Annotated in this window: 89 protein-coding genes (1 of these 89 cut by a window edge); 35 read left to right on the top strand and 54 right to left on the bottom strand. The window is 72.8% G+C overall.

Translation table 11 applies throughout. The annotated features are described in order from the left end of the window. The 16 genes from MNY62_RS03095 to MNY62_RS03020 form a co-directional block, all read right to left on the bottom strand. Positions 1-964 (bottom strand): tetratricopeptide repeat protein (locus MNY62_RS03095; RefSeq protein ID WP_242342631.1); only part of this gene is annotated, 964 nt, incomplete at its 3' end. A gap of 208 nt (positions 965-1,172) precedes the next feature. After that, positions 1,173-2,555, bottom strand: coding sequence for an acetyl-CoA carboxylase biotin carboxylase subunit (gene accC, locus MNY62_RS03090; protein ID WP_242342630.1), 1,383 nt, complete (start codon positions 2,553-2,555; stop codon positions 1,173-1,175). Between the two features lie 21 nt (positions 2,556-2,576). Next, positions 2,577-3,134, bottom strand: coding sequence for an acetyl-CoA carboxylase biotin carboxyl carrier protein (gene accB, locus MNY62_RS03085; RefSeq protein WP_242342629.1), 558 nt, complete (start codon positions 3,132-3,134; stop codon positions 2,577-2,579). 37 nt (positions 3,135-3,171) lie between these two features. Further along, positions 3,172-3,744: an elongation factor P gene (gene efp / locus MNY62_RS03080; RefSeq protein ID WP_242342628.1), complete on the bottom strand. Its 573-nt coding sequence runs from the start codon at positions 3,742-3,744 to the stop codon at positions 3,172-3,174. A gap of 99 nt (positions 3,745-3,843) precedes the next feature. Continuing rightward, complete coding sequence (locus tag MNY62_RS03075) at positions 3,844-4,206, bottom strand: roadblock/LC7 domain-containing protein (RefSeq protein ID WP_242342627.1); 363 nt, start codon at positions 4,204-4,206, stop codon at positions 3,844-3,846. 117 nt (positions 4,207-4,323) lie between these two features. After that, complete coding sequence (locus tag MNY62_RS03070) at positions 4,324-4,929, bottom strand: hypothetical protein (protein WP_242342626.1); 606 nt, start codon at positions 4,927-4,929, stop codon at positions 4,324-4,326. Positions 4,930-4,938: 9 nt separating this feature from the next. Further along, positions 4,939-7,686 (bottom strand): type IV pilus secretin PilQ, encoded by a 2,748-nt coding sequence (gene pilQ / locus MNY62_RS03065; protein WP_242342625.1) that lies wholly within the window; start codon positions 7,684-7,686, stop codon positions 4,939-4,941. A 5-nt stretch (positions 7,687-7,691) separates the two neighbouring features. Further along, the gene (locus tag MNY62_RS03060) at positions 7,692-8,237 is read right to left on the bottom strand and encodes a pilus assembly protein PilP (protein ID WP_242342624.1); all 546 of its coding nucleotides are present in this window, start codon (positions 8,235-8,237) and stop codon (positions 7,692-7,694) included. Then, the gene (locus tag MNY62_RS03055) at positions 8,234-8,860 is read right to left on the bottom strand and encodes a type IV pilus inner membrane component PilO (RefSeq protein WP_242342623.1); all 627 of its coding nucleotides are present in this window, start codon (positions 8,858-8,860) and stop codon (positions 8,234-8,236) included. The genes MNY62_RS03060 and MNY62_RS03055 overlap by 4 nt, the downstream gene beginning before the upstream one ends. A 4-nt stretch (positions 8,861-8,864) precedes the next feature. Continuing rightward, positions 8,865-9,464, bottom strand: coding sequence for a PilN domain-containing protein (locus MNY62_RS03050; RefSeq protein WP_242342622.1), 600 nt, complete (start codon positions 9,462-9,464; stop codon positions 8,865-8,867). Positions 9,465-9,466: 2 nt separating this feature from the next. After that, complete coding sequence (pilM, locus tag MNY62_RS03045) at positions 9,467-10,522, bottom strand: type IV pilus assembly protein PilM (protein ID WP_242342621.1); 1,056 nt, start codon at positions 10,520-10,522, stop codon at positions 9,467-9,469. A 55-nt stretch (positions 10,523-10,577) separates the two neighbouring features. After that, complete coding sequence (locus MNY62_RS03040) at positions 10,578-10,787, bottom strand: helix-turn-helix transcriptional regulator (RefSeq protein WP_242342620.1); 210 nt, start codon at positions 10,785-10,787, stop codon at positions 10,578-10,580. Positions 10,788-11,053: 266 nt separating this feature from the next. Next, positions 11,054-12,427, bottom strand: a complete 1,374-nt coding sequence (locus MNY62_RS03035) for a sigma-54-dependent transcriptional regulator (protein WP_242342619.1) — start codon at positions 12,425-12,427, stop codon at positions 11,054-11,056. A 46-nt stretch (positions 12,428-12,473) separates the two neighbouring features. After that, a complete protein-coding gene (locus MNY62_RS03030) occupies positions 12,474-13,619 on the bottom strand; it encodes a sensor histidine kinase (RefSeq protein WP_242342618.1) in 1,146 nt (381 codons plus the stop codon). A gap of 3 nt (positions 13,620-13,622) precedes the next feature. Next, on the bottom strand, positions 13,623-14,654 hold the full coding sequence (locus tag MNY62_RS03025) for a prepilin peptidase (protein ID WP_242342617.1): 1,032 nt from the start codon (positions 14,652-14,654) through the stop codon (positions 13,623-13,625). A 4-nt stretch (positions 14,655-14,658) separates the two neighbouring features. Beyond that, a complete protein-coding gene (locus MNY62_RS03020) occupies positions 14,659-15,612 on the bottom strand; it encodes an ABC transporter ATP-binding protein (RefSeq protein ID WP_242342616.1) in 954 nt (317 codons plus the stop codon). Positions 15,613-15,877: 265 nt separating this feature from the next. Between MNY62_RS03020 and MNY62_RS03015 the strand changes: the two genes are divergently transcribed. The 10 genes from MNY62_RS03015 to MNY62_RS02970 all read left to right on the top strand — a co-directional run bounded on the left by MNY62_RS03015 (position 15,878) and on the right by MNY62_RS02970 (position 29,964). After that, on the top strand, positions 15,878-16,486 hold the full coding sequence (locus MNY62_RS03015; protein ID WP_242342615.1) for a type IV pilin protein: 609 nt from the start codon (positions 15,878-15,880) through the stop codon (positions 16,484-16,486). 71 nt (positions 16,487-16,557) lie between these two features. Further along, positions 16,558-17,469 carry a tetratricopeptide repeat protein gene (locus MNY62_RS03010; RefSeq protein ID WP_242342614.1) on the top strand — a complete coding sequence of 304 codons (912 nt, stop codon included), beginning with the start codon at positions 16,558-16,560 and terminating at the stop codon, positions 17,467-17,469. Then, complete coding sequence (locus MNY62_RS03005; RefSeq protein ID WP_242342613.1) at positions 17,466-18,227, top strand: ABC transporter permease; 762 nt, start codon at positions 17,466-17,468, stop codon at positions 18,225-18,227. Before MNY62_RS03010 ends, MNY62_RS03005 begins: the two co-directional genes overlap by 4 nt. A 29-nt stretch (positions 18,228-18,256) precedes the next feature. Next, entirely contained in the window at positions 18,257-19,987 is a 1,731-nt protein-coding gene (locus MNY62_RS03000) for a tetratricopeptide repeat protein (protein ID WP_242342612.1), read from the top strand. Between the two features lie 40 nt (positions 19,988-20,027). Then, positions 20,028-21,761, top strand: a complete 1,734-nt coding sequence (locus MNY62_RS02995) for a tetratricopeptide repeat protein (RefSeq protein WP_242342611.1) — start codon at positions 20,028-20,030, stop codon at positions 21,759-21,761. Positions 21,762-21,928: 167 nt separating this feature from the next. Further along, positions 21,929-22,564: a pilus assembly FimT family protein gene (locus MNY62_RS25625; RefSeq protein WP_332842098.1), complete on the top strand. Its 636-nt coding sequence runs from the start codon at positions 21,929-21,931 to the stop codon at positions 22,562-22,564. 8 nt (positions 22,565-22,572) lie between these two features. Beyond that, positions 22,573-23,154, top strand: a complete 582-nt coding sequence (locus tag MNY62_RS02985) for a type IV pilus modification PilV family protein (RefSeq protein WP_242342610.1) — start codon at positions 22,573-22,575, stop codon at positions 23,152-23,154. Between the two features lie 5 nt (positions 23,155-23,159). Then, positions 23,160-24,413: a PilW family protein gene (locus MNY62_RS02980; protein ID WP_242342609.1), complete on the top strand. Its 1,254-nt coding sequence runs from the start codon at positions 23,160-23,162 to the stop codon at positions 24,411-24,413. 10 nt (positions 24,414-24,423) lie between these two features. Beyond that, on the top strand, positions 24,424-24,927 hold the full coding sequence (locus MNY62_RS02975; RefSeq protein ID WP_242342608.1) for a type II secretion system protein: 504 nt from the start codon (positions 24,424-24,426) through the stop codon (positions 24,925-24,927). 15 nt (positions 24,928-24,942) lie between these two features. Further along, positions 24,943-29,964 (top strand): pilus assembly protein, encoded by a 5,022-nt coding sequence (locus MNY62_RS02970; RefSeq protein ID WP_242342607.1) that lies wholly within the window; start codon positions 24,943-24,945, stop codon positions 29,962-29,964. 60 nt (positions 29,965-30,024) lie between these two features. Here the strand turns inward: MNY62_RS02970 and MNY62_RS02965 are convergent, their stop codons facing one another. The 18 genes from MNY62_RS02965 to MNY62_RS02880 all read right to left on the bottom strand — a co-directional run bounded on the left by MNY62_RS02965 (position 30,025) and on the right by MNY62_RS02880 (position 49,705). Next, on the bottom strand, positions 30,025-31,398 hold the full coding sequence (locus tag MNY62_RS02965; protein WP_242342606.1) for a sigma-54-dependent transcriptional regulator: 1,374 nt from the start codon (positions 31,396-31,398) through the stop codon (positions 30,025-30,027). An 8-nt stretch (positions 31,399-31,406) separates the two neighbouring features. Then, complete coding sequence (locus MNY62_RS02960) at positions 31,407-33,059, bottom strand: two-component system sensor histidine kinase NtrB (protein ID WP_242342605.1); 1,653 nt, start codon at positions 33,057-33,059, stop codon at positions 31,407-31,409. A 9-nt stretch (positions 33,060-33,068) separates the two neighbouring features. Further along, positions 33,069-34,328 (bottom strand): type II secretion system F family protein, encoded by a 1,260-nt coding sequence (locus MNY62_RS02955; RefSeq protein ID WP_242342604.1) that lies wholly within the window; start codon positions 34,326-34,328, stop codon positions 33,069-33,071. Between the two features lie 61 nt (positions 34,329-34,389). Next, positions 34,390-35,487: a type IV pilus twitching motility protein PilT gene (locus MNY62_RS02950; protein ID WP_242342603.1), complete on the bottom strand. Its 1,098-nt coding sequence runs from the start codon at positions 35,485-35,487 to the stop codon at positions 34,390-34,392. A 27-nt stretch (positions 35,488-35,514) separates the two neighbouring features. Next, positions 35,515-37,221 carry a type IV-A pilus assembly ATPase PilB gene (pilB, locus tag MNY62_RS02945; protein ID WP_242342602.1) on the bottom strand — a complete coding sequence of 569 codons (1,707 nt, stop codon included), beginning with the start codon at positions 37,219-37,221 and terminating at the stop codon, positions 35,515-35,517. Between the two features lie 133 nt (positions 37,222-37,354). After that, positions 37,355-38,323, bottom strand: a complete 969-nt coding sequence (gene ribF, locus MNY62_RS02940) for a riboflavin biosynthesis protein RibF (protein ID WP_242342601.1) — start codon at positions 38,321-38,323, stop codon at positions 37,355-37,357. 79 nt (positions 38,324-38,402) lie between these two features. Further along, positions 38,403-38,816, bottom strand: a complete 414-nt coding sequence (locus MNY62_RS02935; RefSeq protein WP_242342600.1) for a cytidine deaminase — start codon at positions 38,814-38,816, stop codon at positions 38,403-38,405. Continuing rightward, a complete protein-coding gene (locus MNY62_RS02930) occupies positions 38,813-39,181 on the bottom strand; it encodes a PilZ domain-containing protein (RefSeq protein WP_242342599.1) in 369 nt (122 codons plus the stop codon). The genes MNY62_RS02935 and MNY62_RS02930 overlap by 4 nt, the downstream gene beginning before the upstream one ends. Before the next feature lie 46 nt (positions 39,182-39,227). Then, the gene (locus tag MNY62_RS02925) at positions 39,228-40,076 is read right to left on the bottom strand and encodes a purine-nucleoside phosphorylase (protein WP_242342598.1); all 849 of its coding nucleotides are present in this window, start codon (positions 40,074-40,076) and stop codon (positions 39,228-39,230) included. 9 nt (positions 40,077-40,085) lie between these two features. Next, a complete protein-coding gene (locus MNY62_RS02920) occupies positions 40,086-41,390 on the bottom strand; it encodes a thymidine phosphorylase (protein ID WP_242342597.1) in 1,305 nt (434 codons plus the stop codon). A gap of 94 nt (positions 41,391-41,484) precedes the next feature. Beyond that, on the bottom strand, positions 41,485-42,231 hold the full coding sequence (locus MNY62_RS02915) for a YebC/PmpR family DNA-binding transcriptional regulator (RefSeq protein WP_242342596.1): 747 nt from the start codon (positions 42,229-42,231) through the stop codon (positions 41,485-41,487). A gap of 124 nt (positions 42,232-42,355) precedes the next feature. Next, positions 42,356-42,739: a response regulator gene (locus tag MNY62_RS02910; protein WP_242342595.1), complete on the bottom strand. Its 384-nt coding sequence runs from the start codon at positions 42,737-42,739 to the stop codon at positions 42,356-42,358. An 8-nt stretch (positions 42,740-42,747) separates the two neighbouring features. Continuing rightward, the gene (locus MNY62_RS02905; protein ID WP_242342594.1) at positions 42,748-44,247 is read right to left on the bottom strand and encodes a CheR family methyltransferase; all 1,500 of its coding nucleotides are present in this window, start codon (positions 44,245-44,247) and stop codon (positions 42,748-42,750) included. Beyond that, on the bottom strand, positions 44,244-45,266 hold the full coding sequence (cheB, locus tag MNY62_RS02900) for a chemotaxis-specific protein-glutamate methyltransferase CheB (protein WP_242342593.1): 1,023 nt from the start codon (positions 45,264-45,266) through the stop codon (positions 44,244-44,246). Before cheB ends, MNY62_RS02905 begins: the two co-directional genes overlap by 4 nt. Next, the gene (locus tag MNY62_RS02895) at positions 45,263-47,488 is read right to left on the bottom strand and encodes a hybrid sensor histidine kinase/response regulator (protein ID WP_242342592.1); all 2,226 of its coding nucleotides are present in this window, start codon (positions 47,486-47,488) and stop codon (positions 45,263-45,265) included. Before MNY62_RS02895 ends, cheB begins: the two co-directional genes overlap by 4 nt. A gap of 36 nt (positions 47,489-47,524) precedes the next feature. Beyond that, positions 47,525-48,793 (bottom strand): methyl-accepting chemotaxis protein, encoded by a 1,269-nt coding sequence (locus MNY62_RS02890; RefSeq protein WP_242342591.1) that lies wholly within the window; start codon positions 48,791-48,793, stop codon positions 47,525-47,527. Between the two features lie 19 nt (positions 48,794-48,812). After that, positions 48,813-49,202, bottom strand: coding sequence for a chemotaxis protein CheW (locus MNY62_RS02885; protein WP_242342590.1), 390 nt, complete (start codon positions 49,200-49,202; stop codon positions 48,813-48,815). After that, positions 49,199-49,705, bottom strand: a complete 507-nt coding sequence (locus tag MNY62_RS02880; protein ID WP_242342589.1) for a chemotaxis protein CheW — start codon at positions 49,703-49,705, stop codon at positions 49,199-49,201. The genes MNY62_RS02885 and MNY62_RS02880 overlap by 4 nt, the downstream gene beginning before the upstream one ends. A gap of 76 nt (positions 49,706-49,781) precedes the next feature. Between MNY62_RS02880 and MNY62_RS02875 the strand changes: the two genes are divergently transcribed. Then, positions 49,782-50,474 carry a response regulator gene (locus MNY62_RS02875; RefSeq protein WP_242342588.1) on the top strand — a complete coding sequence of 231 codons (693 nt, stop codon included), beginning with the start codon at positions 49,782-49,784 and terminating at the stop codon, positions 50,472-50,474. A gap of 20 nt (positions 50,475-50,494) precedes the next feature. Here MNY62_RS02875 and MNY62_RS02870 read toward each other — a convergent pair whose 3' ends face one another. Together MNY62_RS02870 and MNY62_RS02865 are read right to left on the bottom strand one after the other, a co-directional pair. Further along, positions 50,495-51,430, bottom strand: coding sequence for a lamin tail domain-containing protein (locus MNY62_RS02870; protein WP_242342587.1), 936 nt, complete (start codon positions 51,428-51,430; stop codon positions 50,495-50,497). Beyond that, positions 51,427-52,065 (bottom strand): hypothetical protein, encoded by a 639-nt coding sequence (locus MNY62_RS02865; protein WP_242342586.1) that lies wholly within the window; start codon positions 52,063-52,065, stop codon positions 51,427-51,429. The genes MNY62_RS02870 and MNY62_RS02865 overlap by 4 nt, the downstream gene beginning before the upstream one ends. Before the next feature lie 417 nt (positions 52,066-52,482). On the opposite strand from MNY62_RS02865, the gene MNY62_RS02860 reads away from it, so the two are divergent. From MNY62_RS02860 to MNY62_RS02845, 4 genes are read left to right on the top strand one after another with little or no spacing between them, the layout of a single operon-like run. After that, complete coding sequence (locus tag MNY62_RS02860) at positions 52,483-52,854, top strand: response regulator (protein ID WP_242342585.1); 372 nt, start codon at positions 52,483-52,485, stop codon at positions 52,852-52,854. 12 nt (positions 52,855-52,866) lie between these two features. Further along, entirely contained in the window at positions 52,867-53,685 is an 819-nt protein-coding gene (locus MNY62_RS02855; RefSeq protein ID WP_242342584.1) for a GAF domain-containing protein, read from the top strand. After that, on the top strand, positions 53,682-54,188 hold the full coding sequence (locus MNY62_RS02850) for a chemotaxis protein CheD (RefSeq protein WP_332842097.1): 507 nt from the start codon (positions 53,682-53,684) through the stop codon (positions 54,186-54,188). Before MNY62_RS02855 ends, MNY62_RS02850 begins: the two co-directional genes overlap by 4 nt. A 17-nt stretch (positions 54,189-54,205) precedes the next feature. Continuing rightward, entirely contained in the window at positions 54,206-55,879 is a 1,674-nt protein-coding gene (locus MNY62_RS02845; RefSeq protein ID WP_242342583.1) for a chemotaxis protein CheA, read from the top strand. 174 nt (positions 55,880-56,053) lie between these two features. On the opposite strand, the gene MNY62_RS02840 is transcribed toward MNY62_RS02845, so the two are convergent. Continuing rightward, positions 56,054-59,728 (bottom strand): DUF3683 domain-containing protein, encoded by a 3,675-nt coding sequence (locus tag MNY62_RS02840; RefSeq protein WP_242342582.1) that lies wholly within the window; start codon positions 59,726-59,728, stop codon positions 56,054-56,056. Positions 59,729-59,860: 132 nt separating this feature from the next. Between MNY62_RS02840 and MNY62_RS02835 the strand changes: the two genes are divergently transcribed. From MNY62_RS02835 to MNY62_RS02810, 6 genes are all read left to right on the top strand, one after another. Further along, positions 59,861-60,259 carry a bacteriohemerythrin gene (locus MNY62_RS02835; protein WP_242342581.1) on the top strand — a complete coding sequence of 133 codons (399 nt, stop codon included), beginning with the start codon at positions 59,861-59,863 and terminating at the stop codon, positions 60,257-60,259. A 203-nt stretch (positions 60,260-60,462) separates the two neighbouring features. After that, positions 60,463-61,374: a hypothetical protein gene (locus tag MNY62_RS02830; RefSeq protein ID WP_242342580.1), complete on the top strand. Its 912-nt coding sequence runs from the start codon at positions 60,463-60,465 to the stop codon at positions 61,372-61,374. 378 nt (positions 61,375-61,752) lie between these two features. Next, positions 61,753-65,202, top strand: a complete 3,450-nt coding sequence (locus MNY62_RS02825; protein ID WP_242342579.1) for a pyruvate carboxylase — start codon at positions 61,753-61,755, stop codon at positions 65,200-65,202. Between the two features lie 119 nt (positions 65,203-65,321). Then, positions 65,322-65,717, top strand: a complete 396-nt coding sequence (locus tag MNY62_RS02820; RefSeq protein WP_242342578.1) for a bacteriohemerythrin — start codon at positions 65,322-65,324, stop codon at positions 65,715-65,717. A gap of 144 nt (positions 65,718-65,861) precedes the next feature. Then, a complete protein-coding gene (locus MNY62_RS02815) occupies positions 65,862-67,724 on the top strand; it encodes a 2-oxoacid:acceptor oxidoreductase subunit alpha (protein WP_242342577.1) in 1,863 nt (620 codons plus the stop codon). 1 nt (position 67,725) lies between these two features. Next, entirely contained in the window at positions 67,726-68,769 is a 1,044-nt protein-coding gene (locus MNY62_RS02810) for a 2-oxoacid:ferredoxin oxidoreductase subunit beta (RefSeq protein WP_242342576.1), read from the top strand. A gap of 164 nt (positions 68,770-68,933) precedes the next feature. Here the strand turns inward: MNY62_RS02810 and MNY62_RS02805 are convergent, their stop codons facing one another. Together MNY62_RS02805 and MNY62_RS02800 are read right to left on the bottom strand one after the other, a co-directional pair. Continuing rightward, entirely contained in the window at positions 68,934-69,215 is a 282-nt protein-coding gene (locus tag MNY62_RS02805; protein WP_242342575.1) for a rhodanese-like domain-containing protein, read from the bottom strand. A 97-nt stretch (positions 69,216-69,312) separates the two neighbouring features. After that, positions 69,313-70,590 (bottom strand): hypothetical protein, encoded by a 1,278-nt coding sequence (locus MNY62_RS02800; protein ID WP_242342574.1) that lies wholly within the window; start codon positions 70,588-70,590, stop codon positions 69,313-69,315. A 119-nt stretch (positions 70,591-70,709) separates the two neighbouring features. On the opposite strand from MNY62_RS02800, the gene MNY62_RS02795 reads away from it, so the two are divergent. The 4 genes from MNY62_RS02795 (at position 70,710) to MNY62_RS02780 (ending at position 75,805) form a co-directional block, all read left to right on the top strand. After that, on the top strand, positions 70,710-71,681 hold the full coding sequence (locus MNY62_RS02795; protein ID WP_242342573.1) for a quinone oxidoreductase family protein: 972 nt from the start codon (positions 70,710-70,712) through the stop codon (positions 71,679-71,681). 79 nt (positions 71,682-71,760) lie between these two features. After that, positions 71,761-73,401: an AMP-binding protein gene (locus tag MNY62_RS02790; protein ID WP_242342572.1), complete on the top strand. Its 1,641-nt coding sequence runs from the start codon at positions 71,761-71,763 to the stop codon at positions 73,399-73,401. Positions 73,402-73,824: 423 nt separating this feature from the next. After that, positions 73,825-74,394 (top strand): DUF5666 domain-containing protein, encoded by a 570-nt coding sequence (locus tag MNY62_RS02785; RefSeq protein WP_242342571.1) that lies wholly within the window; start codon positions 73,825-73,827, stop codon positions 74,392-74,394. A gap of 187 nt (positions 74,395-74,581) precedes the next feature. Then, positions 74,582-75,805: a BamA/TamA family outer membrane protein gene (locus MNY62_RS02780; RefSeq protein ID WP_242342570.1), complete on the top strand. Its 1,224-nt coding sequence runs from the start codon at positions 74,582-74,584 to the stop codon at positions 75,803-75,805. Between the two features lie 79 nt (positions 75,806-75,884). Here the strand turns inward: MNY62_RS02780 and MNY62_RS02775 are convergent, their stop codons facing one another. The 3 genes from MNY62_RS02775 to MNY62_RS02765 all read right to left on the bottom strand — a co-directional run bounded on the left by MNY62_RS02775 (position 75,885) and on the right by MNY62_RS02765 (position 80,795). Beyond that, complete coding sequence (locus MNY62_RS02775; RefSeq protein WP_242342569.1) at positions 75,885-78,974, bottom strand: efflux RND transporter permease subunit; 3,090 nt, start codon at positions 78,972-78,974, stop codon at positions 75,885-75,887. 24 nt (positions 78,975-78,998) lie between these two features. Beyond that, entirely contained in the window at positions 78,999-80,090 is a 1,092-nt protein-coding gene (locus MNY62_RS02770) for an efflux RND transporter periplasmic adaptor subunit (protein ID WP_242342568.1), read from the bottom strand. Positions 80,091-80,180: 90 nt separating this feature from the next. Further along, positions 80,181-80,795, bottom strand: coding sequence for a TetR/AcrR family transcriptional regulator (locus tag MNY62_RS02765; RefSeq protein WP_242342567.1), 615 nt, complete (start codon positions 80,793-80,795; stop codon positions 80,181-80,183). An 85-nt stretch (positions 80,796-80,880) separates the two neighbouring features. Here MNY62_RS02765 and MNY62_RS02760 point away from each other — a divergent pair, with 85 nt between their 5' ends. From MNY62_RS02760 to MNY62_RS02750, 3 genes are all read left to right on the top strand, one after another. Further along, on the top strand, positions 80,881-81,870 hold the full coding sequence (locus tag MNY62_RS02760; RefSeq protein ID WP_242342566.1) for an aldo/keto reductase: 990 nt from the start codon (positions 80,881-80,883) through the stop codon (positions 81,868-81,870). Positions 81,871-81,911: 41 nt separating this feature from the next. Beyond that, positions 81,912-82,658, top strand: a complete 747-nt coding sequence (locus MNY62_RS02755) for an MBL fold metallo-hydrolase (RefSeq protein ID WP_242342565.1) — start codon at positions 81,912-81,914, stop codon at positions 82,656-82,658. 128 nt (positions 82,659-82,786) lie between these two features. Then, complete coding sequence (locus MNY62_RS02750) at positions 82,787-83,953, top strand: MFS transporter (RefSeq protein ID WP_242342564.1); 1,167 nt, start codon at positions 82,787-82,789, stop codon at positions 83,951-83,953. A gap of 142 nt (positions 83,954-84,095) precedes the next feature. Here the strand turns inward: MNY62_RS02750 and MNY62_RS02745 are convergent, their stop codons facing one another. Further along, the gene (locus tag MNY62_RS02745; RefSeq protein ID WP_242342563.1) at positions 84,096-84,488 is read right to left on the bottom strand and encodes a VOC family protein; all 393 of its coding nucleotides are present in this window, start codon (positions 84,486-84,488) and stop codon (positions 84,096-84,098) included. A gap of 102 nt (positions 84,489-84,590) precedes the next feature. Here MNY62_RS02745 and MNY62_RS02740 point away from each other — a divergent pair, with 102 nt between their 5' ends. The 3 genes from MNY62_RS02740 to MNY62_RS02730 all read left to right on the top strand — a co-directional run bounded on the left by MNY62_RS02740 (position 84,591) and on the right by MNY62_RS02730 (position 86,781). Continuing rightward, the gene (locus MNY62_RS02740) at positions 84,591-85,229 is read left to right on the top strand and encodes a helix-turn-helix transcriptional regulator (protein ID WP_242342562.1); all 639 of its coding nucleotides are present in this window, start codon (positions 84,591-84,593) and stop codon (positions 85,227-85,229) included. Positions 85,230-85,455: 226 nt separating this feature from the next. Then, positions 85,456-85,830, top strand: coding sequence for a hypothetical protein (locus MNY62_RS02735; protein ID WP_242342561.1), 375 nt, complete (start codon positions 85,456-85,458; stop codon positions 85,828-85,830). 90 nt (positions 85,831-85,920) lie between these two features. Then, positions 85,921-86,781, top strand: coding sequence for a hypothetical protein (locus MNY62_RS02730; protein ID WP_242342560.1), 861 nt, complete (start codon positions 85,921-85,923; stop codon positions 86,779-86,781). A 49-nt stretch (positions 86,782-86,830) separates the two neighbouring features. Here the strand turns inward: MNY62_RS02730 and aceA are convergent, their stop codons facing one another. Next, the gene (gene aceA, locus MNY62_RS02725) at positions 86,831-89,083 is read right to left on the bottom strand and encodes an isocitrate lyase ICL2 (protein WP_242342559.1); all 2,253 of its coding nucleotides are present in this window, start codon (positions 89,081-89,083) and stop codon (positions 86,831-86,833) included. A 320-nt stretch (positions 89,084-89,403) separates the two neighbouring features. Here aceA and MNY62_RS02720 point away from each other — a divergent pair, with 320 nt between their 5' ends. Then, entirely contained in the window at positions 89,404-89,862 is a 459-nt protein-coding gene (locus MNY62_RS02720) for an ester cyclase (RefSeq protein WP_242342558.1), read from the top strand. Between the two features lie 89 nt (positions 89,863-89,951). Here the strand turns inward: MNY62_RS02720 and MNY62_RS02715 are convergent, their stop codons facing one another. From MNY62_RS02715 to MNY62_RS02700, 4 genes are all read right to left on the bottom strand, one after another. Continuing rightward, positions 89,952-91,007, bottom strand: coding sequence for an NAD(P)-dependent alcohol dehydrogenase (locus tag MNY62_RS02715; protein ID WP_242342557.1), 1,056 nt, complete (start codon positions 91,005-91,007; stop codon positions 89,952-89,954). A gap of 186 nt (positions 91,008-91,193) precedes the next feature. Next, on the bottom strand, positions 91,194-92,582 hold the full coding sequence (locus tag MNY62_RS02710; RefSeq protein ID WP_242342556.1) for an NAD(P)(+) transhydrogenase (Re/Si-specific) subunit beta: 1,389 nt from the start codon (positions 92,580-92,582) through the stop codon (positions 91,194-91,196). Beyond that, on the bottom strand, positions 92,579-92,881 hold the full coding sequence (locus tag MNY62_RS02705) for an NAD(P) transhydrogenase subunit alpha (protein WP_242342555.1): 303 nt from the start codon (positions 92,879-92,881) through the stop codon (positions 92,579-92,581). Before MNY62_RS02705 ends, MNY62_RS02710 begins: the two co-directional genes overlap by 4 nt. 11 nt (positions 92,882-92,892) lie before the next feature. After that, on the bottom strand, positions 92,893-93,990 hold the full coding sequence (locus tag MNY62_RS02700) for a Re/Si-specific NAD(P)(+) transhydrogenase subunit alpha (RefSeq protein ID WP_242342554.1): 1,098 nt from the start codon (positions 93,988-93,990) through the stop codon (positions 92,893-92,895). A 205-nt stretch (positions 93,991-94,195) separates the two neighbouring features. Here MNY62_RS02700 and MNY62_RS02695 point away from each other — a divergent pair, with 205 nt between their 5' ends. Next, complete coding sequence (locus MNY62_RS02695; RefSeq protein ID WP_242342553.1) at positions 94,196-94,342, top strand: hypothetical protein; 147 nt, start codon at positions 94,196-94,198, stop codon at positions 94,340-94,342. 44 nt (positions 94,343-94,386) lie between these two features. On the opposite strand, the gene MNY62_RS02690 is transcribed toward MNY62_RS02695, so the two are convergent. Together MNY62_RS02690 and MNY62_RS02685 are read right to left on the bottom strand one after the other, a co-directional pair. Continuing rightward, positions 94,387-94,803 (bottom strand): CBS domain-containing protein, encoded by a 417-nt coding sequence (locus MNY62_RS02690; protein WP_242342552.1) that lies wholly within the window; start codon positions 94,801-94,803, stop codon positions 94,387-94,389. A gap of 115 nt (positions 94,804-94,918) precedes the next feature. After that, positions 94,919-95,461: a hypothetical protein gene (locus MNY62_RS02685; protein WP_242342551.1), complete on the bottom strand. Its 543-nt coding sequence runs from the start codon at positions 95,459-95,461 to the stop codon at positions 94,919-94,921. 235 nt (positions 95,462-95,696) lie between these two features. Between MNY62_RS02685 and treS the strand changes: the two genes are divergently transcribed. Then, positions 95,697-97,358: a maltose alpha-D-glucosyltransferase gene (treS, locus tag MNY62_RS02680; protein ID WP_242342550.1), complete on the top strand. Its 1,662-nt coding sequence runs from the start codon at positions 95,697-95,699 to the stop codon at positions 97,356-97,358. A gap of 11 nt (positions 97,359-97,369) precedes the next feature. Further along, positions 97,370-97,705 (top strand): hypothetical protein, encoded by a 336-nt coding sequence (locus MNY62_RS02675; RefSeq protein ID WP_242342549.1) that lies wholly within the window; start codon positions 97,370-97,372, stop codon positions 97,703-97,705. 15 nt (positions 97,706-97,720) lie between these two features. On the opposite strand, the gene malQ is transcribed toward MNY62_RS02675, so the two are convergent. The 4 genes from malQ to aceB form a co-directional block, all read right to left on the bottom strand. Then, entirely contained in the window at positions 97,721-99,244 is a 1,524-nt protein-coding gene (gene malQ / locus MNY62_RS02670; RefSeq protein ID WP_242342548.1) for a 4-alpha-glucanotransferase, read from the bottom strand. A 13-nt stretch (positions 99,245-99,257) separates the two neighbouring features. Continuing rightward, the gene (locus MNY62_RS02665) at positions 99,258-99,980 is read right to left on the bottom strand and encodes a hypothetical protein (RefSeq protein WP_242342547.1); all 723 of its coding nucleotides are present in this window, start codon (positions 99,978-99,980) and stop codon (positions 99,258-99,260) included. Between the two features lie 19 nt (positions 99,981-99,999). Next, positions 100,000-101,223 (bottom strand): hypothetical protein, encoded by a 1,224-nt coding sequence (locus MNY62_RS02660; protein WP_242342633.1) that lies wholly within the window; start codon positions 101,221-101,223, stop codon positions 100,000-100,002. Positions 101,224-101,311: 88 nt separating this feature from the next. After that, positions 101,312-101,484: the 3' portion of a malate synthase A gene (gene aceB, locus MNY62_RS25620; protein ID WP_408628814.1), read on the bottom strand. It continues 3,160 nt past the right edge of the window; 173 of the gene's 3,333 nt are visible here — the last part of the coding sequence; the start codon falls outside the window, past its right edge; it ends in the stop codon at positions 101,312-101,314.

The raw sequence follows: 101,484 nt of genomic DNA, 5'->3' as shown, positions 1-101,484 counted from the left end.
TGAACGTGGGGCCGAAGGCGAGCGGCGTCGCCGCCGGGTGAGCCGGGGCCACGCGCCGCGCCGCGCCGGCGCCGGCGCCGAGCGCCGCCGCTGCGTCCGGGTCGTCCGGCGCGAGCTCCTGGACCTTGCGCCAGGCGGCGCGGGCGTCGCCCGCGCGGCCGCGCTCCTCGTGGACGCGGGCGAGCTCCTTGTAGACGGAGAGCGTCTTGGAGGTCTGGCCGAGGTCGCGGAACGCCTGCGCGAGGAGCTGCAGCGTCTCGACGTCCTTCGCGTCCACCTTGAAGGAGAGCTGGAGCTTCGCGAGGGCGCGCTTCGTGTCGCCCTTGCCGAGGTAGATGTGCGCGAGCTCGCGGGTGAGCGCGTGGTCGTCGGGCGTGAGCACCGCGATGCGCTCCGCGACCTTGAGGTACTCGTCGGCGCGGCTGTTCCGCTTCAGGTAGGCGGCGGCCCGGCGGAAGCACTCGAGGGCCGCCGCCGCCTGACCGGCGCGCGCCTGCATCTCGCCGAGCTTGATCGACGACGCGATGTTGTCCGGGTCGAGCTCCACCATGCGGCGGAGGACCTCGGTGAGCCGGCCGAGATCGCCCGCCTTCTCGTGCGCGGCCGCGACGGTCTGGAGCTGGGCCATCGCGTCGCTCATGAGCCCGAGCTGCTGGTAGAGCGCGGCGAGCCGCTCGTTGGCCCGGACGTCGTCCGGGTCGAGCTTCACGATCTGCTTGTAGACGGCGACCGACTTGAGGAAGAAGCCCTGCTCGGCGTAGGTCTCGGCGACCTTCTGGAACGCGGCGGCGGCGGCCTTGTCGTCGCCCTTCTTCTGGTGGAGCTCACCGACCTTGAGGAGGATCCGGACGTCCTTGGCGTCCTCCGCGAGGATCTTCTCGTAGCTCTTGATCGCCTTGTCGTACGCCCCCTTCTGAACGTGCTTCGTCGCCTCGGCGATGATCTTGTTCTTGTCGACAGCCATCGGGCCGAGGGGTCTCGCTGCGCTGGGGGGTCCCCGAGCATGTGCGCACCGGCGCACCGGCGCCGACGGAAGGGGCCCAGGGGCGGCGTCGAGCGTAATGGAAGGTCCGGGGGCGGTCAAGGAGCCACCCCCGCGAACCTACATAGGAATTCGGGTGTTTCAGGCGGCCGCGGAGGCGCGCGCGGCGGCGCGCTCCGGGCCCGCGCGGCTACCCCGCCGCCGGGGTCTTCGGCGGCGCCTCGACCGGCGCGGGCGGGTTCAGGATCTGGTCGACGATGCGCGTGTCGTACTGACCGCCCGCGAAGCCGGCGTGAGCGAGGACCCGCTTGTGGAAGGGGATGTTCGTCTTGATCCCCTCGATGACGTACTCGTGCAGCGCCCGCGCCGCCCGCTGCATGGCGATCTCGCGCGTCGCGCCGGTGATGACGAGCTTGGCGACGAGCGAGTCGTAGTAGGGCTGCACCTTGTACTGCTCGTACGCCATGGTGTCGACGCGCACGCCGTAGCCGCCGGGCTGGTGGTAGCCCGTGATCTTGCCGGGCGACGGCGCGAACGTGACCGGATCCTCCGCGTTCACGCGGAACTCGATCGCGTGGGCGTGCGGCACGACCGAGTCCTGGGTCCGCTCGAGCGGCTCGCCCGCGGCGAGGCGGATCTGCTCGCGCAGGAGGTCGAGCCCGTAGACCTGCTCGGTCACCGGGTGCTCCACCTGGATGCGCGTGTTCATCTCCATGAAGTAGTAGCGGCCCTTCTCGTCCATGAGGAACTCGATCGTCCCCACGTTGTTGTAGCCGATGCTCCTCATGGCCGAGAGCGCCACCTCGCCCATCTCGCGGCGGAGCGCAGGCGTGACGGCGGGCGAGGGCGCCTCCTCGATCATCTTCTGGTGTCGCCGCTGGACCGAGCACTCGCGCTCACCGAGGTGGATCACCCGGCCGTGCTCGTCGGCCACGATCTGCAGCTCGATGTGGCGCGGCTCCTCGACGTAGCGCTCGAGGTACATCGAGCCGTCGCCGAACGCGGCCAGCGCCTCGTTGCTCGCGGTGTCGAAGAGGTGGCGGATCTGGCTGCGGTCGCGGCAGATCTTCATGCCGCGCCCGCCGCCGCCGGCGGCCGCCTTGAGGATGACGGGGTAGCCGACCTCCTCCGCGACCCGCTCGGCCTCCTCGGAGTCCTTGAGCTTCCCGCGCGCACCGGGGAGGAGCGGGAGCCCGGCCTTCTCGGCCGCCTCGCGCGCCGCCACCTTGTTCCCCATGAGCCGGATCATGTCCGGCCGGGGTCCGATGAACTTGAGGTTCATCCCGGTGACCAGCTCCGCGAACTCCGCGTTCTCGGAGAGGAAGCCGTACCCGGGGTGAATGGCGTCGGCGCCGGTGACGTCGGCGGCGGACAGGAGCGCCCGGACGTTGAGGTAGCTGTCCCGGGACTGCGGCGGCCCGATGCAGATGGCCTCGTCGGCGAAGCGGACGTGGAGCGACTCGGCGTCGGCGGTCGAGTGGACCGCGACGGTGGCGACGCCGAGCTCGCGGCAGGCGCGGATCACCCGGAGGGCGATCTCGCCCCGGTTCGCGACGAGGACCTTCTTGAACATGCGGTAGGCTCCCGCGGGCGACTAGCCCGGGACGATGCGGAAGAGCTGCTCGCCGAACTCCACCGGCGTGGCGTTCTGGACGAGGATCTCGGCGATGGTCCCGTCGATCTCGGCCTCGATCTCGTTCATGAGCTTCATCGCCTCGACGATGCAGAGCGTCTGGCCCTTCTTGACCTTCTGCCCGACGTCGACGAAGGGCGGCGAGTCCGGCGACGGCGCTCGGTAGAACGTGCCGACGAACGGCGAGCTCACGATCGTGCCGGGCTTGTCGGTCTTCGGCTCCGCCTTCGCGGCGGCGGGCGCGGGCGCCGCGGCAGGCGCCGGCACCGGGGCCGCCACCGGGGCGGCGTGGACGGCCGGCGCGGCGTGGAAGGCGACGGAGCCGGACGCGGCGAGCGCGCCGCGGCGGATGACGACCTTCTCCGGCCCGCGCTGCCACGCGATGTGCGTGACGTCGCTCTTCTCGACGAGCTGCACGAGCTTCTTCACGTCCTCCATCGAGAAGCCCTGCCCCACGCCGTTCTCCGGGGTGCGCGCGGGCTCCTGCGAGGGCTGCTGCTTCAGCGGGCGGGTCGCCATCGAGTGGGTCTCCTTCGGTCCTGGGACGGTGCGGCGGCTAGCCGGCGACGCGGGTCAGGTACTCGCCGGTGCGGGTGTCGATGCGGAGGATCTCGCCCTCGTTGATGAAGAGCGGCACGTTCACGACGTAGCCGGTCTCGAGGGTCGCGGGCTTCGTGGCGCCGGACACCGTGTCGCCGCGGATGCCCGGATCGCACTTCACCACCTTGAGATCCATCGCGTTCGGCAGGGTGACGCCGATCGCCTTCCCGTTGAAGAACAGGATGTGCGTGGTGGTGTTGTCCTTGATGAAGTTCTTTGCCTCGCCCATCTGCTCCTCGGTGAGGAACGTCTGGTCGTAGGTCTTGTTGTCCATGAAGTTGAAGTGCTCGCCCTCCCGGTAGAGGTACTGCATCTCCTTCTCCTCGATGTCGGGCTTGCCCACCACGTCGCCGGACTTGAACGTCTTGTCGATCGTCCGACCGGTCACGAGGTTCTTGATGCGCGTCCGCACGAACGCCGAGCCCTTCCCCGGCTTCACGTGCTGGAACTCGATGATCTCCCAGGGCTCGCGATCGATCTCGATCTTGAGGCCGCGGCGGAACGCCGAGGTGTCGAGCGTGTCGGCCATTGCTGTGTCGCTCCTTCGAAGGTCCGATGTGAAAGATGATCCGCCCCGCCGCGCTCCGGCAGCGGGGGCTGCCTGTCCCGACGGTCGGCCGCCCGTCCGCTAGAGCTCTTCCTCGAGCTTCGGCGCGGTGACGCGGAGCAGGTAGCGCGCCTTCCCGAGGTTCCCGCCAGGCGTGAGCGCGACCACCATGAAGTACTCCGGCGAGACCTGCCGGGCCACGGCGAGGAGCCGATCCGTCGAGATCGACACCTCCGCCACGCCGCCCGCCTCGTGCGCCCCGGCCGCCTCTCGCGCGCTGCGGAGCACGCCCGAGTACTCGACGAGCAGCGAGCGCACGTCGGCGACGTCGCCCAGGCCGGTGAGATGCGTGTCGACCTCGATCCCGTCCATGCCCATCAGCGAGCACGCGACGGCACCGTCGACGCTCCGGCAGACCTGCTCGAGATGGGCGCGGAAGCTCATGGGCGAAGGCTCCGCCGGCAAAAAACCTCCGTCATTACGAGCACGGACGCGCGGAGCGGGGTCGTACTTAGCCCGCCCGCGCGCTGAACGTCAAGCGTTCGGCCGGAACGCGGCGCGTCAAGGAGTGGGGGTGGTGGGCGGCGCCTCGCACGCGACGCCGAGCGGGATCTGGCCGAGGTTGCCCGGGCAGGTGCCCTTCAGGACCTCGCCCGTGGGGCACGCCGGTGCGCCGACCGGGCCGATGAGGATCGGCGCCTCGTAGGCCGCCGTCTCGAACGTGGACTGGTCGGCGAACTTGCCCTTCAGCTTCATCTTCGCGACGAGCTGCCCTGGGACCGGCGGCGGCTGAAGCACCAGCCCGATGATCGTGCTGGCTCCGGCTGGCACGACTCCCTGCGTCCGCCCCGCCGAGGTACCGCTCGCGACGCCCGAGTACTCGACCTCGTACTCGGTCACGTAGGCGTCGTTGGTGTTCACGCGGCCCGCGGAGAGGTCGGCGTTGTCCGCGAGCTGGTTGTTCACCTGCATGAACACGATGAGCTGGGTCGTCTGTGCGGGATCCATCGCGAGCGGGCCCATGTGCTGCATGTCGCACGTGCCCTTGAACGAGCACACCACGTCGTCCGGCGGAGCGCAGATGGCGAAGGGCTGGATCGATCCGCCGTTGTCGGCGCAGGCGAGCGCGAGCGAGGCGAGGGCGAGGGCCGCGAGTCTCGTCTTCATGGGCAGCTCCTAGTTCCCCGCGGCGACCGCGGTCGCCCGGTTGAGGATGCGGGGGGTGATGAAGATGAGGAGCTCGGTGTGGTCATCCTGCTCGCTCGTGTTCCGGAAGAAGTAGCCGAGCAGCGGGAGCTTGCCGAGGAACGGGACCTCGCTCGTGCGGTTCGAGGTCTGGCGGGTGTAGATGCCGCCGATGACCGTGGTCTCGCCGTCCTTCACCAGCACCTCCGTCTCCGCCTCGCGCTTCGAGATCGAGGGCTGGCCGTTGGCGCCCGTGAGCTGGGGGTTCGGCTGGTTGTTGGTCGCCTTGATCTTGAGGAGGATCGAGCCGTCCGCGGAGACGTGCGGCGTCACCTTGAGCTCGAGCTTCGCCTCGATGAAGGTGGTGTTCACCCCGGACGCCGACACCTGCGAGAACGGGATCGAGATGCCCTGGCCGATGGTCGCCTCCTTGTTGTCGATGGTGGCGATCTTCGGCGCGGAGATGGTCTTCACGACGCCGTTGTTCTCGAGGGCGGAGAGGCGCAGGTTCAGGTTGAACGCGCCGCCCGCGGAGCCGAAGACGAGGCCGAGGGCGCCGCCCTGCCCGTCACCCACCGGCGCGGGCAGCGACACGGCGTAGTTCGGGTTCGCCGCGGTGCCGAAGCTGTTGCCGGGGCCGGCGCCGCCCGCGGCGGCGACGTTGTTCGGGAAGGCGAGGCCGGTCGGGTTGCCGGTCACCTGCGTGAAGGAGGTGTTGCCGCCCCACTGCACGCCGAGCGCCTTGTTGAAGTTCGAGGAGGCCTCGACGATGCGGCTCTCGATGAGCACCTGGGGGATCTCGGTGTCGAGGTTCCGCACGAGCCCCTCGGCGCGCACCAGCGCCTCCTGGACGTCCTTCACGATGAGCACGTTGGTGCGCTCGTCGGTGGAGACCGAGCCGCGCTCGGTGAGCACGTCCTTCACGCGGCCGGAGACGTCGCCGGCGCGCGCGAAGTTCACCGGGATGATCCGGACCTTGAGCGGCATGAGCGGGATGCGGGCCTTCTCCGCCTCGGCGCGCGCCAGCTGCTCCTTCGCGATCTCGTCGAACCTCGCGATGCGGATGACGTTCCCCATCTCCTCCTTGCCGAGCCCCTTCGCCTTGAGGACGAGGTCGAGCGCCTGGTCCCAGGGCACGTTGCGGAGCGAGACCGTCACCTTCCCGTTCACGTCGTCGGCGACGACGATGTTCTTCTTGGAGACGTCGGCGATGAGGCGCAGCAGGTTGCGGATGTCGATGTCGTGGAAGTCGAGGGTGATGCGACGCCCGGTGTAGCCGCGCGCCTGCGGAGCGCCGGAGAGCGCGTACGCCGGGGCCTCGGCCGCGAAGCCTGCCGCCTGCGCCTCGCTGGCGCGCACCTCCGGGACCGGGGCGGGGGAGGCCGCGGGGGCGTCCTTCTCCGCCGAGGAGAACGTCCAGGCGAGGCCGCCCTTCGTCTCGACGAGCTCGTCCTTCGCCGCGCCGCGCAGCGTGGCGACGATCTTCACCTGACCGGTGGACGGCTGGTTGAAGGAGGAGACCATGAGCACCGGCCCCTGGAACGCGCTCGTGTCGAGCGAGCGCTCGAGCTTCTTCGGGATCTCGGCGTCCTCGAGCGAGAGCACGATCGTGCGCGGGTCGGGGCGGGAGAGCGTGTAGCGCGCCTTGCCGCCGATCTCGATGCGCGCGGCCTTGCCCTGCTGGCCGAAGCGGACGTCGGAGATTTGGGCGCGCGTGGCCGGGGCCTTCTTCGCGGTGACGGCCGCGGTCGGGCTAGCGGCCGCGGTCGGGGTCGGGGTCCCTCGACTACGCTCGGGATGACCGGCCTCAGGAGAGCCGATCGGCGTCGCCTTCGCGACCTGCCCGTCGGTCCCCGCGACGATCGCGAGGCCACCCGCGACGCGCTTCACCTCGTACTTCGGCAGCTCGCCCGCGGCGTCGAGCACCGCGCGGATCTTGCCGTCGTCCTTCCCGAAGCGGACCTGCGTGAACGCACCCGCGAGCTTCACGGCACCCTTCGGCGCGCGGGTCACACCGTGCAGGTCGAGCACGAGCCGAGCGGGGTCACGCAGCTCGAGGATCTCGATCCGCCCGAGCTCGCCGTCGGTGGCGAGCGTCAGGCCGTCCTTGCCCGGACGGACGGCGCGAAGCGTCCGCGCCGAGCCTGCGCCGCCCTCGTCCACGCGCCGGGAGACGACGTGGTCGTCCGCCCCCTGGGTCGCGGTCGCGGTCGCGGTCGCGGCCGTTGCCGCGGTCACGGTCGGGGTCGCGGTCGGGGTCCCTCGACTCCGCGCCTCCGCGGGCGCGGAGGCGCTTCGCTCGGGATGACCGGCCTCGGTCGATCCGCCAGGGCTCGAGGGCTTCGCGCCCTCCGCGAGCACCCGCACGACGACGGCGTCGCCGCGCGGCGTGACCTCGTACGGGCGGGCCGCGTCGAGCGCGACGATGACGCGCCCGACCGCGTTCCGGTCGTCCTGGTACTGCGCGGTCGTGATCTCCGCCACGCCGCCCTTCTTCACGGCGACGGGCGAGGCGAGCTTCGAGACGTCCGCTCCCGCGAGGTCCACGACGAGCCGCGGCGGATCCTGGAGCTTGAAGACCGTGTAGGAAGGCGGCCGGTTCCCCTGGATGGCGACCTCGATCGCGCCGTCGCGCTCGGCGACGTCGAGCGCGCGGATCGCGTTCGGCTCGGCGGCGAGCGCTGGAACCGCGAGGGCGCCCGAGAGGACCACGGCGAGGCGCAGGAGGTGGATTTTCATGGGTGCTACTCCTCGAGGTTCAGCGCCGCCTCGCGCGGGAGGCGGATGACGGTCTTTGTGCGGTCGCGGGTGCCGTCGGCGCGGATGGCCCACTCGGCGACGACGACCTCGCCCGAGCGGACCGCGGCCACGGTGCCCCCGTTCTTTCCGATGCAGGCGCCGCGGCGCAGCGTGTACCCGACGCCGTTCGGCGCCTGCACCATGGCCACGGGATCCTCGAGTCCGGTCACGATCGCGACGAGCTTGAGCTGCTCGAGCTCGAACTTCCCGAGCGGCGTGGCGCACCGAGTCGCCAGCTCGCCACCCTGCTTGGAGAGCTCGCTGAGATAGCTACGGAAGGGATCGCGCTTGCCGACGGAGGTGTAGGCCCACTCCGGCGCGGGCTTCTCCGCGGCCTTCGGGGCCGCTGAGGCCGAGCCCGGCGCGGCGCCCGCGGCGGACGTGGCCGCCGCGGCCGGCTTCGTGGGGGGCCGGGCGGCCGGCGGGGGCGAACCTCCGCAGGCGGCGAGGAGCGCCGCGGCGGCCGCGAGGGCGATGCGACGCGGGCTCATCTCTTCGCTCCTCCGGGCTTCGCGGCCGCGGCGCTCGGATCGATGAACATGAACGCGGTCGCGAGGAACTTCGCGTTCAGGACCATCTTGCCGTTCACATCCTTCGGCGAGTCGAGGACGATGTCGGTGACGTTCACGATGCGGCGCATGCGGCCCAGCGAGTCGAAGAAGGTCGCGATCTCGTGGAAGTTGCCCGTGACCGCCATCGGGATCGGCAGCCGGGCGTAGAACTTCTCGTTCACCGGCGACTTCGGCTCGATCGTGGAGATCTCGAGGCCGGCCTTCTGCGCCCGATCCTGGAACAGCAAGAGCAGCTCGTCCACCTTCTTCTCGTCCGGGAGCTCGGCGAGGGCCTCGCGGAGCTGCTGCTCGAGCAGCTCCTTCTCCCGGCGGAACTGGTTCAGGTTGTTCGCGATCGCCGTCTTCTCGGTGAACTCCTTGTCGAGCTTGGCCTGCTCCAGGTCGGCCCGGACGGCCCGCTCGTTCACCTCGGAGATGGACGGGCCGAGCCGCAGGGAGATCACGAAGTAGTTGAGCACGGTGAGGAGGATCACCGCGCCCGCGACCGCGGCGAGCTTCGCGCCGACCGGCGCCTTGGCGATCCGCTCGATGAGCTGGTCCATGGCGCTAACCCTTCCTCCCGGCTGCGCTCGCCTTCGCGCCGGGCGGCGGCTCGGGCGGCGCGGCGTAGGCGACCGACGCCGTCAGCGAGAAGTCGACCACGCGGAAGCCGTTCTCGAGCCTGGCCGAGGTCTTCTTCAGCTCCACGTTCCGGAACTGGGTCGAGCCCTTGAGCGCGGCCATGAGCTCCGAGACGTCGTCGATGGTGGCGGCGGTGCCGTCGAGCGTGACCGCCCCCGCCTTCTCGTCGAGCTTCCTCAGCCAGAGCCGCTTCGGCGTGAGCGTCGCGAGCTCGTCGAGCATCTTCACCGGGCCCGTGCGCGCCGTCTTGAGCTGCTCGAGGATCTGCAGCTTCTCGCGGAGCTGCGCCTGCTGCTCCTTGATGTTCTTGACCTCGCCGATGATCCGGTCGAGCTGCGCGATCTCGTCCTTGGTCCGCTTGATGTTCGCCAGCTTCATGGCGAGCGCATCGGCGCGCGAGGCGGCCCACAGGTAGTTGAGGACGATGCCCAGCACGAGCACGAGCGCGAACAGGAGGAGCTGCTGCTTGCCGGCCTCCTTCTTCTTGGAGACGCGGGCCGCCGGGAGGAGGTTGATCCGGACCATGGCTACTTGTCCCCCGCGCTGCGGAGCGCGAGCCCGACGCCGACCGCCACCGACGGCCCGGCGGCGATGATGGCGCTCGTGTCGAACCTGCGGCTGTCGACGTCCACGTTCCTGAACGGGTTCAGGAGCTCGACGTGCACGCCTGCGCGCGCCTCGAGCACCTTCTGCAGCGCCGGGATGCGCGCCGTCCCGCCCGACACGAAGACGCGCGCGATGCGCGCGTCGCCCGAGGTCGAGGCGAAGAAGTCGAGCGAGCGCTGGATCTCGCCGCCCATCTGCTCGGCCACCGCCTGGATCACCCGCTCGACCTCCTGCGGGACGACCGCGTCGGTCTCGCCCTGGCCGCCGATCTTGAGGGCCTCGGCCTCGTCGTAGGAGATGTTGAGCTGCTTCTGGATCTCCTCGGTGAAGGCGTTCCCGCCCATGGTGATGTCGCGGGTGAAGGTCGTCGCGCCACCGGAGAGGATGTTGATGTTCGACACCGCCGCGCCGACGTTGATGAGGACCACCGTCTGACCGTCGAGGTCGTAGTTCGCCTCGTACGCGTTCTGCACCGCGAACGCGTCCACGTCGACGACGGTGGCCGTGAGCCCGGCCTCCGCGCAGACCGACATGTAGTCGTTGATCATGTCCTTCTTCGCGGCGACGAGCAGGACGTCCATCTGGCCGGCGGCGTTGGCCTCGGGCGAGAGGATCTGCGTGTCGATGTTCACGTCCTTCACGTCGAAGGGGATGTACTGCTCCGCCTCCCACTGGATGGACTCGTCGAGCTCCTCCTGCGTCATCCGCGGCATGGAGATCTTCTTGATGATGACGGAGTGGCCGCCGATGCCGATGGCGACCTCCTTCGTCTTCACCTTCTGCTGCGCGACGAGCTCCTGGATGGCGCTGACGATCGCGCCCGAGTTCATGAGGGCGCCGTCCACGATCGCCTCGGGCGGCAGCGGCGCGGTCCCGAACGCCTGCAGCGCGTACCCGCCCTTCTTCTCCTTGAGCTGGACGAGCTTGACGCCGGACGAGCCGATGTCGAGGCCGACGGCGAGCTTCCTCTTCGCCATGGCGGTTCCCTTCAGGCGACGGCCGGGCGGCGCCCGGCGTCCGGTTGACGGTAGGTCACGCGCGCCCTCCGCGGCCGCGTGCGAAGACCTTGAAGCGATCGGAGGGCGTGAGGCCCAGGGCGAGGATGATCTTGCGCTGCGTGTCCATGCGGCAGTCGAGGCCGCTCTCGATGCGCGCGACCGTCAGCGGAGACACCCCGGCCATGCGCGCGAGCTCGGCCTTCGTGAGGAGCTGCTCCTCGCGCAGCCGCCGGACATTGTTCACGGCGCGCCGGTGCGCGTCGGCTCGCTGTCTGGACGGTCGGGCAGGCATGCGAGCGCACGCTAAGCCAAGGCCGATGAAGGGATCAAGAAAGCGACCTGTGCGCGTATCGGCAGGTGTGGGGAAAGGATGCGCCTCCGAGATCGAGTGATATCTAATTGATAGCTTTCACTCGTCGTGCGTGCCGGGATCTTGACGGGCGGGGGAATGGAGGGCCGCGTCCAGCGCGCGGCGACCTCGACCTCGACCTCGACCGAGCGCGAGCGAGGCTACCCGAGCCCGTAGTCTCTGATCTTGTAGAGGAGCGCCCGGTACGAGAGCTCGAGCAGCTCGGCCGCCCGCGTCCGGTTCCCGCCGGTCCGCTCCAGCGCGGCGCGGATGAGCTGCTCCTCCACCGCCCGGATGGCGCGCTTCACGGACAGGGAGTCGTCCGGCAGCGCGACCGGCGGCGCCGCGCGGGCCGCGCCGCCGCGGACCGCGTCCGGCAGGTCTTCCTCGCCGATGACGGCCCCCTCCGCGAGCACGACCGCGCGCTCGACCACGTGCTCGAGCTCGCGGACGTTGCCGGGCCAGCGGTGCGCCCGGAGCGCCTCCTCCGCCTCGGGGGAGAACGACATCCCCGCGAGCTCGGGGCGGAGCCGCCCGTAGCGGGCGAGGAAGTGCGCGGCGAGCGCGGGGACGTCCTCGGGGCGCTCGCGCAGCGGCGGCAGCCGGACGCCGACCACGTTGAGCCGCCAGTAGAGGTCCTCGCGGAAGCGGCCGTCGGCGACGGCGCGGGCGAGCTCGCGCGCGGTCGCCGCGACGACGCGCACGTCCACCTTGCGCGCCCGCGTGTCGCCGACCGGGCGGACCTCCTCCTCCTGCAGGAAGCGGAGGAGCTTGACCTGGAGGTGCAAGGGCAGCTCGCCGATCTCGTCGAGGAAGAGCGTGCCGCCGTCGGCCTCGGCGGCGAGCCCCTTCTTGTTGCGCGACGCGTCGGTGAACGCGCCCTTCACGTGGCCGAAGAGCTCGGACTCCAGCAGCTCGCCCGGGATGGCCCCGCAGTTCACGGCGACGAACGGGAGGGCCGCGCGCGGCGAGCGCTCGTGGAGCGCGCGCGCGACGAGCTCCTTGCCGGTCCCGGACTCGCCCTCGAGCAGCACCGTCGTCTTCTGAGGCGCGACCTTCGCGACCTGCCGCAGGACGCCCTGCATCGCCTCGGACGCCCCGACGATCGCCTCGGGTCGGTACTCGGCCGCGAGCTCGGTGCGCAGCCGCCGGTTCTCGCGGGCGAGCCGCTCGCGCTCCTCCGCCTTGCGCAGGACGAGCAGCACCTCGTCGGGCTTGAAGGGCTTCGACAGGAAGTCGTAGGCGCCCGCCTTCATCGCCTCGAGCGCCGCGTCGTGGGCGCCGTAGGCGGACATCACGATGACGGTCAGCTCCGGCTCGCGCCGCTGGATCTCCCGGAGCAGCGCGAGCCCGTCCATGCCTGGCATCCGAACGTCGGTGAGGACGAGGTCGTACTCGCGCAGCTCGAGCTCGCGGAGCGCGTCGCCGGCGCTCGCGACGGCGCGCGCCTCCCGGCCGTGATCCGTCAGGATCACGGAGAGCAGGTGGCGCATGGAGGGCTCGTCGTCGACGACGAGGACGCTGCGGAACGTCACGCGCGCACCTTATCACGCGTCCACCACGCCCCCCGGCCACGGTCCTTCACCCCTCGGCGCCGCCCGCCGCCGCCCTGAGCCGGAGGACCACGCGCGCGCCCCCGCCGGGCGGGTTCTCGGCGCGGATCTCGCCGCCGAGCGCCTCGACGATGCCGCGGCAGATCGCGAGGCCGAGCCCGGTGCCCTGCCCCGCCGGCTTGGTCGTGAAGAAGGGCTCGAAGACGCGCGGCAGGTCCGCGACGGCGAAGCCCGGGCCGCGGTCCTCGACGGCGAGCTCGATCACCGCGCCGTCCTCGCGCGCGCTCACCCGCACCGCGCCCGCGCCGCTCATCGCGTCCCCCGCGTTGAGGAGCAGGTTGAGGAGCACCTGCGCGAGCCGCTGCTCGTCGGCGAGGACGGGCGGCAGCTCCGCCGGGACGTACTCCGTCACCTCCACCGCGCGGAAGCGCGGCTGCGCGCGCGCGAGGCGGAGCGCCGCGTCGAGCGGTCCGCGGACGTCGACGGGCCGCACCTCCGGCGCGCTCGGCCGCGCGAGATCGAGCAGGTCGCGGACGATCCGGTCGATCCGCGCCGTCTCGGCGGCGATGCGCTCGGCGAACTCCGAGGCCTGGGCCAGCGCCGCGGGGCCGCCATCGCGCAACCGCGCCCGCGCGAGCTCGGCGTAGCCGGAGATCGCGCCCAGGGGGTTCCCGACCTCGTGGGCGATCCCCGAGGCGAGCTGGCCGGCGGTGGCGAGCCGCTCGGCGCGTACGAGCGATTCCCGCGCGTCCAGGAGCGCCGCGTTCGCGCGCTCGAGCTCCCCCACCTTGTCCGCGAGGCGGACCCGCTCCTCCGAGAGCGCACCCGCGAGCCGCTCGAACGCGACCGCCGCGCCGGCGACGCCACGGCCCTCCGGGGCGGCGCGCTCGCCGGGAGGCGCGAGGAGCGGCAGCGCGTCCGCGCGCGCGTCTGCGCCGAGCCGCTCGGCCGCCCCGAGGAGCCGATCCACGGGGCGCGCGACCGCGCGGAAGAGGAGCACCGCCCCGAACGTGAGCCCGGCGCCGGCGCCCGCGAGGACGACGAGCGCGAGCGCGAGCGGCGTGAGCGCGCCGCGCGCGGCGAGCGGGAGCCCGGCGGCGAGGACGACCGCGGCCGTCGCCGCGCCCGCCGCGGCGAGATCGAGGAGGAGGACGGGGCGGACACCCGGGCGCATGGCTCAGCGGAACGCGCCGAGCGCGGGGAACGCGCGCGCGAGAAGCGCGGCGCCGTAGAGCCACTCGAGCGCGCCGAGCGCGAGGAACGGGCCGAAGGGGACCGCGTTCCTCGGCGGGATCCAGTCCTCGTCGGCGGAGGGGTGCTCCGCCGCCGGGGTGGACTGGCCGTCGCCGGGCCCGGGGGGTGCCGCAGCCGTCGCGTCCGGCTCGGCCTCGGCCTCGGCCTCGGCCGGCGGAAGCTCGGCCAGCGGCGCCTCGAGCCGCGGCTCCGCCTCGCCACCGGGGGCCTCGCCCTCGGCTGGAGCGACCTCAGCGCCCGGAGACAGTGGCCGCTCACCGGTCTCGCCCTTCCCGAGCAGCACGAGCGCGATCCCGACGACGCTCCCCTGGACCGAGGCGAGCAGCACGACGGGGAGGAGGGCCCCGAGCCCGAGCCACGCGCCCAGCCCGCCGAGGAGCCAGACGTCGCCGAACCCGAGCGCCTCCTTCCGGAGGACCTTCTCGCCGCCCCACGAGAGGAGCGCGAACGTGCCCCAGCCGGCGGCGGCCCCCCGCAGCGACGACGCGAGCGACGGCGCAGGACTCCAGCCGAGGGCCGAGGCGAGCACGCCCGCGCCGAGGAGCGGCCAGGTGATGGCGTGCGGCAGGAGCCAGGTGTCGAGATCGATGAAGGCGAGGGCGAGGAGCGCGAGGACGAGCGCCAGCTCCGTGCCGGCGTCGGCCGAGACGCCGTGGCGGCGCCAGGCGAGGTAGCCCGCCGCGGCCCCGAGGAGCTCGACGAGCGGGTATCGGATCGAGATGGGCAGCGCGCAGCCGCGGCAGCGCCCCCGCAGGACGAGCCACGAGAGGACGGGGACGTTGTCGTACCAGGCGATGGGCCTGCCGCAGCGCGGGCAGCGCGACCCGGGCCGGACGATCGAGAGGCCGGCCGGGACGCGCGCGATGACGACGTTGAGGAAGCTCCCGAGGACGGCGCCGAGGACCGTGAACCAGGCGGCGGCGAGGACGGGCGGGACGCTCGCGTCGGGGGGCATCGGGCTAGGAGGCCTTGCGCGCGGCCACGGGCGCCGGCGCGGCCTGCGTCTCCGCCAGCCGGCGCACGAAGAAGTCCTCGAGCGTGTCGCGATGCGGGGTGAGGGAGAGCACGCGCCCGCCCGCGTGTACGATGGCCGTGACGGCCGCGTCTGCGTGCGCCTCGTCGTCGAAGGCGACCGTGAGCCGGTCGGCGTCGGCGCGGACGATGCGGCCCGGTGAGAGGACCGGCGCCGCGGCGGGCGGGACGAGCGCGGTGAGCTCGACGGAGCGGACGTTCGCGGAGAGGAGGTCCTCGAGCCGGCCCACGTCGCGGAGCTTGCCACCGAGAATGACGCCCACGCGATCGCAGAGCGTCTCGACGTCCGGGAGGATGTGCGTCGAGAAGAAGACCGTCTTGCCCTGGCGCTTGAGGGCCAGGATGAGGTCGCGCATCTCCTTGCGTCCGACCGGATCGAGGCCGCTCATCGGCTCGTCGAGCACCACGAACGCCGGATCGCCGACGAGCGCCTGGGCGATCCCGAGCCGCTGCTGCATGCCCTTCGAGTACTTGCGGATCTGCCGGCCGGCGGCGTCGGCGAGGCCGACCATGCCGAGGAGCTCGTCGCAGCGCCGGTCGCGCTCGGCCGCGGAGACGCCGGAGAGGCGGGCGAAGAAGCGGAGCGCCTCGCGCCCGGTGAGGAAGTCGTAGTAGGCGGGGTGCTCCGGGAGGTAGCCGATGCGCCTCTTCGCGCGCGCGCTGGGGATCGGGGCGTCGAAGATGAAGGCGCGCCCGCTCGTGGGATAGATGAGGCCCATCAACATCTTGATGGTCGTCGTCTTGCCGGCGCCGTTCGGGCCGACGAACCCGAAGATCTCGCCCTCGTCGACGGAGAGCGTGAGGTCATGGACCGCCTGCACGCGACGGCGGAGGAAGCCGGCGGCGAACTCCTTGGAGAGCCCCTCGGTGCGCAGGATCATCGCGCGCATGATCGACGCCCGCCGGGATGGTGTCAAAGGAGCGGGCTTCCGCTCCCAGCTGACGGAAAACGTCAGCGCGCCTGACCCGCTGCCGAGGAGCGGCAGCGGCGTGAGGCGAGCGCGCCTCGTCCTTCCGGGCGGTTGCACGCGACCCGGGGCGTGGCACCGCCCATGCTTGAGGGGGCAGGCAGCCGGGCACGCTCGGCCCATCGGTCGGCCGCGGGCGACCTGGCTCGCACTCCGACGTACCTCAGGGAGGCTTCACATGAAGAAGGTTGCGAAGGGCTTCACCCTCATCGAGCTCATGATCGTCGTGGCGATCATCGGCATCCTCGCCGCGATCGCGATCCCGAACTTCCTCCGCTACCAGCTCCGCGCCAAGTTCAGCGAGCTGAAGGAGAACGTGGGATCGGTCTTCAAGTCGGAGGAGGCGCTGCGCCAGGGCGAGCGCGAGCTCGGCGGCGTCGCCGGCCAGTACTACGCGCTCGGCACCCTCCCCGCCGACGGCTGCACGCCGGGCACGACGAAGCAGCCGTGGACCGCGGCCGCGCTCTCGACGGCGCAGCAGATCGACTGGGTGATCGAGGGCAACACCTACGGCTGCTACCACATCGGCACCTCGAGCTTCACGGCCAACACGAGCGGCATCAACCTGACGGTGTTCGCGGAGTCCGACATCGACGGCGACCTCGCCGGCGGCGGCTCGAACGCGTGCGTCGTCCTCTACAAGCCGACGCTCGGCTCCGATGGCGCGCCCACCACCACCCCCACGGCGGCGACCTGCGCGGTGACGGGTGCGACCACGCCGGACGGCTCGAGCCCGCCCTACGGTCAGGCGGTCACCGTGGGCGCCTCGGGCGACCAGATCTTCTAAGCAGCGCAGCTCGACCGTATACTGGGCGGCGTCTTCCAGCGGGAGACGCCGCCTTCTCTTTCCCCCCACGCATGCGCCGGAGCGTCTCCCTCCTCTTGTTTGCGGTCGCGCTCTCCGCCGGGACGGCGGCGGTGGCGCGCCGCATCGACGCGGGCGCGGCGCGCATCTACGACGTCGCCTTCGTCCCGTCGTCGAACGCGATGCGCTGGCTCTCCCTCGGCCATCCGACCCTCGTCGCGAACCTCAACTGGCTGCGCACCGTCCAGTACGTCGGTGAGCCGCGCGGGGACGAGCGCGGCTGGGATCGGCTCCGTCCGCTGGCCGAGCTCGTCACCGACCTCGACCCGAAGCACGGGTACGCCTACCAGGTGACCGGCAATCAGCTCGCGAGCGCGGGCCTCATCGCCGACTCGAACGCCATTCTCGAGAAGGGGTTCGAGAACGTCCCGGATCGCTACATCCTGCCGTTCCACCGGGCGGTGAACGCCTTCCTCTACGAGGGCGACTACGCGCTCGCCGGCCGGTACTTCGAGCGGGCGGCGCGCACGCCGGGCGCACCCGCCCACCTGCGCGACTACGTGCTCGCGATGTACGTCAAGGGCGACGCTCCGGGCGCGGCGATCTCGTTCCTCGAGCACCTGTACGCGCGCGCGGAGGACGACGAGACGCGGCGCGCGCTCGAGAAGCAGCTCGCCCAGGCCCACCTCGAGCGCGACGCCGCGAGGCTCGAGGCGGCCGCGGAGGCGTACACCCGGCAGATCGGCGTCCGCCCGATCACGCCCGTGCAGCTCGTCATGGAGGGGCTCGTGAGCTCCCTCCCCGCCGACCCGTTCGGCGGCGAGTACTTCCTCGACGAGGCCGGCCGCGTCCACTCGACCGTCCACGAGCGCCGGTTCGAGAGGCCCGCCGGGGGGGCCGCTCGCACGGCGGCGATGTACGAGGCGCAGGGCCGGCTCAAGGCCATGGAGCACGCGCAGCCATGATGAACGTCGTTGCCATCGGTGCCGTCACCGTCCGCGAGGCGCTCCGGCGGAAGATCCAGGTGAACCTGCTGCTCTTCGCGCTCCTCCTCGTCGTGGCGAGCTTGCTCGTGTCCTCGCTGACCATCGGCGACACCCACCGGATCGCGAGCGACCTCGGCCTCACCGCCATGGAGGTCATGGGATCGCTCACCGCGATCTTCCTCGGCGCGAGCCTCGTCGCGGGCGACGTCGACCGCCGCGTCCTGTATCCGGTCGTCGCGAAGCCGGTGTCGCGCTCCGAGTACCTGCTCGGCCGCTACGTCGGGCTCGCGGGCACGCTGTGGCTGAACCTCGCCGTCATGGCGCTCACCCTCTCCGCGCTCCTCGTCCTGGACGCGGGCTCCTTGCGGCCGATCGACGGCGCGCTCCTCGCCGCGTTCGCGATGCTGGGCGTCCAGTTCCTCGTGGTCGCCGCGGTGGCCCTCCTCTTCTCCTCCGTCACGACCCCGACGCTCGCGGCGATCTTCGCCCTCGCCATCACGATCGCCGGACACCTCTCGAACGACCTCCGGACGCTCTGGCACGGCCCCGGCGCACGCCTGGGCAAGGCCATCTGGTACCTCCTCCCGAACCTCTCCGCGCTCTCGCTCAACGAGCAGGTCATCTACCGCACGCCACCTGCCGTCGCGTCCTGGGTCGCGTGCCTGTACGCGGCGCTCTACGCCGGCGCGGCGCTCGCGATCGCCGCCACGGTGTTCGAGCGGCGCGACTTCCGCTAGCGCCCGCCGCGGGCGCGAGGAGCCTCCGAATGGACGCCTTCCCCGAGCCCACCGCCGCGGGAGCGCTCCCCGCGCGTCCGCCGCGATCGCTCGCGCACGCGGCCGCGCTCGTCGCGCTGGCGGCCCTCGCCGCGGCGGCGTACGCCAACGCGCTCGGGGGCGCGTTCGTCTTCGACGACGTCGAGCAGATCCGCGACGCCCCGCTCATCCGCGACCTCGCGAACTACCTCGGGAGCGGCGCCGGGTACCGCGCCATGCCGAACCGCTGGGTGGGCTACCTCACCCTCGCCCTGAACCACCGGCTCGGCGGTCTCGAGGTCACGGGCTACCACCTGTTCAACGTCGGCGTGCACGCCCTGAACGGCGCGCTCGTCTACGCGCTCGTCGTCCTCACGTTCCGTGCCGAACGCCTGCGCCGCTCGTCCCTCGCCGGCTCGGCGCCGGTCATCGCGCTCGTCTCGGCCGCGCTCTTCATCGTCCACCCGATCCAGACGCAGGCCGTCACGTACGTCGTCCAGCGCTTCACGTCGCTCGCCACCCTGTTCTACCTGGCGGCGGTCGTCCTGTACGGTGCGTGGAGGCTCCGGCGCGAGCGCGGCGAAGGCGGCCCTAGCGCCGCCGGCCTGTACGCGGGCGCGCTCGCCTGCGCGGTGCTGGCGATGCGGACGAAGGAGATCGCGTTCACGCTCCCGTTCGCCATCGTGCTGTACGAGCTCGCGTTCTTCGGACCGGCCCGGCGGCGCTGGACGCTGCTCCTCCCGTTCATCGCGACCGCCGCGATCATCCCGCTCACGAACGTCGACCTCGGCCTGCGCGTCGGGGAGACGATGGAGCGCGCCGCGAGCGCGACTCGCGTCCAGACGGCCGTCGGCCGCCTGGACTACCTGCGGACGGAGATCGCCGTCGTCGTCACCTACGTGTCGCTCCTGCTCCTCCCGATCGGGCAGAGCGTGGACCACGAGTACCCGATCTACACGTCGTTCGCCGCGCCCGAGGTGGCGCTCTCGCTCGCGGTGCTCGCCGTCCTCGCAGCCTGCGCAGGGTACCTGGCCTGGCGAACGCGCCGGGACTCGCCACGCCCGCTCGATGGCGCCGCGCGGCTCGTCGCGTTCTGCATCGGCTGGTGGTTCCTGACGCTCTCGGTCGAGTCGAGCGTCATCCCGATCGTCGACGTCATCAACGAGCATCGCGTCTATCTCCCATCGGTCGGGTTCTTCGTCGCGGCCGGCGTGGGCATCGCGCTCCTGGGCCGCCGGCTCTCGCCCGAGCGGCCCCTCCGCGCGGCGCTCGTGGCCGGGGCGCTCCTCGCGGCGGTCCTCGCGGTGGCGACGCACCAGCGAAATCTCGTCTGGACGGACGCCGTCTCACTCTGGGCAGACGCAGCCTCGAAGGCGCCGGGCAAGGCGCGCCCGCACCACCTGCTGGGAGCCGCGCTCGTGGAGCAGGGGCGCCGGGTCGAGGCGCTCGGGCCGCTCCGGCGAGCGATCGCGCTCGACCCCTCGCTGCCGTGGCCGCGGGAACAGCTCGGCGCGACGCTGCTCGCGCTCGGGCGGGCCGACGAGGCAGAGCCCGAGCTGAGGGAGGCGCTCCGGCTGCGGGGCGACTATCCCGAGGCCGCGTTCAACCTCGCGGTGCTGCTCTCCCGAACGGGCCGGACCGGCGAGGCGAAGGACTGGTTCCGGCGCTTCCTGGACGTCGCGCCCGCGGCGTACAACCCGCGCGCGCGTGCGCTCGCCGAGGCGCGGGTGGCGGGTCCGTGAGCGCCTCGCACGGCGCACCGAGCACCCGACGGAGGGCACGATGACGACCGCGCCTGCGCAGGTCCCGCCCAGGGCCGGAGGCGACTGGCCTCGCGCGCCCGGCGCCGTCGTCGCCCTGTGCGCGCTCTGCCTCGTCGCCTACGCGACCTCGTTCGACGGACCGTTCGTCTTCGACGATGTCCGCATCATCGCGGACAACCCGCTCCTCCGCGACCTCCGGAACTATCTCCCGGGCGGCGCGGGATACCGCGCCCTCCCGAACCGGTACCTCACGAACCTGACCTTCGCGCTGAACTACCGGGCGGGCGGGCTCGCCGTCGGCGGCTACCACGCGGTGAACGTCGCGATCCACCTGGCGAGCGCGCTGCTCGTGCGCGCGCTCGTGCTCGTGCTGTTCCGCACCCGGCGCCTCGCCGCGTCCTCGCTCGCGCCGCAGCGGGAGGCGATCGCCTTCGTCGCCGCCGCGCTCTTCGCGACGCACCCGATGCAGACGATGGCGGTGACGTACATCGTGCAGCGGGCGACCTCGCTCGCGACCCTGCTCTACCTCGCGAGCGTGGTCTCCTACGGCGCCTGGCGGATCCGTCGGGAGGAGGGACGCTCCGCGACGGCGGCGGACGCCGCCCTCTTCGCGGCGCACCTCCTCGCCGCGGGCCTCGCGATGCGCGCGAAGGAGATCGCCTTCACGCTGCCGTTCGCGGTCGTGGCCCTCGAGCTCTCGTTCTTCGAGCGACGCAGGCGCTGGCTCGTGCCGCTCGTGCCGGTGCTCGCCACCGCGCTCATCATCCCGGCGACGCTCCTCGCGCGCGCCCCCGGCACCGCGGGTGCGCTCGCGCAGCTCGGAGCGGCGACCCGCGTCGAGACGACCCTCGGGCGGGCGGACTACCTCACGACGGAGATCGCGGTCGTCGTGACGTACCTGTCGATGTTGCTCCTGCCGGTGGGGCAGAGCGTCGATCACGATTACCCGGTGCACCGCTCCCTCGCGGAGCCCGAGGTCGCGGTGTCGCTCCTCGCCCTCGCCCTGCTCGCCGGGCTGGCCGCGTTCCTGTTCTGGCGGACCTCGCCGCGGCGCGCGCGCCCGCTCGACCCGGGCGCGCGGCTCGCCGCGTTCGGCATCGGCTGGTTCTTCCTCGCGCTCTCGGTCGAGTCGACGCTGATCCCGATCCTCGACGTGTTCAACGAGTACCGGGTGTACCTCGCCTCGGCCGGCCTGTTCCCTGCGGTGGCGCTCGGGATCACGCTCGCCGCGCGCCGCGTCGCGCCCGAGCATCCGGGCCGCGCCGCCCTCGCCGCCGGGACGGCGGTCGCCGTCGTCCTCGCCGCGGCGACCGTGGTCCGCAACGGCGCCTGGGACAGCGCGACCGCGCTCTGGGCGGATGCTGCCGCCAAGGCGCCTCGGAAGGCGCGCCCCCACCTGAACCTCGGCACCGCGCTCCTAGAGGCCGGCCGACCGCGCGAGGCGATCGCGCCGCTGCGGCACGCCGTCGAGCTCGACCCGGCCTCGGCCTGGGGTCACGCGCAGCTCGCCGGGGCGCTGCTCGCGACGGGGCATGCTCGGGAGGCCGAGCCGGAGCTCCGCGAGGCGCTCCGGCTGAACCCGGGCGACGTCGAGGCGAGCTTCAACCTCGGCACGATGCTCTGGCAGTCCGGGCGCCGCGACGAGGCGCGCGGCTCGCTCGAGCAGTTCCTGCGCCTGGCCCCCGCCTCCTACGCCGGCGCGCGCCGGACGGCCGAGCGGCTCCTCTCGCAACCGCGCCCGTCGCAGCCCTGACGCTCGCCGCCGCGGAGGTGGTCGCGGGCCCCACATGCAAACAGTTTCCAGGCGTGCAACGAGTAGCGCCGCGCGCGCTCGGGCCGGCCCGGTCCCGCCGGAACCCCGCGCGACCACGAGGGGATCGCCCCCACGACGCAGGCCCGTCGCTTGCTTCGTGCTGACCCATGCGCCGGAGTCGCGGGTTCACGCTCATCGAGCTCATGTTGGTCGTCGCGATCATCGGCATCCTGGCCGTGGCCGCGATCAGCCTCTCCAGGGCGGCACAGCGCAACGCGAACCTCGGGAGCGCGACGTTCGAGCTCGCGCTGAAGCTGTCCGGCCTGAAGGCGCAGGCGCTCTCGGAGCAGGCCGACTACCTGCTCGTGCTCGTCGACGCGGCAAACCCGGCCGCGTGCGGCACCCTCTCCCAGACGAGCTGCACGCGGTACTTCATCCTGCGGAACCCCACGGCTGCCTGGACGCTGTCCGGCTTCACACCCGCGAGCCCCGCGGCGAACGCCGAGTACGTGGACGACGTCGCGATGCCCCGCGGCATCCGCCTGCACACCGCGGCGGCGGGATCGCCGCCTCCGCCGTTCAACGCGATCCCGATGTTCGACTCCTCCCTCACCGCGACGATCTCGGGGAAGAAGCGCTTCGCGTTCCGTTTCGGCCGGGACGGGCGGGTCTCCGCCGAGGGCGCTTCGAAGCCGGGCTACGCGTTCGCGCTGACCACGGACCTCGACTCGTCCGCGACCGACCACAAGGGCGTCGTCGTGGCCTTCCCCGCCGGGATCGTCCGCACGTTCCCGACGCACTAGGAGCCGCCATGCCCCTGTCCCGCCCGACGAGCTGCTCCTCGCGCAGGCCCGAGCACGGGATGACGCTGCTCGAGGTGATGGTGGCGCTCACGATCCTGGCGGTGGGCCTCCTCGGGCTGATGCAGCTCCAGATCTTCGGGATCACCTCGAACGCCGGCGCGCGGGCGCACACGACCGCGTCACAGCTCGCGACGGAGCTCGCCGGAGCGCTCGAGATGCTGCCCTTCGAGGATCCCCGTCTCTCCGGGACGGCCGGAGAGACGGCGCCCACGCCGTTCGGGCGGCTCCTCGGGGCCGACCTCTCCGGCGACGCCCTCCACACCTGGAGCGACACCTCCCCGGTCGCGGCGGCGCGCCTCGACGCGACGATCGAGCCCGATCCGCTCGACGCGTCGAAGCCCCTCTTCAGGCGGCGCTGGACCGTCTGGAACGCGGGAGCGAGCACCGCGAGCGGCGCGTCCGCGAGCAAGGTGATCGCGGTTTCGGTCATCTACCACGAGCGCGGGAACGCCACGCCGCGCGAGGTGGTCGTCCTGTCCCAGCGCTCGAACGCCGGGCTCGCGCTCTCCTACGCGGCGGCCTACCGGTGACCGACATGTGCTCCCGCTCCTCCGCGCGCGGCGTCACCCTCGTCGAGCTGCTCGTCGCGATGACGATCTCGTCCGTCGTGATGGTGGGGATCATCGCGACGGTCAGCTCCCAGCAGCAGGCCTATGCCGCCGGGCACCGGGTGCGTGCGGCGCAGGCGTCGGCCCGCAACGCGCTCCTGACCCTCGAGCAGCTCCTGCCCCGCGCCGGCTACGGCATGGCGCCGTCGCTCGCGTTCGACTTCGACCGCTACACGACGGGCCCCTGCCCCGCACAGCTCGAGTCCGGCGGCGCGTGCAAGCGCGACCGCACCGACGACTCCGACGAGCTCGTCTTCTACGCGCGGAACGCCTCGTACTGGCTCCCGCCGTCCGGGGTCGGCACGCCGACGGGCAGGACCTGGACCGTCACGACGGCGGGCGTCACGACGACGCAGGCGAACCTCTCCGTCCGCAACGGCGACAAGTTCCGCAAGGGCCAGATCCTCCAGATCATCTGCGAGGGTGCGAGCCAGTACGTCTACGTCACGGTCAAGACGAACACGGTGGCGACCGCGGCCGGCGCCTGGCCCGTCGAGCTCGAGACGTACGTCACCGCGGACCCGTTCCGCCGTCAGGACGCGGCGACCGACGACTGCTTCAAGGCGGGCACTGCGCGCGTCTACCAGATCGATCGCTACCGCCTCCACGTGCGCCCCGTCGCCGTGGGCGATCGGTTCGACCCGTTCCTGGTCCTCGATCACGGCGTCGACGTGGAGGGCAGCAGCGCCGGCGTAGACGCCGACGACGAGGAGTTCGTCGCCGAGGGGATCGAGTCCTTCCAGGTCGCGTACGTGCTCGCGAACGGCCAGGTCGTCGGCGCGACGCCGGGCACCGCGATCACGTTCGCCACCGCCGCGGCCCCGGGCTCGGCGACGACGACGAACACGATCACGAAGCTCACGTTCCCGGGCGCGGCCCCGGAGCCGGACGAGAGCATCTACTCGCCGACGAGCTGGTACCGCTACCTGGCGAACCCGCCCGACCCGGAGCGGCTCACGGACCATCAGGCGAACGTCCGCGCCGTGCGGATCTCCGTGGTGGCGCGCTCGCCGGATCCGGACCTCACGCGAGCCGGCACGCCGCCGATGCTGCGGCTGAACCAGTCCACGCCGGCCGCGTGGGCCGGCGCGGCGGACGCGAGGGACGGGTACGAGCGCGTCGCGTTCGAGGCCACGATCCCCCTCCCCAACATGCTCTCGCAGGGCATGGTGTTCTTCTAGGAACGTCTCCATGAGACCTCGCGCGACCCACCGCGGCAGCACGCTCCTCATCGCGCTCATCCTGCTCGCGGTGCTCTCCGTCGTCGGCGCCGCAGCGGTCCTCCTGTCGTCGCAGGAGCGCCAGAACGCCGCGGCCAAGTCCCGCGTCGACCAGCTCGCGGCCTGCGCCCAGGCGGCCCGCGCGAAGATCTGGGCCGAGATCGCGCGCTACGGCCCACGCTACCTCTCGAGCGAGAACCTCCTCTCGAGCCCGCTCCAGATCTCCGGCATCGGCACGCTCCAGGCGCCGGCGCACTACGGGACCACCGACAGCATGAAGGTTAACGAGGTCGTGCTGGCCGTGGACAACTCGGTGAGCGACGGCGCGCCGCCACCGCTCGTCGACCTCTCGAACCGCAGCGCCACGCCCGACGCGCTCACCTCCGGCCGCGCCTACCGCGTCGTGGCGCGCTGCACCGACGCGCGGAACCGCGAGCTCGAGGTCGAGTTCGCGATGCGCTTCGCCCTCTTCTAGCCACCGGAGCGTCGCATGACCCCCCGCACCTCCCACGCCCTCCGGCTCCTGCCCCTCGCGGTGGCGGTCGCCCTCCTCGTCCCGGCGGCGGACGCGCCCGCCGAGACGTGCCTCACCCCCGCGGCGGCTCGCGGGCTCGTCGCCACGAGCTACGTCGACACGCTGCTGAACGGCTCCGACCTCGAGGACGCGAGCTTCTTCACGGCCACGAGCGGCGTGCCGAACATCTTCATCCTGCTCGGGAACGCGACCTCGATGCGACGCCTGCCGCCGAACGGCCCCTCGACGTATCCCGGCACGCGCCCCCCGCTCGTCGACCCGACCGACAACACGGCGGGATTGAACGCGTACAACGCGGACTGCGACTTGATGGTGAACTGCCCGGTGATGGGCTGCGGGGACGACCCGGTGTCGTTGCCCTACGCGGGCAACGGTTCGCTCATCCAGTGGCTGCGCGATCGCACGTTCCAGCCGTCGTGCGGCGCGACGGTCACGGCGATGACGACCTTGAACTACGACTCGAGCAAGGACTACGCCGACGAGGGCAGGGCCTGCCCGTACTACTCGCAAGGCAGCAACGCGGTCGTGCCCGCGCTCGATGCGAGCCACCCCGGCGGCTACGACCCCGACTTCTACTGCGGCTCGACCGGCGACAACGTCGCCTGCGGGAGCAGGCCGAACCTCTTCGACAAGGAGCTCGTCTACCACGACACGAACGTGCAGGGGCCGACGGGGCTCCCCGCGAATGCCGCCGACGGCTGGGCCGCCCTGTCGGTGAACCCAGCCGCCCGCAAGAACGGCGCGATCCTGGCCATCGACAACTTCTGCAGCGGCCTGTACGGGAACGCCGACCAGGGTGCCCTGACCAAGACGAGCATCTGCGCGTCGTGCCTGCGGACCCGCGGCTTCTTCCTGGACGGACGCCAGTTCAGGGCCGCCGTCGACGGCGGCCCCGTCGTCAGCTACCCCTCGATCTACTTCACGGGCAACTGGCTCAACTTCTACCCGCCCAAGATCGTGATGGCCCGCAAGATCCTCAAGGACGTGGTCATGTCGAAGGTGAACGTGCGCATGGGCATCGCGCACTTCGGCGACACGGGCGCGGACCACACCTCCGGCCAGTGGCAGCCGCTCGCGCCGACCTGCGACATGCAGGACTCGAACTGGACCTCGTCGCGCAGCACCTACATCAACGCGATCAACGCGTTCCCGTTCAACAGGCCGGCCCCGCTCGCGCGCTCGCTCCTCGACGTCGGCCAGTACTACCACACGCCCGACCTGCCCTGGTTCGGGCTCGACACGACGTGGAACGCCAGCACCGGCTCGTCCGGCGGCGGGAGCGGCGGCTCCACGAACCAGCAGTCCATCTGCTACTCGTGCCAGGCGAGCTCGGTCATCGTGCTCGTCGATCGTGCGCCGGCCGCGACGGAGGGGAACACGCTCCCCGGCGGCAGCGTCACGGCGGACGACGTCGAGACGCAGTACGCCGGCGCCACGTCGACGGGCATCGTGGCGAACGCCTCGGGCGCGACGGGCATCCCGACGGAGCTCTGCGCCGACTGCGCCAAGTTCGACTCGTCCAAGGACTGGCTCAACAACCCGATCCGCGTCTCCTGGTACCTCCACAACTTCGACCTGCGGCGCAACAACGAGAACACCGAGGACTGCGCCCTCATGGGCGGCAAGCAGGGCCTCGACGTCTACACGCTCGGCCTGGGCGCGGAGGGTGACGCGGCGACCATGCTCCAGTCGATGTCGAAGATGGGCGGCGGGGCCTACGAGGCCGCCAACGACGCGCCGACGCTGAAGCAAGCGCTCGAGAACATGTTCATCAAGATCAGCGAGCGCTCCACCTCGTTCAGCGTGGCGACGGTCTCGACGCTGCAGACGACGTCGGGACAGTCGGTCATCGTCCCGCGCTTCGAGCCCGGCCCGCCGAACCAGCGGATGTGGCAGGGCCACCTGTTCCGCTATGAGCTGTACAGCGAGTTCATCAACGCGTGCCAGGAGACGGCGGACGGGACGGGCGCGGGCGACCTCGACTGCGACGGTAAGTGCATGAGCGTGTTCCTCATGGACAAGGACGGCGACTTCATCCAGGAGGACGGGATGGGCGCCTTCCGCAAGAACGACCCGCCCGACGCGGCGCCGTGCTACCAGGCCTCGGCGTGTTCGACGAAGGGCGGCGTCTGCGCGGTGGCCGGCACGGGGCTCGCCACCGAGTACTGGGACGCGCAGAAGGCGCTCCAGCTGTCGACCTGGCGCACCACGCGGAAGGTCTACGCCGTGGTGGACGACAAGGGCTCGGGCGGCTCGACCACGCCCGACGGCAAGATCGACGCGAACGACACCGTGTTCCGCCTCGAGCCCACCGACGCGGTCGCGACGAAGCTGCTCCCGTACCTCGCCCTCGAGAACGGCGTCTGCAGCCAGCTCGCGCTCAAGATCGGCGCGGCAGGCGACACGGCGACCGCCAACGCGGTCTCGGGGACGCGCCTGTTCTGCGCGAAGACACTCATCCGTTACGTCCTCGGCGCCGACGTGTTCAACGACAACGAGGCGAAGTCGGCGTCCGTCTGGCCCAAGGCCGCGACCGACGCCGGCCAGGACACGCTCCCGAACCGGCGCCTCATGCTGGGCGACATCTTCCACTCCGCGCCGGTCGTGATCGATCCGCCGCTGCCGCCGGACGGCGTGCTCTGCCCGAACGGCCTCCACAACCAGTGCCTCACCTCGCTCTGGGCGACGCCGGTCCCCGACGTCCTCACGACGGAGGATGCGTACGCGGGCTACGCCACGAGCTCCACGTACAAGAACCGCCGCAAGGTGGTGCTCGTCGGCGCGAACGACGGGCTCCTGCACGCGTTCGACGGCGGCGCATGGGCGAGCGGTGACGACACGTCGACCTCCGGCATCGACGAGCGGCTGCCGCCCTTCAACGGCTACTTCACCCGCGGCACGGGCGAGGAGCTCTGGGGCTTCCTCCCTCCCGACCTCCTGCCGAAGCTCGGCCTCCTCGCCCAGGGCCACCAGCTGTTCGTGGACGGCTCTCCCATGGTGCGCGACGTGTGGGCGGACGGCACCTCGAACGCGCTCGGGTCCGGCACGAAGGACGGCAAGAAGGCGAAGACGGAGTTCCACACCGTCGCGATCGTCGGCGAGCGCCGCGGCGGGACGCACTACTTCGCGCTCGACGTCACCGACGCCTCGAAGCTCCCGGCCGAGAACGCGGACGACTCCGCGGCGCCGAGGTTCCTCTGGATCTACCCGCAGCCGAGCGACCCCGAGTCGCTCGCGTTCGGCTCCACGTACTCGGACTTCCTGCCCATCGCGCCGCCGGTCGGGCCGGTGCGCATCAAGTCCGACTCGACCTCGAACGCTCTGTTCGGCGGACTTCCGCAGTCGACGCTCACCATGCCCGTCCCGGGAGCGACCGCCGGCACCACCTCCGACGTCCCCTACCACGAGCGGTGGGTGGCGCTCCTGTCGGGCGGCTTCGACCCTCAGTACGTCCGCGGGCGCGGCCTCCACATGGTGGACGTCTGGACCGGTTTCGAGCTGTTCGACTTCAGCCTGCCGACCTCCGGCTGCGGCGTCGCCAGCGAGGATCCGCGCTGCAATCTCAAGGCGCCGGTACCGGCGACGGCTGCGATGCTGACGTGGGGGAAGAACGCCCGCCGTCGCGAGGCGTCGCCCAACGAGGGCTACTTCGACACGGCCACCTTCGGCGACGCCAACGGCCAGCTGTGGGTCCTGCGCTTCAGCGATCCCGGCGAGCTCGACCCGACGACGAAGAAGGCCACGAACTGGTTCGGCGCGCGCGCCCTCCAGCTCCAGGCGTGCGCCGCCCAGCCGTTCTTCTACATCACCGCGAACGCCGCCATCCCGGGCGGCATCCTCCGCACCTTCGCCGGCACCGGGGATCGCTACAACCTCCTCGACCGCTTCGGCGGCACCTGCGGCCCGGACAACATCCGCGCCTGCGCGCAGCGGAGCTGCACCGTCACCGTGGCGGATGCCTCGAACTCGATCTGGTCCACCGGCCTCGGCAAGGAGTCCGGGAGCACCGCGCTCTCCACCTGCACGCCAGCGGCGACCCGGACCTATGTCGCCGCGCCCACCGCTTCGCAGTGCACCCTCTCCGCCCAGGCGAGGATCGCGATCGACTGCACGGGCTCGAACGACACCGAGAAGAACGTCAGCGTGACGTGCACCGACGGCGCGGATGGGCTGTCCTGCAGCCGCTCGGGCTCGAACGGCGCGACGGTCGACCTCGGCGACTCGACCGCGCCCATCCAGGACTACAACTGGTTCTTCTCGATCCGCATCTTCCAGGACGACACGCTGCGCCCGGTGTTCCGCACGCTGGCGGAGGCGAAGACGTACGACTCGAACCGGCTCACCCTCTCCGGCGTGGACGATGCGACCACGACGCTCGTGAAGATCGACGGCAACCCGCCGCTCCCCACCGCCACGCCGACGCCTCCGCCTCCGACGTACGCGACCGCGTCGGACCCGGGCTGGGCGCTGTACTACAACCACGACGGCTCGGTGACCGCGGACGACCACACCTATCCGGTGTCGCGCTACGACGAGCGCACCTCGTCCACGTCCGCGCTCTACCGGTGGCTCTCGTGGAACACCATCCAGACCGCGTCGGCGGCCGGCGTGGCGCGGAGGACCGGGTCGAGCTGCAAGGTCGCGAAGTGCACGGCCGAGAACCGGCGCGTCGCCTACCACTACGTCGTGGACCCGGTGCGCGGGAGCCCCGTCCTCGAGGAGGACGGCGCGAAGGTCTTCGCGCGGGCGCAGAACACGCTCGTGCCGACTATGGGCGATCAGGCCACCGTGTTCGTGAACCAGAAGGGCCAGGTGCAGGTCGGCCTCACCGCGGTCAACCCGGAGAAGGGCGCGACGAACGTGCCGACGGCGGTGAGCCGGGATCCGGTGCCGAGCTACGGCGTCATCCAGGTGTCGAGGGACCTGCACGCCTGCCGGCACTCCGAGACGGCGCCGGCGAGCGGCGTGTGCAAGTGACCCGCGGCGCGGCGCGGCGCGGCCGGGATCCCAGCCCGAGCGCCGCGCGCGAGCCCCTGCTCACTCGCTGCCGATGCCGAACTTGGAGAGCCGGTAGCGCAGCGATCGGAACGTGAGGGAGAGGAGGCGCGCGGCCTCGGTCTTCACGCCGTCGGCGCGCGCCAGCGCCTGCTCCAGCAGGTGGCGCTCGATCGCGTCGAGGTGCGCCTGCAGGTCCATGCCCGCGTCCGGGAGCTGCGCCTGCGCCTCGGGCAGCGCCGCCGCGCGGCCGCGGAGCGCGGGCGGCAGCACGGAGGGATCGATGGTGTCGGCGTCGCCGGAGAGCGTCACCGCTCGCTCCACGACGTTCGCGAGCTCGCGCACGTTGCCCGGCCAGTCGTGCGCGAGGAGCGCGCCCTCGGCCTCGGACGAGAGGCGCGGCACCGGGCGCCCCGCCTCGGCGGCGAAGCGCGCGAGGAAGTGCTCGAGGAAGAGGGGCACGTCCTCCTTGCGCTCGCGCAGGGCCGGGACGCGGATCTGGATGACGTTGAGCCGGTAGAAGAGGTCCTCGCGGAAGCGCCCGCGCCGCACGTCCTCGGCGAGATCGCGGTTCGTCGCGGCGACGATGCGCGCGCCCACCGCGAGGTCGCTCTGGCCGCCCACGCGCCGCACGCGCCGCTCCTGCAGCGCGCGGAGGAGCTTGACTTGAAGCTGCGGTGGCAGCTCGCCGATCTCGTCGAGGAAGAGCGTGCCCGTGCCGGCCACCTCGAACAGGCCCGCCTTCGCCTCGGTCGCGCCGGTGAAGCTCCCCTTCTCGTGGCCGAAGAGCTCGCTCTCGAGGAGCCCCTCGGGGATGGCGCCGCAGTTGATGGCGACGAACGGGCGGTCGGGCCCCGCGCCGCGGTGGATCGCCCGCGCGACCACCTCCTTGCCGGTCCCGCTCTCGCCCATCACGAGGATGGTCGAGCGCGAGCGCGCGACCCTTTCGACGAGCGAGCGGACCTCCTCGATCCCGGCGGAGCGGCCGAGCAGCTCGGGCTCGGCGAAGGTCGCGCCGGCGCGGTGGCGCAGCGCCCGGTTCTCCGCCACGAGCGCGCGCCGCTCGAGCGCCTTCGCCACCACGAGCTTCAGCTCGTCGAGCTTGAACGGCTTCAGGACGTAGTCGTACGCCCCGAGCTTCATCGCCTGGATGGCGTTCTCGGCGGTCGCGAACGCCGTGACGATGACCACCTCGGTGGCGGGCGAGTGCGTCTTCACCGCCGCGAGGACGTCCATCCCGGAGCCGGCGCCGAGCCGGAGGTCCGTCACGACGAGGTCGAGATCGCCCTGGGCGGCGCGCGCCACGGCGACGGGCGCGTCCGCCGCGAGGTGCACCTCGTGACCCTGCTTGCGGAGCAGGATCTCGAGCATGTCGCGCATGGACGACTCGTCATCGACGACCAGGATGGAGGCCACGGCGCATCCTAACCCGGGACCGCTGCGCCGCCCTCGTCCGCGCCCGCGCGCGGGAGCAGCACGACGAAGCGCGTCCCACGGCCGGGCGACGAGTCCACCGTCACGCTCCCGCGGTGCGCGTCCACGACGCGCTGCACGGTGGGGAGCCCGAGACCCGTACCGTTCCGCTTGGTCGTGAAGAACGGCAGGAAGATGCGGGGCAGGTCGGCGGCGGGGATCCCCGCGCCGTCGTCCTCGACGACGAGGCGCGCGCCCAGCGCGTCGGGGCCACAGGCGACGCGCACCCGCCCGGCCCCGCCCTCGCGCGCGGCCGCCGCCTGGGCGGCGTTCACGAGCAGGTTCCAGAACACCTGGCGCGTCTGGTCCGGATCGCACGCGACCGTCACGGGAAGGAGGTCCTGCTCCACGCGCACGCGCGCCGCCGCCGGGTCGTTCGCGAACACGCGCAGCGCCTCGTCGAGGAGGACGGAGAGGTCGGTCCGGACGCGCCGGAGCGGCGCCGGGCGGGTGTACTCGAGGAGGTCGTTCACGAGCCCGTCGAGCCGCGCCGCCTCCCGGAGGACGATGTCCATGAGGCGCCGGTCGTCGGGCGGCAGCGCCGCGTTCGTCTGCAGGAGCTCGAGCGAGCCCGACATCGCGGCGAGGGGATTGCGCAGCTCGTGGGCGAGGCCCGCCGCCACCCCGCCCAGATCCGCGAGGCGGCGGCTGCGCTGCACGGCGTCCTCCATCTCCCGGAGCGCGGTGAGGTCCTGGAAGATCACCGCGCTGCCGATCGCGGCCGCACCCGGCCCACGCAGCGGGAACGCGGAGTACCCGAGCCGGAGCGTCCGCCCGGAGGGCGCCGCCCAGGCGACCTCGCCGCGCGGCGTCGCCTCCCGGAAGGCGGCGAACCGCTCCGCCGCGGGCCGCCCGCGCACGTCCTCGAGGCGGAGCCCGGTGAGCTGCTCGCCGGCGGGGTTCAGGTAGGTCACCCGGCCGGCGAGGTCGAGGGTCATGAGGCCGCTCGTGAGCGAAGCCACGATCGACTCGTGGAGCGCGGTGATCTCGGCGAGCGCGCCTTCCTGCGCGGCGAGCCTCTCTCCCGCCGAGCGGAGCTGCTCGGCGAGGTAGGAAGAGAGGATCGCGACGGCCACGAACGAGGCAGCGTGGACGAGCAGGGTGGTGCCCGAGACGCCCGCGCCGTGCGGATCGACGCGGAGGGCCACGAGGAGATAGGCGGGCACCGCCAGCGCGGCGGCGACGAGCGCGCCGCGGCGGAAGAGCAGGACGGCGCCGTTCACGACGCCGATCGAGAAGAGCACGACGAAGACGGACGCCGAGTACCCGGTCACCGCGACGACCGCGGTCGCGACGAGGACGTCGAGGACCACCTGCGCGTAGGCGAGGGAGGCGAGGCCGCGGCCCGACCGGAGCGCGACCGCGGTGGCGAGCGCCACGAGGTAGGTCGCCCCGACGACCGCATAGAGGGGCAGGAGATCCCGCTCGACCTCCGGGCCGAGCTCGAGGTTCACGAGCACGGTGCCGGCGAGGAGCACCGTCACCGTCACCACGCGGAACAGCGTCAGCCAGCCGAGCTTCCGGTGCAGCCCGTCGCGCGCTCCGGCCGCCGCTGGCGGCTTCGCCGCGGGCTCGGCGGCGAGGGCGGCGGCGGTCGGCTCCACGGCGCCCCGCTACTTGATGTTGCCGGCGATGCTGAAGATGGGGAGGTACATGGCCACGAGGAACCCGCCGACCACGCTGCCCAGGAAGACCATCATGAGGGGCTCGATCATCGCCGTGAGGCCGGCGACCGCCACGTCGACCTCGTCGTCGTAGAAGTCGGCGATCTTGTTCAGCATGGTGTCCATCGCGCCCGTCGCCTCGCCGACGCCGATCATCTGCACGACCATGGGCGGGAAGACCTTCGTCTCGGCGAGCGGACCGGCGATGTTCTTGCCCTCCGAGATCTTCGCGCGGACGTACAGCACGCCCTTCTCGATGATCTTGTTGCCGGCGGAGCGCGCGACGATCTGGAGCGCGTCGAGGATGGGCACGCCGGACGAGAGCATCGTCCCGAGCGTGCGGGTGAAGCGGGCGACGGCGACCTTGCGCACGAGGGACCCGAACAGCGGCATCTTGAGCACGAAGGCGTGCCACTTCTCGAGGCCGCGCGGGTTGCCCGTGAACACCTTGAAGGCGATCACGATCGCGACGGGGACCGCGATGAACCAGTACCAGTTGTCGCGCAGCCCGTGTGAGAGGTCGATGAGGATCTGGGTGGGCGCCGGCATCACGCCGCCGAAGTCCTTGAACATCTTCTCGAAGGTGGGGGTCACGAAGGCGAGCAGCACGACGGTGACGCCCACGCCGACGGTGAGGACGATCGACGGGTAGACCATCGCGCCCTTCACGCGCCGCTTCAGCTTCTCGTTCTTCTCGATGTACGCGCCGAGCCGCTGGAGGATGGTGTCGAGGATGCCGCCGATCTCGCCGGCGCGCACGAGCTGGACGAAGAGGTCGTCGAAGACCTTCGGGTGATCGCCGAGGGCGTCGGCGAACGTCGAGCCCGCCTCCACCTTGGACTTCACCGCGGACAGGACCTTCTTGAACGCGGCGTTGTCCGACTGGGTGGCGAGGATGTCGAGGGCCTGCACGAGCGGGAGCCCGGCGTCGATCATCACCGAGAACTGCCGGGTGAAGACGAGGATGTCCTTCGTCCCCACGCTCGGGCCGAGGCCGGGGATGACGATGTCCTTCGGCTTCCTGCGGACCCGGGTCGGCTCGAGCCCCATCTGCCGGAGGCGCGCCTCCACCGCCGACGCCTCGCCGGCCTCCATCTCGCCGGACCTGACCTCGCCCTGCTTGTTCTTCGCCGACCACTTCCAGACGGGCGTCTGCTTCGGCGCAGGCGCGGCCTTCGTCTTCGCGTTCGCGGCTGCGGCCTGTGCCATGAGCTCCTCGCGGGGTGCGGGCCGATCCTAGCCGAGGGTCGCCCGCGGGTCGAAATCGTGGTCAGCGCGCCTGCGGCGCGGGCGGGCGCAACCCCGCGCCGCTCGCGAGGAGGTTCTTCAGCTCCTCGGGGTCAGAGGACCGGCCCATCGCCTCCTCGAGCGTGATGAGCCGCCTCCCGTACGCCATGGCGAGGCTCTGGTTGAAGGTCTGCATGCCGAACTTGGTCTGGCCGACCTGCATCTGCGAGTAGACCTGGTGGATCTTGTCCTCGCGGATGAGGTTCCGGATGGCGGGGTTCGGGACCATCACCTCGATGATGAGCGCGCGCCCGGGGCCGCCCGCCCGCGGCAGCAGGTTCTGCGTGAGCACTCCCTCGAGCACGAACGAGAGCTGCGCGCGGACCTGCGGCTGCTGGTAGGGCGGGAAGACGTCCAGGATGCGGTTGATCGTCTGGACCGCGCTGTTCGTGTGCAGCGTCGCGAACGCGAGGTGGCCGGTCTCGGAGATGACGAGCGCCGCCTCGATGGTCTCGAGGTCGCGCATCTCGCCGACGAGGACCACGTCGGGATCCTGGCGCAGGATGTACTTGAGCGCCTTCTTGAACGACTGGGTGTCCGCCCCGACCTCGCGCTGGTTCACCACGCAGTTCTTGTGCGGGTGGAGGTACTCGATCGGATCCTCGATCGTGATGATGTGCTCGTGCCGGTCGGTGTTGATCTTGTCGATGATCGAGGCGAGCGTCGTCGACTTTCCCGAGCCGGTCGGGCCGGTCACGAGCACGAGGCCGCGCGGCTTCTTCGCGAGCTCGGCGACGATGGGCGGCAGCCCGAGGTCCTGGAAGGTGAGGATCTTGAAGGGGATGGTGCGGAACGCGCCCGCGACCGCGCCCCGCTGCATGAAGATGTTCGCGCGGAAGCGCGACAGCCCCTTCACGCCGAACGACAGGTCGAGCTCGCTCTCCTCCTCGAACTTGTGCTTCTGGGCGTCGGTGAGGATCGAGTAGCAGAGCTGCTTCGTCTCGACGGGCGAGAGCGGCGGCGTCTTGAGCGGCACGAGCTTGCCGTCGATCCGGAGCTGCGGCGGCGACGCGGTCGTGACGTGGAGGTCGGAGGCCCCCTTCTCGACCATCGCCTTGAGGAGCTGGTGCAGGTTCGCCAAGTCGGGATCGCCTTCGTGCCTTCGGGGCTAGAACTTGTCCGGCGCGGTGTTGCCCACCGCCTCGGCGAGGGTCGTGACGCCGAGCTTCACCTTGTTGAGCGCGCTCATGCGCAGCGTCCGGAAGCCGAGCCGGATCGCCTCCTGCTTGAGCTCCGCGGTGGAGCAGCCCTGGATGACGAGCTCCTTGAGGCCGTCCCAGAGCGGCATCACCTCGTACACCGCGACGCGGCCCTTGTAGCCGCGGTCGTTGCAGGTCCTGCAGCCGACCGGCTCGAACGCCTGGAAGGTGCCGAGCTCCTCCGGGGCGAAGCCGGCGTCGAGCAGCGCCTGCTCCTCGAGCTGCGCCGGCTGCTTGCACTCCGCGCAGAGCCTCCGGCAGAGCCGCTGCGCCACGATGGCGTTCAGCGAGGCGGTCACGAGGAACGGCTCGATGCCCATGTTGAGGAGGCGCGAGACCGTGCCGGGCGCGTCGTTCGTGTGCAGGGTCGAGAGCACGAGGTGGCCGGTGAGCGCGGCCTTCACGCCGATCTCGGCGGTCTCGAAGTCGCGGATCTCGCCGACCATGATGATGTCCGGGTCCTGGCGCAGGAAGCTGCGCAGCGCGGCCGCGAAGTTGAGGCCGATGTCCTCGTGCATCTGGACCTGGTTGATGCCGAAGAAGTTGAACTCGACCGGGTCCTCGGCGGTCGAGATGTTCCAGGCGACCTCGTTCAGCTTGGAGAGGGCGGAGTAGAGCGTCGTCGTCTTGCCCGAGCCGGTCGGGCCGGTGACGAGGACCATCCCGTACGGACGGTCGATCGCCTCCAGGAAGTCCTTGAGCTGCTGCTCCTCGAAGCCCAGCTTCGTCATGTCGAGCTGGAGGTTCGACTTGTCGAGGAGGCGCATCACCACCTTCTCGCCGAACAGCGTCGGGCAGACGGAGACGCGGAAGTCCATCTCCTTGCCCTTGCCGAGCTTCAGCTTGATGCGGCCGTCCTGGGGGAGGCGCCGCTCGCTGATGTCCAGCTCGGACATGATCTTGAGGCGGGAGATGATGGCGCTCCTCAGCTTCATCGGCGGCTTCATCACCTCGTACAGCGAGCCGTCGATGCGGAAGCGGACGCGGAAGTCCTTCTCGTAGGGCTCGATGTGGATGTCGGAGGCGCCCTTCTTGATGGCGTCGAGCAGGATGAGGTTCACCAGCTTGACGACCGGCGCCTCCTCCGCGCTCTTCTCGAGGTCGACGGCGTTCACGTCGTCGCCCTCGGTCTCGATCACCGAGATGTCGTCGTCGTCGAACCCGGCCATCACCTCGTCGAGGTTCGGCCCCTTCTCCGCGTAGTGCCTGTCGATGGCCTCCTTGATGGCCTGCTCGGAGGCGACGACGACCTCGACGTTGTAGCCGGTGAGGAACTTGATGTCGTCGATGGCGAAGATGTTCGACGGGTCGCTCATGGCGACGATGAGCGAGGCGCCCGCGCGGTTCACCGGGACCACCTGGTGCTTCTCGGCCGTCGACTTGGGGATGAGCTTCAGGACCTCCTCGTCGATGTCGAAGTCCTTGAGCGAGATCGCCGGGACTCCGTACTGCTTCGAGAGGAAGCTCGTGAGATCGTGCTCCGCGATCGCGCCCTGCCGCACGAGCAGCGAGCCGATGCGGCCGCCCGTCTTGCGCTGCTCGTCCTGGGCCTTCTGCAGCTGCTGCAGGGAGATGAGGTTCTCCCGGACCAGGAGTTCGCCGAGCCGTCCAGACATGCCTGAGGGTCCCCCGTTGTCGAGCGCGAAGAAGGCCGCGAAGCCTCGCGACCTTAGCAGGCCGCTCAGCGAGGGGTCAAGGAAGCGGCCGCCGTAAGTACGCGATTCGAGAGGGTAAATCGCGGAGGGCGGCCTACATCGGCGCCTTCTCCAGGACCTCTCTCGCGCGCGCGGCGTCGTCGGCGATCTGGGCCCGGAGCGCTTCCACGGACGGGAAGCGCCGCTCGTCCCTCAGCCGCGCGACGAACGCCATGCGGATCCGCTCACCGTAGAGGTCACGACCCACGAAGTCGAACAGGTGCGCCTCCGCGGTCACCGCCGCGCTCGCCTCGACGGTGGGCTTCACGCCCACGTTGCACACGCCCTCGTGGAGCGCCGCGCCCTCGAGCCCGCGCGGCCCCACCTGCCCGCCCAGCCAGGCGCGGATCGCGTACACGCCGTTCGCGGGGAGGAGCCCGGCCGTCTCGACGTTCGCGGTCGCGAAGCCGAAGCCGCGCCCGCGCCCTGCCCCGCGCACCACGACGCCGTCCACGTCGTGCGGCCGGGTGAGGAGCAGCGCGGCCGCGTCGACGTTCCCCTCGAGCAGGAACTCGCGGACCTTGGTGGACGAGACGACGAGCCCGTCGACGGTGACCGGCTCGACGACGTGCAGCCGGAGGCCGTGGGCGGCGAGCAGCGGGCGCAGCGCGTCCACCCGCGCGCGCTCGTGCCCTGCGGTGAAGTCGTAGCCGACCACCACGTCCGCGGCGCCGAGCGCGCCCGCGAGGTCGCGGGCGACGAACGCCTCCGCGGGCGTCGCGGCGTAGGCGAGGTCGAACGGCTGGAGGACCGCCGCGTCCGCGCCGGCCGCGGCGAGCAGCTCGAGCTTCCGCGGCAGCGGCGCGAGGAGCGGCGGCGCGAGCTTCGGCCGGAGGACGCGCACCGGGTGCGGCTCGAAGGTGAGGACCGCCGCGGCCGCGCCGCGCGCGTGGGCGAGCTCGCGGGCGAGCGCGAGGAGCCGCTGGTGCCCGAGGTGGACGCCGTCGAAGTTGCCGACCGCGACGGCAGAGCCCCGGAGGCGGCCCGAGGCGCGGGCCTCGTCGAGCGAGCGGTACACGTCCATCGCGCCCGTTCATAGGACCCGGCGGCGCCGCCGTCAAACGCGCCGCGCAGGAACGGCCCCGGCGCCGGCGGGGCCACGCTCAGAGGAAGCGCTTCGTGAACGCGCGCGGGAGGAGCTCGCCGAGCGTCGTGTCGACCGTGCCGCCGCGCGCCCCGACGAGCCGGACGGGCAGCTCGGGCCCAGCGAACTCGGCGAGCGTCTGGAGGCACATCCCGCACGGCGGGGTCGGCTCGTCCGTCCCGCTCGCCACGGCGATCCCGTCGAGCCGGCGCGCGCCGGCGGCCACCGCGGTGGCGACCGCCACCCGCTCCGCGCACACGGTGAGGCCGTAGCTCGCGTTCTCGACGTTGCACCCCGAGTGCACGGCGCCACCCGCGCGCACCGCGGCCCCGACCCGGAAGCTCGAGTAGGGCGCGTAGGCCCGCCTGCGCGCGGCGCGCGCGGCGCGGGCGAGCGCGGCCGCGTCGCCGCTCTTTCCCGAGCGCGCGCTCACTCGTCCTGCAGGAAGCGCGCGATGGCGAGCTCGGAAGCGAGCGGCATGTCGACGAACTTCACGTGCGCGCCGAAGCGCGCCCCCTCGAGCGATACGCGCAGCACCTCGCCGGTCGCCTCGACCTCGTGCTTCGTCCCGGGGATGAGGAACCGGAGCTCGATGCGGCTCCCCGTGGGCGGGTGCGGCCCCCCGAAGAACACGCCGCCGAGGCCGAGGTTGCCCTCGTACGGCTCGAACGACCCGCCGAGCGCCGCGTCGCGCACCAGCAGGTGGATGGGGATGCGCTCGCTCTCGCGCCGGTCCGCCTCTCGGTCCCGCTCGGCCAGGTCGGCGACGACGTTCTTCGGCGGCAGACGATCGTCCATGCTCGGCCCTCCCCGGCGGGACGCTAGCAGCGCGGGGCCACTCTTTTCAACGAACCGCTCTGGGGAGGAACCCTTCCACGACGGCGGCCAGGCGGTCCTTGACCCGCCCAGCCGTCTCCGCGACCTCCTCGTGCGACAGCGGCCGGCGGGAGAGCCCTGCGGCGAGGTTCGTCACCACGGAGATCCCGGCGACCGGCACGCCCATGTGCCGCGCCGCGATGACCTCGGGCACGGTGGACATCCCGACGAGGTCCGCGCCGAGCAGCCGCAGCATCCGGATCTCCGCCGGCGTCTCGTAGGACGGGCCCGGCATGCAGGCGTAGACGCCGCGCCGGAGCGGCACGCCGCGCTCCGCCGCGGCCTCGTCGAGCAGCGCGCCGAGGCGCGCGTCGTACGCCTCCGACAGATCGGGGAAGCGCGGCCCGATCCGCTCGTCGTTCTCGCCCACGAGCGGGTTCATCCCGGAGAGGTTCAGGTGGTCGACCATCCGGACGAGATCTCCCGGCGCGTACGCCGGGTTCACCCCGCCCGCCGCGTTCGTCACGAGGAGCAGCTTCACGGGCAGCGCACAGAGCACGCGCGCCCCGAAGGCCACGTCCGCGCCGCTCCAACCCTCGTACCCGTGCACCCGCCCCTGCATCGCGACGACCGCGACCCGCCCGCCCGGCGTGGCGAGCTCGCCGACGACGAGGCGTCCCGCGTGCCCCGGCACGCGCGAGACCGGGAAGGACGGGATCTCCTCGTAGGGGATCGACACCGCCCGCTCGAGCCGGTCGACGAAGTCGCCGAGGCCCGAGCCGAGCACGAGCCCGGCCTCGGGCGCGAGGTCGGTCTTCCCCCGGATCCAGGCGAGGGCGTAGGAGAGGCGCGTGGAGAGGTCAGCGCGATGGGTCATGGGCTTCTCCTACAGCCGCTCGAGCACGAGCGGCCTGGCCGCGGGCGCGACGGGGCCGATCCGGTATGCGGCGGCGAGGCGCGCGGCGATCCGCTCGCGGGCCTCGCTGCGCTCGCCCGCGTGCACGGTGCAGAGCGGCTCGCCCCGCTCGACGCGGTCGCCGAGCTTCTTCGCGACGACGATCCCGACCGCCGGGTCGACGCGGTCCTCGACGCGCGCCCGCCCCGCGCCGAGCGCCACCGCGGCGAGGCCGATGGCCTCCGCGTCGATCTCCGTCACGAACCCGGCCGCGGGCGCGGCGACGTCGTAGCGCGCCGGGGCGCGCGGCAGCCGCCCGGGATCGCGGAGCACCGCCGCGTCGCCGCCCTGGGCCCGCACGATCTGCTCGAGCTTCGCGAGGCCGCTCCCGTCGGCGATGGCCACCTCGACCCGGGCCCGCGCGGCGGCGAGGTCCGGCGCGGCGGCGCCGAGGACCAGCATCTCGGCGGTGAGCTCGACCGTCACCTCGCGCAGGTCCGGCGGCCCCCCGCCGCCGAGGAGCGCCAGCGTCTCCTCGACCTCGAGCGCGTTCCCGACCGCCCGGCCGAGCGGCTCGTCCATGCGCGTGAGGACCGCGGAGACGCGCTTGCCCATGCCGCGCCCGATCCCGGCGAGGGTCCGCGCGAGGGCGCGCGCGTCCTCGATCCGCTTCATGAACGCTCCCGAGCCTACCTTCACGTCGAGCACGAGCGCGTCGATCCCCTCGGCGAGCTTCTTCGACATGATGGAAGCCGCGATGAGCGGGATCGACTCGACCGTCGCGGTCACGTCGCGGAGCGCGTAGAGCTTCCGGTCCGCCGGCGCGAGCCGGGCGGTCTGGCCGACGAGGCAGGCGCCGACGTCGCGGACGAGCGCGCGGAACGTCTCGACCGGCAGGTCCACCCGGAAGCCGGGGATGGCCTCGAGCTTGTCGAGCGTCCCTCCGGTGTGGCCGAGGCCGCGCCCGGAGATCATGGGCACCTTGACGCCGCAGGCGGCGGCGAGCGGAGCGAGGGCGAGGGAGACCTTGTCCCCCACCCCGCCGGTGGAGTGCTTGTCGACCTTGGCGCCCGGGACGTCGGAGAGGTCGAGCACGTCGCCGGAGCGCAGCATCGCCTCGGTGAGCGCGCGGACCTCGCCCTCGTCCATGCCGCGGAAGAACACCGCCATGCAGAAGGCGGCCATCTGGTAGTCGGGGATCTCGCCGCGCGTGAAGCCGTCGACGAGCGCGGCGATGGCATCGGGCGGGATCGACGCCCCGTCGCGCTTGCGGTGGATGATCTCGTACGCCCGCACGCAGCCTCCCGGATCCTCACGCCGCCTCGGCCGGTCCCCGCTCACCCCGCGAGCCCTCGGCCCGCGCGGCGCCTCGCCGCCGCCCCCGCCCGCCTCAGGCGAGCCGCTCCATCAGCTCGTCGTCGATCTCGAAGTTCGCGTGGACGTTCTGGACGTCCTCGAGGTCCTCGAGCATGTCCATGAGCTTCAGCATGGACCGCGCCTTGTCGGGATCGGAGAGCCGCAGCGTCTCCCTGGGGATGAAGGTCAGGCGGCGGGCGCCCAGCGGGAGCCTCTTCTCGAGCGCCGCCGCGACGCCGTGGAGGTCGTTCGGCAGCGTGCGCACCTCGAACCCGTCCGCGCCGAGGCTCACGACGTCCTCCGCCCCCGCCTCGATCGCCGCCTCGGTGACCTCGTCCTCGGTCGGGCCGGGCTTCACCTCGACGACGCCGCGCCGGTCGAAGTTCCACGCCACCGCGCCCTCGGCGGCGAGGTTCCCGCCGCCCTTCGCGAGCGAGGAGCGGACGTCGCCAGCGGTGCGGTTCCGGTTGTCGGTGAGGCACTCGACGATCATCGCCACCCCGCCGGGCCCGTACCCCTCGTAGACGACCTCCTCGTAGGAGACGCCCTCGAGCTCGCCCGTGCCCTTCTTCACCGCGCGGGTCACGTTCTCCTGCGGCATGTTCGCCTCCTTGGCCGCGTCAATCGCTGCGCGGAGGCGCGGGTTGCCCGCGAGGTCGCCGCCGCCCATGCGCGCGGCGACGGTGATCTCCTTGATGACCTTCGAGAAGAGCTTGCCCTTGGCCGCCCCTTGCGCCTGCTTGTGGCGCTTGATCTTGGACCATCGGTTGTGGCCGGACATGGCGGCGCTCCCCTCGGCGGGCCGCGACCCACGCGCGATCCCGCCTCCGAGGTAGCACGCGCCCCCCGGGATCTTCAAGCAATCGTGGGGACTTCTACCTGCGGGACGCCGCGGGCGGCAGCGCCTACCACAGGATCGAGTCCACCATCTCGTCGACCATGTCGCCGAGCCGGTCGATGCCGTGCGACTTGGAGAGGAAGCCGTCGGCGCCCGCCTGCTCGGAGATCTCCGCGAGCTCGTCGTCGCCCTTCGAGCTGAAGAGGATGATCGGGATCTTCTCGGTGTGGAAGTCCTGCTTCAGGACGCGGACGATGTCCTTGCCGGAGATGTCCGGCATCATGAGGTCGGTGAGGATGATCTCCGGTTGGAAGCCGTCGAGGTGCGCCTGGAACTCGAGCAGGTTCGAGGCGATCGCGACCTTGTAGCCGCGTTCCTCGAGCACGGCCTTCTCCATCTCGAGCGTGATCGTCGAGTCGTCGAGGAGCAGGATGCGCTTCTTCTCGGCCATCGTTCTCCTCACAGCGCGGCGAGGGCGTACTGCGCGGCGCGGACGAACGCGGCGCCGTCCTCGGGGACGTCCGGATAGTAGCCCAGGAACGCCTGCCGCTTCCCCTCCGGCCGGCGGGCGTGCGCGGCGAGGGCGTTCCGGTAGGCGAGCCGCGCGCGGTCCGGATCGCGCTGCGCCTCGCGGCAGCGCCCGAGCCAGTAGTGCGCGAGCGCGAGGTCGGGGTCGAGGAAGAGGGCCCGCGAGAGCTCGAGCGCGGCCCCCTCGGCCTCGCCCTCGGCGAGCAGGTGGATCCCGAAGAAGAGGTGCGCCTCGGCGCTGAGCGGCTCGAGCTGGAGCGCGGCCACGTAGCACTCGCGCGCCCGATCGGTCTGCCGGAGGACGCCGTACAGGTTCGCGAGCGTGAGCCGCACCGCCAGGTCCTCGCCGCCCTTCTCGAGGAGCCGCTCGAGCAGCTCGCGCGCGGCTCCGAAGCGCCCCTCGGCGAACAGCGCGACCGCGCCGTCGAGGTACTCCTGGGGCGCGAGCGGCGGCTGCGGCGCGGGCACCGGCGCGGGAGTGGGGAGGCGCGGCGGCGCCGCCGGGGGCAGCGTCACGTGGCGGACCAGCGGCGGCGCGGACGGCAAGGGCCTCGCCGGGCGGGTCGAGCGCGGCGCCGGGAGCGGCGTCGTGCGCGGCGTCTCCGGCCGCCGGTAGAGGAACGCCCCGGCCACCTCGGTGAGCTCGAACCCCTCGAAGATGCGGAAGAGGGACTCGGAGTAGCCGAGGAACAGGTAGCCGCCCGGCGTGAGCGCGTGGAGGAAGTGCGTGAGCACGTGCTGCGTCGTGGGCGTATCGAAGTAGATGATGACGTTGCGGCAGAAGATGACGTCCCAGCCGCCCTCGGGGCGCGGCATGACGCCCGAGACCAGGTTGTGCGGGCGGATCGCCGTGATGAACCGGCGGAGGCTCGCGCGCACGTGGTGGCGATCGCCGTCGCGATCGAAGTGACGCTCGCGGAGCGCCTCGGGGATCTCGCGCACGCGCCGGGCGTCGTACGCGCCGCGCGCGGCCTGCGCGACCGCCTCCGGGTTCACGTCGGTGGCGAGGAGCTCGAGGTGCTCGGGCTCCGCCCCGGCGACCTCCGCGGTCATCGCGATGGAGTACGGCTCCTCGCCGGTGGCGCAGCCGGCCGACCAGATCGAGACGCGCCGGCCGCCGCCGCGCGCGCGCGCGACGAGTCCGGGGAGCAGCGCCTCGAGCGCGCGGAACTGGCGCTCGTCGCGGAAGAAGCTCGTCTTGCCGACGGTGACGAGCGGGAGCAGCCGCCTGAGCTCCTCGTCGCCGCTGTCCTGAGAGCGCAGGATCGCCAGGTAGGCGCGGGCGTCCGGCGCGGAGGGCCCGAGCTCCTCGAGCCGCGCGCCGAGCGCGAGGCGGAGCGCAGAGTGGCCGTCCTGGCGCACGTGCAGCCCGACCCGCTCCTTGAGGAGCGCGGCGAGCTGCGTCAGGTCCTCGGGCGCGATCGGCCTCACCGGGTCAGCTCCAGGAGCGCGCCAGGGATCGCCTCGAGCGGCAGCACGCGATCGACCGCCCCGAGCTCGATGGCCGCGCGCGGCATCCCGAACACCGCGCTCGTCGCCTCGTCCTGCGCGATGGTCGGTCCGCCCGCGGCGCGGATGGCGCGCAGCCCCTCGGCGCCGTCACGGCCCATGCCGGTGAGGATGACGCCGCAGGCGCGCGCGCCGTGCTCGCGGGCGGCGGAGAGGAACAGCGGCGTCACCGACGGCTTGAACGTCTCGAAGGGCGGGGCGTCGGAGAGCCGAGCCGCGCCGTCGGCGACGACGAGGTGGCGCCCGGAGGGGGCGAGCACGATCCGGCCGGGCGCGAGCGGGTCCCCGTCCCGCGCCTCCCTCACGTCGAGCCGGGTCTCGGTGGCGAGCCAGGCCGCGAGCCCCTCGGTGAACCCGTCCGCGATGTGCTGCACGATCGCGACCGGCGCCGGGAAGGCCGGCGCGAGCCCGCGCAGGAGCGACACGAGCGCGCGCGGGCCGCCGAGCGAGGCGCCGATGACGACGAGGTCCGTGCCTGCGGTCCGCCGCGGCGGCGGCTCGCCCTCCGCGCGCAGCCCGCGCAGGTGGCGGATCACCTTCACGCCGGCGAGGAGCCTGAGGCGCGAGCGGAGCTGCCGTCCGTACGTCTCGAGGTCGGTCGTCGCGTGCGGCTTCTCGAGGATGTCGAGCGCGCCGAGCGAGAGCGCGCGGAACCCGACCGCCTCGGCGGGGTTCCCGGTGAGGACGAGGATCGGCGTGGGCGTCTCCGCCATGATCCGCGCGATGCCCGCGTAGCCGTCGGCCTCGGGCATGTTGAGGTCCATCGTGATGACGTCGGGCCGGTGCTGGCGCGCGAGCGCGGCGGCGGCGTGCCCGTCGGCCGCGACGGCGACGACCTCGAACCCCGGGCCGTCCGCGACCACGCCGGAGAGGAGCTCGCGGAACAAGGCGGAGTCGTCCGCGACGAGGACGCGGACCCGCCGGGCCTGTGGAGGGGTCACGCCCCGACCCCGCAGAGCCGCTCGAGCGTGGCGGCGAGGCTCTCGGCCTCGAGCTCACCCTTCACGATGTAGGCGTCGGCGCCGGCGTCCACCCCCCGGCGCCGCTCCTCGGGCGCGGAGAGCGAGGACATGATGACGATGGGCAGCTTCACGAAGCGCGGCGTCGCCTTCACCCGGCGGGTGAGGTCGATGCCGTCGAGCACCGGCATCTGCACGTCGGTGACGAGGAGCTGGTAGCTGCCGGTCTGCAGCCTCCGCCAGCCGTCCTCCCCGTCCACCGCCTCGTCCACCTCGTGCCCGAGCGAGCGCAGCAGGGCCGCCTCCGCCTCGCGGGCGATCGCGCTGTCGTCCACGAGGAGCACCCGGAGGCGCCGCCGGTCGCGACCGCGCGCCAGGGCGGGCGAGGCGAGCCGGCGGGCCGCGGCCACGATGTCGGGGGTCGAGAGGAGCAGCGCGACGCGCCCATCCTCGAGCGCGGCGGCGCCGGTCACGAAGCGCATGCCCTTGAGGAACGCGCCGGGCGCCTTCACCGCCACCTCGCGCTCGCCGTGGAGCCCGTCCACGACCACCGCCGCCCCCTCGTTCCCGTGGACCACGTAAGCCACGAGCGGCCGCTTCGAGCGCGGGCCGCCGTTGAGCGACAGGAGCGGCCCGAGCGCGACCACCGGCATGAGCCGCCCGCGGTAGCGCACGGCCCGGATCCCGGCGACCTCCGTCGCCTCCTTGGGGTCGAGCCGGCCGACGCTGTCCACGTCGACGGCGGGGATCCCGTAGACGTCCTCGTCGATGCGGACGAGGAGGACCTTCATGAGCGAGAGCGACTGCGGCATGCGCAGCGTGAACCGCGCGCCCTTGCCGGGCTCGGACTCGACCGTGACCGATCCGCCGAGCGCGGTGACGCGCTTGCGCACCACGTCGAGCCCGACACCGCGGCCGCTGGTCTCGCCCGCCTGCTCGCGCGTCGAGAAGCCCGGCGTGAAGATGAGGTCGAGCGCGTTCCGCGAAGACAGGCTCGCGGCCTGCTGCTCACCGATGATCCCCTTCTGCAGCGCGGAGGCGCGGACCTTCTGCGGGCTGATGCCGCGCCCGTCGTCCGCCACCGTGACGGCGAGCAGGTCGCCGTCGACGCGCGCGGAGATGACGATCTTGCCGGCGCGCGGCTTGCCCGCCTGCGCGCGCTCGGCGGGCGTCTCGAGCCCGTGATCGACGCAGTTGCGGACCAGGTGGACGAGCGGGTCGTTGAGCGAGAGCAGGATCGCCTTGTCGACGCCGGTCTCGCCGCCGCGCACGACGCACTCGACCTCCTTGCCCTGCTCGCGCGCCATGTCGCGGGCGGCGAGGGGGAACGCCGCGAGCACCCCGGAGAGCGGGATGAGGCGCGCCTCGCCGATCCGCTCCGCGAGCATCCCGAACTGCGCCTGGGAGGAGGAGGCTGCCTCGGTCTGGGTGCGCGCGAACCGGAACGTGTCCGAGCGGAGGAGGTGGACGTCGCCCTCGATCTGCTCGACGAGCCGGGCGGTGCGGGCGTCGCGGAGCCGCTCGGCGAGCGCGATCACCCGGTCGGACAGCCGGCCCCACCGCGCGAACAGGGCGTTGAGGTCGCGGGAGCGGCGGATGGCGCGCTCGCCCTCGACGAGCACGTCGCCGGCGAGCGCGGCGATCTCGTCGAGCCGGTCGACGTCCACGCGGATCGACGCCGCGGGCTTGTCGCCGCGGAGCTCGAGCCGGGCCTCCGGCGACTGGGCGGACGGCCGCGCGGGCGCGGCCGGGGGCGCGGGCGGGGACGCGGTCGCGGTCGAGGCCGCCGGCGCGGTCGTCTCCGCTGCGCGCTCCGGCGCGCCTTCCGGTCCGGCGATGAGCGCGCGCAGGGACTCCGCGAGCTTCCCCGCCGCGTCCCCTCCGTCCGCCGTCGCGTCGAGCATCGGCACGATCGCGCCGCACGCCTCGAGGAGCGCGTCGAGCCGCTCGCCGGGGCTGTCCTTGGGGAGCGCCTTGAGCAGGTCCTCCGCCGCGTGCACCACGCTGGAGATGCCGACGAAGCCCATCATGCGGGCCTCGCCCTTCAGGGTGTGCAGCTCGCGCGCGAGCTCCTCGAGCGCCTCCGGCGTGCCGGCGCCGCGCTCGAGCTCGAGCAGCGCGCCCGAGATCTTCTCCACGCGATCCGCGGTGGTCTCGCGGAAGCGGGGGAGGAGCTTCTTGCGGATCTCTTCGGAGACGCCCATGCGCGGCTCGCGGGTACCTTTCCCAGGGAGCCCGGGCTACTCGATCTTGAAGCGCTTCACGAGCTCCGCGAGCCGCTCGGCGAGCTTCGTGAGCTCGGAGGCCGCGCCCGTCGCCTGCTTCGAGCCGGCCTGCGCCTGCCGGGTGACCTCCTCGATCTCCGACATCGACTGCACGACCTGCTCGGTCGCGGTGCGCTGCTGCTGGGTCGCGAGGTGGATCACGCGGGCGGCGTCGCTCGTCTCCTGGATGCCGGAGAGGATGCCCGAGACGCTCGCCATGGCGTTGCCGCCGAGCTTCTCGCCCTCGGAGGCCTCGCGCTTGTTCCCGTCCGACGCCTCCTTGGCGGCGTGCGTCGCCTCGCGAATCTCCGTGATGAGGTTCTTGATCTCCTTCGTCGACTCGAGGACGTTCTCGGCGAGGCGGCGCATCTCGGCGGCGACGATAGAGAACCCGCGCCCCGCCTCGCCCGCCTTGGCCCCCTCGAGCGCGGCGTTCAGGGCGAGGAGGTCCGAGCGGTCCGCGATCTCGTCGATGACCTCGACCACCGTGCCGATGCGCTCGACCCGTTTCGAGAGCTTCGCGATCGCGTCGTCCACCTCGACGGCGTTGTGGCGGACCTTCTCCATCGAGCCCATGAACGCCTTGATCGCGCCCTCGCCCTGCTTCGCGCCGGAGAGGGTCTGCTCGGCGATCGCCGCCACCATCTGCGCGTTCTCCGCGATCTGGTGCGAGGCGCCCTTCAGCTCCTCCATCGTCGCGGTCGTCTCGTGGATGGCCGACGCCTGCGCGCTCGTCGAGGACTCGTTCTGCGTCGCCGCCGCGAGCACCTCGGCGGAGCTCGTCGAGAGCTGCAGCGCCGCCTCGCGCGTCTCGGTGACGAACTTCTTGAGCGTCTCCATCACCTGGCCGATGCCGGCGATGAGCGGCGTGAGCGCCGTGTCGGTCGAGCCCGCGCGCAGCGAGCCGGACAGGTCGCCCTGGATGACGAGGCGGATCATCGCCTCGATGGCCTCGTCGATGCCGGCCGTCACGATCTGCACGCGCTGGTGCGCCTGGCGCAGGTCCTCGACCACCGCGCTCGCCGCGCCGTTCACCGCCTCGGCGATGGCGCGCAGGCCGGGATCGTCGATCGCGTCGGGGTCGACCCGGCCGTCGTAGTTCCCCTCCGCGAAGCCGCGGAGGACGACGGCGATGCGGGCGGCGTCGGCGCCGACGGCGGTGTTCCGCTTCCTCGCCGCCGCGCGTGGCGCGGCCGCGCGGGCCTTCGGCTTCTGCGGGAGGTCGAACGGGTCGCGGGTGCTCATGGCTGCTCCGGGGGAGGCGTCACGCGGGCACGGCGGTCGCGCGCTCGCGGACGAGGGTGGGGAGATCGACGAGGAGGAGGGGATCGCCGTCGAGGAGCACGAAGCCCGTGACGGCGCCGGAGGTGAGGCAGGCGGCGGCGAACGCGGGGAGCGGCTGCACCTGCTCCTCCGGCACGCTCCGGGTGCCGAGCACCTGATCGACCACGAGCGTCAGCTCGACGGCCTCGTCGTGGCTCGCGACGACGATGCCGCGCGCGCAGGCGCTCGGCGTGCCGAGCGCCGTCTCGAGGACGAGCTCCTCCGGCGGGACGTCGCGGACGCTGCCGATGCGGATGGCGTCGTGCACGACCGCCGCGAAGGTCCGCGGGCCGACCTGGAACAGGATGAGCTCGCTCGCCGGGCCGGTCACGCCGAGCCGCTCCCCGCGGGCACGGCGCGCGCCCGGGCCGTCTCGACGAGGCGCGGCAGGTCGAGGATCGCGACCGCGCCCGCGCGGTCGCGGCCGACCGCGGAGAGGAACTCGGCGACGCCGCTCGACTCCGCCGGCGGCGGCTCGAGCTGGCGGCGGGGGATCGCGACGAGCCCCTCGACCGAGTCGCTCACCACCGCCACCTTCCACGGGCCGCAGTGGACGATCGCGGCGCGCGTGCTCGGGCGGAGCGTGACCGAGCCCTGGCCGACGAGCTGGGCGACGTCGAGCACGGGCAGGACCTCGCCGCGGTGGGTGAACACGCCGGGCAGGAAGGCCGGCGCGGCCGGCAGCCGCGTGAGCGGGCCGAGGCGGACCACCTCGGTGACGAGCGGCGCCTCGAAGGCGTAGCGGCCGCCGAGGAGCCTCAGGCAGAAGAACCACGCCTCCGGCGCCGGCTGGGCGCCGGCCTCGGGCTGCTGCGCTTCCTTCGGCTCGGCCATCGGGCGCGGATTATCCGCGAGCCCGGGACGGCCGGGCAAGATCGGTGCTATTTTGGTTCACCGCGAGAGGGGCGACGTGAAGGTCCTCATCTGCTGCGAGAGCGAGATCGTCCTACATCTGACCGGCATGGCCCTCGAGGCCGCCGGCCACCAGGTCGTGCTCGAGCGCGAGCCGCACGCGCTCGTCGCCGAGGCGAGCGGCGCCGCGGCGCTGCTCGTCGACGGGGCGCGCGCGAAGCAGGCGCCGCCGCTCCTCCGCGACCGCGGCTTCCGCGGGCGCGCCCTGCTCGTCGGCGACGGGACGCCGGAGGAGCTCGCGCAGAAGGCCGCGGAGCTGAAGCTCGACGGCGCCGTCCCCTCCTCCCCGCCCGAGGACCTGCCGCGCCGCTTCACCGCCGCGCTCGAGGCGCGCCGGCGCGTGCTCATCGTGGACGACTCCGAGATCGTCGCGCGGCTGCTGAAGGAGGAGCTCGAGGCGAAGGGATTCGAGATCCAGTACGCGCCCGACGCCGAGAAGGCGACCTCGATCATCCTGAAGCGTCAGACCCGCCCCGACCTCATCCTCCTCGACATCAACATGCCGAAGGTGGACGGCGCGCAGTTCTGCCGCTTCGTGAAGAAGAACGAGATGTTCCGCTCGATCAAGGTCGTCTTCTGCTCGGGCGTGGAGAAGGAGCGGGTCGAGAAGCTCGTCGCCGAGTGCGGCGCAGACGGCTACCTCCTGAAGGACGAGCTCCTCGGGAAGTGGATCGTCGACAACGCCTGCTGACGCCCTCGACGCGGGGCGGATCACTCGCCCGGCGTCCCCTCGCCCCCGGCGCAGGCCAGGTTCTCCGCGACGTCCGGGCCGTCCACGTCGATCCGCTCCGCCGCTGCGGGGCAGATCGGCGCCCCGCCGCCCGCGCCGAAGGTGGAGACGACCGCGCCGGCGGGATCGAGGAGGAGGAGGTCCGGCGGGCGATCGTTGGCGATGCCGCCGAGGAGCGCGGTCGCCCCGCAGGCGAGCACTCGCGCCGCGGCCGGCACCGCGTACCGCCCGTCATACGCGCCGCCCACGACGAGCGCCACGGCGCCCGCCGCGACCGCATCCTCGGGCCGCGCGCTCACGGTGCACGACGACAGCGCCCCGGTCGCCGAGCGCTTCGCGAGGCGCCAGCCGGAGAGGTCGAGCGGGCCCGCCCCGCGGTTCGCGATCTCCACGTACTCCCCGCCCGCCTCGGGCGTCGCGGCGTCCGCCCGCACCTCGGTGAGGACCGGCCGCGGCGGCGGCCCGGCCGCGCGCGCCGTCTCGAAGCCGACGACGGACGGCCGCCTGCGGCCCTCGGCGTCGAGCACCGTGCGTCCGTCGGCGGCGTGCACGCGCGACGAGAGCACGAGCGCGTAGGGCGCGAGGGCGCGCAGCGGCCCGACGGGCGTGAGCACCGCGCGCCGGCCGCCGTCGGCGAGAGAGACCGCCGCCGGCACGCGCGCGGCGAGCCCCGCGGCGCCCCCGTCGGATTCGACGGCGTCGAGCGCCTCGCGCAGGTCGGCCGCGGGGACGAGCACCAGCCGTCCACCGTCCAGGATCCCCTCGGGCGCGATCGGCCCCGTGAAGCGGAACTCCGCCGCGACCGCCTCCGGGGCGACGCCCGCGCCCTCCGGCGCGCCGCCCTCCACGCGGACGAACGGGGACGGATCGGGCAGGCCGCACGCGACGGCGAGCAGGAGGAGCGCGGCGCGCCTCACGGCTGCCCCCGCGGCCCGCGGCCGGAGACGAGCGCGTCGAGCTCGGCGCCGAGGCGGTCGATCTCGAGCTCCGCCTGCGCGCGCGCGAGCGCGGTGCCGGGCGGCTCGAGGAGCAGCGCGAGCCGGAGGCGGCGCCGCTCGTAGTAGACGGCGGTGGCGCGCTTCACCGCCTCCGCGCGAGCGCGGGCGCGCGCGGTCGCCTCCGCGGCGGCGGCGACCTCACCCGTCGCGGCGACGAGGCCGCCGAGGTCCCAGGTGGCGCGGAACGTGACGGCGTGGCCCGGTGCGAGCCGCAGGTAGTCCACCTCGCCCGAGCCCTGCAGGCCGACGACGCGATGGCTGCGCTCGTCGCGCTGGTACTCGGCGGTGAGGCGCGGGAGCAGCGCGGCGAGGCGGGCGCGCCGGGCGAAGCCCGCGGCGCCGGGGGCTTCCGAGTCCGCGGCGAGCGCGGCGGCGGCCTGCACCTCCGCGATGCTCGGCTCTCCCGCCGAGAGGAGCGCGAGGGCCCGAAGTGCCCTGGTTTCGGCGGCGGCGTCCGTGGAGGCGACTTCGCGCGCGGGCGCGGGATCGAGGGTGGAGGCGGCACGTGGGGCCGCGGCGAGCGCGGCGGCGACGGCGAGGGGGAGCGTGGTCATGACGCGCGCGTGAGCACGGTCCGCGCCGGTGCATCCCCGCGTGATCCCGGCCGGTTGCGCAGGCCGCGCGCGTCCGCGCTCCGGCCGTCCGGCTCCCGCGCGCCCGCCCCCGCCGCGCCGCGGCGCACGGCCCGGGCTCACCGAACCCGGGGCCCCGGACACCCGCGAGCACGGGTCCGCCCGGTGTCGCGCGCGGAGGCGACCGGGTGCCTCGTTCACGGTACGTCGCCATCGCGCGCTCGCCCGGGCGGGCGCGCACGCACGCGGGCGCCGATTCTCGGGAAAAGGTCGAACCCACACGGCGCGTCGCTCCAGGCGCCGCTGGGGCCCCGCGTGCGCACGGCACCCACCCCGCGCGGTGGTGCCGCGCTTGCACCTGCTCGGGACCTCGCAGCTCGCGCGCGGAGGCCTCCCGTGATGGACCGGAAGAAGATCCTGCTCGTCGACGACTCGTCCACGGTGCTCCTCATGGAGCGGATGATCCTGTCTAAGCATGCCTACGAGGTCGTGACCGCGAAGGACGGCGCCGAGGGCGTCGAGAAGGCGATCTCCGAGCGCCCGGATCTCATCCTGATGGACGTGGTGATGCCGCGCATGGACGGGTTCGAGGCCTGCCGGAAGCTGCGCCAGCAGGAGGACACCCGCGAGATCCCCGTCATCATGGTCACGACGCGCGGCGAGCTCGCGAGCGTCGAGTCGGGCTACGCGAGCGGCTGCAACGACTACGTCACGAAGCCCATCAACGGCCTCGAGCTGCTCGCCAAGGTGCGCAGCTGCCTCGGGCAGTAGCGAGCGCCTCCCATGGCCGATCATCCCCCCCGCGACCGGACCCCTCCCGCGCCGCCCGCCGGCGCCGGCCAGGATCTCCAGAAGATGAGCGAGCGCCTGCGCGAGGTGATCTCCTCGCTCCGCTCCGAGCAGCAGCGGCTCGCCTCCGAGGCCGCGACGCCGGTGCCGTCGCGGAGCGCGCCCCCCGAGACGGGCGAGCTCGAGCGCCGGCGGCTCGCGAGCGAGCTCGCGCTGGCGCGCGAGGCGATCACGCACGCGAGCGTGGAGCGCGACCGGCTTCGCGCGCGGGTGGACGAGCTCGAGGCCGAGCAGCGGAGGCTCTCCGACGACTACGTCGCCGCGCAGGAGCGGACGACGGAGCTCGCGCAGCTCTTCGTCGCGCTGGAGCGGCTGCACGGCGGGCGCTCGCGCGCGGACGTCGTCGCGGCGGTGCAGGAGATCGTCATCAACGTCGTGGGGTCGGAGGAGCTCGCGCTGTTCGAGCGGAACGGCGACTCGCTCGACCTCCTGAAGGCGTTCGGCGTGGACCCCGGGCCCATCCACACCGTCGCGGTCGGCGAGGGGATCATCGGCCGGACCGCGGCGACCGGCGCCGCCTGGATCGCGGGTCGCGATCCCGCCCCCGAGGCGTGCGACCCGGAGCTCTCCGCCTGCATCCCGCTCCGCGCCGGCGACGCGACCGTGGGCGCGATCGCCATCTGGCGGCTCCTCGGCCACAAGCCGGTCCTCGACGAGCAGGACCACGCGGTCTTCGATCTCCTCTCCGCGCACGCCGGCCTCGCGCTCACGCTGCGCGCGCCGCGGGACGCTCGAGGCCGCGAGCGCGCGTGACGGCTCCCACCGCCATCCTCCCCGAGCGGCCGAACCCCGCCGCGCCGGACCTCGCCGGCCGCGCGCAGGTCTACCTGCACGCCGGCCAGCTCGCGACCGCCGCGACCCGGACCGCGATCACCACCGTGCTCGGCTCGTGCGTGGCCGTGTGCCTGCACGATCCCTCGAGCGGCGTCGGCGGCATGAACCACTTCCTCCTGCCTCACCCGGTGGGCCGCGAGCGCTCGGCACGCTTCGGCAACGTCGCCGTGCCCGAGCTCCTGGACGCGGTCGTCCGCGCGGGCGCGGCGCGCGCCTCGCTCGTCGCCAAGGTGTTCGGCGGCGCGAGCGTCATCGGCGCGTTCCGCGGCTCCCGCAACCTCGGCGGGGAGAACGTGGAGCTCGCGCTGCGCCTCCTCGAGGAGGCCCGCGTCCCGGTGCTCGACCAGGACGTCGGCGGCTCGCGGGGGCGCAAGCTGATCTTCGTCGTGGACGAGGGCACCGCGTGGGTTCGCCACCTGTGAGCGGCGACGGAGGAGACATGGACGAGCTCGGCATCGACCGGGACCTCCTCGTGCAGACGTTCCTCGCCGAGGCCGAGGAGACGTTCGGGCGCATGGAGCAGGCGCTCGTCGCGCTCGAGGCGCGCCCCGGCGACGAGGCCATCCTGCACGCGCTCTTCCGCGACGCGCACACCGTGAAGGGCGGCGCCGCGCTCGTCGGCTTCGACGGCGTCCGGGAGCTCGCCCACGATCTCGAGGACGTGCTCGAGCGGCTCCGCGGGCGGAGCCTCGGCGTCACCGACGCGCTCGTCACGCTCCTCCTCCGCTCCGTCGACGTGCTCCGCGATTCGCTCGGGGCGGCCGCGGCCGGCGCCGCGGAGGTGCCCCCTGCGGCGCTCGCGTTCCGGCGCCGCCTGGCCGCCGCCGCGCAGGCCGCCGGGTCCGACCCCGGGGCGCCTCGCTCGCCGGACGGCACCGGCCGCGGCGCGGGTGACGCGTACGAGCCGGCCGGCACCTCCCACGCGAGCGCGCGCACGCTGCGCGTCGACGTGACGAAGCTCGACCGGATGCTCGACCTCTCGGGCGAGATCGCCGTCGCGCGCGGCCGGCTCGGGGAGCTCCTCGAGCAGCGCGCCGGCGCGGGGGCGGAGCAGCTCCTCGAGGCCCACCGCGAGGCGGACCGGCTCTACCAGGACCTGCAGGAGCTCATCATGAAGGCCCGGATGGTGCCGATCGGGCCGACGTTCCACCCTCACGCGCGCACCGTGCGCGACGCCGCGACCGCGCTCGCGAAGCGCGCCCGCCTGGTCGTCGAGGGCGAGGACGTCGAGGTGGACACCGCCGTCATCGAGCACATCCGCGACCCGCTCACGCACATGGTCCGGAACGCCCTCGACCACGGCATCGAGCCGCCCGACGTCCGGCGCGCGCGCGGCAAGGCGCCGATCGGGACCGTGGTGCTGCGCGCCTTCCACGAGGCGGGGAGCATGGTGATCCAGGTCTCGGACGACGGCGCCGGCCTCGACCGCGCGCGCATCGCGGCGCGCGCCGTCGCGCAGGGGCTCGCGCCGGACGCGGCGCGGGTCTCGGACGAGGAGGCCGCCCGGCTCGTGTTCGAGCCCGGCTTCTCCACCGCGGACGCCGTGACGGAGCTCTCGGGACGCGGGGTCGGCATGGACGTCGTCCGCCGCAACGTCGAGGCGCTCCGCGGGTCGGTCGCGATCCGGAGCGCTCCGGGCGCAGGCACGGAGATCACGATCCGGGTCCCGCTCACGCTCGCGATCATCCAGGGCTTCAAGGTGGGCGTCGCCGAGGAGACCTTCGTCCTCCCGCTCGACTCCGTCGTGGAGTGCCTCGAGCTGCCGGTGGAGGAGAGCGCCACGGGCGCGCCCTGCGGGATCCTGAACGTGCGCGGGGCCCCGCTCCCCTACCTCCGCCTGCGCGACCACTTCGCCCTGGGCGGCGCGCGCCCGGCGCGCGAGAACGTGGTGGTGGTCCGGCACGGCGCGCACACCGCCGGCGTGGCCGTCGACGCGCTCCACGGCGAGTGCTCCACGGTGGTGAAGCCGCTCGGGCGGATGTTCGCCGGCGTCGTCGGCGTCTCGGGGTCGTCCATCCTCGGCAACGGCCGGGTGGCGCTGACCCTCGACGTCGGCGGGCTCCTGCGCGAGACACTGCGCCGGGCGGCCAGGGCAGAGGCTCATGCGGCGTGACCGGCCAGCCCCGCAGGGAGGGGCCCCGTCGCGGAGCGACGGGGAGGGACGCAGTCCCTCCCGGCGGGGAACGGTCGCGAACCCGCGCAGCGGGCGCGACCGTTCACGGGCCCCGCCGAGCAGGGGTGGGGCCCCGACGAGCTTCGCTCGGCGGGGCGGGGGCGCAGCCCCCGTCTAGAAGTGCACGGCCGCGGCTCGCGCGGCCTGCGCGCGGAACTTCTCGCGCCACTCCGCTCCGGAGAGCCGCTCGGCGAGCGCGACGGCGAGGTGCTTCGGCTCGACGCCGAGCGCCGCGTTGCGCCCGAGGCCCTGCACGCAGGAGGGGCAGTTCGTCAGCACCACCGCGCCTCGCGGCCGGCCGTCGAGCGCCTCGGCGATCGCCTCGCGCTTGCGGTGGAGCATGGCGTCCGTGATGTCGGGCCTGGAGAGGGCGAGCGTCCCCGCCTCCGAGCAGCAGTGCGGCACCGCCTCGAGCTTGCCGAACCCGCCGATGCGCCCCAGGACCGCGCCCGCCTCGCCGTCGAGCGAGTCGTGGCAGGGCGCGTGGTAGAGGACCGGCGCCGCACCCGGCGCGGCCGCCGAGAGCGAGAGCCCGCGCTCGGCGGCGTAGCGCGCGACGTCGACGATGCGCCCGCCGAAGAGCTTCTCCGCCTCCATGGCCTCGAGCCCCTCGCGGCAGGTGCCGCAGGTGACCACGCAGCCGTCGAAGGCGAGGTAGCTGAACATCTCGCGGATCTGGCTGAAGAGGATGGTGTCGCGCAGCACGGTCCGGGAGTGCTGCTCCGCCTTCGCGTTCGCGTGGGCGGGGAAGCCGCAGCACAGGAACGGCGGCGGGACGACGACCCGCACGCCGAGCGAGACCAGCACGTGGAGCGCCGCCATGGAGACGTGCGAGTACAGCCGCTCCGAGCCGCAGCCCGGGAAGTAGAAGACGCTCCGCTTCGCGTCCCCGTCCTCCGGCTCGAGCACGAGCACCTGGTCCTGCTCGCAGGGCGGGAGCACGTCGCGGAGCGTCTCGGCGGGGATCGGGGGCACCGGCGAGCGGAGCACCTGGAGGGCGTACGGGGCGCGGCGCGCGTCGGCGGGCTGGAGCGGCGCGGCGATGGCGCAGGCGGCGCGCTGGACCGCGCCGCCGAGCCGCACGAAGCCGCCGTGGAACGCGGCGTTCGCGGCCGGCGAGCGGCTGTCGAGGTAGGCGAGCGTCGCGGCCGTCGCCGCGGTGGTGCGCTTGTAGCCCCAGCTCGCGAGGATCTCGCGCTCGAGGACCGACACCTCGCCCGAGTCGATGTCCACCGGGCAGGGCTTCGCGCACTTGTGGCAGATGGTGCAGTGGTCCGCCACCTCCTCGAGCCAGCGGAGGAGCTCGAACTGCGTCGAGCGCTCGCGCTGCGCGTCGTAGAGGAGCGCCTCGATGAGCGCGCCGATGGCGAGGTTCTTGTTGCGGGGGTGGAAGAACATCCCGCGCGCGGGGTGGTAGACGCAGCAGTCCGCCTTGCACTTGCCGCAGCGGACGCAGTGCGCGATGGCCTTCGCGAGCGCCTCGAGCTGCCCGTGCTGGAGGATGCGCGCCTCGAGCTCGAGGAGGTTGAAGGAGGGCGTGAACACCTGGTCGAGGACGTCGAGGTCCTCGAGCTTGCCGGGGTTCATGAGCCCGCCCGGATCGACCTCGCGGCGGTGGGCGGCGAGCTCCCGGATGCGCTCGGGCTCGAGGTACTTGAGCTTCGTGACGCCGATGCCGTGCTCGCCGGAGACGACGCCGCCGAGCGCGATCACCCGGGCCATCACGGCGTCGATGACCTCCTCGGCGCGGCGGAGCATCGGCCGGTCGTTCGAGAGCACCGGCACGTTCACGTGCACGTTGCCGTCGCCGGCGTGCATGTGGGTCGCGAGCACGACGAGCCGGTCGCGCACCTCGCGGTGCGCCTTGTCGAGCGTGGCGAGGAGCCCGGCGTAGCCGCGGACGAGCTGGGCGAGATCGCGCCGGAGCGCCTCGATCGGCTCGAGCGCGCGGAGCGCGCGCGCGTCAGCGCCGGCGAGCGCCGGCCGCGCCGCGGCGCAGCGCGCGAGCGCGGCCGGGATCTTTCGCGCGAGCCACTCGGGGTCGTCCTTGGGTGGCGGGGCGAGGCGCAGGATCTCCTCCGCGCGCTCCACGAACCGCCCCTGCGCGTGCCGCTCCTCCTCGACGTTCGTGGCCTCGATGAAGCGGGCGAACTCGGCGAGCGCCTCGAGCGGGAGGACGACGTCCTCGTTCATCTTGAAGGCGTTCGTCCGGCGGGCGATGGCGCCGAGCTTCTTGCGGTCGGCCCAGAAGCGCTTCGCCTCCGCCGCGTCGCGCGCCTCGAAGAGCTCGGTGTTCGGGTGCTCGTCGAGGATGCGCCGCATCCGGTCCACCCCGCGCGCGGCCTCCTCGGCCGAGTGGCCGACCACGTCCACGAGCAGCACCGCCTTCGGCGTCTCCGGGCGCGGCGCCTTCACCTTGTAGTCGATGGCGCGGACGTACTCGTCGTCGAAGTGCTCCAGCGCGGAGAGGGCCTCCTTGCCGCCGTCGGGGAAGGGGAACGCCCGGGCGAGCTGGAGGATGACGCGCGAGGCCTCGTCGAAGTCGGGCCCGAAGAACTCGAGGCACAGCGTCCGCTTGGCCTCGTACTCGCGGTAGAGGACGAACTCGGCGGAGGTGATGACGCCGTCGGTGCCCTCCTTCTGCAGGCCGGGGACGCCGCCGAGCGCCTTGTTGGTGATGTCCTTCCAGAGCCCCTTCTTGCGGATCTCGGCGCCGGTGAGGGCGATCCGCTTCACCAGGCGGCCGTCGTCCTCGAGGACGTCGAACGTTACCGGGTCCTCGGGCAGGATCTTGCGCAGCCGGTGATCGACGCGCCGCACCGTCCACTGGCGGCCGGAGGGCATCGCGATCCGCCACGACACCAGGTTGTCGATGCAGGTGCCCCACAGGACGCAGTCCTTGCCGCCGGCGTTCTCCGCGATGTTGCCGCCGATGGTGCAGGCCCACGCGCTCGTCGGGTCCGTCGCGAACACGAGGCCGCGCTCGGCGGCGTGCTCCATCGCGCGCTCGGTGACGACCCCCGCCTCGAGCTCGACCACCTTCGCGACCGCCTCGCGGCCGTCGCCGAGCCGGAAGGACCGCTCCGACACGCCGCGGATGCGGTTCAGCTTCTCGGTGTTCACGACGACGCAGCCGGGCCGGAGCGGGACCGCGCCGCCGGTGAGGCCGGTGCCGGCGCCGCGCGGGATCGCCTTGAGGCCGAGCCCGGCGATGGCGGCGAGGAGCGGCGCGACCTGCCGCTCGTCGTCGGGCATCACGACGGCGACCGGGAGGTGGAGGCGCCAGTCGGTCGCGTCGGTCGCGTGCGAGACGAGCGTGAACGGATCGAAGAGGACGTTGTCCTTGCCGACCACCGCGCCGAGCATCCGCACCATGCGGCCGCGCAGGTCGCCCGCGCCCTCGACGTCCGCGCGGAACTCGGCGAGCAGCTTCCGGCAGGCGCCGAGCACCTCCGCCACCCGCGGCTCCCCGTTGGCGTTCCGCCCGACGATGCCGAGGTCCTTCTCGATGTTGCGGAAGAACCGGCGCCGGCGCGTCCCCGAGTCCACGAGCTCCTGGAAGAGGAACGCGTTCCGCCGGTGGATGAGCAGCTCGCCGAAGAACCGCATCAGCAGGCGCGCGCTGCGCCCGGTGACGCGGAGGCTGCGGAGCTCCTCGAGCCTCGCCCACAGCTCCGGGCCGAGGAGCTGGGAGATCGCCGCCCGGTCGTCGGCGGACGTGTAGTTGAAGGGGATCTCCCGGACTGCGGGAGAGGGGGCGAGCGCGGCTTCGAGGATGGGGTGCTGCATGTGAAGCACCCCAAGGTAGCAGGTTTTCCGACGCCCGTCGCCCCGTCCCCTGTCCGCGGGCTGGCGAGGCTCCCGCCTTCAGGGGAATCTCGCGCCCGGCGGGGAAAGAGACAGGAACGAGGAACACCACGAATGGCCATCCAGTGGACTCACGCCCTCGCCGTCGGCGTCTCCGAGATCGACGCGCAGCACCAGGAGCTGTTCCTCCGCGCCGCCCGCGTCGTCGACGCGCTCGACGCGGGCGAGCGCGCCGACGTCGTCGAGCTCGTCCAGTACCTCCACGGCCACGCCGTCACGCACTTCGGGCTCGAGGAGACCTGGATGCGCGAGACCCGCTACCCCGGGTTCGTGCGGCACAAGGCCGAGCACGATCGCTTCGTGGCGGACCTCGCCCAGATCGCGGGCGAGCTCGCGCGCGGCCAGGGCGCCGTGCCGTTCCGCGTCGGCCGGTGGCTGGCGGAGTGGCTGGAGACGCACGTGGGCCAGTCCGACCTCGAGCTCGGCCGCTACCTCGCCAGGCGGAGCGCCTAGCGGCCGGCGGCATGGCCGCTCCTCGGGGCGGCGATGGCGCGGCGCTGCCTCCGCAGCAGCGCCGACAATTCCCCTCCCGCGGCGTCTGCGCGTCCGCGGTGGGGCACGTCGCGTCTCACGCGGAGTCCGAGCGCTGCCCGGGCTTCCGGCGGCTCCCTAAGATGATCGCCGGCTGCCGGCTGGGTCGGACGAGGGGGGCGCACATGAGGGCTCTGGGAGCGATCGTGCTCGTCGCGGCGGTGAGCGGGTGCACGTCGGTCAAGGTGGCGCAGCGGGACGGCTGCTGGGTGCGCAGCACCCACAAGATCTTCGGCCAGGTACGGGAGGAGGTCGGGCCCTGCGCGCGGACCGCCTCGCCCTGGTCCGACGACCGCCTCACCCGCCTCGTCCAGGAGTGCGTCGCCCGCGAGGACTACCGCTGGCAGATGCGGGCGCTCGCGGCGTGGAGCCGCGGTGAGCCGATGCCGGCGGACCGCGAGACGAACGTGCTCGCGGCGTGCACGAGCGACGCCGCGCGCGCTGGCTTCGCCGAGAACGAGGCGCTGAAGCAGAAGCTCGACGCCGCGAACGACCGGCTCTCGGGCGCGAAGGAGCGGCTCGCCGACGTGGCCGGCGACCGGGACTCGCTGCGCAAGCGCTCCGAGCTCGAGCACGACCGGCTGTACGCGAGCCACGAGCAGCTCGCCGCGGCGCTCGGCGAGGCCGCGAAGAAGGCGTCCCCGCCCGCGACCGCGACCGCCACCGCCTCGAGCGACGGGCGCGCGCAGCTGGACAGCAAGGAGCGGTCGGAGAGCACGAGCCCGCAGCCGGCGCCCGTGGCGTTCGCGAACGCGACGCCGTGGGCCGCCCCCGCGCCGCCCACGGTCCTCGCCTGCGCGCCCTCGCAGCCCGCGACGGCCACGCCCGCGAAGCGCGCTCGCGCGCAGAAGCCGGTCGTCGCAGCCAAGGCCCCGGAGTGCGTCCCGCCTGCCACGGCGGCGCCCGCGGGGCAGCCTACGAGCCCGGTGATCGAGGCCGGCACCGCCGTCGCCGCGCCCGCGCCGGGGCAGGTGGTGAAGGCGGCGGAGGACAAGCCCGCGGTCGCCCCCGCGCAAGCGGCTGGCGCGGGGAAGTGAGGGGAGGGGAGCGACGACGTCCGGTCGGGACCCCGACCTCGACCCCGACCTCGACCCCGACCTCGACCTCGACCCCGACCCCGACCCCGACCTCGACCTCGACCCCGACCCCGACCCCGACCCCGACCCCGACCTCCCGATTCCAGAATCACGTCCGCCCGGGCTCCGGACCCCTCGACACATCGCGTCGAAGTGTGCTCCATTGCCGCACGTAGGACGCGCTGGACCGAGCCGAGGCTCGCCAAGCCCGACTTGATCCTCCTCGCAACCGCGCCTGCTCCAGCAGGCCCGGGCGGCCAGCAGCGAACGACACCCGAGACCCCGACGCCCGCGCCGCCGCGACGGGTGGGCGTCCACCGTTCGCTTCGAGGAGCCGCAATGCCCGTCCCGTTCAAGAGAGTCATGGCCGCGAACCGCGGCGAGATCGCCATCCGCATCTTCCGCGCCTGCACCGAGCTCGGGATCCAGACCATCGCGATCTACTCGGAGGAGGACCGGCTCTCGCTGCACCGCTACAAGGCGGACGAGGCGTACCTCGTCGGCAAGGGCAAGAAGCCCATCGACGCGTACCTCGGCATCGAGGAGATCGTCGCGCTCGCGAAGCGGCTCGAGGTGGACGCCATCCACCCCGGCTACGGCTTCCTCTCAGAGAACGCCGAGTTCGCGGAGGCGTGCGGGCGCGCCGGCATCGTCTTCGTCGGGCCGACGCCCGAGATGCAGCGCCGGCTCGGCGACAAGGTGGCCGGCCGCAAGGCGGCGCAGGCGGCCGGCGTGCCGGTGGTGCCCGGCACCGCCGAGCCGATCCAGCACGACGAGGAGGCCCTCGTCTTCGCGCGCGAGCACGGCTACCCGATCATCATCAAGGCGAGCGCCGGCGGCGGCGGGCGCGGCATGCGCGTCGCGCGCAACCAGCGCGAGCTCGTCGAGGGGCTCGTCTCGGCGCGGAGCGAGGCGGGCGCGGCGTTCGGGAACCCGGCGGTCTTCCTCGAGCGGTACATCGAGCGGCCCAAGCACATCGAGGTGCAGATCCTCGGCGACCACCACGGGAACCTCGTCCACCTCTTCGAGCGCGACTGCTCGATCCAGCGCCGCCACCAGAAGGTCGTCGAGTTCGCGCCCTCGCTCTCGCTCTCCGAGGCGCAGCGCGCGACGATCTGCGAGGACGCGCTCAAGATCGCGCGCAGCGTCGCGTACCGGAACGCCGGCACGGTGGAGTTCCTCGTGGACCGCGAGGGGCGCCACTACTTCATCGAGGTGAACCCGCGCATCCAGGTGGAGCACACGGTCACCGAGAGCATCACCGGCCGGAACCTCGTCCAGGCGCAGCTCCTCGTCGCCCAGGGCAAGCGGCTCTCCGACCCCGAGATCGGCATCGCGCGCCAGGAGGACGTGCAACGCCGCGGCTTCGCCATCCAGTGCCGCATCACCACCGAGGATCCGCAGAACGGCTTCGCGCCGGACTACGGGGTGCTGAAGGCGTACCGCTCGCCGGGCGGGTTCGGCGTGCGCCTCGACGCGGGCAGCGCCTTCACCGGCGCCGTGATCACCCCGCACTACGACTCGCTGCTCGTGAAGATCACGACCTGGGGGCTCACGCTCGGCGCGGCGGCGCGCGTGATGGACCGCTCGCTCCAGGAGTTCCGCGTACGAGGGGTGAAGACCAACATCTCGTTCCTGGAGAACGTGGCGCGCCACCCGGTGTTCCTCGCCGGCGACTGCGACACGTCCTTCATCGAGGGGCACCCGGAGCTCATGCAGGCCCCGGTGAAGAAGGACCGCGGCACGAAGCTCCTCCGCTACCTGAGCGAGGTCGTCGTCAACGGCTCGCCCGGCGTCGCGAAGCCGCTCCGCTCGGCGGAGCTGCGCGAGCCGCGCCTCCCCAGGGTGGACGTGACGAGCGCGCCGCCCCGGGGCACGCGCGACCTCCTCCTCGAGCGCGGGCCCGAGGGGCTCGCGCGCTGGGCGCTCGAGGAGAAGCGGCTCCTCTTCACGGACACGACCATGCGCGACGCGCACCAGTCGCTGCTCGCGACCCGGGTCCGCACCGGCGACCTCGTGCGCATCGCCCCGGCCACCGCGCGGCTCGCCGCCGGCCTCTTCTCGCTCGAGCTGTGGGGCGGCGCGACGTTCGACGTGTCGATGCGGTTCCTCAAGGAGGATCCGTGGGACCGGCTCCACAAGCTGCGCGCCGCGATCCCGAACGTCCTCTTCCAGATGCTCCTCCGCGGCTCGAACGCGGTCGGCTACACCAACTACCCGGACAACGTGGTCGAGCGGTTCGTGGAGGAGGCGTCGAAGAGCGGGGTGGACGTCTTCCGGGTGTTCGACTCCCTCAACTGGACGAAGGGGATGACGGTCGCCTGCGAGGCGGTGCGCCGGCAGAAGAACGCCGTGCTCGAGGCAGCGCTCTGCTACACGGGCGACATCACCGACCCGCGCCGTGACAAGTACCCGCTCGACTACTACGTCGCGCTCGCGAAGGAGCTCGAGCGGATGGGCGCGCACTTCCTCGCCGTGAAGGACATGGCCGGGCTCCTCAAGCCCTTCGCCGCGGCGAAGCTCGTGAAGGCGCTCAAGGAGGCGGTCGGCATCCCCGTCCACCTGCACACGCACGACACCTCCGGCGTCGCGGCCGCGACCCTGCTCGAGGCGGCGCGCGCGGGCGTCGACGTGGTGGACGCGGCGCTCGCCCCGCTCTCGGGCCTCACCGCCCAGCCGAACCTGAACTCGCTCGCGGCGGTGCTGCGCGGCGCGGAGCGGGACCCGGCGCTCGACGAGGACGGGCTGCAGGAGCTCGCGGCCTACTGGGAGACGGTGCGCGAGTGGTACGCGCCGTTCGAGTCCGGGCTGCGCAGCGGGACCGCCGAGGTGTACCGCCACGAGATCCCCGGCGGCCAGTACTCCAACTTCAAGCCGCAGGTGGCCGGGCTCGGCCTCCTCGACCGGTGGGAGGAGTGCAAGGACATGTACCGGAAGGTGAACCTGCTCTTCGGGGACATCATCAAGGTGACGCCGTCGTCGAAGGTCGTCGGCGACATGGCGATGTTCCTCGTGAAGAGCGGCCTCGAGCCCGAGGACCTCTTCACCGAGAAGGGCAAGGATCTCGCCTTCCCGGAGTCGGTGGTCGGGCTCGCGAAGGGCATGCTCGGCCAGCCGCACGGCGGGTTCCCGGAGGAGCTGCGCCGGGTGATCCTGAAGGGCCAGGAGCCCATCACGCGCCGCCCGGGCGAGCTCCTCGAGCCCGCCGACCTCGAGCGCGAGCGGGCGCGCGCGGCGGAGCGCGCCGGCGTCCCCGTGGACGACAAGCAGCTCGTGTCGTGGCTGCTCTACCCGAACGTCTGGCCGGACCTCGTCCGCCACCGCGACGAGTTCTCGGACACCTCGGTCGTCCCCACGCCGGTGTTCCTGTACGGGCTCGAGCCGGGGCAGGAGACGTCGATCGAGATCGAGCCCGGCAAGACGCTCATCGTGCGCCTGGTGACGGTCGGCAAGCTCGAGAAGGACGGCACGCGCGATCTCTTCTTCGAGCTGAACGGCGAGGCGCGCACCATCACCGTGCGCGACCAGGCCGCGGCGCAGGCCGGTCAGGCCCGCCCGAAGGCGGACCGCGGGAACCCCGCCCACGTCGGCGCGCCCATGCCGGGCAAGGTCGTGAAGGTGAACGCGAAGCCCGGCGAGGCGGTGAAGGCCGGCGCGGTGCTGCTCGTCACCGAGGCGATGAAGATGGAGACGAACGTGAAGGCGAAGGCGGACTGCACCGTCGCCGAGGTCCGCTTCAAGGAGGGCGACAAGGTGGAGAAGGACGACCTCCTCGTGGTGCTCGCGTGACGCGCGACGCGGGCTGAGGCCAGGCCTGGCCGGGGCGCGGCTGCGCGCCCCGGCGCAAGCCCGAAAGGCGCGCGTCCGGGACGTTGACGGAGCGTCGCGATGGGCGCACTCGTCGGGGCATGCCGCTCGAGTGGAGCCCGTCGCTCGCGGTCGGCGTCGACGAGATCGACGCCGGGCACGTGGAGCTGTTCCGGCGCGCCGAGCGGCTCGTGCGCGCGCTGCGCACCGGCGATCGGGCGGGGGTCGAGGAGCTGTTCACCTACCTCACCGGCTACGCGGAGCGGCACTTCCTCGCCGAGGAGCGGCTCATGGCCGGGGCCGGCTACCCGCGCCTCGAGGAGCACCGCGCCGCGCACGCCCGCTTCCGCGGCGAGCTCGAGGGCCACCGCCGCGCCCATGCGCGCGATGGCGGCAGCGCCGCCGCCGGGCTCGCGCTCCACAACTGGCTCTCCGACTGGCTGCGCGAGCACCTCGCCGGGCTCGACCAGGATCTGGCGCGGCACCTCGCGCGCTGAGCGCCGTCCCCGGCGAGGCCAGAAGGCGCGCGACGCCCCCGGGCGGGAGCGCACCCGGTCGGATGGCGGGTGAGATCGCCGTCACGCCCGAGCGCCCCGACCCCCGCGCCTCAGAAGCTCCTGCGGCCAGATGTCGCTCCCTCTATGAAGCAGATGGAGGAGCGCACGATGGCGTCCCCGGACAGCTCCGTCGCGCCACTGCCGGCCGCCCGGCCGGACGGTGGCGCGCTGGTGAACGACTTCTCGATCCAGATCGCGACCGCGAACGGCTCGGGCTCGCAGAGCTCGAACACCGTGCTCCTGCGGGCGATCTTCCAGATGGGGGTGCCGGTCTCCGGCAAGAACCTGTTCCCGTCGAACATCGCGGGGCTGCCGACCTGGTACACGATCCGCGCGTCGCGGGACGGCTGGACCGCGCGAAAGAAGGAGGTCGACCTCCTCGTCGCGATGAACCCGGAGACCGCGCGCGAGGACGTGCTCGGGCTCCGCGCCGGCGCGGCGGTCGTGTACGACGCGCCGCTCGCGCTCGCGGAGCTCCGCGGCGACCTCGTGTACTACCCGGTCGCGTTCGACGCGCTCGTCGAGCCGCTCACGAAGGAGCCGAAGCTCCGGAGGCTCCTCCGCAACATGGCGTACGTGGGCGTCCTCGCGCGGCTGCTCGCGATCGACCTGGGCGAGGTGGAGCACGCCGTCGAGAAGCAGTTCCCGGGCAAGCCCAAGGCCCGCGACCTGAACGTCGCGGCGGCGCGGGCCGGGTTCGAGCACGCGGCGACGCTCGAGAAGCGCGACCCGCTGGTCGTCCGCCGCATGGACCGGACGGCGGGGAAGATCCTGGTGGACGGCAACGCCGCGGCGGCGATGGGCGCGCTCTTCGCGGGCGTCACGGTCGTCGCCTGGTACCCCATCACGCCCTCGTCCTCGCTCGTCGAGACGCTCATCGGGCACCTGCGCAGGTACCGCATCGGCCCGGACGGCAAGGCGACCTTCGCGGTGGTCCAGGCGGAGGACGAGCTCTCGGCGGTGGGGATGGCCATCGGCGCGGGGTGGGCCGGCGCGCGCGCGATGACCGCCACCGCCGGGCCGGGCGTCTCGCTCATGAGCGAGTTCGCCGGGCTCGCCTACTACGCCGAGATCCCCGCGGTGATCTTCGACGTCCAGCGCGTCGGCCCGTCGACGGGGCTCCCCACCCGCACCGCCCAGGGCGACATCCTCTCGACGGCGTTTCTCTCCCACGGCGACACGCGCCACGTGCTGCTCCTCCCCGGATCGGTCGAGGAGTGCTTCACGATGGGGGTGGACGCGTTCGACCTCGCCGAGCGGCTCCAGACGCCGGTGTTCGTCATGACCGACCTCGATCTCGGCATGAACGTCTGGATGTCCGATCCGTTCCCGTATCCGGCGCGGCCGCTCGATCGCGGCAAGGTGCTCTCGAAGGAGGACCTCGACCGGCTGGACGGCTTCGCGCGCTACGCCGACGTGGACGGCGACGGGATCGGCTGGCGCACGCTGCCGGGCACGCCGCACCCGAAGGCCGCCTACTTCACGCGCGGCACCGGGCACGACGAGAAGTCCGCCTACAGCGAGGATCCGCGCACGTTCGAGCGGAACCTCGCCCGCCTCGAGAAGAAGCTCGACGGCGCGCGCGACCTCCTGCCCGCGCCGGTGCGGGAGGGGTCCGGCGAGGCGAAGGTCGGCCTCCTCGCCTACGGCTCCTCGGATCCGGCGCTGCGCGAGGCGCGCGAGCAGCTCCGCCGCGAGGCGGGGCTCGAGTCCGACTACCTGCGCGTGCGCGCCTACCCGTTCTCGCGCGAGGTGCGGGCGTTCGTGGAGGCGCACGAGCGCGTGTACGTCGTGGAGCAGAACCGCGACGGCCAGCTCGCGGCGCTCCTGAAGCTCGATCTGCCGCCCGCGCTCGTCCCGCGGCTCCGCCCGGTCCCGCACCTCGACGGGCTGCCGCTCGACGCGCGCACGGTGTCCGAGGCGATCCGCGCCGAGGAGGCGCGCTGACATGGCCACCCCTCCGACCCCCGCCGCCCCGCGCACGAACCGGCTCGGCCTCACCGTCGTCGAGTACAAGGGCGGCAAGAGCACGCTCTGCGCAGGCTGCGGCCACAACGCGATCTCCGAGCGCATCCTCGAGGCGATGTACGAGATGGGCGTGCCGCCCGAGCGCGTCGCGAAGCTCTCCGGGATCGGCTGCTCGTCGAAGAGCCCCGCGTACTTCATGAGCCGCTCGCACGCGTTCAACGCGCTGCACGGGCGCATGCCGTCGGTCGCGACCGGCGCGGTCCTCGCGAACCGGCAGCTCCTCGCGCTGGGCGTCTCCGGCGACGGGGACACCGCCTCCATCGGCATCGGCCAGTTCGTGCACCTCATGCGCCGGAACCTGCCCATGCTCTACGTCGTCGAGAACAACGGCGTGTACGGGCTCACGAAGGGGCAGTTCTCGGCCACCGCGGACCTCGGGTCGAAGCTCAAGACCGGCGTCCAGAACGACCTCCCCCCGATCGATCTCTGCACGCTCGCGATCCAGCTCGGCGCGACGTTCGTCGGCCGCTCGTTCTCGGGCGACAAGCGCCAGCTCTCGGCGATGCTGAAGGCGGCGATCGCGCACCGCGGGACGGCGATGCTGGACGTGGTCTCGCCGTGCGTCACCTTCAACGACCACGAGGGCTCGACCAAGTCCTACGCGTACATGAAGGAGCACGACGTGCCGCTGCACGAGCTGCACTTCGTGCCGGCGTTCGAGGACCTCGCGGTCGAGTACGACCCGGGCACGACCGTCGACGTGACGATGCACGACGGCTCACACCTGCGGCTGCGCAAGCTGGAGGAGGGGTACGATCCGCGCGACCGCGGCCGGGCGATGGCGCGCCTCGTCGAGGCGCAGGCGGGCGGCGACGTGCTCACCGGCGTGCTCTTCGTGGACGCCAAGGCGCCGAGCCTCGTCGACCTCATGAACCTGGTGGAGGCGCCGCTCGCGACCCTGCCCACGGAGGCGGTGCGGCCGCCGCGGGCGGTGCTCGACGCACTGATGGACGCGCTCCGCTGATCCCGGGGGCAGCCCCCGGCGCGGTGTCAGCCGCGCTTCGCGCCGGCCCCGCCGCGCTCCACGGGCAAGCCTCGGCTCACCCAGTCCGGCAAGCCACCCGGGTAGACGAGCACGTTCGTATGGCCCATCTCGGCCGCCGCACGGGCGGCCTCCTGGCTCAGCGTTCAGCCACCGCCCCGGCAGTAGAAGACGACGGGCGCGGCCGGGTCCTTCGGGAGGGAGCTCTGGTACGCCTTCGTCCACGCCGCCGGGATGCTGATCGCGCCCGGGAGGTGCGCCTGCGCGTACTCCTCGGGGCTGCGGCTGTCGACGAGGAGCGCCTTGCGCGCGCCGGAGGCGAGCGCCCGGACCTCGTCGGCGCCGACCGTCCTGATCTGGGCCGCGGCGGCACCAGGCAGGACCATGGCGGCGAGGACGGCTGCGACGGCGAATCGGGCGTGGCCCACGGGCATTCCTCCGGCTGCGGGATCGGGAGACGGCCGCGCCGTGAGAGCCTGGGAGGCGCCGGAGGGTTCAGGCCGGTCCGCCGGCCGCGGCGGGCCCTCACCCGCGGGCGAGCAGCCCGGGCCACCAGCGGAACGTGCACGCGTCCTTGCCGGACTGCTGCACCACCGTCCCGTCCCAGCCCTGGTCGAGCGCGCCGGTCGTGCAGCCGGAGCCGGCTTCATGCAGGGTGATGCGGCCGCAGAGCCGCCCCGAGGGCGCGACGAGCTCGATGCGCTGCGCGCAGTCGGGCGACGCCTCGCCAGCGGGCTGGAGCGCCGCGTAGCCCGCGTTGCCGCGCGTGAAGCGGAAGCCCCAGCGCGCGCGGTCCGCGAGCCAGGCCGGCAGCGGCTCCGAGCGCGAGGCGAGCGGCGCGTAGCGGCGCTGCCAGGCGCCGTCCGAGCGGACCGCGAGGCCGCCGTCGAGGAGCGGAGAGAGGTCCACGTCGTGGCGGAGCCCGTCGCCGACGACCGCGGCCGACGTCTCCGGCTCGCTCGCGTCGGCCACGGGCGCGCCCGAGGGCTCGACCCAGCGCGCGCGGAGGAAGGCGGAGTCCTGGAAGAGCATGAGCGCGGCGCCGGTGGTGGAGACCCCGGCGGCCATGAAGTACGGCTCGGCCGCGTCCGGATCGGACGACACCGCGACCGCCTCCGGCCAGCGCGGGGCGCCGCTCGCGTCGAAGCGGAACGCGTCGAGCGCGTTCCAGTGGTTGCCCGCCAGGGTCACCGAGCGGAAGAGGACGACGCTGCCGCCGGCCGGATCCTGCGCGAGCCGGGAGCGGAAGCCGGTGCGCAGCGCCGGGTCCGGCGAGATCGCGGAGGCGCGCCGCACCCGGCCGTCCGGAGCGACGGCGACGTGCTCGACCTCGCCGGCGGCCCCGGCGAGGCCCTGCCATCCGTCCGGTGCGGCGACGAGCGCCTCGGCGGCGAAGGAGCCCAGCGGGCGGCCGTCCCGGGAGGTCGCCTGCCAGGTGAGCGCACCCGCGGCGTCGCGCACGCCGAGCGCGACCGCACCGGTCCCGTCGGCGTTCCCGGCGACGCAGGAGCCGCCCGCCGGGGCGGTCAGCTGGACGGTCACCGGCTCGGGCGCCGAGCTCGGGACGAGCGCGTCGCACTCGGCGGCGGCGTCGAGCCGCTCGACGCTCAGGGAGGACGCGTTGGCCGCGCCAGGCGTCGTCCCGGGGCCCACGGCGGACGGCGCGTCGACCGCGGCCGCGCCCGGATCGGGGGAGGCTGCTGGCGTGGTCCCGCCGCCGCAGGCCAGGAGGGCGGTGAGGGCGGACGAGCCGAGGACGAGGACGAGCGGCCGGTGTGCGAGGACGTGGTGGGCAGGGCGCATGGCGGGGACAGTGTCGGCACGCCGATGGGGCTCCGCCTGCCTGCTCCCCTGATTTTCTCGGCCTCGCTCGCGCCGGGCGGGCCCTGGCGTGCCGCGCCGCCCAAGGTTAGGAGCCGGGCATGCCCAGGGCCATTCGCTTCCACGAGACCGGCGGGCCGGAGGTACTCCGGCTCGAGGACGTCCAGGTCGGCGCGCCGGGTGCGGGAGAGGCGCGCGTCCGCCACACCGCGATCGGCGTGAACTTCGTCGACATCTACCACCGCTCCGGCCTCTATCCGCTGCCCCTGCCGTCGGGCGTCGGAGTCGAGGGCGCCGGCGTCGTGGAGGCGGTCGGCGCGGGCGTCACGCACGTCCACGCCGGCGACCGCGTCGCCTACACCGGCCCGCCGGGCTCTTACTCCGAGGTGCGGCTCGTCCCGGCCGACCGGCTCGTGAAGCTGTCCGACGACATCGCCGATCGCACCGCCGCCGCGATCCTGACGAAGGGGCTCACCGTGCACGCGCTGGTGCGGCGCACGCACGTGGTCCGCGCGGGGGAGACGGTGCTCTGGCACGCGGCCGCTGGCGGCGTCGGGCTCATCGCGGTGCAGTGGCTGAAGGCGCTGGGCGCGACCGTCATCGGCACCGTGGGCTCGGACGAGAAGGCGGAGATCGCGCGCGCAAGCGGCTGCGATCACGTGATCGTCTACACGCGCGAGGACTTCCCCCGGCGCGTGCGCGAGCTCACCGGCGGCGCCGGCGTCCCGGTCGTCTACGACTCCGTCGGCAAGGCCACCTTCGAGGGATCGCTCGACTGCCTCTCGCCGCTCGGGCTCATGGTCAGCTTCGGCAACGCCTCCGGGGCGGTCCCGCCGTTCGACCTCGCCGTGCTCGGGCGGAAGGGCTCGCTCTTCCTCACGCGGCCGTCGGTCTTCACGTACATCGCGCGGCGCGAGGATCTCGAGCGCGGGGCCGCCGCGCTCTTCGAGATGCTCCGGACCGGCAAGGTGAAGGCGCAGATCGGCCGGACCTCGCCGCTCGAGAAGGCCGCCGACGCGCAGCGCGCGCTCTCGGCGCGCGAGACCACGGGCTCGGTGGTGCTCCTGCCCTGACGCGCGGCGTCTAGCGGCCGCTCGTCTGGCGAAATACGATGCCGCCCTTTGCGCGCCGCCGCGCGCGGGAGGCATTCCTTTGTACGCACCTTCCTACCTGAGCGGCCCGTCGTCGGTGCCGCTCCTCGGCGAGACCATCGGCGAGAACCTGCGCCGCACCGTGGCCCGGTTCCCGGAGCGCGAGGCGCTCGTCTCGGTCCAGCAGGGCTACCGCGCGACGTACCGCGAGCTCTGGGAGCAGACCTCAGAGATCGCGCGGGCGCTGCTCGTCCGCGGCGTGCGCAAGGGGGACCGCGTCGGCCTCTGGTCGCCGAACCGGTTCGAGTGGGTGGTGCTCCAGTACGCCTGCGCCCGCGTGGGCGCGATCCTCGTGAACGTGAACCCCGCCTACCGAGTGCACGAGCTGGAGTACGCGCTCCGGCACGCCGGCGTCTCGACGCTCCTGCTCGCGCGCGCCTTCCGCCAGGCCGACTACGTCGCGATGGTGCGGGAGGTGCGGCTCCGCTGCCCGGAGCTGCGCCAGACGATCGTCATCGACGAGGAGTGGACCGACCTTCGGCAGGACGCGCGACGGCTCTCCGAGGAGGAGCTCTCCCGCGTCGAGCGCGAGCTGCAGTTCGACGAGCCGATCAACATCCAGTACACGAGCGGCACGACCGGCTTCCCGAAGGGCGCGACGCTCTCGCACCACAACATCCTCAACAACGGCTACTTCGTCGCGCAGTACCTCCGCTACACGGAGGAGGATCGCGTCTGCATCCCGGTGCCCTTCTACCACTGCTTCGGCATGGTGATGGGGAACCTCGCCTGCACCACGCACGGCGCGGCGATGGTGATCCCGGCGGAGAGCTTCGAGCCGCAGTCGGTGATGCGGACGGTCCAGGAGGAGCGCTGCACCTCCCTCTACGGCGTGCCGACGATGTTCATCGCCGAGCTCGACCACCCGGAGTTCTCCGCGTTCGACTTCTCGTCGCTCCGCACCGGCATCATGGCGGGCTCGCCCTGCCCGATCGAGGTGATGAAGCGCGTCCAGAAGGACATGCACATGCCGGAGGTCACGATCTGCTACGGCATGACCGAGACCTCCCCGGTGTCCACGCAGTCGCGCGTGAACGATCCGCTCGAGAAGCGAGTCACCACCGTCGGCCAGGTCCACCCCCACGTCGAGATCAAGGTGGTCGATCCGACCACCGGGCGCGTCGTGCCGCGCGGCACGCCGGGCGAGCTGTGCACGCGCGGCTACTCGGTGATGGTCAGCTACTGGAACGACGCGCCGGCGACGCGCGACGCGATCGACTCCGGCCGCTGGATGCACACCGGCGACCTCGCCACGGTGGACGCCGACGGCTACGTGAAGATCGTGGGCCGCATCAAGGACATGGTGCTCCGCGGCGGCGAGAACGTCTTCCCGCGCGAGGTGGAGGAGTTCCTCTACACGCTCCCCGGCGTCTCCGACGTGCAGGTGATCGGGGTCCCGGACGCGAAGTACGGCGAGGAGCTCATGGCGTGGGTGAAGCTCCGCCCCGGCGTCACGCTCACCGGCGACGACATCCGGCGGCTCTGCCGCGGCAAGATCGCGACCTACAAGATCCCGCGCTACTACAAGTTCGTGGACGCGTTCCCGATGACGGTGACCGGGAAGGTCCAGAAGTTCCGGATGCGCGAGCAGGCGATCCAGGAGCTCGGGCTGGAGAAGGCGGCCCGGATCGAGACCGCCTAGACGACAGCTCGCGATTCGCGATCACCTGCGGTGTCGCGAATCCCGCCCCCGTGCCGAGGGTCCTGCGGAAGCCCTTCACGCCTCGACGCGCTCGCCGGTCCGGTCGGGGAGGTCGCCGCCGAGCCCGAGGCCGCCCCGGCACGCCGGAGAGGGCTCGATGGGCGCGCTTGAATAGGCGCCCCGGCCCGCGCGTCGCGATCTCGGGTGAGCCGAGACGAAGGTGCACGCTGAGAGAAGGGCTCGCTCCCTCGCGCGCCGTGCGGGCGGATGGCGCGCCGTGGGTGGAAGGGGCGCAGCTGCGTTCGTCCCTGCCCCCCGGCGTGCGTCGACCTCGCTGCGGACGCCAGGTTCCCCGGACGGCGGGAGAGTGCGCACCTTCTCGCTTGCGGGCGCGACGCCCGCCACAGGGAGGGGAGATACACGATGAGAAAGATCGCGATCGTGGGCGCGCTCGCCGCGCTCGCCTGGGCGCAGGGCGTCCGGGCGGAGGACGTGCCGAAGGCTCAGGCCGAGGCGCAGGAGAAGGTCCAGAAGGCGGAGGCCGACGCGCAGAAGAAGACCGCCGAGGCGCAAGCCGACGCGCAGAAGAAGACCGCCGAGGCGCAGAAGGACGTCCGCAAGGAGAAGGCGGAGGCGCAGGAGAAGGTGCAGGACGCGCGCAGGGACGAGACGCGCCACGGCACCGCGGCCGGCGCAGGCACCGGCGCCGGCACGATGGCGGCGCGCGACGAGCGGAAGCACCCGATGTTCGAGGGCAAGGACAACTACGAGGTGAAGGGGAAGATCGAGGCCGTCACGGCGAGCTCGATCACCGTCCGCCGCGACGAGCTGCCGGCGGCGAAGCTGAGCGTCGACCGCAACACGAAGATCGAGCTCGACGGCCAGCACGTCGCCGCGTCCCAGCTGAAGCAGGGCCAGGACGTGAAGGCGTCGTTCAACCTCAAGGACGACAAGCCGCTGGCCGTGGAGATCAAGGCCGAGAAGATGAAGTAGCGCCTCCGACGGACGAGGCACGACGGGGCTCCCCGGAGCGATCCGGGGAGCCCTTCTCGTCTCGATCCGGGTCGCGCGGCGCGCCGGCCACGCGGCACTCTCCGCAAAGGGGGGAGCGGTCCCTCGCCGCGCCGCGCCCGATCGCGCTGCGCCGCCTCCGCCGCCGGGGTAGCTTCGGTCTCGACCAATGAGCGCCGCCCTGGTCCTCCTCGCCTCTGCCGTGCTGTCCTTCGCGTCGCCCGATCTGCCGGCCGGCCCGGATCCTTCGACCGCGCCCACGCCGCCGGACGGCGAGGCGCCGGTCGCCCCCCGCGGGGACGCGCCTCCTCCTCCCACCCCTTCGACGCCTACCGAGCCCGGTGACCGGTCCTCCGAGACCTCCGCCCACCAGGCGGGGCACGTGGCAGCCGCCGAGGCGTCGCAGCGCGGCAGGCGCTGGTTCGCGCTGCCGGTCCTGTTCTGGCTCCCCGAGACGCGGCTCGGCTTCGGCGCCACCGGCGGCCTCCACGTCCACCTCGACGGCGCCCCTCGCCCGAGCAGCTTCTTCGCCGACGCCGTCTACACGCTCGACCGCCAGGGAGCGACGGACCTCGCCGGAGACGTCTATCTCCGGGGTGGCGCGCTCGTGTCCGGGCGCGCGCGGCTCGTCCACTTCCCGGATACGTTCTACGGCGTCGGCCCGCACACGACGACCGGGCAGCGCGAGGACTTCACCCGCCGCTCGGCCGAGCTGGTGCTCACCATGGAGCTCCCGATCGTCTCGCACCTCAGCGCCGGCCCGCGCCTGGATCTCCGGGCCGAGGAGATCCGCGATCGGCGGCCAGGCGGCGCGCTCGCCTCGGGCGCCGTCACCGGCTGGAACGGTTACTCGGCGGTGGCGCTCGGCGGGAGCGTGCGGTGGGACTCGCGCGACAGCGCCTTCTGGCCCCAGACGGGGACCCTGGCGCAGGCCTGGTACGTCTACGCGCCGGAGGGGATCGGCCGGAGCCACGGCTTCGGGCGCGGTGTCCTGGAGGCGAGCCGGTTCCTGCCGCTGGGCAGCGGGCGCGTGCTCGGGCTCGACGGCTACGTCGAGGGCGCCCACGGCGACCCGCCGTTCACGCTCCTGCCGAAGATCGGCAGCACCCGCTTCCTGCGCGGTATCCGCGAGGGCCGCTACCGCGACCGGCTCGACTGGGCGACGCAGGCGGAGCTGCGGGTGCCGGTGTGGCGACGGCTCAGCGCCACCACCTTCGCGGCGGCGGGCGCGGTCGGCCCGGGGCTCGGGGATCTCTCGCTGCGGACGGTGAAGGTCACCGGCGGCGCCGGCCTCCGCTTCCGGCTCACCGACGAAGGCGCCAACATCCGGCTCGACCTGGCGGCGAGCCGCACCGGCGTCGAGCTGTACGTGCTCGTGCTGGAGGCGTTCTAGCGCGGGCGCGCCAGAGCGCGAAGGGCTCCCCGGCGACTATCCGGGGAGCCCCGCTCATCCAACCTGCGCGCGCCGGTCGCTAGGCGGCCTCCTCCTCGGAGCCCTTCTCGTCGCGGGGGGCGGGGAGGGCGCGGACGAGCCGCCCGCGCAGGCCGTCGAGGAGCGCGTAGACCACCGGCACCACGACGAGCGTGAGGACCGTCGAGGCGGCGAGGCCGCCGATGATCGCCCACGCCATGCCGGTGCGCATCTCGGCGCCGTCGCCGCGCGCGAACGCGACCGGGATCATGCCGGCGATCATGGCGATCGACGTCATGAGGATGGGGCGGAGCCGCAGCGGGCCCGCCTCGAGGAGCGCCTCGAGCGTGGAGCGGCCCTCGGCGCGGAGCTGGTTCGTGAACTCCACGATGAGGATGCCGTTCTTCGTCACCAGGCCGGCGAGCATGATCATGCCGATCATGGCGAGCATCGACATGAACTCGTGCGCGAGCAGCAGCGCGGCGATGGCGCCGATCACCGCGAGCGGCAGGGAGAGCATGATCGTGACCGGGTCGAGGAGGCTCTCGAACTGCGCCGCGAGGATCATGTAGATGAGGATGATCCCGAGGAGGAGCGCCATGAGGAACTCGCGCCCGGTGTTCGCGAGCTCCTTGCCCTGGCCCTCGAAGTCCGTCTGCACCTGGGCCGGGAACTCCTTCGCGACGCCGTTCAGGAACGAGATCGCCTCGCCGAGCGAGTAGCCCTTGAGGTTCGCGAGCAGGGTCACCTGGCGCTTCAGCGACTGGCGCTCGATCTGCGACGGCCCCTCGCCGCCCTCGAGCCGCGCGACGCTGCGCAGCTCGACGAGCTCGTTCTTCGGCGTGCGCAGGGTGAGCGCGCCGATCGCGTCCGGGTCCGCGCGGGTCGCCTCCGGCAGCCGGAGCTTCACGTCGTACTGGTTGCCCTTCTCGCGGTAGGTCGTGAACGCGTCCTGCCCGAGGAAGGCCCGCAGCGTCTGCCCGACGGCCGCGGCCGGGAGCCCGACCGCGGCTGCCCGGTCGCGGTCCACCTGCACCGAGAGCAGCGGCCGCCCGGCGCGGTAGGTGGTGTCCACGTCGGTGAGGCCCGGGTTCTTCAGCATCGCCGCCTTGGTCTTCTCCACCGCGGCGAGGAGCGCGTCCCAGTCGTCGGAGCGGATGTTGAACTGCACCGGCTGCGGGCGCGAGCCACCGCCGGCCATCATCTGCTGGTCGGCGACCGAGAACATCCCGCCCGTCCGCACCTTCAGCGACTCGCGCAGGTGCTGCTTGAACTCCTCCTGGCTGTAGCGCCGCTCCTTCAACGAGACGAGGTTCACGGTGAGGTCGGCCTTGTTCACCGCCTCGTCCACCCCGCCGCCGACGAGGGAGAAGACGTTGACGACGCCCGGGACGGCGCGGATCTGCCCGGCGATCTTCTCCACCTCGCCCTGCGTCTCCGCGAGCGGCGTCCCGACCGGCAGCTCGACGCTCACCGTCACGCCGCCCTGGTCCTGCGACGGGATGAACGTGAACTGGAGGAACCTGCCGAGGGCGACCGTCGCGAAGAGCACGCCGACCGCGGCGGCAACGGTGAGGGCGCGGTGCGCGAGCGCCCACTCGAGCGTGCGGCGGTAGCCGCGCTCGATGCCCGTGAAGAACCGCTCGAGCGCGGCGCCGACCCGCGTCGAGCCGTGCCCGTGCTTCGCGAGGATGCGCGCCGACATCATCGGCGTGAGCGTCATCGACACGAAGTACGAGATGGCCACCGCCACCGCGACGGTCACGCCGAACTGGAAGAAGAAGCGGCCGACCATCCCCTTCATGAACGCCACGGGGATGAACACCGCGATGACCGAGAGGGTCACCGCGAGCACCGCGAGCGCGATCTGCCCGGTCCCGTTCAGCGCCGCCTCGCGCGGCCGCTCGCCCTTCTCGAGGTGGCGGACGATGTTCTCGATGACGACGATGGCGTCGTCGATGAGGAGGCCGATCGAGAGGGTCAGCGCGAGCATCGTCACCGTGTTGAAGGTGAAGCCGAGCGCGTGCATGACGGCGAAGGTGCCGATGACCGAGGTCGGCAGCGCGAACGCGGAGACGATGGTGGCCCGCCAGTCGCGCAGGAACACGAGCACGACGAGCACCGCGAGGATCGCGCCGATGAGGAGGTCGTGCTGCACCGCCGAGATCGAGCCGCGGATGAACTTGGAGTTGTCGGTGACGACCTCGAGCTTCGATCCCGCGGGGAGCCGCTGGGTGAGCGCGGCGAGGTCCGCCTTCACGCGCTCCGCCACCTCGACGGTGTTCGCGCCCGACTGCTTGCGGATGACGAGGGCGACCGCCGAGCGGCCGTCGAGCGACGCCGCGGAGCGCGCCTCTCCGGGGCCGTCCACCACGTTCGCGACGTCGCGCACGCGGATGGGGCGGTTGCCGGGGCTCGCCACGACGAGGTCGCGGATCTCCTCGACCGAGCGGGCCTCGGTCTCGAGCTTCACGACGCGCTCCTGGCCCGGCTCGAGCGTCCTGCCGCCCGGGACGGAGACGCTCTGCGCGCGGATCGCCTGGGACACGTCGGTCGCTGCGAGCCCGTAGGAGCGCAGCCGCACCGGGTCGACGACCACGTTCAGCTCGCGCTTGCGGCCGCCGACCACGTCGATGGCGCCCACGCCCTGGAGCCGCTGGAGGCCGGGCTTCAGCTCGTCCTCGGCGATGCGGGTGAGCTCCTCGATGGGCACCGGGCCGGAGAGGGCGAGCTGGACGATCGGCATCGCGCCGAGATCGAGCTTCTGCACGACCGGCGTCTCGATCTCCTTCGGCAGCTTGGAGAGGGTCGCCTGCACCTTGTCGCGCACGTCCTGGGCGGCGACGTCGACCGGCTTCGAGAGCTCGAAGCGCAGGACGACCATCGAGACGCTCTCGAAGTTCTGGGACCGGAGGGTGTCGAGGCCGGAGAGGGTGTTGAGCGCCTCCTCGAGCGGCTTCGAGACGTTCTCCTCGACGGTCTCCGGGTCGGCGCCCGGCAGGATCGTCGTGACGGTGACGATCGGGAAGTCGACCTCGGGCATCTGGTCGACGCCGATGCGCGGGTACGAGAACAGGCCGAACACCACCACCGCGAGCAAGAGCATGCTCGTGAAGATGGGGCGACGGATGAACGTGCGGATGGGGCTCACGTGCGTGCCTCGGCTCTCTCTCGGTTACTGGAGGACGCGGACGGGGGCGCCGTCCTTCAGGCTCGCGCCGTTCTCGGCGACCACGAGCACGTCCGGGCCGACGCCGGACAGGACCCGGACCGTGCCCGGCCCGAGCTTCTCGACCTTCACCGGCTGGCGCTTCAGCCTGTCCGCCTCGACGGTCCAGACGAACTGCGCGCCGCCCTCCTCCGCCACCGCGCCGGCGGGGAGGAACAGCCCCTCGGCGGCGGCACTGCCGCCGAGCGCGATCTCGACGATCGCGCCGGCGCGGAGCTCCTTGAGCGGACCGCCGATGGGATCGGCGCGCACGTCGACCGTGCGCGTCCCCGCCTCGACCACCGCGCCCACCGAGCGGATGCGCGCCTTGAACGGCTTGCCCGACGGGCTCACCGTGGCGGCGAGCTCGGCGCCCGGCGCGAGCAGGTCCGCCACCGCCTCCGGAACGCCCGCGCGCACCTCGAGCGAGCCGAGGTCCACGATCGCGAGGACCGGGGTGGGCGGCACCATCGCCACGAACTCGCCCGCGCTCTTCGTCCGCGCCGTGACGACGCCGTCGAACGGCGCCCTGAGCGCGTGCTTCGAGAGCTGGTCCTGCGCGGCCGCGACCGCGGCGCTCGCCTGCTGGAGCGCGGCGGCCGTCTGCAGCTCGACGGTCTCGGCCCGCTCGACCGCCGCGGGGGACGCGGCGTCGCCGCGGGCGAGCTCGCGCACGCGGCGCAGATCGGACTCGGCGCCCTTGTGCGCTGCCTCGGCGGCCGCGCGCGCGGCCTCGGCCTGCTGGACCTGGATGCGCGCGGTCGAGGCGTCGAGCTCGACGAGCACGTCGCCCTTCTTCACCTTGGAGCCGACGTCGACGAGGAAGCGCTGGATCCGGCCGGAGGTCTCGGCCGAGAGCGTCGCCTCGTGGCGCGCGCGCAGCTCGCCGGTCGCGCGGGTCACCTGGGCGGACCCGGCGTGCGGCTTCACGGTGCGGACGCCGATGGCGTCGGGGTGCGCGTCGCTCGGCGCGGCGGCGGGGAGGGCGGCGCCGCCGCCGCGGCCGCAGGCGAGGGTGAGGGCGGCGAGCACGGCGAGGCGGGGGAGGGTACGGGTCATCTCCGAATCTCCATTCGGCAAATTGAAGCGGCGTTTAGCACGCGGCGACGCTCGTAACAAGGCGTCACGGTGGGTGGGACGGCGGCGGCTCTAGCCGCCGGACGGGCGGCCGACCCCCCGAAGGAAGAGGTCCACGACATGCGCGGCGTGACGGGCGGGATCCGGCACCGCCGCCGTGCTCTCCGTGATCCAGGGCAGGAAGGTCGCCTGGGTGATGCCGAAGAGGACGCGCGCCGCCTCCTCGGGCGGGCAGCGCAGCCGCTCCGCGGCGCCCGACGCGGCGAGGAACTCGGTCATCCGGCGCAGGAGCGCGAGCGGACCGTCCTCGTCGTTGCGGCACCGGTGCCGGGGGCCGAGGTCGAACATGATGCGGAGCGCCTGGCGGCGGGCGAACGCCATCTCGAACTGGCGCTGGATGAGGAGCTCGAGCCGCTGCTCGAAGGTGAGGCCCGCGGGCAGGTGGGCGTCGAAGGTCGCGAGGAACGCGCCCCTGAACTCGTCGACGAGCGCCGCGTAGATCTCGTCCTTGCTCTTGAAGTAGGTGTAGAGCGAGGCCGCCGTGAAGCCGACCTCGCCGGCGATCGCCTGCATGGTCGCCTCGTGGAACCCCGCCCCGGCGAACACCCGCGCCGCCGCATCCATGATGTCGCGGCGGGTGTGCTCGATCTCGCGGGCCCGTCGGGCCGATTTAGAATTCGGTGCCACCGAACGCGTATTTGGCGCAGGTGGGGCGCGGTGTCAAGGGGAACGAGCGGGTAGAACGCATCCGATGCCAGGGAGGGGTGACCGCATGGGGCTCGCGAAACGGAAGCTGGGGCGGCTGGGCCTGGAGGTGTCGGCGCTCGGGCTCGGCTGCATGGGGATGAGCCAGTCGTACGGCGCGGCGGACGAGGCGGAATCGGTGGCGACGATCCACCGCGCGCTCGAGCTCGGCGTCACCTTCTTCGACACCGCCGAGGTCTACGGGCCGTTCCGGAACGAGGAGCTGCTCGGGCGCGCGCTCGCGGGCAGGCGGGATCGCGTGGTGATCGCCACCAAGTTCGGGTTCCGGATCGAGGACGGCAACGTCGTCGGCCTCGACAGCCGGCCGGAGCACGTGCGGGAGGTGGTGGAGGCCTCGCTCCGCAGGCTCCGCACGGATCGGATCGACCTGCTCTACCAGCACCGGGTCGATCCAGCGGTGCCGATCGAGGACGTCGTCGGGGCCATGGCGGACCTGGTGCGCCATGGCAAGGTCCGCTACCTCGGGCTCTCCGAGGCGGGCGCGCGGACGATCCGGCGCGCCCACGCGGTCCACCCCATCTCCGCGCTCCAGAGCGAGTACTCGCTCTGGGAGCGGAACCTCGAGCCGGAGATCCTCCCGCTCCTGCGCGAGCTCGGCATCGGCCTCGTCCCCTTCTCGCCCCTCGGGCGCGGGTTCCTCACCGGCACGGTGCGGCGCGCGGAGGAGTACCCGGAGAGCGACTTCCGGCGCCGCGATCCCCGGTTCCAGGGCGCGAACTTCGACGCGAACGTCCGCGCCGCCGACGCGGTGCGCGCGCTCGCGGCGCGCAAGGGCGCGACGCCCGGCCAGCTCGCGCTCGCGTGGCTCCTGCACAAGGGCGACGACGTCGTGCCCATCCCGGGCACGAAGCGGCGCAGCTACCTCGAGGAGAACGTCGCCGCGGCGAGGCTCTCCCTCGCGCCCGCCGAGCTGGCCGAGCTCGACGCGGCGCTGCCGCCGGGCGCGATCGCGGGGCCGCGGTACGACGAGGAGCGCATGAAGACGGTGGACCGCTGATCCACGGACGCCGTGGATTCCTTTCACGCGCGAGGTACACCATGCCCAGTCTGGAGCTGCTGCCTCTCGGAGTCGGCGACGCCTTCTCGACCGTCCACTACTCGAGCAGCTACGCGCTCCGGGCCGAGGGGCGGTGGCTCCTCGTCGACTGCCCGCACCCCATCCGCAAGATGATGCGGGAGGCCTCCGCGCCGAGCGGCGTCGCGCTCGACGTCGACGCGCTGGAGGCGGTCGTGCTCACGCACCTGCACGCCGATCACGTGTCGGGCGTCGAGGACCTCGGCTTCTTCTCGTACTTCGCGCTCGGACGCCGCGCGCGCCTCGCGGCGCATCCGGACGTCGCGCGGCGACTCTGGGACGGGCACCTCGCGGCGGGGATGGAGCGGCTGGCGGCCTCGGACGGCTCGCTCGAGGCGAGGACGTTCGACGACTACTTCGAGCTGACCCCGCTCGACGAGGCGCGACCGGTGCGGATCGGGCCCTTCCAGCTCGAGTGTCGCTTCACGTGTCACCACGTGCCCACGACCGCGCTCCGCATTCGCGCAGGGGGGAGGGCGGTCGGGTTCAGCGCCGACACGAGCTTCGATCCCGATCTCATCGACTGGCTCGGCGCGGCCGACCTCGTGGTCCACGAGGCGGGGTTCGGGATCCACACGCCGCTCGAGCGGCTCGGCACGGTCCCCGCCGAGACGCGCACGCGAATGCGCCTCGGACATTTCTCGGACGCGCTCGACCTCTCCGAGAGCCCCGTCGAGCCGCTCCAGGAAGGGCGACTGTACGTCGTGTGAGCCGTGCGTGCCGTCCGGCACGCGACCCTCGCGTTCGCCGGACCAGCCGCGCGCCACACGCCGTCCGCGGGAGGAGCCCGCCCTCGCGAACGTGGTGCTCTCCGGGGTGGGGCGGTTACATGCGGCGGGTGCCGTCGGGTCCGCGCTCCGCCGCCTCCGTCCTCGTCCTCGCCTACGTCGCGTTCGTATCGCTGGGCCTGCCGGACACCGTCCTGGGTGTCGCATGGCCGTCGCTGCGGGCGGGGTTCGGTCTCCCTCAGGCCGCGATGGGAGCGGCGCTCACGGCGAACGTCGCGGGCTACTTCGTGTCCGGCCTCGCCGCCGGGCGGATCTCGGCGGCGCTCGGTGTGGGCAGGCTCCTCGCGCTGTCGACGGGCCTCGTCGCCGCAGGGCTCGCCGGCTTTGCCCTCGCGCCATCCTGGCCGCTCTTCGTCGCGTGCGCGGTGCTGGTCGGCTTCGGCTCGGGCGCGGTGGACTCGGCACTGAACACGTACGCCGCGGTGCACTTCGCGCCGCGGCACATGAACTGGCTGCACGCCTGCTACAGCGCCGGCGCGACGCTGGGCCCCGCGGCCATGACCTTCACGCTCGCGGCGGGCGCGTCGATCCGGGCCGGTTACGCGGCGCTCTCGGCCACCCTCGGCGCGATGGCGCTCTCGTTTCTCGCGACGCGTCGCCGATGGGAGGGCCCTGCGGCCGCCGTCGGGTGGGCGGCCGGGAGCGCCTGGGCCGCGCTGCGCCTGCCGCGCGTCTGGCTCCAGCTCGCCATCTTCTTCGCGTACACGGGCCTCGAGGCTTCCGCGGGGCAGTGGGCCTTCACGGTGCTGCGCGAGACGCGCGGCCTCTCGCTGGAGGGGGCGGGGACGTGGACAGCTGCGTACTGGGGCGGCATCGCCGGCGGGCGCGTCGCCGTCGGGTTCGCCGTGGGCCGTCTCGGACCGGACCGCCTGGTGCGCGCGGGGACGCTCGGCGCGCTCGCGGGGGCGGTGATGTACGCGCTCCTTCCGGGCGTCGGCGGCGCGGCGGGGCTCGTCCTGCTCGGCCTCTCGCTGGCGCCGATCTTTCCGATGCTCATGTCGCGCACGCCGGCTCGACTCGGCGCGGCGGTCGCCGCTCACGCGGTGGGGTTCCAGGTATCGGCGGCCACGCTGGGGATGGCGGCGCTGCCCAGCCTCCACGGGGCGCTCGCCGACGCGCTGGGGCCTCGCGCCATCCCCGTCGCCCTCGCCGGCCTCGCTGCGGTCCTCGCGTTGCTCTGCGCGCTCCTCCAGCGTGGCCGCCCTGCTGCTGGATGACGCGCATCTTCGCTCGCAACCCGCGATCGCACCACCGCCCCGACGACCCTGCGGTCGTCGGGGCGATGCGTTCGGCCTCCGCGCGCCGCGCGCTCATTCCGCTTCGGAGCGAGCGGCGATGACCGGAGTGTCCGACCGGTGGTCAGGCCCGCTCGGGAGAGCGGCGAGTACGGTCGTGCAGGCCGACGCGGTTGCCCTCCGTGTCGAGCAGCAGCGCGAAGTGGCCGTGCTCGCCGATGTCCGTCTTCGGCACGAGCACCTTGCCCCCGGCCGCCTCGACGCGCCTCACGCATGCGTCGAGCACGCCGTCGGCGTTCAGGTACACCACCGCCCCGTCCGCGGCCGGCTCGAGGCGCGCGTCCTTCACGAGCGCGCCGCCGACGCCGTCGGAGCTCGGGAAGAATGCCATCGGCAGGTCGCCGTCGTTCACGCGGGCCCCGGCTCCGAGGGGGGTGCCGAGCACCGTCTCGTAGAACTTCCGGGCCCGCTCCAGGTTCTCGACCGGCAGCTCGAACCAGTTGATCGCGCTCGTCATCGCCTCGTCTCCTTGAAAGGACGAACGGGGAATCCGTCGTCCTGGCGGGACGATGCTTGCGCGCAGTGTCACCGTTATGTCAGGTTTCATCCCGAGCCGTCCGTGACCCGACAAGCCCGCCTGTTCGCCATCGCCGAGTACCTCCGCGGCCGCCGCACCGGGGTGACCGCGCAGGCGATCGCCGAGCGCTTCGGCGTCACCGTCCGCACCGTCTACCGCGACCTCGACGCCCTGCGGGCGGGGGACCTGCCGCTGCACGCCGAGCAGGGCCGCGGCGGCGGCTACGCGCTCGACCGCCACTACTCGCTGCCGCCCGTCAACCTGAACGCCCGCGAGGCCGCCGTGCTGATCGCCCTCGGCGCGTACGCGAGCCGCATGCGACTGCTCCCGTTCGGCGAGACGCTCGAGGCCGCGCTCGACAAGGTCCGCGGCGCGCTCTCGGTCTCGGCCCAGCGCGCGCTGCTCTCGGTGGTGGAGGAGCTGAAGTTCGTCGGCGTCCCCGCGCTGCCGGCTCCGGCGGCCGTGCGCAAGGCGGTCGAGGAGGCGTGGTTCACGCGGCGGCCCTTGAGCGTTCGCTACCGGCGCGCGGACGGTGGATCCGGCGAGCGGGTGGTCACGGTGGTCGGGGTGATCATGGAGCGGCACACCACCCTCATCCACTGCGTCGACTCGAGCACCGGCGAGGAGCGCCACCTGCGGCTCGATCGCGTCGAGCAGGCGGCGCTCGCACGAAGCGTGTAGCGGAGGCTCGCGCGGGCGAGCTCGCTGCTCGAGCCCGCGGGGGGCCGGGCGGGGGTGGCCGGGGTGGCCTCGGCGTGCGCCTGCGGCACGTCCAGGAGCGCGGGCGCGTCCGCGGCGGGCGGGGAGCGCGTCGTACGGCCGGCATCTCGCAGCGCGCAACACTCCTTCGCGATCGCGCAAAGCGCGGGACGCAGCCGCTTCCCATGCTCCCGGCCGAGGCACCGTCATGACCCGGATTCGACTCCTCCTGCTCCTCGAGGGCACGAGCTTCGTGGCCGCGGCGCTCGTCCACTTCGGCGTGCTCGCCGCCGGCTACGAGCACCAGAAGGCGGGCACCGCCGAGAGCGTGATCGGCGGCGTGCTGCTCCTGGCGCTCGCGCTCACCTTCGTGAGCTCGTCGCGCACGCGCGCGATCGGCGTCGCGGCCCAGGCGTTCGCGCTCCTGGGGACGCTGGTCGGCCTGTTCACCATCGCGATCGGCGTCGGTCCCCGCACCGCGCCCGATCTCACCTACCACGCCGCGATCCTGTCAGTGCTGGCCGGGGGCCTCTTCCTCACCGCTCGGAGCCCGGTTCGCCCGCTCGTCGAATCACGGGCGTGATCCGGCGCCTCGTCCCGAGGCCGAGGCGGCCCGTGCGAGCGCACCTCGAGGTGGAGGACGCTTCACCGCTCCGCGTGGCAGACTCTCCTCGTGCAAGCTGCTGCGCCGAGGCTCCATGCGCTCGTCGCGACCCGCGCTCCGGTCGCGGCGGTGTTCCGCCGTGGGCCGTCGGGTTGGTGGCACGTGGGCCGCTGGGATCTCGTCTCGGGGGACTACGAGCCCGGAGCGTGGCTGCGCGGCGGCCTGTACCCGCGCCGCTGTGATCTCTCGCCGGATGGGACGCTCCTGCTCGCCTACGTCAGGAAGCGGACCGACGCCGGATTCCTGGAGGCCGAGGCCCCGTCCTTTCCGGACACCTACGTCACCGTGAGCAAGCTGCCCTGGCTCTTCGCGCTCGCAGCCTGGCGGGAGGGGAGCACCTGGGGGCGCGGGTACCGCTTCGTCGAGGGGCCTCCCTCGGCGCGGCCATTCGTCCTCGGCGACCCGGACGCGGGCGACGCGACACCGCTCCTGCGGAGGTACGGCGTGGAGCGTCATCCGGTCGTCCAGTACGCCGCCGAGCGCAGCCGCGGATGGGTGGAGCACCCGGACTCGCCGCCGCGGGCGGCGGGCGGGCCCTGGGACGAGCAGCGGTCCGCGGTCCTCGTGAAGCCTCGGCCGCACGGGCCGGGGCGCCTCGTCCTCCGCGACGCCGGGATGGGCGTGACGGGCCCGAGCGTGGAGGGCCGCGCGCCGGCGTTCGAGCTCGAGCGCGAGGGCAGGCGACTCGCGCTCGAGGACGTCGCATGGGCGGAGTGGGATCCGCAGGGCAGGCTCCTCGTCGCGACGCACGCGGGCAAGCTCGAGCTCCGGGACCCGGACGACGCGCGGCTCGCCGTGATCCGCGCCCATGATCTCGCCGCGCTCCGGCCTCTCCCGCGCCGCGCGCCCGACTGGGCGCAGCGCTGGTGAGCGCGGCGCGCGCGCCGCGCTCGGCGGGTGCGCCTCGGGGCGAGAGCGGCTACCGCCTCGCGATGAGCGCCTTCAGCGCCGCGCGGTCCGGGGCGAGCAGCTCCTTCACCCGGACCTTGTTCACGTCGGCGACGATGATCTCGCCGACCTCCTGCACGACGGAGCCGAAGAGCCCCTGCGCCTTCATCCCCTCCGCCTGGCGCTGGTTGTCCTCGGTCGGCGTCACGAAGTGCACCGAGTCAACCTTGTAGCGGTGGAAGAGGAACAGCAGCACGAGCGTCATAAGGCGCTTCTTGCGCAGGCCGACGTCGAAGTTGTTCTGGTCGCGCACCGAGAGGATGCTGCGCCCGCGCCGGTCGTGGATGCTCGCGAAGATCACGTCGAGCTTCTTCTCCCCGTCGGCCGAGACGAGCGCGAGCTCGAGCAGGTCGGACTCGGCGGTGTGCGGCCGGAGCAGGACCCGCAGCTTGCCCGGGACCGCGTGGTGCTCGCGCCACGCGTCCACCCACTCCTCGAGCAGCTTGGGCGGCACCTCCGTCTGCACGAGGTGCTGGGCCTGCGTCGAGCCCTGCCCCATGGCCTTGGTCGTCGCGGTGCGGCCCGAGATCGACATGAGCCCGGCGTCGGCGCGCGGTCCGCCCACCAGCGTCTGCGGCGTGCGGTAGCCCGACTCGAGCAGGCGGAACTTCCGCTGCAGGCGCGCCAGCGCGAGCATGCCGTCCTGGCGGAGCGCCGTCGCGAACTCCTCCGCGGCCAGGCCGTCGATCTGGTGCCCGCCGTAGGTGATGAAGTTGAAGACGAAGCCCAGCTTCCCGAGCTCCTCCGGGAAGCGCCGCATCTGCTCGTCGTTCATCCCGGTGGTGTCCCAGTTGAAGGACGGCGAGAGGTTGTAGGCCAGCATCTTGTCGGGGAACGCGGCGTGGATGGCGTCGGCGAACCGCTTCGCGTCGTGCAGGTCGGCGGTCTTCGTCTCCATCCAGAGCAGGTCCGCGAAGGGTGCAGCCGCCAGCGACTTGGCGATCGCGTAGTCGATGCCGCCGCGCACCTGGTAGTAGCCGTCCGGGGTCTTCGCGTGCTCGCAGTCCCAGGTCACGTCGAGGCCGATCGAGCGCGCCTTCTCCCGCGCCCGGTAGAACGGGGCGCGCTCGGCGAAGGCGAGCCAGTCCGCCTTGCCCATCGCCGGCGGGTCGCCCTCGTTCTCGCGGAAGGCGATCGCCTCGCCCACCGCCTGGGCGTAGGTGGAGATGACCGCCTCCTGCTGCCAGGCGTCCACGAACGCGTCGAAGACCTTGTCGAGCGCGGCGTCCACCCCGCGGATCGCTGCCCGCCGGTAGTCTGCGGCGGCGGCGGCGATCCCCTTCGCGAACCCGGCCCGCTCGAGCCAGGCGTCGGCGGCCGCGTACTCCTCCTCGCAGAGCGCGTAGAGCTCGTGGCCGGAGAGCTCCTCCACCCCGCCGCGCTGGAACTGCCGCAGGATGGCGAGGAAGGCCGCCTTGAAGGTGGGCAGCGCGAGGTTCCTGGCGCCGAGGATGAAGGGCTGGTCGCGGTCGTCGCCGCGCCCGTCGAGGAGCGTCGCCGACTCGGCGTCGGTGCGGGCGACGATGATCCCGGGCACGCCCATGATGTCGAGCTGGAAGCGCGCGGCGGAGAGGCGCTTCAGCTGCTCGTCCTCGGAGACGAGCACCTTGCCGCCCTGGTGGCCGCACTTCTTCACGCCGGGTTTCTGGTCCTCGATGTGATAGCCGGGCACGCCTACCTCGACGAAGCGCCGGATGAGGTTGCGCACGTGCGCGTCGCCGCCGTGACCGGTGTCGGCGTCGGCGATGATGAAGGGCCGGAAGTCGACCTCGGGCGTGGCCCGGCGCTGCTCCTCGCTCATGCGTGCGCGGGTGTGGAACTGGTTCCGGTCGGCCGTGAGCAGGGCACGGACGATCGGCGCCGCCTCGTCGGGCACCTGGCTGAGCGGGTAGCTCGCGAGGTCCGGCCCCGGGTCCTCGTGCGCGGAGCCCTTGGCGGAGGTGGCCCAGCCGCCGAGGTAGATGGCGTCGATGCCCATCCGTTTCATCGCGACGGCCTGGCCCGGCGAGTAGGGGCCGAAGGTGGTGATGCACCTCTTCTGCTCGAAGAGCTGGCGCAGCCGGTCGTAGAACGCCTCGGCCGCGCCGCGGGCCACCGCGTGGTCCGGCCGGATGGTGCCGCGCTGCTCGACCACCTCGCGCGCCGAGTGGATCCGCTTGATGCCCGCGAACCGCGGGCTCGCGAACCAGCGGCGGAGCTCTGCGACCTCCCTCTCGAGATCCATCTCTCTCCCCCTCGCGCCGCGACCGGCGGCGGACCGTGGCAAACCTTTCTTTAGTGCTCCGCCCGGAGGACGACGACGCCCCTGCGGCAACCGAGGCCGGCTCCGTGAGGTGCGGTGGAAGGCGCGGAGAATGAAGCGGCCGAGCGGGGCGGCGCCCGCGTGGGACCGTCGCCCATCGGCCGTCCCCCCGACGGCCGGGTTCCACCGCTCCGTGATCTCGGGGGTCAGCGAGCGTTGACGCCGCGCCTCGCCGGTTCGCCGTCTAGGTCAGCCCCGCCTCCCCATCGAACGTCTCAGCGGGGAGGAGAAGGGAGCGAGCCATGGCCGTGGACATCAAGCAGTCTCACCGCCGGCTGTTCGAGGAGGCTTGGGCGAAGGGGAACTTCGACGTCTTCGACGAGATCTGCGACCCCAAGTACCTGAGCCACGATCCGGTGACCGGAGACACCGATCTCGAGAAGACACGCGAGTCGTGCCGCCAGTACCGGGCCGCCTTCCCCGACGTGACGCCGACGTTCCTCGGCGCGTACGCCGATCACGACACCGTGGTCACGCGGTGGCGCATGACGGGCACGCACCGGGGGGCGCTGATGGGCATCGAGCCCACCGGGAAGCGCTGCACGGTCGAGGGGATCACCGTGGGGAAGTTCAAGGGCGGCAAGCTCGTCGAGGAGTGGACCCAGTGGGACGCGCTCGGGCTGCTGCGCCAGCTCGGCGTCGCCCCCGCGATGCAGCCCGGCGCCGGAGCGCGCGGCGCGGAGAAGCGGCCGCACGCGTGACGGAGCGGTGAAGCCCGCGCACCGGCCGTGGCCGGGGTGAACCGGAAGGCTCCTCTGCCGCCCGGCTCACGCCCGGCCCCGCCACGGCGCTACTTTGACCGCTCGAGGCTCGCGAGGTCGATGACGAACCGGTAGCGGACGTCGCCGCGCATCATCCGCTCGTAGGCCTCGTTGATCTTCTGGATCGGGATGACCTCGACGTCCGAGACGATCCGGTGCTCCGCGCAGTAGTCGAGCATGGCCTGGGTCTCGGCGATGCCGCCGATGAGCGAGCCGGCCAGCCGCTTGTTCCCGGAGATGAGCGAGAAGGCGGCGACGGGGGTTGGCGCGGGCGGGACGCCGAGCAGCACCATCGCGCCCTTCGGGCGCAGCAGCCCAAGGTAGGCGTCGTAGTCGTGCGGCGCCGAGATCGTGTCCACGATCAGGTCGAAGCGGCCGGCGAGCCTCGAGAAGGTGGAGGCCTCCTTCGTGGACGCGAAGGCGTGCGCGCCCAGCCGGCGCGCGTCCGCCTCCTTCGAGGCCGACGTGCTGAGCATGGTGACCTCCGCGCCCATCGACGCGGCGAGCTTGACGGCCATGTGTCCCAGGCCGCCGAGGCCGACCACGGCGACGCGATCGCCCGGCTTGCAGTTCCACTCGCGCAGCGGGGACCAGGTCGTGATGCCGGCGCACAGCAGCGGCGCGGCGCCGGCGGGATCGAGGCCGGCCGGGACCTTCAGGACGAACCGCTCGTCGACGACTACGCGCGTCGAGTAGCCGCCGTAGGTCCGCGTGCGCCGGTCCATCTCCGTGCCGTTGTAGGTGAAGGCGGCGCCCTTCTCGCAGAACTGCTCGGCGCCGTGCCGGCACGGGTCGCAGACGCGGCAGGAGTCGACCATGCACCCCACTCCGGCGAGGTCGCCCGCGGCGAGCTTCCTCACGGCGTTGCCGACCTGGCGGACGCGGCCGACGATCTCGTGGCCCGGCACCATGGGGAAGACCCCTCCGCCCCACTCGTCGCGCGCCTGGTGGATGTCGGAGTGGCAGACCCCGCAGAACAGGATGTCGATGAGCACGTCGTGCGGTCCGGGCTCGCGGCGCTCGACGGTGAACGGGGAGAGCTGCGCTCCGGCGGAGGGGGCGGCGTAGGCGGGGGTCTCGAGCATCGGTTCCTTTCGGCGGCTCCGGCGAGGAGCTCCTGGGACGGAGGGAATGTGTGCCGGGTCGCTCCGCGAGTAAACGACAAAATCCCGCCAGCGTCGTCCGGGTCCGCTCGCACGATGGGACCCGCGGCTGCCCGGGAGGTGAGCGCCCGCGGGTCGAGCGGGAGCGCGCCGGGCACGTCCGGCGGGCTACGCCTGCTTGATCTCGTGCACGAGCTTCGCGAGCGAGGCCTTCGCGTCACCGAAGAGCATCGCGGTGTTCTCCCGGTAGAAGAGCTCGTTCTCGATGCCGGCGAAGCCCGGGTTCATCGAGCGCTTCAGCACGATGACCTGCTTCGCCTCGTCGACGTTCAGGATCGGCATGCCATAGATGGGCGAGCCCTTGTCCGTGCGTGCGGCGGGGTTCACGACGTCGTTCGCGCCGATCACGAGCGCCACGTCGGCGTTCTTGAACTCGTCGTTGATCTCGTCCATCTCCTTCAGCTTCTCGTACGGGATGTCCGCCTCGGCGAGGAGCACGTTCATGTGGCCGGGCATGCGGCCGGCGACCGGGTGGATGGCGTAGAGCACCGTCCCGCCGTTCTTCTCGATGAGCGCCGCGAGCTCCCGGACCTGGTGCTGCGCCTGCGCGACGGCCATCCCGTAGCCCGGCACGACGATGACGAGCCGCGCGTAGGCGAGCTGGATCGCGGCGTCCTCGGGGGTGATGGCGTGGACGGGGAGCCCCTGGGCGGTCTTCTGCGAGGCCTCGGGGGCGGCGCCGAACGCGCCGAAGAGCACGTTCGCGAAAGACCGGTTCATCGCCCGGCTCATGATGATGGAGAGGATGAAGCCGGAGGCGCCGTCGAGCGCCCCCGCGATGATGAGGACGTTGTTGCCGATGGCGAAGCCCGTCGCCGCGGAGGCGAGGCCGGCGTAGGAGTTGAGGAGCGAGATGACGACCGGCATGTCGGCGCCGCCGATGGGCAGGACGAGCGACACGCCGAAGACGAGGCCGAGCGCGACCATCGCGTAGAACGCGCCCGGGTGCGCCGGATCGGCGATGAGCCAGGCGAAGAGCGCGGCGGCGACGGCGAACATGCCGACCGAGACGAGGTTCTGGCCCTTGAACGTCACGGGCCGCGAGGGGAGCAGCTCCTGGAGCTTCCCGAACGCCATGAAGCTGCCGGTGATGGTGAGCGCGCCGAACAGCACCTCGAAGCCGAGCGCGGCCATCACCGGGCGCGAGACCTCCGCGCCGTTGCCGAGGTGCCAGTACTCCGCCACGCCGACGAGGGTCGCGGCGACGGCGCCGAACATGTGCGAGATCGCGATCCGCTGCGGCATCGCGGTCATCGGCACGTAGACGCCGAGCGGGTACCCGATCACGGAGCCGACGACGAGGCCGGCGATGATCCACTCGTAGCGCACGATCTCGTGGTTCACGAGCGTGCCCACGATCGCGACGAGCATGCCGAGCGCGGCGAGCTGCATGCCGCGCCGCGCGCGATCGGGGATGGTGAGGCTGCGCAGGCCGAGGATGAAGAGGATCGAGGCGAGGAGGTAGGCGGCCTCGATGAAGACGGTGCGGGGGCTCACTTCCGCGCCCCGCCGCGGTCGGCCCGCTTGAACATCTTGAGCATGCGGTCGGTGATGATGAAGCCGCCGACGACGTTGATGGTCGCGCTCGTCACCGCGATGAACCCGAGGATGGTCGGCAGGGCGCCGCGGTCGGCGCCGGCCATGACGAGCGAGCCGACGAGCGAGATCGCGCTGATGGCGTTCGTCGCCGACATGAGCGGCGTGTGGAGGAGGGCGGGCACGCGGGTGATCGTGAAGAACCCCACGAACCCGGCGAGCACGAAGACGTAGATCTCGATGAGCTCCAGGCCTGGCATGGAAGATCCTCCTAGACGCGGACCTGCCCGTCGTGGACGACGAGCATGGCGCCGGTGATCTCGTCCGTCGGGTCGAGGACGAGCCGGCCGTCCTTCGCGAGGTGCTGGAGCAGGGTCGTGACGTTGCGGCCGTACATCTGGCTCGCGTGGAATGGCACCGTGGAGGGGAGGTTCAACGGGCCCAGCACGGTGACGCCCGCCTCGACGACCGCCTCGCCCGCGCGCGTGAGCTCGCAGTTTCCGCCCGTCTCCGCGGCGAGATCCACCACCACCGAGCCGGGCCGCATCGAGCGGATCATCTCGGCGGTGAGGAGCCGCGGCGCCGGTCGGCCCGGGATCTGGGCGGTCGTGACGACGAGGTCCATGTCCTTCACGTGCGCCGCGATCGCGCCGAGCACGCGCTCCTGCTCGGAGGCGCCGAGCTCCTTCGCGTAGCCGCCGGTCCCCTCGGCGGCGACCTGGGGGACCTCCACGAACGACGCGCCCAGCGACTGCACCTGCTCCTTCACCACCGGGCGCACGTCGAACGCCGAGACCACCGCGCCGAGCCGGCGCGCGGTGGCGATGGCCTGGAGGCCGGCGACCCCGGCGCCGATGACGAACGCCTTCGCCGGCGCGAGCGTGCCCGCGGCGGTGGTCATCATGGGGAGGATGCGCGGCAGCGCGTCCGCGCCGACGAGGACGGCCTTGTACCCGGCGAGCGTGGCCTGCGAGCTGAGCGCGTCCATCGACTGGGCGCGGGTCGTGCGTGGCACCTTCTCCATGGCGAGCGCCGACACGCGCCGCGCCGCGAGCCGCTGGAGGAGCGGGCCGCTCTGGTGCGGCGCGAGGAGGGCGACGAGGAGCGCGCCCTCGGGGAGGAGGTCCGCCTCCGCCTCGGTCGGGCGCTGCACGCGCACGACCACCTCGGCGCCCTGGAGCGCGGCGGGGCCGTCCGCGAGCGCGGCTCCGGCGGCCTCGTACGCCGCGTCGGCGAAGCCCGCCGCCACGCCGGCGCCGCGTTCGACGCGGACCTCGTGCTGCTGCTTCACGAGCCGCGCCACGTTGTCCGGCACGAGCGCCACCCGGCGTTCCCCCGGCGACGTCTCCCTCGGCACTGCGATGCGCATGGTTCCCTCGCGCGCCGCGCGGGTCGCGGCGACACGCGCCCGCCCGGCCCCACATGGAGGCCGCACGGTCGCCGGGTGAGCCTCTAACCGGGCAACGGCGCGGCGCAAGGTGCATCGACCCGGGTAAAGCGACGCGGCGCGCGACGAGGAGGAGATCGTGGGAGACGAGCGGAGACCAGGACGGGACGCGCCGGAGGTGCCGCGCGTGCCACCCCCGGAGCCGGAGATCCCCGGCCGCGGCACGCAGCCGGGGCGCGAGGTGCCCGGCATCCCCCGGCCGGAGCCCGAGCTGCCCAGCCGCCGCCCGGAGCGGCCGGAGGCGCCCATGGACCCGAACGCGCCGGGAGAGTGACGGGGACGGCCGCCCGGCGAGCCGGCGCAGGGGCGCCCCGCGCCTCACCGGCTGATGTAGTCCTGCAGCTGCTCGATCACGAACTGCTTCTCGTCGAGCATGAGCTGGATGATGTCGCGCATCGAGACGACGCCGACGATGCGGCCCTCCTCCTCGACGAGGAGGTGGCGCGTGTAGTGGTCGCGCATGAGCGCCGCGCACTCCGCCTCGCTGGCGCTGGCCGGGACGCGCGGCAGGCCCGTCCGCATCGCCTCGCGGATGGGCAAGCTCGCATCACCGCCGCGCGCGAGGACGGTCATGACGAGGTCGCGCTCGGTGACGAGGCCGACCATGTCGCCGGCGTCCTTCACGCCCACCGAGCCGATCCTCCGATCGGCCATGAGCTGCGCCGCCTGGCGGATGGGGGCCGTGGCGTCGAGCGCCACGACGTCGCGGGTCACGTGCTTGTGGATCGAGGCCATGCGCCGCTCCTCTCTCTGGCTGAGGATAGGTCCGTAATGACGGGGTGCGGCGAGGCGCCGCGACGCAGCGTGGAAAAGCGGGGCCCGCCCGCGAGGGGAGGGGGGCGCCTCATCGTCAGAACTTGTCGATCCGCACCGGCCACATGCCGCGCTCGACCCCGGTGTAGCGGTGCACGCAGGGGGGAGCGGCGTCGGGGCGGTCCCACACCATCGGCGCGAACTGCGCGTCGACCTGCTCCCAGCGCGAGTTCGAGTGCATGGGGTCGCCGAGCTTGTAGTGGCCGAGCTCGTGCAGGAGCTCCGCCGCCTCGAAGCAGCCCTCCGCGTCGGGCGGGATCCGCACCGAGAGGGTCTTCTCGAGGTAGTCGGTGCAGCCGTCGTTGTGGGACGCGAGGTAGCAGGCGTACTCGGCGTCGTCGCGGAACTGGATGCGCCAGCCGTCGAGGTTCGCGAGCCCCCAGAACGGCAGCTCGCGGTCGAGCAGCGCGGAGACCCGCTGCTCCGCGTCGGCCAGGTCGGCGGGATCGGTCACGAACTCGACGCACGCGTCGCGGACGTAGAAGTCGCAGTGCCACGGCTCGCAGCCGCCGAGGCACAGCGCCGCCGCGACCGCCGCCGCCCAGATCCGCACGCTGCCCCCGCCCCGCGACGCGACCACGTCTGAAGCTAGCGACGCGGCGCTCGCGCCGCGAACGCCCCGGCCCATCGTGGCCCGCGCCCGGCGGGGCGCTCCGCTCCGTTCACGCTCCGAGAACCGGGACGGCGGTCCCTCGCCCGTCCGCCCGTCCGGGCGTATACACCGGAGGCTCGCGGGTCCCGGCGCCCCGCGCGGAATCCTCCGCTTGCGGGTCCCGGGTGCGATCTTAGAACTGGCAGGAGGTCACGGACGCCGGATGGCAAGCTTCCAGCGAAGGCGCAGCCAGGATCCGCTCTGGTACAAGGACGCGGTCATCTACGAGACGCACGTGAAGTCGTTCTACGACTCCAACGGCGACGGGATCGGCGATCTGCGCGGCCTCGTGGAGAAGCTCGACTACCTGCAGGACCTCGGCATCAACTGCCTCTGGCTGCTGCCGCTCTTCCCGTCGCCGCTCAAGGACGACGGCTACGACATCGCCGACTACCGCGGCATCCACCCGGACTACGGGACGATGGATGACTTCCGCCAGCTCGTCGCGGCGGCGCACGCGCGCGGCATCCGCGTGCTCATCGAGCTCGTGGTGAACCACACCTCCGACCAGCACCCCTGGTTCCAGCGGGCGCGGCGCGCGCCGCCGGGCTCGCCGGAGCGCGCCTTCTACGTGTGGAGCGACACCGACCAGAAGTACCGCGACGCGCGCATCATCTTCACCGACACCGAGAAGTCGAACTGGACCTGGGATCCCGAGGCGAAGCAGTACTACTGGCACCGGTTCTTCAGCCACCAGCCCGACCTCAACTTCGAGAACCCGGCGGTCCTCCGCGAGGTGCTCGACGCCCTGAGCTTCTGGGCGGAGCTGGGCGTCGACGCGTTCCGGCTCGACGCCGTGCCGTACCTCATCGAGCAGGACGGGACGAACTGCGAGAACCTCCCCGGCACGCACCGGGTGATCAAGGAGATCCGCCGCCACGTCGACCAGAACTTCCCCGGCCGCATGCTGCTCGCCGAGGCGAACCAGTGGCCGGACGACGTCCGCCCGTACTTCGGCGACGGCGACGAGTGCCACATGGCGTTCCACTTCCCGCTCATGCCGCGCATCTTCATGGCCCTGCGGCTCGAGGACGTGGAGCCGATCGTCGAGATCATGCGGCGCACGCCGCCCATCCCCGACACCGCCCAGTGGGCGCTCTTCCTGCGCAACCACGACGAGCTGACGCTCGAGATGGTTACGAGCGACGAGCGGGACTACATGTACCTTGCGTACGGCCAGGACCCGCGCATGAAGCTCAACGTGGGGATCCGCCGCCGCCTCATGCCCCTCGTCGAGAACAGCCGCCGGCGCATGGAGCTCCTGAACAGCCTCCTGTTCTCGTTCCCCGGCACGCCCGTCGTCTACTACGGCGACGAGATCGGCATGGGCGACAACATCTACCTCCACGACCGCAACGGCGTGCGGACGCCGATGCAGTGGACGCCCGACCGCAACGCCGGGTTCTCGCGCGCCGACGCGGGCCGGCTCTACAGCGCGCCCATCTCCGATCCGGTCTACGGCTACCAGGCGGTGAACGTGGAGGGGCAGTCGCGCGACCCGTCCTCGCTCCTGCAGTGGATGCGGAACACCATCGCGCTCCGGAAGCTCTTCAAGGCCTTCGGGCGCGGGACGATGGAGTTCCTCCAGGTCGCGAACCGGAAGGTGCTCGCGTACGTCCGGCGCTGGGAGGAGGACGTCATCCTGTGCGTCGCGAACGTGTCGCGCTCGGCGCAGCCTGCGGAGCTCGATCTCTCGGCGTTCGAGGGCTACGTGCCGGTGGAGATGCTGGGCTACACCGAGTTCCCGCGGATCGGGAAGCTCCCCTACTTCCTCACCGTCGGACCGTACGGCTTCTACTGGTTCGAGCTCAGGAAGCCGCACTGACGGAGGCGCCCATGGTCCACCTCCTCGCGTTCCTGCTCCGCCTCGTACTCTCCGCCGGCGTCCTCTGGCTCGCGGTCGCCTGGGTGTCTCCGGCGAACCCCGCGAACACCTTCGGGCGCGCGGTGGCGGTCTCGATCGTCCTCTCGATCGCGTACTACGTCACGCTCGCGAAGTTCCTCTGGTTCCTGCTCCTGCCGTGGCTCCTCTACGTGACGATCTGGCTCGCGGTGATCATGGGCGCGTACGGGATCGGCTTCTGGCGGGCGCTCCTCGTCGCGCTCGCGCTCACGGTCCTCTCTTGGCTCGTGTCGGCGCTGCTGGGGATCCGGACGTTCCGGGCCGGGTAGGCCCGCGGGCGCGCCTCAGCCGCGGCCGTAGAGCCGCGTGAGCTCCGCGAGCCGCGCCGCGCGCTCCGGCGCGAGCGCGTCATCCCGCACCCGCCAGCGCCAGTTGCCGCCGAGCGTCGCGGGCGTGTTCATGCGCGCGGACGAGCCGAGCCCGAGCACGTCCTGCATGGGCGCGATCGCGGTGTCCGCCACCGACGCGAGGATCGCCCGGATCATCACCCAGCTCGGCTCGCGCTCGTCGATCGCGAGGTACGCGCGCGCGTACGCCTTCTCGAGCGCGACTTCCTCCGCGGTGCGGACGCTGTCGCCGGCCCCGCCCTCCCACCAGCCCATCGCGGTGTCGTTGTCGTGCGTGCCGGTGTAGGCGACGAGGTCGCGCTCGTAGTTGTGCGGCAGGAAGGTGGGCGCCTGGGGATCGGTCCCGAAGGCGAACTGGAGCACGGCCATGCCGGGCAGGCGGAAGTGCCGCCGGAGCGCCTCGACCTCCGGGGTGATGACGCCGAGGTTCTCGGCCACGAACGGCAGCGGTCCGAGCGCGGCCTCGAGCGCCTCGAACAGTCGCGCGCCCGGCCCCGGCACCCACCGTCCCTCCTCCGCGGTGGCGGCGCCGGCGGGGATCTCCCAGTAGGCCTCGAAGCCGCGGAAGTGATCGAGGCGGATCCGGTCGACGAGGGCGAGCGCGCCGCGGATGCGCGCGAGCCAGCTCCGGAAGCCTTCGCGCGCGACGGCGTCCCAGTCCCAGAGCGGGTTCCCCCAGAGCTGGCCGCTGGCGCTGAAGTAGTCGGGCGGGACCCCGGCGACGGCCGCGGGCTCGCCCCGGGCGTCGAGGCGGAACAGCTCGGGGCGCGACCAGACCTCGACCGAGTCGTGCGCGACGTAGATGGGGACGTCGCCGAGGAGCGCGATCCCGAGGGCGCGGCAGCGGGCGCGGAGCGCGTTCCACTGGCGCGCGAAGCACCACTGCGCGAACACCTCCGCGAAGATCGATCGCGCGTAGCGGGCGCGCGCGGCGTCGAGCGCGCGCGGGTCACGGCGGGCGAGCGGCTCCGCCCAGGCCGTCCACGCCCGCCCCTCGTGCGCCTGCTTCAGCACCCAGAACAGCGCCCAGTCCTCGAGCCAGTCCGCCTCGCGCGCGCGGAAGGCCTCGAGCTCGGCGCGCGCCTCGGCGCCCGCGCGCGCGCCGAAGGCCACCGCCGCCCGCTCGAGCCGTTCGCGCTTCCAGGGCCCCGCCTCGTCGTACGCGGCGTGCTCGGGATCGGGCGAGGGCGCGCCGGCGAGATCGGCGTCCTCGAGCCAGCCCTCGTTCCGGAGCGTCTCGAGCGAGACGAGCAGGGTGTTGCCGGCGCGCGACGAGAGCGCCTGGTAGGGGGAGTCGCCGAAGCCGGTCGGGCCGAGCGGGAGGACCTGCCACAGCCGCTGGCCGGCGTCCGCGAGCCAGGCGGCGAAGCGATGCGCCCCGCCGCCGAGGTCGCCCACGCCGTGGGGGCCTGGGAGGGAGGTCGGGTGGAGCAGGATTCCGCTGCGGCGGTCGCGGGGCAAGGGGCGCTCGGGGCTAGAGGTGCTGGACCTTGTCCTCGGGGGCGGGCGTCCCCGGCTCGCCCGGCCGAGCCTCCCCGCGGGCCTCGCGGTCGAGCGCGCGCGACACCGCCTCGCGCGCCCCGAGCCCCACCGCGAGCGCGACGGCGAGCACGATGCCGCCCACCACGATCGCGAAGGCGAGCGTGGGCAGCTCCCCGCCGATGCCGACGTGCTCGAGGGCCATCGCCGCGGCGAGGACGAGGACGAGCCACTTCACCGCGAGGGCGATGAGGCGCGCCTGCCGGATCTGCTGGTTCACCGCGTTGATGAGCGCGCTCCGCTCGAGGAAGCGGGCGACGCCGATGCCGACGAGCAGGATGAGCGCGCCGACGACGAGCTTCGGCAGGAACACGAGCAGCGAGAGGCCGAAGGCGGTCATCGTGCTCGCGCCGAGCACCTCGAGCGCGAGGGCGATGCCGGCCACCACCACGAGCCAGAACGCGAACCGCGCCACGATCCAGGAGGGCTCCTGGCGTGGCCCGAGGTCGCGGCGGGTGGTCATGCCCAGCTCGCGCGCGCGCCGATCGAAGCCGACGCGCGTGAGCACCGTCCGCAGGATCGCCCGGATGACGAACGCGGCGACGATCGCGGACACGAGCACGATGAGCATCGCCACGATGCCCGGCAGGTCCGCCGCGATCACCGCGCCGAGCCGCGCGAACGCCTCGTCCAGCACTGCCTGTACCCGTTCCCACATGGCGGTCTCCTCGGGGCCCTCACGGGTTGAAGCGGTCTGGCCAGCGCCAGCGCGAGATGAGGTACCGCTTCTCGTCCTCGAACGCGGAGCAGAGCCGCTCGACGCGCTCGTCCGCCGCGTCGGGCCCGAGCGGTCCCACCTCGTTCACGTAGCTCGCGACCCAGCCCAGGTAGATGGGCGTGAGCGAGCGCAGCAGCTGGCGGCGCTCCATCAGCTTGAAGCGCCACGCCACGGCGAAGTCGTACAGCACGCGCGCCCAGATCGCGTCCGGCATCCGGAACGCCTCCGGGGGCGTGCGCGGGATCCGCTGCAGCGCGAGCAGGGTCTGCGGCGGGAGGATGCTGCTCCACAGGGGACGGAGGTCGCGCCAGCCGAGCGCGAACGCGTCCACGAGCGGCGCCACCGCGGGCGCGCTCGCCGGCTCCTCGGCGAGGCGCTCCTCCCCGAAGGTCGCGACGGCCTCCGAGCCGCGCACCCGCTGCCAGTAGTGCGCGTGAACCTCCATCTCGTGGAAGAGGATGTCGAGCACGCGCGCGAGCGCCTCGGAGACGTCCGACGGCTGCGGCGCAGGGCGAGGTCGCGGGCCGATGAACACCTGCGCGATGCGCACCTCTCGCGCGAGCGCCTTGGTCACGCACCACAGGTCCTCGCCCGCGTGTTCCGGATCCGTCCGCCACTCGGTGTCGGACAGGAGGTGCTGCGCGAGGCGGCGCGAGAGCACGAGCTCGCGCCCGAGCGGCTGTCGCAGGCGCTGCCCGAACAGGGCGCGCGTGAGCGGGTAGACGATGCCGGTGACGAGCACGCCGTCGAGCCGGCCGCGCGCGTAGGACGGCACGACGAGGTCGAAGCCACCCGTGAGCACGGGCTCGAGCAGGGCGCGGAGCCAGCGCGGGTCGCTCGGGCGGGGCAGGGGCTGGAGGAGGGCACAGGCGGGCGCGTCGCGCGCGACCGCGATCTCGAGCAGGGTGGGGAGGGCGGCCTGCGGACCCGTGTGACCTCCGGTGTAGATCGCCGGCGGGTGATCGCGCTCCGCGGACGCGAGCGCCGTCTCCGGGGTCGCCGCGCCGTTCGGATCGCCGGTGAGCACGACGGCCAGCGCGGGGCGCCCTGGGAACGCCTCCTTGAGCCCCGTCTCGAGCGCGAGCGCCGCCTCGGTGGCCGCCATCCGGTCCGGCTCCGCCGGCACGCCGACGACCACGTCGGGCCCTGAGGGCTCGCTGGGACGCGACGACGGCTCGAGCACGAGAGACAACGTACCCCTCCCGACGGATCGTCGCCGCGGGAAGTTCGGGCGTCCGGCGGGGCGCCCGGACGCAGGGCGCCCCCGTCCCCTAATGTAGCGCCTGGGCGAGCTTCATCTCTCGCGCCTCGTGGTCGCGGATGCGGTCGCCGAGGGCGCCGGTGAGGGGCGCGAGATCCGACGCCGTCGCCTGGCCCTTCGCGCGCTCGCGGACCTGCTGCAGGGTCGCGATGAGCTCCCGGTGCTCCTCGATCATGCGCAGCA

Source organism: Anaeromyxobacter terrae (genome assembly GCF_022690685.1).
GTDB lineage: Bacteria > Myxococcota > Myxococcia > Myxococcales > Anaeromyxobacteraceae > Anaeromyxobacter > Anaeromyxobacter terrae.
The sequence above is the reverse complement of the archived record's forward strand: the minus strand, read 5'-3'. Positions and strand labels throughout refer to the sequence as shown.

Excerpts from the sequence above, each read along its gene's own strand:
- accC (WP_242342630.1), bottom strand. The coding sequence starts at position 2,555 with ATGTTCAAGAAGGTCCTCGTCGCGAACCGGGGCGAGATCGCCCTCCGG.
- accB (WP_242342629.1), bottom strand. The coding sequence starts at position 3,134 with ATGGCGACCCGCCCGCTGAAGCAGCAGCCCTCGCAGGAGCCCGCGCGC.
- efp (WP_242342628.1), bottom strand. The coding sequence starts at position 3,744 with ATGGCCGACACGCTCGACACCTCGGCGTTCCGCCGCGGCCTCAAGATC.
- MNY62_RS03075 (WP_242342627.1), bottom strand. The coding sequence starts at position 4,206 with ATGAGCTTCCGCGCCCATCTCGAGCAGGTCTGCCGGAGCGTCGACGGT.
- MNY62_RS03070 (WP_242342626.1), bottom strand. The coding sequence starts at position 4,929 with ATGAAGACGAGACTCGCGGCCCTCGCCCTCGCCTCGCTCGCGCTCGCC.
- pilQ (WP_242342625.1), bottom strand. The coding sequence starts at position 7,686 with ATGAAAATCCACCTCCTGCGCCTCGCCGTGGTCCTCTCGGGCGCCCTC.
- MNY62_RS03060 (WP_242342624.1), bottom strand. The coding sequence starts at position 8,237 with ATGAGCCCGCGTCGCATCGCCCTCGCGGCCGCCGCGGCGCTCCTCGCC.
- MNY62_RS03055 (WP_242342623.1), bottom strand. The coding sequence starts at position 8,860 with ATGGACCAGCTCATCGAGCGGATCGCCAAGGCGCCGGTCGGCGCGAAG.
- MNY62_RS03050 (WP_242342622.1), bottom strand. The coding sequence starts at position 9,464 with ATGGTCCGGATCAACCTCCTCCCGGCGGCCCGCGTCTCCAAGAAGAAG.
- pilM (WP_242342621.1), bottom strand. The coding sequence starts at position 10,522 with ATGGCGAAGAGGAAGCTCGCCGTCGGCCTCGACATCGGCTCGTCCGGC.
- MNY62_RS03030 (WP_242342618.1), bottom strand. The coding sequence starts at position 13,619 with ATGCGCCCGGGTGTCCGCCCCGTCCTCCTCCTCGATCTCGCCGCGGCG.
- MNY62_RS03025 (WP_242342617.1), bottom strand. The coding sequence starts at position 14,654 with ATGCCCCCCGACGCGAGCGTCCCGCCCGTCCTCGCCGCCGCCTGGTTC.
- MNY62_RS03020 (WP_242342616.1), bottom strand. The coding sequence starts at position 15,612 with ATGATCCTGCGCACCGAGGGGCTCTCCAAGGAGTTCGCCGCCGGCTTC.
- MNY62_RS03015 (WP_242342615.1), top strand. The coding sequence starts at position 15,878 with ATGAAGAAGGTTGCGAAGGGCTTCACCCTCATCGAGCTCATGATCGTC.
- MNY62_RS03010 (WP_242342614.1), top strand. The coding sequence starts at position 16,558 with ATGCGCCGGAGCGTCTCCCTCCTCTTGTTTGCGGTCGCGCTCTCCGCC.
- MNY62_RS03005 (WP_242342613.1), top strand. The coding sequence starts at position 17,466 with ATGATGAACGTCGTTGCCATCGGTGCCGTCACCGTCCGCGAGGCGCTC.
- MNY62_RS03000 (WP_242342612.1), top strand. The coding sequence starts at position 18,257 with ATGGACGCCTTCCCCGAGCCCACCGCCGCGGGAGCGCTCCCCGCGCGT.
- MNY62_RS02995 (WP_242342611.1), top strand. The coding sequence starts at position 20,028 with ATGACGACCGCGCCTGCGCAGGTCCCGCCCAGGGCCGGAGGCGACTGG.
- MNY62_RS25625 (WP_332842098.1), top strand. The coding sequence starts at position 21,929 with ATGCGCCGGAGTCGCGGGTTCACGCTCATCGAGCTCATGTTGGTCGTC.
- MNY62_RS02985 (WP_242342610.1), top strand. The coding sequence starts at position 22,573 with ATGCCCCTGTCCCGCCCGACGAGCTGCTCCTCGCGCAGGCCCGAGCAC.
- MNY62_RS02980 (WP_242342609.1), top strand. The coding sequence starts at position 23,160 with ATGTGCTCCCGCTCCTCCGCGCGCGGCGTCACCCTCGTCGAGCTGCTC.
- MNY62_RS02975 (WP_242342608.1), top strand. The coding sequence starts at position 24,424 with ATGAGACCTCGCGCGACCCACCGCGGCAGCACGCTCCTCATCGCGCTC.
- MNY62_RS02970 (WP_242342607.1), top strand. The coding sequence starts at position 24,943 with ATGACCCCCCGCACCTCCCACGCCCTCCGGCTCCTGCCCCTCGCGGTG.
- MNY62_RS02955 (WP_242342604.1), bottom strand. The coding sequence starts at position 34,328 with ATGGCACAGGCCGCAGCCGCGAACGCGAAGACGAAGGCCGCGCCTGCG.
- pilB (WP_242342602.1), bottom strand. The coding sequence starts at position 37,221 with ATGTCTGGACGGCTCGGCGAACTCCTGGTCCGGGAGAACCTCATCTCC.
- ribF (WP_242342601.1), bottom strand. The coding sequence starts at position 38,323 with ATGGACGTGTACCGCTCGCTCGACGAGGCCCGCGCCTCGGGCCGCCTC.
- MNY62_RS02930 (WP_242342599.1), bottom strand. The coding sequence starts at position 39,181 with ATGGACGATCGTCTGCCGCCGAAGAACGTCGTCGCCGACCTGGCCGAG.
- MNY62_RS02925 (WP_242342598.1), bottom strand. The coding sequence starts at position 40,076 with ATGACCCATCGCGCTGACCTCTCCACGCGCCTCTCCTACGCCCTCGCC.
- MNY62_RS02915 (WP_242342596.1), bottom strand. The coding sequence starts at position 42,231 with ATGTCCGGCCACAACCGATGGTCCAAGATCAAGCGCCACAAGCAGGCG.
- MNY62_RS02910 (WP_242342595.1), bottom strand. The coding sequence starts at position 42,739 with ATGGCCGAGAAGAAGCGCATCCTGCTCCTCGACGACTCGACGATCACG.
- MNY62_RS02895 (WP_242342592.1), bottom strand. The coding sequence starts at position 47,488 with ATGGGCGTCTCCGAAGAGATCCGCAAGAAGCTCCTCCCCCGCTTCCGC.
- MNY62_RS02890 (WP_242342591.1), bottom strand. The coding sequence starts at position 48,793 with ATGAGCACCCGCGACCCGTTCGACCTCCCGCAGAAGCCGAAGGCCCGC.
- MNY62_RS02880 (WP_242342589.1), bottom strand. The coding sequence starts at position 49,705 with ATGGCCGAGCCGAAGGAAGCGCAGCAGCCCGAGGCCGGCGCCCAGCCG.
- MNY62_RS02865 (WP_242342586.1), bottom strand. The coding sequence starts at position 52,065 with ATGACCACGCTCCCCCTCGCCGTCGCCGCCGCGCTCGCCGCGGCCCCA.
- MNY62_RS02860 (WP_242342585.1), top strand. The coding sequence starts at position 52,483 with ATGGACCGGAAGAAGATCCTGCTCGTCGACGACTCGTCCACGGTGCTC.
- MNY62_RS02855 (WP_242342584.1), top strand. The coding sequence starts at position 52,867 with ATGGCCGATCATCCCCCCCGCGACCGGACCCCTCCCGCGCCGCCCGCC.
- MNY62_RS02845 (WP_242342583.1), top strand. The coding sequence starts at position 54,206 with ATGGACGAGCTCGGCATCGACCGGGACCTCCTCGTGCAGACGTTCCTC.
- MNY62_RS02840 (WP_242342582.1), bottom strand. The coding sequence starts at position 59,728 with ATGCAGCACCCCATCCTCGAAGCCGCGCTCGCCCCCTCTCCCGCAGTC.
- MNY62_RS02835 (WP_242342581.1), top strand. The coding sequence starts at position 59,861 with ATGGCCATCCAGTGGACTCACGCCCTCGCCGTCGGCGTCTCCGAGATC.
- MNY62_RS02830 (WP_242342580.1), top strand. The coding sequence starts at position 60,463 with ATGAGGGCTCTGGGAGCGATCGTGCTCGTCGCGGCGGTGAGCGGGTGC.
- MNY62_RS02825 (WP_242342579.1), top strand. The coding sequence starts at position 61,753 with ATGCCCGTCCCGTTCAAGAGAGTCATGGCCGCGAACCGCGGCGAGATC.
- MNY62_RS02820 (WP_242342578.1), top strand. The coding sequence starts at position 65,322 with ATGCCGCTCGAGTGGAGCCCGTCGCTCGCGGTCGGCGTCGACGAGATC.
- MNY62_RS02815 (WP_242342577.1), top strand. The coding sequence starts at position 65,862 with ATGAAGCAGATGGAGGAGCGCACGATGGCGTCCCCGGACAGCTCCGTC.
- MNY62_RS02810 (WP_242342576.1), top strand. The coding sequence starts at position 67,726 with ATGGCCACCCCTCCGACCCCCGCCGCCCCGCGCACGAACCGGCTCGGC.
- MNY62_RS02800 (WP_242342574.1), bottom strand. The coding sequence starts at position 70,590 with ATGCGCCCTGCCCACCACGTCCTCGCACACCGGCCGCTCGTCCTCGTC.
- MNY62_RS02795 (WP_242342573.1), top strand. The coding sequence starts at position 70,710 with ATGCCCAGGGCCATTCGCTTCCACGAGACCGGCGGGCCGGAGGTACTC.
- MNY62_RS02785 (WP_242342571.1), top strand. The coding sequence starts at position 73,825 with ATGAGAAAGATCGCGATCGTGGGCGCGCTCGCCGCGCTCGCCTGGGCG.
- MNY62_RS02780 (WP_242342570.1), top strand. The coding sequence starts at position 74,582 with ATGAGCGCCGCCCTGGTCCTCCTCGCCTCTGCCGTGCTGTCCTTCGCG.
- MNY62_RS02770 (WP_242342568.1), bottom strand. The coding sequence starts at position 80,090 with ATGACCCGTACCCTCCCCCGCCTCGCCGTGCTCGCCGCCCTCACCCTC.
- MNY62_RS02760 (WP_242342566.1), top strand. The coding sequence starts at position 80,881 with ATGGGGCTCGCGAAACGGAAGCTGGGGCGGCTGGGCCTGGAGGTGTCG.
- MNY62_RS02755 (WP_242342565.1), top strand. The coding sequence starts at position 81,912 with ATGCCCAGTCTGGAGCTGCTGCCTCTCGGAGTCGGCGACGCCTTCTCG.
- MNY62_RS02745 (WP_242342563.1), bottom strand. The coding sequence starts at position 84,488 with ATGACGAGCGCGATCAACTGGTTCGAGCTGCCGGTCGAGAACCTGGAG.
- MNY62_RS02735 (WP_242342561.1), top strand. The coding sequence starts at position 85,456 with ATGACCCGGATTCGACTCCTCCTGCTCCTCGAGGGCACGAGCTTCGTG.
- aceA (WP_242342559.1), bottom strand. The coding sequence starts at position 89,083 with ATGGATCTCGAGAGGGAGGTCGCAGAGCTCCGCCGCTGGTTCGCGAGC.
- MNY62_RS02720 (WP_242342558.1), top strand. The coding sequence starts at position 89,404 with ATGGCCGTGGACATCAAGCAGTCTCACCGCCGGCTGTTCGAGGAGGCT.
- MNY62_RS02715 (WP_242342557.1), bottom strand. The coding sequence starts at position 91,007 with ATGCTCGAGACCCCCGCCTACGCCGCCCCCTCCGCCGGAGCGCAGCTC.
- MNY62_RS02705 (WP_242342555.1), bottom strand. The coding sequence starts at position 92,881 with ATGCCAGGCCTGGAGCTCATCGAGATCTACGTCTTCGTGCTCGCCGGG.
- MNY62_RS02700 (WP_242342554.1), bottom strand. The coding sequence starts at position 93,990 with ATGCGCATCGCAGTGCCGAGGGAGACGTCGCCGGGGGAACGCCGGGTG.
- MNY62_RS02690 (WP_242342552.1), bottom strand. The coding sequence starts at position 94,803 with ATGGCCTCGATCCACAAGCACGTGACCCGCGACGTCGTGGCGCTCGAC.
- treS (WP_242342550.1), top strand. The coding sequence starts at position 95,697 with ATGGCAAGCTTCCAGCGAAGGCGCAGCCAGGATCCGCTCTGGTACAAG.
- MNY62_RS02675 (WP_242342549.1), top strand. The coding sequence starts at position 97,370 with ATGGTCCACCTCCTCGCGTTCCTGCTCCGCCTCGTACTCTCCGCCGGC.
- MNY62_RS02665 (WP_242342547.1), bottom strand. The coding sequence starts at position 99,980 with ATGTGGGAACGGGTACAGGCAGTGCTGGACGAGGCGTTCGCGCGGCTC.